The organism is Geotalea daltonii FRC-32 (genome assembly GCF_000022265.1).
GTDB lineage: Bacteria > Desulfobacterota > Desulfuromonadia > Geobacterales > Geobacteraceae > Geotalea > Geotalea daltonii.
In genome coordinates, this window is sequence record NC_011979.1 from 1,032,784 (window position 1) to 1,148,126 (window position 115,343).

General features: G+C 52.7%; 97 protein-coding genes and 2 pseudogenes (1 of these 99 running past the window's edge). 59 read left to right on the forward strand and 40 right to left on the reverse strand.

The window, feature by feature from the left end:
* From GEOB_RS04690 to GEOB_RS04705, 4 genes are all read left to right on the forward strand, one after another.
* On the forward strand, positions 1 to 990 hold the 3' portion of the coding sequence (locus GEOB_RS04690; RefSeq protein WP_012646033.1) for a PQQ-dependent sugar dehydrogenase. It extends 180 nt beyond the left edge of the window; only the last 990 of its 1,170 coding nucleotides appear in the window; its start codon lies off the left edge, out of view; it ends in the stop codon at positions 988 to 990.
* A 247-nt stretch (positions 991 to 1,237) separates the two neighbouring features.
* A complete protein-coding gene (locus GEOB_RS04695) occupies positions 1,238 to 1,459 on the forward strand; it encodes a hypothetical protein (RefSeq protein WP_012646034.1) in 222 nt (73 codons plus the stop codon).
* A gap of 32 nt (positions 1,460 to 1,491) precedes the next feature.
* Positions 1,492 to 1,947 (forward strand): hypothetical protein, encoded by a 456-nt coding sequence (locus GEOB_RS04700; protein WP_012646035.1) that lies wholly within the window; start codon positions 1,492 to 1,494, stop codon positions 1,945 to 1,947.
* Between the two features lies 1 nt (position 1,948).
* Positions 1,949 to 2,515, forward strand: coding sequence for a hemerythrin domain-containing protein (locus GEOB_RS04705; RefSeq protein ID WP_012646036.1), 567 nt, complete (start codon positions 1,949 to 1,951; stop codon positions 2,513 to 2,515).
* 91 nt (positions 2,516 to 2,606) lie between these two features.
* Here the strand turns inward: GEOB_RS04705 and GEOB_RS04710 are convergent, their stop codons facing one another.
* On the reverse strand, positions 2,607 to 3,653 hold the full coding sequence (locus GEOB_RS04710; RefSeq protein ID WP_012646037.1) for an energy-coupling factor ABC transporter permease: 1,047 nt from the start codon (positions 3,651 to 3,653) through the stop codon (positions 2,607 to 2,609).
* A 365-nt stretch (positions 3,654 to 4,018) separates the two neighbouring features.
* Here GEOB_RS04710 and GEOB_RS04715 point away from each other — a divergent pair, with 365 nt between their 5' ends.
* Entirely contained in the window at positions 4,019 to 5,203 is a 1,185-nt protein-coding gene (locus GEOB_RS04715; protein ID WP_012646038.1) for a tetratricopeptide repeat protein, read from the forward strand.
* Between the two features lie 45 nt (positions 5,204 to 5,248).
* Here the strand turns inward: GEOB_RS04715 and GEOB_RS04720 are convergent, their stop codons facing one another.
* The 3 genes from GEOB_RS04720 to GEOB_RS04730 are packed head-to-tail and all read right to left on the reverse strand — an operon-like array spanning position 5,249 to position 11,513.
* A complete protein-coding gene (locus tag GEOB_RS04720) occupies positions 5,249 to 9,718 on the reverse strand; it encodes an efflux RND transporter permease subunit (RefSeq protein ID WP_012646039.1) in 4,470 nt (1,489 codons plus the stop codon).
* A 3-nt stretch (positions 9,719 to 9,721) separates the two neighbouring features.
* A complete protein-coding gene (locus tag GEOB_RS04725) occupies positions 9,722 to 10,879 on the reverse strand; it encodes an efflux RND transporter periplasmic adaptor subunit (protein ID WP_012646040.1) in 1,158 nt (385 codons plus the stop codon).
* A 37-nt stretch (positions 10,880 to 10,916) separates the two neighbouring features.
* Positions 10,917 to 11,513, reverse strand: coding sequence for a TetR/AcrR family transcriptional regulator (locus tag GEOB_RS04730; RefSeq protein ID WP_012646041.1), 597 nt, complete (start codon positions 11,511 to 11,513; stop codon positions 10,917 to 10,919).
* A gap of 249 nt (positions 11,514 to 11,762) precedes the next feature.
* On the opposite strand from GEOB_RS04730, the gene def reads away from it, so the two are divergent.
* The 8 genes from def to GEOB_RS04770 all read left to right on the forward strand — a co-directional run bounded on the left by def (position 11,763) and on the right by GEOB_RS04770 (position 18,639).
* On the forward strand, positions 11,763 to 12,278 hold the full coding sequence (gene def / locus GEOB_RS04735; RefSeq protein WP_012646042.1) for a peptide deformylase: 516 nt from the start codon (positions 11,763 to 11,765) through the stop codon (positions 12,276 to 12,278).
* Positions 12,279 to 13,217, forward strand: coding sequence for a methionyl-tRNA formyltransferase (fmt, locus tag GEOB_RS04740; RefSeq protein ID WP_012646043.1), 939 nt, complete (start codon positions 12,279 to 12,281; stop codon positions 13,215 to 13,217).
* A gap of 50 nt (positions 13,218 to 13,267) precedes the next feature.
* Entirely contained in the window at positions 13,268 to 13,981 is a 714-nt protein-coding gene (locus GEOB_RS04745; RefSeq protein ID WP_049764407.1) for a DUF116 domain-containing protein, read from the forward strand.
* Between the two features lie 7 nt (positions 13,982 to 13,988).
* Positions 13,989 to 14,966, forward strand: a complete 978-nt coding sequence (locus GEOB_RS04750) for a polysaccharide deacetylase family protein (protein ID WP_012646045.1) — start codon at positions 13,989 to 13,991, stop codon at positions 14,964 to 14,966.
* 42 nt (positions 14,967 to 15,008) lie between these two features.
* The gene (locus tag GEOB_RS04755; protein ID WP_012646046.1) at positions 15,009 to 15,341 is read left to right on the forward strand and encodes a DUF3147 family protein; all 333 of its coding nucleotides are present in this window, start codon (positions 15,009 to 15,011) and stop codon (positions 15,339 to 15,341) included.
* Positions 15,342 to 15,352: 11 nt separating this feature from the next.
* Positions 15,353 to 16,240, forward strand: a complete 888-nt coding sequence (locus GEOB_RS04760; protein WP_012646047.1) for an NlpC/P60 family protein — start codon at positions 15,353 to 15,355, stop codon at positions 16,238 to 16,240.
* A gap of 96 nt (positions 16,241 to 16,336) precedes the next feature.
* On the forward strand, positions 16,337 to 17,113 hold the full coding sequence (locus GEOB_RS04765) for an endonuclease/exonuclease/phosphatase family protein (RefSeq protein ID WP_012646048.1): 777 nt from the start codon (positions 16,337 to 16,339) through the stop codon (positions 17,111 to 17,113).
* Positions 17,110 to 18,639 carry a phospholipase D-like domain-containing protein gene (locus GEOB_RS04770; RefSeq protein ID WP_012646049.1) on the forward strand — a complete coding sequence of 510 codons (1,530 nt, stop codon included), beginning with the start codon at positions 17,110 to 17,112 and terminating at the stop codon, positions 18,637 to 18,639. Before GEOB_RS04765 ends, GEOB_RS04770 begins: the two co-directional genes overlap by 4 nt.
* Before the next feature lie 19 nt (positions 18,640 to 18,658).
* On the opposite strand, the gene GEOB_RS04775 is transcribed toward GEOB_RS04770, so the two are convergent.
* Positions 18,659 to 19,234 carry a nitroreductase family protein gene (locus GEOB_RS04775; RefSeq protein ID WP_012646050.1) on the reverse strand — a complete coding sequence of 192 codons (576 nt, stop codon included), beginning with the start codon at positions 19,232 to 19,234 and terminating at the stop codon, positions 18,659 to 18,661.
* Between the two features lie 89 nt (positions 19,235 to 19,323).
* On the opposite strand from GEOB_RS04775, the gene GEOB_RS04780 reads away from it, so the two are divergent.
* From GEOB_RS04780 to GEOB_RS04790, 3 genes are all read left to right on the forward strand, one after another.
* Positions 19,324 to 20,112 carry an FRG domain-containing protein gene (locus GEOB_RS04780; RefSeq protein WP_012646051.1) on the forward strand — a complete coding sequence of 263 codons (789 nt, stop codon included), beginning with the start codon at positions 19,324 to 19,326 and terminating at the stop codon, positions 20,110 to 20,112.
* A 195-nt stretch (positions 20,113 to 20,307) separates the two neighbouring features.
* Entirely contained in the window at positions 20,308 to 21,633 is a 1,326-nt protein-coding gene (locus GEOB_RS04785) for a cytochrome ubiquinol oxidase subunit I (RefSeq protein ID WP_012646052.1), read from the forward strand.
* Positions 21,620 to 22,642, forward strand: a complete 1,023-nt coding sequence (locus GEOB_RS04790; protein WP_012646053.1) for a cytochrome d ubiquinol oxidase subunit II — start codon at positions 21,620 to 21,622, stop codon at positions 22,640 to 22,642. Before GEOB_RS04785 ends, GEOB_RS04790 begins: the two co-directional genes overlap by 14 nt.
* Before the next feature lie 19 nt (positions 22,643 to 22,661).
* Here GEOB_RS04790 and rtcA read toward each other — a convergent pair whose 3' ends face one another.
* The 4 genes from rtcA to ubiG all read right to left on the reverse strand — a co-directional run bounded on the left by rtcA (position 22,662) and on the right by ubiG (position 27,559).
* Positions 22,662 to 23,684, reverse strand: a complete 1,023-nt coding sequence (gene rtcA, locus GEOB_RS04795) for an RNA 3'-terminal phosphate cyclase (RefSeq protein ID WP_012646054.1) — start codon at positions 23,682 to 23,684, stop codon at positions 22,662 to 22,664.
* A gap of 88 nt (positions 23,685 to 23,772) precedes the next feature.
* On the reverse strand, positions 23,773 to 24,942 hold the full coding sequence (locus tag GEOB_RS04800; RefSeq protein ID WP_012646055.1) for an SDR family oxidoreductase: 1,170 nt from the start codon (positions 24,940 to 24,942) through the stop codon (positions 23,773 to 23,775).
* On the reverse strand, positions 24,939 to 26,783 hold the full coding sequence (locus tag GEOB_RS04805) for an FAD-binding oxidoreductase (RefSeq protein WP_012646056.1): 1,845 nt from the start codon (positions 26,781 to 26,783) through the stop codon (positions 24,939 to 24,941). Before GEOB_RS04805 ends, GEOB_RS04800 begins: the two co-directional genes overlap by 4 nt.
* Positions 26,783 to 27,559 (reverse strand): bifunctional 2-polyprenyl-6-hydroxyphenol methylase/3-demethylubiquinol 3-O-methyltransferase UbiG, encoded by a 777-nt coding sequence (gene ubiG, locus GEOB_RS04810; RefSeq protein ID WP_012646057.1) that lies wholly within the window; start codon positions 27,557 to 27,559, stop codon positions 26,783 to 26,785. Before ubiG ends, GEOB_RS04805 begins: the two co-directional genes overlap by 1 nt.
* 363 nt (positions 27,560 to 27,922) lie before the next feature.
* On the opposite strand from ubiG, the gene GEOB_RS04815 reads away from it, so the two are divergent.
* On the forward strand, positions 27,923 to 28,654 hold the full coding sequence (locus tag GEOB_RS04815) for a phosphatase PAP2 family protein (RefSeq protein ID WP_012646058.1): 732 nt from the start codon (positions 27,923 to 27,925) through the stop codon (positions 28,652 to 28,654).
* Positions 28,655 to 28,658: 4 nt separating this feature from the next.
* Here the strand turns inward: GEOB_RS04815 and GEOB_RS04820 are convergent, their stop codons facing one another.
* The 3 genes from GEOB_RS04820 to GEOB_RS19220 form a co-directional block, all read right to left on the reverse strand.
* On the reverse strand, positions 28,659 to 29,594 hold the full coding sequence (locus GEOB_RS04820) for an NADP-dependent oxidoreductase (RefSeq protein ID WP_012646059.1): 936 nt from the start codon (positions 29,592 to 29,594) through the stop codon (positions 28,659 to 28,661).
* Between the two features lie 79 nt (positions 29,595 to 29,673).
* Positions 29,674 to 30,468 (reverse strand): hypothetical protein, encoded by a 795-nt coding sequence (locus GEOB_RS04825; RefSeq protein WP_012646060.1) that lies wholly within the window; start codon positions 30,466 to 30,468, stop codon positions 29,674 to 29,676.
* Between the two features lie 126 nt (positions 30,469 to 30,594).
* Positions 30,595 to 31,434 (reverse strand): hypothetical protein, encoded by an 840-nt coding sequence (locus tag GEOB_RS19220; protein ID WP_012646061.1) that lies wholly within the window; start codon positions 31,432 to 31,434, stop codon positions 30,595 to 30,597.
* Positions 31,435 to 32,126: 692 nt separating this feature from the next.
* Here GEOB_RS19220 and GEOB_RS04835 point away from each other — a divergent pair.
* Positions 32,127 to 34,514 carry a CARDB domain-containing protein gene (locus GEOB_RS04835; protein ID WP_012646062.1) on the forward strand — a complete coding sequence of 796 codons (2,388 nt, stop codon included), beginning with the start codon at positions 32,127 to 32,129 and terminating at the stop codon, positions 34,512 to 34,514.
* Positions 34,515 to 34,859: 345 nt separating this feature from the next.
* Here GEOB_RS04835 and GEOB_RS04840 read toward each other — a convergent pair whose 3' ends face one another.
* Together GEOB_RS04840 and GEOB_RS04845 are read right to left on the reverse strand one after the other, a co-directional pair.
* A complete protein-coding gene (locus GEOB_RS04840; protein ID WP_012646063.1) occupies positions 34,860 to 35,345 on the reverse strand; it encodes a hypothetical protein in 486 nt (161 codons plus the stop codon).
* Positions 35,346 to 35,450: 105 nt separating this feature from the next.
* A complete protein-coding gene (locus tag GEOB_RS04845; protein WP_012646064.1) occupies positions 35,451 to 35,927 on the reverse strand; it encodes an ester cyclase in 477 nt (158 codons plus the stop codon).
* Positions 35,928 to 36,080: 153 nt separating this feature from the next.
* Here GEOB_RS04845 and GEOB_RS04850 point away from each other — a divergent pair, with 153 nt between their 5' ends.
* Both GEOB_RS04850 and GEOB_RS04855 read left to right on the forward strand, forming a co-directional pair.
* Complete coding sequence (locus GEOB_RS04850; RefSeq protein WP_012646065.1) at positions 36,081 to 36,443, forward strand: winged helix-turn-helix transcriptional regulator; 363 nt, start codon at positions 36,081 to 36,083, stop codon at positions 36,441 to 36,443.
* A 572-nt stretch (positions 36,444 to 37,015) separates the two neighbouring features.
* Complete coding sequence (locus GEOB_RS04855) at positions 37,016 to 37,735, forward strand: reverse transcriptase domain-containing protein (protein ID WP_012646066.1); 720 nt, start codon at positions 37,016 to 37,018, stop codon at positions 37,733 to 37,735.
* A 380-nt stretch (positions 37,736 to 38,115) separates the two neighbouring features.
* Here GEOB_RS04855 and GEOB_RS04860 read toward each other — a convergent pair whose 3' ends face one another.
* The 14 genes from GEOB_RS04860 to GEOB_RS04940 all read right to left on the reverse strand — a co-directional run bounded on the left by GEOB_RS04860 (position 38,116) and on the right by GEOB_RS04940 (position 49,169).
* Positions 38,116 to 38,643, reverse strand: coding sequence for a hypothetical protein (locus tag GEOB_RS04860; protein ID WP_012646068.1), 528 nt, complete (start codon positions 38,641 to 38,643; stop codon positions 38,116 to 38,118).
* 865 nt (positions 38,644 to 39,508) lie between these two features.
* The gene (locus GEOB_RS04875; protein ID WP_230199015.1) at positions 39,509 to 42,607 is read right to left on the reverse strand and encodes a transglutaminase-like domain-containing protein; all 3,099 of its coding nucleotides are present in this window, start codon (positions 42,605 to 42,607) and stop codon (positions 39,509 to 39,511) included.
* Positions 42,608 to 42,686: 79 nt separating this feature from the next.
* Positions 42,687 to 43,079, reverse strand: coding sequence for a hypothetical protein (locus GEOB_RS04880; RefSeq protein ID WP_012646072.1), 393 nt, complete (start codon positions 43,077 to 43,079; stop codon positions 42,687 to 42,689).
* A gap of 539 nt (positions 43,080 to 43,618) precedes the next feature.
* The gene (locus tag GEOB_RS04890) at positions 43,619 to 43,780 is read right to left on the reverse strand and encodes a hypothetical protein (protein ID WP_012646074.1); all 162 of its coding nucleotides are present in this window, start codon (positions 43,778 to 43,780) and stop codon (positions 43,619 to 43,621) included.
* A gap of 79 nt (positions 43,781 to 43,859) precedes the next feature.
* Positions 43,860 to 44,405, reverse strand: a complete 546-nt coding sequence (locus GEOB_RS04895) for a CDC27 family protein (protein WP_012646075.1) — start codon at positions 44,403 to 44,405, stop codon at positions 43,860 to 43,862.
* An 85-nt stretch (positions 44,406 to 44,490) separates the two neighbouring features.
* Positions 44,491 to 44,952 (reverse strand): pyridoxamine 5'-phosphate oxidase family protein, encoded by a 462-nt coding sequence (locus GEOB_RS04900; protein WP_012646076.1) that lies wholly within the window; start codon positions 44,950 to 44,952, stop codon positions 44,491 to 44,493.
* A gap of 83 nt (positions 44,953 to 45,035) precedes the next feature.
* Positions 45,036 to 45,440: a hypothetical protein gene (locus tag GEOB_RS04905; RefSeq protein ID WP_012646077.1), complete on the reverse strand. Its 405-nt coding sequence runs from the start codon at positions 45,438 to 45,440 to the stop codon at positions 45,036 to 45,038.
* A 62-nt stretch (positions 45,441 to 45,502) separates the two neighbouring features.
* Positions 45,503 to 46,165: a hypothetical protein gene (locus GEOB_RS04910; protein WP_012646078.1), complete on the reverse strand. Its 663-nt coding sequence runs from the start codon at positions 46,163 to 46,165 to the stop codon at positions 45,503 to 45,505.
* An 82-nt stretch (positions 46,166 to 46,247) separates the two neighbouring features.
* The gene (locus GEOB_RS04915) at positions 46,248 to 46,718 is read right to left on the reverse strand and encodes a hypothetical protein (protein ID WP_012646079.1); all 471 of its coding nucleotides are present in this window, start codon (positions 46,716 to 46,718) and stop codon (positions 46,248 to 46,250) included.
* 106 nt (positions 46,719 to 46,824) lie between these two features.
* Positions 46,825 to 47,076, reverse strand: coding sequence for a hypothetical protein (locus tag GEOB_RS04920; protein ID WP_012646080.1), 252 nt, complete (start codon positions 47,074 to 47,076; stop codon positions 46,825 to 46,827).
* A 115-nt stretch (positions 47,077 to 47,191) separates the two neighbouring features.
* The gene (locus GEOB_RS04925) at positions 47,192 to 47,662 is read right to left on the reverse strand and encodes an SseB family protein (RefSeq protein ID WP_012646081.1); all 471 of its coding nucleotides are present in this window, start codon (positions 47,660 to 47,662) and stop codon (positions 47,192 to 47,194) included.
* Between the two features lie 118 nt (positions 47,663 to 47,780).
* Positions 47,781 to 48,230 carry a hypothetical protein gene (locus GEOB_RS04930; protein WP_012646082.1) on the reverse strand — a complete coding sequence of 150 codons (450 nt, stop codon included), beginning with the start codon at positions 48,228 to 48,230 and terminating at the stop codon, positions 47,781 to 47,783.
* 67 nt (positions 48,231 to 48,297) lie between these two features.
* A complete protein-coding gene (locus GEOB_RS04935) occupies positions 48,298 to 48,648 on the reverse strand; it encodes a hypothetical protein (protein WP_012646083.1) in 351 nt (116 codons plus the stop codon).
* A 71-nt stretch (positions 48,649 to 48,719) separates the two neighbouring features.
* Positions 48,720 to 49,169, reverse strand: coding sequence for a hypothetical protein (locus GEOB_RS04940; protein WP_012646084.1), 450 nt, complete (start codon positions 49,167 to 49,169; stop codon positions 48,720 to 48,722).
* A 1,032-nt stretch (positions 49,170 to 50,201) separates the two neighbouring features.
* Here GEOB_RS04940 and ltrA point away from each other — a divergent pair.
* Complete coding sequence (gene ltrA, locus GEOB_RS04945) at positions 50,202 to 51,542, forward strand: group II intron reverse transcriptase/maturase (protein ID WP_012646085.1); 1,341 nt, start codon at positions 50,202 to 50,204, stop codon at positions 51,540 to 51,542.
* A gap of 77 nt (positions 51,543 to 51,619) precedes the next feature.
* Here the strand turns inward: ltrA and GEOB_RS04950 are convergent, their stop codons facing one another.
* The 6 genes from GEOB_RS04950 to GEOB_RS20650 all read right to left on the reverse strand — a co-directional run bounded on the left by GEOB_RS04950 (position 51,620) and on the right by GEOB_RS20650 (position 55,812).
* Entirely contained in the window at positions 51,620 to 52,087 is a 468-nt protein-coding gene (locus tag GEOB_RS04950) for a hypothetical protein (RefSeq protein WP_012646086.1), read from the reverse strand.
* A gap of 65 nt (positions 52,088 to 52,152) precedes the next feature.
* A complete protein-coding gene (locus GEOB_RS04955; RefSeq protein ID WP_154650456.1) occupies positions 52,153 to 52,509 on the reverse strand; it encodes a hypothetical protein in 357 nt (118 codons plus the stop codon).
* 549 nt (positions 52,510 to 53,058) lie between these two features.
* Positions 53,059 to 53,538, reverse strand: a complete 480-nt coding sequence (locus tag GEOB_RS04960; RefSeq protein WP_012646087.1) for a hypothetical protein — start codon at positions 53,536 to 53,538, stop codon at positions 53,059 to 53,061.
* A gap of 8 nt (positions 53,539 to 53,546) precedes the next feature.
* A complete protein-coding gene (locus GEOB_RS04965) occupies positions 53,547 to 53,993 on the reverse strand; it encodes a hypothetical protein (RefSeq protein WP_012646088.1) in 447 nt (148 codons plus the stop codon).
* 55 nt (positions 53,994 to 54,048) lie between these two features.
* A complete protein-coding gene (locus GEOB_RS20390) occupies positions 54,049 to 55,323 on the reverse strand; it encodes a DUF5677 domain-containing protein (RefSeq protein WP_012646089.1) in 1,275 nt (424 codons plus the stop codon).
* Between the two features lie 129 nt (positions 55,324 to 55,452).
* Positions 55,453 to 55,812 carry a hypothetical protein gene (locus GEOB_RS20650; RefSeq protein WP_012646090.1) on the reverse strand — a complete coding sequence of 120 codons (360 nt, stop codon included), beginning with the start codon at positions 55,810 to 55,812 and terminating at the stop codon, positions 55,453 to 55,455.
* 88 nt (positions 55,813 to 55,900) lie between these two features.
* Here GEOB_RS20650 and GEOB_RS20395 point away from each other — a divergent pair, with 88 nt between their 5' ends.
* Together GEOB_RS20395 and GEOB_RS04980 are read left to right on the forward strand one after the other, a co-directional pair.
* A complete protein-coding gene (locus tag GEOB_RS20395) occupies positions 55,901 to 56,317 on the forward strand; it encodes a hypothetical protein (RefSeq protein WP_230199016.1) in 417 nt (138 codons plus the stop codon).
* The gene (locus tag GEOB_RS04980; RefSeq protein ID WP_327049807.1) at positions 56,317 to 57,267 is read left to right on the forward strand and encodes an integron integrase; all 951 of its coding nucleotides are present in this window, start codon (positions 56,317 to 56,319) and stop codon (positions 57,265 to 57,267) included. The genes GEOB_RS20395 and GEOB_RS04980 overlap by 1 nt, the downstream gene beginning before the upstream one ends.
* A gap of 33 nt (positions 57,268 to 57,300) precedes the next feature.
* Here the strand turns inward: GEOB_RS04980 and merA are convergent, their stop codons facing one another.
* A complete protein-coding gene (gene merA / locus GEOB_RS04985) occupies positions 57,301 to 58,704 on the reverse strand; it encodes a mercury(II) reductase (RefSeq protein ID WP_012646091.1) in 1,404 nt (467 codons plus the stop codon).
* A 256-nt stretch (positions 58,705 to 58,960) separates the two neighbouring features.
* Here merA and tkt point away from each other — a divergent pair, with 256 nt between their 5' ends.
* Both tkt and GEOB_RS04995 read left to right on the forward strand, forming a co-directional pair.
* Positions 58,961 to 60,994: a transketolase gene (gene tkt, locus GEOB_RS04990; RefSeq protein ID WP_012646092.1), complete on the forward strand. Its 2,034-nt coding sequence runs from the start codon at positions 58,961 to 58,963 to the stop codon at positions 60,992 to 60,994.
* Positions 60,995 to 61,116: 122 nt separating this feature from the next.
* A complete protein-coding gene (locus GEOB_RS04995; RefSeq protein ID WP_012646093.1) occupies positions 61,117 to 61,806 on the forward strand; it encodes a Crp/Fnr family transcriptional regulator in 690 nt (229 codons plus the stop codon).
* Here the strand turns inward: GEOB_RS04995 and GEOB_RS05000 are convergent.
* The gene (locus GEOB_RS05000; RefSeq protein ID WP_012646094.1) at positions 61,803 to 62,336 is read right to left on the reverse strand and encodes a DUF523 domain-containing protein; all 534 of its coding nucleotides are present in this window, start codon (positions 62,334 to 62,336) and stop codon (positions 61,803 to 61,805) included. The genes GEOB_RS04995 and GEOB_RS05000 overlap by 4 nt on opposite strands.
* Before the next feature lie 265 nt (positions 62,337 to 62,601).
* On the opposite strand from GEOB_RS05000, the gene GEOB_RS05005 reads away from it, so the two are divergent.
* The 9 genes from GEOB_RS05005 (at position 62,602) to rocF (ending at position 74,419) form a co-directional block, all read left to right on the forward strand.
* On the forward strand, positions 62,602 to 64,233 hold the full coding sequence (locus GEOB_RS05005; protein WP_041267068.1) for a GAF domain-containing sensor histidine kinase: 1,632 nt from the start codon (positions 62,602 to 62,604) through the stop codon (positions 64,231 to 64,233).
* Positions 64,226 to 64,600, forward strand: a complete 375-nt coding sequence (locus tag GEOB_RS05010) for a response regulator (RefSeq protein WP_012646096.1) — start codon at positions 64,226 to 64,228, stop codon at positions 64,598 to 64,600. The genes GEOB_RS05005 and GEOB_RS05010 overlap by 8 nt, the downstream gene beginning before the upstream one ends.
* A 32-nt stretch (positions 64,601 to 64,632) precedes the next feature.
* On the forward strand, positions 64,633 to 67,140 hold the full coding sequence (locus GEOB_RS05015; RefSeq protein ID WP_012646097.1) for a mannose-1-phosphate guanyltransferase: 2,508 nt from the start codon (positions 64,633 to 64,635) through the stop codon (positions 67,138 to 67,140).
* 87 nt (positions 67,141 to 67,227) lie between these two features.
* Positions 67,228 to 69,408 (forward strand): glycoside hydrolase family 57 protein, encoded by a 2,181-nt coding sequence (locus GEOB_RS05020; RefSeq protein ID WP_012646098.1) that lies wholly within the window; start codon positions 67,228 to 67,230, stop codon positions 69,406 to 69,408.
* A gap of 94 nt (positions 69,409 to 69,502) precedes the next feature.
* Entirely contained in the window at positions 69,503 to 70,528 is a 1,026-nt protein-coding gene (gene galT / locus GEOB_RS05025; protein ID WP_012646099.1) for a galactose-1-phosphate uridylyltransferase, read from the forward strand.
* A 33-nt stretch (positions 70,529 to 70,561) separates the two neighbouring features.
* Positions 70,562 to 72,016, forward strand: coding sequence for a glycogen synthase GlgA (gene glgA / locus GEOB_RS05030; RefSeq protein ID WP_012646100.1), 1,455 nt, complete (start codon positions 70,562 to 70,564; stop codon positions 72,014 to 72,016).
* 3 nt (positions 72,017 to 72,019) lie between these two features.
* Positions 72,020 to 72,172 carry a hypothetical protein gene (locus tag GEOB_RS20270; RefSeq protein ID WP_012646101.1) on the forward strand — a complete coding sequence of 51 codons (153 nt, stop codon included), beginning with the start codon at positions 72,020 to 72,022 and terminating at the stop codon, positions 72,170 to 72,172.
* A gap of 218 nt (positions 72,173 to 72,390) precedes the next feature.
* Positions 72,391 to 73,491 carry a putative NPN-dependent ornithine cyclodeaminase gene (locus GEOB_RS05035; RefSeq protein ID WP_012646102.1) on the forward strand — a complete coding sequence of 367 codons (1,101 nt, stop codon included), beginning with the start codon at positions 72,391 to 72,393 and terminating at the stop codon, positions 73,489 to 73,491.
* 37 nt (positions 73,492 to 73,528) lie between these two features.
* Complete coding sequence (gene rocF, locus GEOB_RS05040) at positions 73,529 to 74,419, forward strand: arginase (protein WP_041267352.1); 891 nt, start codon at positions 73,529 to 73,531, stop codon at positions 74,417 to 74,419.
* Between the two features lie 293 nt (positions 74,420 to 74,712).
* On the opposite strand, the gene GEOB_RS05050 is transcribed toward rocF, so the two are convergent.
* Positions 74,713 to 76,239 carry a NapC/NirT family cytochrome c gene (locus GEOB_RS05050; RefSeq protein ID WP_012646104.1) on the reverse strand — a complete coding sequence of 509 codons (1,527 nt, stop codon included), beginning with the start codon at positions 76,237 to 76,239 and terminating at the stop codon, positions 74,713 to 74,715.
* A gap of 308 nt (positions 76,240 to 76,547) precedes the next feature.
* Between GEOB_RS05050 and GEOB_RS05055 the strand changes: the two genes are divergently transcribed.
* From GEOB_RS05055 to GEOB_RS19940, 5 genes are all read left to right on the forward strand, one after another.
* Positions 76,548 to 77,021, forward strand: a complete 474-nt coding sequence (locus GEOB_RS05055) for a cytochrome c3 family protein (protein WP_012646105.1) — start codon at positions 76,548 to 76,550, stop codon at positions 77,019 to 77,021.
* The gene (locus GEOB_RS05060) at positions 77,018 to 77,803 is read left to right on the forward strand and encodes a 4Fe-4S dicluster domain-containing protein (RefSeq protein ID WP_012646106.1); all 786 of its coding nucleotides are present in this window, start codon (positions 77,018 to 77,020) and stop codon (positions 77,801 to 77,803) included. The genes GEOB_RS05055 and GEOB_RS05060 overlap by 4 nt, the downstream gene beginning before the upstream one ends.
* Positions 77,804 to 77,805: 2 nt before the next feature.
* Positions 77,806 to 79,059, forward strand: coding sequence for an NrfD/PsrC family molybdoenzyme membrane anchor subunit (nrfD, locus tag GEOB_RS05065; protein WP_012646107.1), 1,254 nt, complete (start codon positions 77,806 to 77,808; stop codon positions 79,057 to 79,059).
* A 154-nt stretch (positions 79,060 to 79,213) separates the two neighbouring features.
* Complete coding sequence (locus GEOB_RS05070) at positions 79,214 to 80,278, forward strand: pyridoxal-phosphate-dependent aminotransferase family protein (protein WP_012646108.1); 1,065 nt, start codon at positions 79,214 to 79,216, stop codon at positions 80,276 to 80,278.
* Between the two features lie 137 nt (positions 80,279 to 80,415).
* Complete coding sequence (locus GEOB_RS19940; RefSeq protein ID WP_012646109.1) at positions 80,416 to 80,592, forward strand: hypothetical protein; 177 nt, start codon at positions 80,416 to 80,418, stop codon at positions 80,590 to 80,592.
* A 38-nt stretch (positions 80,593 to 80,630) separates the two neighbouring features.
* Here GEOB_RS19940 and rd read toward each other — a convergent pair whose 3' ends face one another.
* Entirely contained in the window at positions 80,631 to 80,789 is a 159-nt protein-coding gene (rd, locus tag GEOB_RS05075; RefSeq protein ID WP_012646110.1) for a rubredoxin, read from the reverse strand.
* A 617-nt stretch (positions 80,790 to 81,406) separates the two neighbouring features.
* Between rd and GEOB_RS05080 the strand changes: the two genes are divergently transcribed.
* The gene (locus GEOB_RS05080) at positions 81,407 to 83,254 is read left to right on the forward strand and encodes a phosphoenolpyruvate carboxykinase (GTP) (protein ID WP_012646111.1); all 1,848 of its coding nucleotides are present in this window, start codon (positions 81,407 to 81,409) and stop codon (positions 83,252 to 83,254) included.
* A gap of 94 nt (positions 83,255 to 83,348) precedes the next feature.
* Here GEOB_RS05080 and GEOB_RS05085 read toward each other — a convergent pair whose 3' ends face one another.
* Complete coding sequence (locus GEOB_RS05085; RefSeq protein ID WP_012646112.1) at positions 83,349 to 85,478, reverse strand: EAL domain-containing protein; 2,130 nt, start codon at positions 85,476 to 85,478, stop codon at positions 83,349 to 83,351.
* Positions 85,479 to 85,659: 181 nt separating this feature from the next.
* On the opposite strand from GEOB_RS05085, the gene GEOB_RS05090 reads away from it, so the two are divergent.
* Positions 85,660 to 85,851 (forward strand): hypothetical protein, encoded by a 192-nt coding sequence (locus tag GEOB_RS05090; RefSeq protein WP_012646113.1) that lies wholly within the window; start codon positions 85,660 to 85,662, stop codon positions 85,849 to 85,851.
* Between the two features lie 7 nt (positions 85,852 to 85,858).
* Here the strand turns inward: GEOB_RS05090 and GEOB_RS05095 are convergent, their stop codons facing one another.
* Positions 85,859 to 86,449, reverse strand: coding sequence for a helix-turn-helix domain-containing protein (locus GEOB_RS05095; protein WP_012646114.1), 591 nt, complete (start codon positions 86,447 to 86,449; stop codon positions 85,859 to 85,861).
* A 207-nt stretch (positions 86,450 to 86,656) separates the two neighbouring features.
* Here GEOB_RS05095 and GEOB_RS05100 point away from each other — a divergent pair, with 207 nt between their 5' ends.
* The 18 genes and pseudogenes from GEOB_RS05100 to GEOB_RS05185 all read left to right on the forward strand — a co-directional run bounded on the left by GEOB_RS05100 (position 86,657) and on the right by GEOB_RS05185 (position 115,004).
* Entirely contained in the window at positions 86,657 to 88,087 is a 1,431-nt protein-coding gene (locus tag GEOB_RS05100) for a DegQ family serine endoprotease (RefSeq protein ID WP_012646115.1), read from the forward strand.
* 56 nt (positions 88,088 to 88,143) lie between these two features.
* Positions 88,144 to 88,407, forward strand: a complete 264-nt coding sequence (locus GEOB_RS05105; protein WP_012646116.1) for a hypothetical protein — start codon at positions 88,144 to 88,146, stop codon at positions 88,405 to 88,407.
* Positions 88,408 to 88,482: 75 nt separating this feature from the next.
* Positions 88,483 to 89,442: an RluA family pseudouridine synthase gene (locus GEOB_RS05110; protein WP_012646117.1), complete on the forward strand. Its 960-nt coding sequence runs from the start codon at positions 88,483 to 88,485 to the stop codon at positions 89,440 to 89,442.
* 28 nt (positions 89,443 to 89,470) lie between these two features.
* The gene (gene pgeF, locus GEOB_RS05115) at positions 89,471 to 90,268 is read left to right on the forward strand and encodes a peptidoglycan editing factor PgeF (RefSeq protein WP_012646118.1); all 798 of its coding nucleotides are present in this window, start codon (positions 89,471 to 89,473) and stop codon (positions 90,266 to 90,268) included.
* Between the two features lie 189 nt (positions 90,269 to 90,457).
* Positions 90,458 to 91,306 (forward strand): hypothetical protein, encoded by an 849-nt coding sequence (locus GEOB_RS05120; RefSeq protein WP_012646119.1) that lies wholly within the window; start codon positions 90,458 to 90,460, stop codon positions 91,304 to 91,306.
* Positions 91,307 to 91,480: 174 nt separating this feature from the next.
* Positions 91,481 to 93,784, forward strand: a complete 2,304-nt coding sequence (locus GEOB_RS05125; RefSeq protein ID WP_012646120.1) for a GspE/PulE family protein — start codon at positions 91,481 to 91,483, stop codon at positions 93,782 to 93,784.
* An 8-nt stretch (positions 93,785 to 93,792) separates the two neighbouring features.
* Positions 93,793 to 95,784 (forward strand): CHASE2 domain-containing protein, encoded by a 1,992-nt coding sequence (locus GEOB_RS05130; protein WP_012646121.1) that lies wholly within the window; start codon positions 93,793 to 93,795, stop codon positions 95,782 to 95,784.
* Between the two features lie 418 nt (positions 95,785 to 96,202).
* Positions 96,203 to 101,608 carry a right-handed parallel beta-helix repeat-containing protein gene (locus GEOB_RS05135; protein ID WP_012646122.1) on the forward strand — a complete coding sequence of 1,802 codons (5,406 nt, stop codon included), beginning with the start codon at positions 96,203 to 96,205 and terminating at the stop codon, positions 101,606 to 101,608.
* Between the two features lie 833 nt (positions 101,609 to 102,441).
* The gene (locus tag GEOB_RS05140) at positions 102,442 to 106,488 is read left to right on the forward strand and encodes an RHS repeat-associated core domain-containing protein (RefSeq protein ID WP_012646124.1); all 4,047 of its coding nucleotides are present in this window, start codon (positions 102,442 to 102,444) and stop codon (positions 106,486 to 106,488) included.
* A gap of 10 nt (positions 106,489 to 106,498) precedes the next feature.
* Positions 106,499 to 106,921 carry a hypothetical protein gene (locus GEOB_RS05145; protein ID WP_012646125.1) on the forward strand — a complete coding sequence of 141 codons (423 nt, stop codon included), beginning with the start codon at positions 106,499 to 106,501 and terminating at the stop codon, positions 106,919 to 106,921.
* Between the two features lie 80 nt (positions 106,922 to 107,001).
* Positions 107,002 to 108,217: pseudogene (locus tag GEOB_RS05150) on the forward strand (IS256 family transposase).
* Between the two features lie 1,212 nt (positions 108,218 to 109,429).
* Positions 109,430 to 110,011, forward strand: a complete 582-nt coding sequence (locus GEOB_RS05160) for a hypothetical protein (protein ID WP_012646127.1) — start codon at positions 109,430 to 109,432, stop codon at positions 110,009 to 110,011.
* Positions 110,012 to 110,076: 65 nt separating this feature from the next.
* Positions 110,077 to 110,310: pseudogene (locus tag GEOB_RS19700) on the forward strand (polymorphic toxin-type HINT domain-containing protein); the annotation flags it as partial.
* Between the two features lie 41 nt (positions 110,311 to 110,351).
* Positions 110,352 to 111,137: an SMI1/KNR4 family protein gene (locus tag GEOB_RS05165; protein ID WP_012646128.1), complete on the forward strand. Its 786-nt coding sequence runs from the start codon at positions 110,352 to 110,354 to the stop codon at positions 111,135 to 111,137.
* A 227-nt stretch (positions 111,138 to 111,364) separates the two neighbouring features.
* Positions 111,365 to 112,315 (forward strand): transposase, encoded by a 951-nt coding sequence (locus GEOB_RS05170; protein WP_012646129.1) that lies wholly within the window; start codon positions 111,365 to 111,367, stop codon positions 112,313 to 112,315.
* Between the two features lie 58 nt (positions 112,316 to 112,373).
* Positions 112,374 to 113,117 (forward strand): RHS repeat protein, encoded by a 744-nt coding sequence (locus GEOB_RS05175; RefSeq protein ID WP_012646130.1) that lies wholly within the window; start codon positions 112,374 to 112,376, stop codon positions 113,115 to 113,117.
* Positions 113,118 to 113,167: 50 nt separating this feature from the next.
* Positions 113,168 to 114,010, forward strand: a complete 843-nt coding sequence (locus GEOB_RS05180; protein WP_012646131.1) for an RHS repeat protein — start codon at positions 113,168 to 113,170, stop codon at positions 114,008 to 114,010.
* A gap of 25 nt (positions 114,011 to 114,035) precedes the next feature.
* The gene (locus GEOB_RS05185; protein ID WP_012646132.1) at positions 114,036 to 115,004 is read left to right on the forward strand and encodes a transposase; all 969 of its coding nucleotides are present in this window, start codon (positions 114,036 to 114,038) and stop codon (positions 115,002 to 115,004) included.
* Positions 115,005 to 115,343 lie beyond the last annotated feature (339 nt).

A 115,343-nucleotide genomic window follows, 5' to 3' on the forward strand; every position in this document is an offset into this window, starting at 1 on the left:
GCAGACGGCAGCGGCAGACTCTTTATCCTGGAGAAAAGCGGCAGGGTGCGGATCCTCAGGGATGGGAAAATTCTGCCGGCGCCATTTCTGGATATCGAGAAGCTGGTCAAGTCTTCAGGCTCCGAGCAGGGGCTGCTCGGCATCGCATTCCCCCCCGGTTTCAAGCAAAAGGGTCATTTCTACGTCAACTACACCGATCACAGCGGCATCGGCAATTCGACTGTGGCACGCTATGGGATAGGCGCCAATGTAGATATTGCCGAACCTGCCACGGCGCAGATCATTCTCCGTGTCACGCAGCCCTTCAGAAACCACAACGGCGGTCAGCTCGCCTTCGGCCCCGACGGTTTTCTCTACATCGGCTTCGGCGACGGCGGCAGTGCCGGGGATCCCCGCAACAACGGACAGCGTCTCGATACTTTTCTGGGGAAGATGTTGCGGCTGGATGTGGAGTCGGGGGTGTCGCCCTACCGGATACCCCCCGGCAATCCGTTCAGGAATGAAATCTGGGCATACGGCCTGCGCAACCCCTGGCGCTTCTCCTTCGACCGCGAGACAAAAGATCTCTACATTGCCGACGTGGGACAGGACCTTTACGAGGAGGTGGACTTCCAGCCGGCAGCCAGCAAAGGGGGAGAAAATTATGGCTGGAGAATGACGGAAGGCTCCCACTGCTTTAAAAAGAAAGATTGCTCCAAAAAAGGTCTGACCTTGCCGGTGGCGGAGTATGATCATTCTGAGGGTGACTGCTCTATCACCGGCGGTTTCGTCTACCGTGGCAAAGAATCTCCCTCCCTTGTGGGGATCTACTTCTATGGCGATTATTGCAGCGGCAGGATCTGGGGGCTGAGACGCACCGGTGGCAAATGGGAGAAAAAGCTGCTCTTAAAGACCTCCCTGAAGATTTCCACCTTCGGCGAAGATGAAGTGGGCAATGTTTATGTGGCCGATCTGGCAAGCGGAGATATCTACAAGATAACCGGGCGTTGAAGCCAATATCGGGCCATGCTGCCCGAGTGGCCTGCACCGCAAATCCATCCCTCTTCCTTATCTTAAATATGTAGACAAGTGTAATATGAATCCTGCGCTAACCGCGCTCCGTCATCCGGTGTCGTTTCTCCTTCTGCACAGGTCCTTTTCTTTCGATTCCCCCAAACCCACATTTTTTGACCCAGGTCATAATCTTCCTTCCATTGATGCCGTATGCTGAGAATCATCAAAGAGAGGGAGGTGCCAGATGGAATTCAACAACGACCTGGGCAACAAGGCAATTCAGGATGTGATTCAGACGTATCCGGAGATAGGTGAAATTCTGAACCGGTTCGAGATCGGCTGTGTCACCTGCAAAGTGGGCATCTGCCTGTTGAAGGACGTGGTTTCCATCCATGGTCTTTCCAGGGAAGACGAAGCGCGCATCGAAGCAGAGATAAACGGGTATATGGCAAAGAACGCCGCATAAATAAATCATCAATCAGAGAAAAGGAGACGAACATGAGTAATCTGGGATGTGGCTGCCCCGGCAGCATGGCAAGGGTCATCGAGAGAGAAGAGACAAAGACTGCGGCAACGGAAAAAGCCGTTTCAGAACTGCGGCAGTGGCCGGTGCAGCTGCACCTGGTGCCTTCCACCGCACCATACTTCAACAACAGCGATATTCTCATATCGGCCGACTGTGTTGCCTTTGCCCTGGGCAGCTTTCACAGCGACCTGCTGAAGGGGAAGGCATTGGCCATAGCCTGTCCGAAACTGGATGATACGGGTGCTTATGTGGAAAAACTGGCAACGATATTTCGCGCCAATGGGGTGAAAAGCATCACTGTGGCCATCATGGAAGTCCCATGCTGCCGCGGGCTCGATGTAATGGTCAAGCAGGCGTTGCAGCAGTCGGGCAAGGATATTCCGCTGGAGACGGTCATCATCGGTGTTGACGGCGAGAGGAGAAACTGAGATGAAAAGGGATATTACGCAGGCCCTGGTTGCTGAGCACAAGCTTATTCTGCGCATGCTGGCGATTTTGGAAAGGAATGCCCGAGCCACTGCCGCCGGGACTTTTAGAGAGTATCGCTTTTATCTCGATGGGGTGGATTTTATCAGGAACTATGCCGACCGTTACCACCATGCCAAAGAGGAGGACGTGCTGTTCGAGTCACTGGTGAAAAACGGCATGCCCAGAGAAAACAGCCCGGTGGCGGCAATGCTCATGGAGCATGACCAGGGAAGGACGTACGTGAAGGCAATGGAAGAGGCGGCTATGGCGGCCCTGGCTGGGGAAATGGACCGGGACGGAGCAATTGCCGAAAACGCCCTGGCCTATGTGCAACTCCTGAAGGAGCACATCAGCAAGGAGGACACAGTTCTCTACCCGCTTGCGGAAAGGCTTTTGCCAGAAGCCGCCCGTGATGCCATTGTTGCCGGATATGAGGCTGCCGAAGCGCGAACTACCGGAGACTTTACAACAAGATATGAAATGCTGGTGGCAGCCTGCGAGCAGGAAGCAGTGTCAAAAGCAGCATGAGCTTACAGCTCCTGGCGGACGCAGTGCAAAGGGTGCAGGTTACCCGATGAGATCGTAACAGGCACCCTTTGCTCGTTTTACGTTAAAAGTTTTACCCGGGTGGGGATGTCTTGCGACGTTTGAGAAAAAAAACGATCACCACGGAAAATGCCAGTGTGATCAGGGTGCCCACAAGACCGGCAATGCTGGTACCAGCCTTACGGTCGATCTTCTCTGTTTCACCGGTTGCCGAAGGCTTTATTTTCTGTTCTGCAGACTTGCCGAAGGAGTAATCACGGAGCAGGGCGGTCTTGTCCTGAATTCGGGCCAGTGCCCCGTGAAGCCCCAGGTTCGGCCCCGCAAGCTCTTCCTTGCCCGTTACCTTGAAAATGGCCCATTCCAGGCCGTCAGGATTTTTTGAAGCGAACCAGGAGAGGACGCCGGCGGCTATGATGGCCACTGCCATGAAAGCCAGCAGAATATCACGTAGCGGATGATTGCCTGCAGGTTGCCCACTGAAGGCATTCTCGAGGATTTCCGGTCGGACCTTGTAAATGAATGACACCACTGCCAGGGTGACGAATCCTTCGACAATGCCTATGGCCAGATGAATGGGCTGCATCAGCAGCACGAAAGTGGGAAACGGCAGGACTGAAATGCCTGAAAAAAAAGTTTCCAGCACCACTGCAAGGGACCCCAGCTGTAGACAGGCAATGGCGGCAATCATGGTGGCCATTGTCATGGGATAACGCCCGGGATTGGGGCCGAGGATCTTCTTGTAGATGAGGGGGTATGCAATAAAGGCGGGGAAGAAGCCTATATTGAAGATGTTGCAGCCGAGAGCCAGCAATCCTCCGTCGGCAAAGAACAGGGCTTGGACCACGAGGACTGAGGCAATGGAGAGGAATGCCCCATGGGGTCCCAGAAGGATCGATAGCAAAAGCCCACCCCCCAGGTGACCACTGGATCCGGTTCCCGGAATGGTGAAGTTGATCATCTGCGCTGCAAAGAGAAAGGCGCCGAGCACCCCCATGAGCGGCACATTGCGATCATCGAGCCTGTTGCGCACTTTTGCCGAACAGTAGGCGATGGTGATGACCGATGCCCCCCACATGGTTCCACCGACAGCCGGAGACAGTAATGCGTCCGCCATATGCATAGAGAGATCTTCCCCTGTGGCACGAATATTCCTGGTTTCAATCCGGAAAGGGTTCTTTTCTGCCCTGGCGGCGTCAATCTGCGGGCTTACTTGTGCGACGTACCGATGTACGTCTCCGCGCAAGCCCTTGATTTCCTTGCCAGAACAAAAAATCCCCTCTTTCCGAATCGGAAACCACTAGTTTCTCATCCGGAGTTTCCGGATGGAAACTACTGGCAATATGAGCCATACGCTATCGCATATTCAGTGTCAATGGATTTTGCGGAACTGTCGCTACACTTGTCCAATGAAATATTAAAAAGTTGACCACAGACTTGGGATTTGCAATAGTTACAAAAAATTCATTCAAGCTGTGGAGGGCTGAAATGGTACGCCACAAGAACATAGTCGCCTTGTCAATTCTTTTCTGTATTGTTTCTGCAACGGCTGCCCGCGCCGATTACGAATCAGGGCTTCGTGCCTATAATGATGGTGATTTCGCCACGGCCATGCGTGAGTTCAGGACGGACGGGAGCCCCAAGGCATTGTATCAGATCGGCCTCATGTATGCGGAAGGGAAAGGGGTAAGAAAACCGAACCCAACCGAAGGGATGAAGTGGTATCGCAAGGCTGCGGACCAGGGTTTCGTGAAGGCCCAGTATGCCCTTGGCCTCTTGTATGCACTGGGGGAGGGCACCCTGACCAACCGGAAGGAGGCAGCCAGGTGGTACCGCAAGGCTGCAGATCAGGGACATGTGACGGCCCAATACAACCTGGCCCAGATGTACAGCCGTGGCGACGGCGTCAAACAGGACGAAGCTGAAGCTTTCAAGTGGTATCGCAAGGCCGCAGAGCAGGGGCATGGCACAGCCCAGTTGACAATTGCCCAGCTTTATGACAAGGGGCTGGGTGTGGCGCCGGATAAAAAAGAGGCTGCCCGCTGGTATCTGAAGGCGGCCGAGCAGGGGAAGCCTGCTGCCCAGTTTGCCGTCGCCACCATGTATGAAAAGGGGGAAGGGGTCGAAGCCGACAAAAAGGAGGCGCTGAAGTGGTTCCGCCGTGCCGCTGAACAGAAGCACGCCAAGGCCCAGTTCAAGGTCGGTTTTTACTATGACAGGGATGACAGTGGTGCCGAAGGTAAAAAGGAGGCGGTCAAATGGTACCGCCGGGCCGCCGAAAGTGGTGTTTCCGAAGCCCAGTTCAATTTAGGCATTCTTTATTATTACGGCAGGGGGATAGAACGTAACAAAAAAGAAGCTGTGAAATGGTTCCGCAAGGCCGCCGGCCAAGGGGACTCCGATGCCCAGTTTAATCTGGGTCACATGTACGACCAGGGGGATGGTATCAAACAGGACTGGAAGGAAGCAGTCAAATGGTACCGCAAATCAGCCGACCAGGGCTTCGATCAAGCCCAGTTCAGTCTTGGCCTCATGTACTTCCATGGCCATGGGGTGAAGCAGAACAGGAGGGAGGCCATCAAGTGGTTCGTCAAGGCTGCGGAACAGGGTTCCGAAGAAGCGATAAGGACCCTGGAAGCCTTGGGCAGGCATGCTCCGTTGCAGGCGCACTGAACGGTTACCTCCTGTTACCCTGCCATATCCGATGGCCGGTTCAGGTCATTCACCCAGCACCCCCATTACCCAGTCCAGGTTGACCCTGGCCACCAGATAGTCCCGTTTCGCCCGTGAAAAGTTGCTTTTGGCCTGCAGCAGGTTCAGTTCGGCATCCTCCACCTCCAGGCGGATCTTTACCCCAAGCTCATACCCCTTTTCCGCCATGGTCAGCAGCCTTTCTGCCTGCTTTACCGTCCCCGACAGGGCGTTTACGATCTCTTCCGATTCGGCCAGGGCATTGACCGCATTTCGCGCATCCAGGGCGATGGCATCCAGCTGCTTTGCCTCGTCGATCTTGAGACTTCTGACGGTTGATTCGGCCTGAGCCGTCTTGCCGCTGGTGCGAAAGCCGTCGAAGAAGGGGAAGCTCAGGTAGATCCCCGCACTCCAGGCAAACCCGTCCGCCTTGTTATCTCCAATCTCCAGCTGCTTCCAGCCATAGCTTCCCTTCAGATCCAGTCGAGGCTTGTTGTCGGCTGCTGCAACATTTACCAGTTCCTCGTACATCCCCAGACGGTGGCGCAAATCGGCCAACTCCGGCCTCTTTTTTTCGGCAACGGCGATAGCTTCCTCATACGTGGCATGGGGCGTTATTGCCGCATCAAGGGCGCCGCTGACCTCAATCTCATGGTCCAGGGCAAGCAGGTAGCGGAGTTCCTGGCTGGCGGTGCGGATCTGGTTTTCCGTGCGGATCACCTCCGGGCGGGCATTGTCGACGGTCACACCAGCAGCGAGCACATCGTATTCGGTGGCAATCCCTTCAGTGTATTTTTTGCGGGTTTCATCCAGGTGACGTTTTTTCTGTTCCAGGTTCTGCGATGCAAAGGCGTTCAGTTCCCGGGCGAGAAGGACGTTATAGAAGGTGACGGAAACGTCACGGGCTGCTGCTTGACGGTAGAGGCGCAATTGATCGTCTGCGGTCTTGAGGCCGATTTTTGCGGCGCGGATGGCAGCTCCCACTTTGCCCCAGGAGAAGAGCACCTGGGAGGCGCTCAACTCGGCGCTTCGCCTGTCCTGTGATCCCGAGACGCCGAAGAAGGCGCTCTGGCTGTCGTCCCAGTCACGGGCGACGGTGCCGTTCAGGGAAAGCTGCGGCAGGGCTGCTGCCCGCTCCTCCACATACCGCCCTTCCACCTGTTTAAAGTACTCACGGGCCTTCTCCAGGTCCCGGTTCTTTTCCGCCGCAATCTGCAGGGCCTGCTCCAGGGTCAGCGTCTGCACCTCCGCGTTGGCTCGGGACACAAGGACCATCGAGCCGCAGAGCAGGCAGAGCGCACCGATCAGTCCCCTGAAAAACCTTCTGCCGGGAAGCAGCCTGATTACTTTGCCGGCTCCTCTACGGGCCTCTCCTGCCGGCGGGGCTCCGGCGTCCGAATTCTGCCCATGCTCTTTGTTCCACTTCCGCTTCAGCCATGCCCCCAAGTCGTCGACAACGGTATAGACCACCGGCACCACCAGCAGGGTCAGAAGACTTGAGGTCAGCAGACCGCCGATGACGGTGCGAGCCATGGGAGCACGCCCCTCGGCGCCGGAGCCTATGGCGAAGAAGAGGGGGAGCATGCCGAAGATCATGGCCAGGGTGGTCATGGCGATGGGGCGCAGTCTCGTCCGTCCCGCTTCGATCACCGCCTGCCGCCGCGGCATGCCATCCCGTCGCTGCAGGACTTTGGCATAATCCACCAGCAGAATAGCGTTCTTCGTCACCAGCCCCATGAGCATGATCAGGCCGATCAGAGACATGATGTTGACGGTGTCGCCGGTCAGTTTCAACATGCCGGCCACGCCGACAATGGAGAGGGGCAGCGAAAGCATGATGGCCAGCGGCTCCAGGAACGACTCGAACTGGGCGGCAAGGATCAGATAGACGAAAAGCACCGCCAAAAGCAACGATTCTCCCATGTAGCCGAATGATTCAGCCATGTCTTCCGCCTCCCCGGAAAAATTTACTGAGTATCCAGGGGGCATCCGGATGTTGCTGGCTGCCGCTTCCACTTTTTTTACCGCCGTGCCGATGGGGAGATTGTCCAGATTGGCGCTGACGGTCACTTGGCGCGACAGGTCACGGCGGTTGATTTCGCTGGGGGTCGCTGCCACCTCGTAGCTGGTGATCGCTGACATCGGCACCAGCTTGGTGCTGCCGGCTCCGTCGGGGACGGAAATTTTCAGGTCTCGTACCTGCCCCGGGTTCTGCCGCAGGTTTTCAGGCAGCCTTACCCGCACGTCGACGGCATCGCCGTCCTCATCTTCATAGGTGGTGATTGCTTCCCCCCCTACCAGCCGGCCCAGGGAGGCGACGATGTCGTTGGTGGACACACCGGCGGACAGTGCCCGCTCCCGGTCCACCCGCAGGCGGTACTCGGGGATGTCGTGTTCCAGGGTTGCCGAGATATCGACGATCCCGGGAATCTTGTACATCTCCTCCTTCAGTTTGGCCGCCAGTCCCTTGAGGACGGCGATATCTTCCCCTTTGAGATTGGCATTGAGCGGCTTGCCGCTCCCCATGCTGCCGACGATCTCGATGGAGAAGGTGATGCCGGGAATCTGCCGGAGGCGTTCCCGCACCACCTGCTGAATCTCCTGCTGTTTCCGCGTGCGCTCCTGTTTTTCCTTGAGTTTTACGTAAACGAGCCCATCCCGGACCGTGCCGCTGTCGCCGGCGCCGATGGTGGCATAGGTATGGTCTATTTCCGGGATGTTCTTCATCCGGTCAAGGACCAGGCCGAGGCGGTTTTCCGTCTCGGCCATGCTGGCATCGGGGGCTGTCTTGAAGGAAACCTGGAATTCTCCGTTGTCTTCAGTGGCCATGAAAGAGGATTCCAGGGTGGCAAAGATGGCCAGTCCCGCGATAAAGGCGGCGAAGGCCGAGGCCATGACTGTTTTACGGTGATCGAGAGCCCAGCCGATGGCGCTTCGATACTTGTCTGCGGTATAGTCGAACCAGTCGTTGAAGGTTTCCAGCAATTTTGCCAATCCTTTCCGATGACCACGGGCTGTAATGGCGGGATCGTGCCAGCGGGAGGAGAGCATGGGGTCAAGGGTGAAGGAGACGAACAGCGATACCAGCACCGCAAAGGAGACGGTGATGCCGAAAGGGAAGAAAAAGCGGCCTACGATCCCCTTCATGAAGGCAACGGGCACGAAGACGGCCACCACCGACATGGTGGTGGCGAAGACCGCCAGGCCGATCTCGGCGGTGCCGAAGCGGGAGGCCTCCATGTGGTCCTTGCCGTGCTCCAGGTGCCGGACGATATTTTCCCGGACGACGATGGCATCGTCGATCAGCAGGCCGATGGCCAGCGACAAGGCCATGAGGGTCATGACATTGAGGGTCATTCCCATGGCGTTCATGACGATGAAGGAGGAGATGACCGAGATGGGGAGGGTGACGCCGGTAATGACCGTCGAACGCCAGGAGTTGATGAAACAGAAGACGATGACGATGGTGAGAATACCGCCAATGAGAAGTGTCTCCTGCACGTCAGCCAGGGAGTCCCGGGTCATGATGGAGCCATCGCGGACCATGGACAGCCTCACTCCCGGCGGCAGGTCTTTTTCAACCTTGCCCATGATCTTCTTGATGTTGTCCACCACCTGGACCTGATTTGCCCCAGATTGCTTGTAAATATCCAGGCCGATGGCGGGAATGCCGTTGATCAGCGCCAGCCGCCGTTTCTCTTCGACCCCGTCGCCGACGGCAGCCACTTCTGCAAGGGTTACCGGCCTGCCGTTACTGCGGGCGATGACCATTTGCCGATAATCGTCGGCCCGTTCCGGCTTTCCTTCCATGCGCAGGGGGTATTCGGCGCCGCCGCGGGTCAACCGTCCCAGGGGCGTGTTGGTGTTTTCGCTCCGCAGTCCGTCCACCACATCGTTGACCCCCAGCCCCACCGCATCCAGGCGGGCCGGGTCGATCTCCACGTTGACCTCACGTTTCTGTCCCCCGATCATGTCAACCTTGCCGACGCCGGCAATGCTCTCGAAGCGCTTCTTGACTCTCTTTTCCACCAGTACAGTCAGTTCCCGCGGGAGCAGCGTTTCCGACTGTACCGCAAGGGCCGCTACCGGCATGGCATTGAAGTCCAGCTTCTGGATGATCGGCTCTTCCGTGGCTGTGGGCAGGTCGCCGCGGATGGAAGTAATCTTCGCCCGCGCTTCCTGGGCCACGTCGTTCAGCTGCTCTTCCAGCCTGAACTCGACCACAACCGTGGAAACGCTTTCACGGGAGAAGGACATGACGTGCTTCACCCCAGCCACCTGGTTCACCGCTTCCTCGATCCGCTTGGAGACCTCCCGTTCCACTGTTTCCGGCGAAGCTCCGGGAAACTTGGTGACGATTGAGATGACCGGTATCTCCACGTTGGGATACATTTCCACCGACAGCCGGCGGTAGGAAAAGATTCCCAGCACCACCAGGGCCAACATCATCACCGCTGCGAAGACCGGCCGTTTTATGGACAGTTCTGAAAGTACCATGGTCTATTTCCCTCCGGCTGCGGCGAAGGCTACCCGGTCCCCATCCTTGAGGTTGAAGCTGCCGCGGTTCACATAGCGTTCGCCCGTTTTCAGCCCTGCCGTTATTTCCACCATCTCGCCGCTGACCGTGCCGATCTGCAGCTGGCGGCGTCTTGCCTGGTCTTTCTCCACCACGAACAGGGTCGCCTTCTTTGCCGTCAGGTCAAGCCCGCTCAGAATTCCGCGGGGAACCTGCAAGACGTTTTTCCTGACGCCGCAGATGATTTTTCCCTTGGCAAACAGTCCCCCCTTAAGGATTTCCGGCTCGTTGACCACTTCGGCGACCACTTTGAGGGAGCGGTCGGCAGCCTGGACCTCAGGGTTGATGAACATGATCCTTCCCTGGAAGGTCCTGCCGGGGACGCCGTCGGTGGTGAAAAGCAGCTTCTGTCCAACCTGCAGACGGGCCATTTCTGCCGACGGCACAGTAAATGTCAGGTTTAGCAGGCGGTTGTCGACGATCTTGAAGATCGGCATGGCGGCAGCGGCGTCGCTGGCCAGATCGCCCACATTGACAGCGCGCAGGGCGACGGTGCCGTTGATGGGGGAGAAGACCATTCCCTTCGCCTGGCGCAGCTTCGCCTGGCGATGCTCCTCTTCGGCGACCCGGATACCGGCACGGCTCGCCTCGATGCGGGCGGCAGCGGCGGCAGCTTCCGTATCCGCATCATCCACGGCCTGCTGGGTGGCGAGCCCCGCCTCTTTCAGCTTATTCACCCGTGCCAGCTCCCTGTCCGCCCGTTTTGCTGCTACCTCTGTCTGGGCCAGGTTTGCCCTGGCCGACTTGATGGCGGCCTCGGTCCGCTTGACGGTTGCTTCCGTTTCGGCCACGTCGATCCTTGCCAGGAGGGTCCCCTTCTTCACCCGCACCCATTCGGTGACATAAACCTGTTTCACCAGGCCTGGAATCTGGGTCTTTACCTCGGCGAAGAATTTTGGCTCCAGGGTGCCCGTTACTTCCACCCCTTCCTCAAGGTCGGCAGCGGCAGCAACGGCAACTTCCACGGCTACCGGCGGTTTGACAGTGCTTTCACCCTTGCCGGCAGCTGCTCCTCCGCTTTTCGAGCAGCCCATGGTTCCAGCCGCCAGGCATAGTACGCACAGCATCAGCAGTTGCTTCATTTCTTCATCCCCTTTTCTTGGAGTAGTTGTCCTGTCTTTATCCGGGCGTCATCAGCCCCTGCAACACCATGCCCAGCATGCGCTCCATCTGTCTACTGTCAATGCGGGGCGGGGTCTGGCACAGTTGTTCTTCCATGGTGGTATTGAGTATGGAGACGATGATCCAGGCAGTGTCCCTCGTGTCATTGGCCACAAACTCTCCTTGGGCAATTCCCTCCTTCACCAGAGCTTCGACAGTCGCGACAATTCTTGAGTAATAGTCTTCGAAGTCAATGGGGGGAGCCCCTTGTGGCGGACCATAATAAATGGCATAAATGAGGCGGAGAACTTCGAGCCGGTCGATGACCAGTACCAGGAGCAATGAGCAGAAATGGATGATTTTTGCAGCGGCAGTCCCGGAAATGGTGGTCATCCTGTCCAGGGATGCATCGAACTGGGCGAAGGAGCTGTTCATCAGCTCCAGGTATATGCCTTCCTTGCTGCCGAAGTAATAGTAGAGTACCGGTTTGGTGACGCCCGATGCCTCGACAATTTCACGTACCGACGTTGCAGCATAACCCTTGTTGTTGAAAAGCGTCAAAGCTGAAGCCAGAAGCTTTTCCCTGACGCCGTCCTGTTTCTGTTGTTCTGCCATGGTCACCTCGCGTCAAACTTACCGACCGGTAAATACCATTAAGGAGCGGTTTGGTCAAGGGGAATCTACCGATCGGTAAGTAGCTGCCGTAGGGTGCCGGCAAAAGGAATGGATTGATTTTTTCAGTCCGAATTTATATAGTGCATTGATGCCTGTACCTTGGGTGCAGGCAAATGGCTCCAAGTAACATTCACATCCGGTTCCCACCCGGAGCCGTGGAATTTGCCGGGCTTTGTATAAGGAAATGCCATGATTAAAAAAATACTTACCTTTCCCGATCCGGAACTGAAAAAGAAATGCCAGCCGGTAACGGTTATTAACGATAAAGTCAGGGAACTGGTGCGGGACATGGCCGAGACCATGTACGACGCGCCGGGAGTTGGGCTGGCCGCGCCACAGATCGGTGTCCATCAGCGGGTGGTGGTCATTGACGTGACCGGGAAGGACGAGCAGCCCCAGTTACTGGTTGCCATAAACCCTGTCATTGTTCATGCCGACGGCGAGGCCTATGAAGAGGAAGGGTGCCTGTCCATTCCTAAATATGCTGCCAATGTGCGCAGGCATGAGCGGGTGGTGGTGAAGGCCCTGAATCTGGAGGGAGAGGAAGTCACCTTCAAGGCCGATGGCCTTCTCGCCATTGCCTTTCAACACGAGATCGACCATCTGGACGGCATTCTCTTCATCGACCACATTTCGCCCCTGAAGAGGGAGATATTCCGGCGCAAGTACCGCCGTACCATGGAAGACCTGCAGGAGGCGGGGTAAATGCGGATAATCTTTATGGGGACCCCGGAATTTGCCTGCCCCACCCTGCAAAAGCTGATCGACCGGAAGGAGGAGGTCGTTGCCGTAATAACCCAGCCGGACCGTCCCAGGGGGCGCGGCCAGCAGACCTTGCCGCCGCCGGTAAAGGTGCTGGCGGAGCAGCATGGTATCCCGGTGATGCAGCCGGTCAAGGTACGGGTTCCCGAGGTGGTGGAGAGCATCCGCGAGCTGGCTCCCGATTTGATCGTTGTCGTTGCCTTTGGCCAGATCCTTCCCAAGAGTCTGCTGGACATTCCCCCATATGGCTGCATCAATGTCCATGCCTCGCTTTTGCCCCGCTGGCGGGGTGCGGCACCGCTCAACTGGTGCATTATCGACGGTGACACGGAAACCGGGGTCACCACCATGATGATGGATGTGGGGCTTGACACCGGTGACATGCTGTTAAAAAAAACAACCTCCATCGACCCGGACGAGAACACCCAGTCGCTGCACGACCGCTTGTCAATTATTGGCGCCGACGCCCTTGCCGAGACCCTCGATCTGCTCAATGCAGGGAAGCTGGTCCGGGAAAAGCAGGATGACGCCCTGACCTGCTATGCATCCATGCTGAAGAAGGAAGACGGGCTCATCGACTGGAGCAGGGACCCCCGGTCCGTAAAGAACCTGGTGCGTGGCATGACCCCCTGGCCGGGCACCTACACATTTCTAGACGGCAAAATGCTCAAGGTCTACCGGGTGAGAATTGCCGAAGGTGAAGGCGAGCCTGGGACGGTGATCGGTGCCGGCAGGCAGGGGCTGGAGGTTGCCTGTACCGGTGGAAGTGTCATCATCGAAGAACTGCAGCTGGAAGGCAAGAAGAGGCTTCCTGCCGGCGACTTCCTTGCCGGTTACAAGATCGCTACCGGAGCAAAGCTCGGGCATAAGGATGCAGCTTGACCAGTAAATTACCCCAAACTCCTCCCCGCAAACGTCTCTTTGTTGCGCTGATGGGGGTCACCTGTTTTCTGATCGTCGGCATCATTTACCTGTTCTGGTGGGTGCCGACCACGGGTCTGGCCAACATTCATCCGGATCTGCCACGTCTGGCCGGAGTTATATTCGCCGCACTTTCGGGAGTCGCCCTGTTCGGCACACTGCTCCTGGTTCTGACCACCGCTTTCGGGAAAGATATATTCTTTACCCGCTTCATGCGCGGCGTAGTCATCAAGTTCCTCCTGCCGGTCATAGAGTTCATCGGCACCATCTTCGGTATCGCCAAGGATACCATCCGCCAGTCCTTCGTCGCCATGAACAACAGCCTGGTCACCTCGCAACACCTGAAGGTTCGCCCGGACCGCATTCTTATCCTGCTTCCCCATTGTCTGCAGCTCTTCGACTGCGAGATCAAGGTCACCGGCGACATCAACAAATGTATCCGTTGTGGCCGCTGCGACATCAAAGGATTGGCCGAGCTGGCGCAGAAATACAACATCGACATTTCCGTGGCCACCGGCGGTACCCTGGCCCGCAAAGTCATCATCGAGAGAAAGCCGAAGCTGGTGGTGGCCGTCGCCTGCGAACGTGACCTCACCTCCGGCATCAAGGACTGTTATCCCCTGCCGGTGATCGGGGTCCTCAATGATCGCCCCTTCGGCCCCTGCTTCAATACCAAGGTGGATGTGGAAAAGATAGAAGAGGCGCTGAGATTGGTGCTGCCCTGATGTGCAGATGAAAACGAAACGTGTATTCCTGATCAATCCTTTTAATTCTGCGGTATTACTAGCAGTGCTTTTGTTTTTTCTCATTGCCTCTCCTGCTGTTGCTGCAGATAAAATCTCCGGTTATAAATCCATTTTTCACGTATGTCGAGACGAAGCGGGTAACCTGCAGCTGGCCATCCGCCAGTTCATACTAGACGGCGTCACTTATCTGCTCCTGGTAAATCCGCGCAGCCTGCAAACTTCCATTGTCCCGGCCTCCACTACAACTTCCGCATCTGCCGGCGAGGCGGACGCGGCAGCGCATTCCCCCTTTTCCACGGCACTGGAGCGTCTTACAGCACAACCCCGGTTGCAGAATGCCGGACTGACCCATGGGGAATCGTCCAAGAACGGGCTGTTTCTGAGCGTGGATCTATGTCCGTCGAAGAAGCCGTTCGAGCGTGAAATGTTCACTGTCGTGGCTGATCTGGCTGGAAAAACAGGCGGTCCCGTGCCGGTAGCTGTGGCAATAACCGGTTACTGGCTGGCCCATCACCAGGGTGAAATGGAGTGGCTCAAGGGGGAAATGGCCGGAGGCAGGCTGGCTATCACCTGGGTCAATCACTCCCACAGCCATCCCTATGATCCCAAAAAGCCGTTCAATCTGAATTTTCTGCTGACCCCAACGGTGGACTTCGAACAAGAAGTCCTGTCCACAGAGATGGCGCTGCTTGAAAACGGCCTATTGCCGTCGATATTTTTCCGTTTTCCGGGATTGGTGGCCGATGGCAGATTATTGAAAAAGTTGCGCCAGCTGTCACTGATACCGGTGGGGAGCGATGCCTGGCTTGCCAAGGGGGAAACTCCGACAAACGGCAGTATTGTCCTGGTTCATGGCAACGGTAATGAACCACAGGGAATAAGGAAGCTGCTGCCGCTCCTTCGCAGCGACAACCCTCCAAGGCTTCTGCCGCTCCAAGATGCTGTTGCCGGCAGTGCGCCCTAGCTAAATAAGTTCAGATATTGACTCTGATTTACGGATTATCCCATGCAATTTGCCGTCAAGCTTCTCCTGGCCAACCTGATTATCATCGCCTGCACCCAGATCGACAGGAAATTCCCCTCCCTGGGTGGACTCATTGCCACCATGCCGCTGACGAGCTTGCTGGTTCTCCTCTGGCTCTACAGCGACAACCCCGGCGACTCCAGATTGATGACCGATTACACCAGGGGCGTTCTCTGGGGGGTCATCCCGACCGTACTTTTCTTTGCCGTGGCCCTGGTTTGTTTCCGCCGCCAGTGGCCGCTGCCCCTCGTGCTTTCCGCTAGTTTCGCCGCCTGGCTGGCAGGGGCGGCAGTTCACCAGTGGCTGTTAAAATAGAAGGTTTCCATATGAAATATCTCTTCGCTGCATGTTTCATTCTTATTGCATGCTCCTGCTTCGCCGCCGAATCGGCTCCACGTTATGCAGTGGCCCAGCTGCCGACACCGGTGTTGAATACCCCCAATTTTGCCGCCGTTTTCGGTGGTCGTGACGGGCGCTCGCTCCAGACCGACGACTGCGGACTGATCCGGGCCATGGAGTTCATCGCCCTGCCGGGAACGGCATTCACCATCGAGGAAGAGCTGACGCGGGGAAAGCTGCGCATCTTCAAGGTTACAACTGCCGATTACCCCTACCGCAGCAAAACAGGCTATTACATCGACCGCCGGTTCGTCCGCCTGACGGACAAAAAGCCCATAGAGCGCTCCCGCCGGCTGCCATCGCGCCAGGCCATCATCGACGACATGCTTGCCGCCAGGGGGAGCCGCTATGTCTGGGGAGGGAATATCCGCCTGGGCATAGACCAGATGCACTCCTTTTTCAGCCCTGCAGGAACCATCAGTGCCGAAACAGCCGACCTCTGGCGGCTTAAGGGGGTGGATTGCTCCGGCCTTCTTTACCAGGCAACCAACGGTTTCACCCCCCGCAATACCAGCGAACTGGTCGGCTATGGCAGTCCGGTCCCCATCGCCGGAAAGGACATTGACCAAATCGCAAAGGAGGTCGAACCCCTTGACCTGATTGTCTGGTCGGGTCATGTCATAATTGTCCTGGACAGGGAAAGGACTATCGAAAGCCGCCTGGACTGCGGCGGTACCGGCGGAGGCGTGGTTGTTCGCCCGCTCCGCCAGGTGCTGGCTGGCATCATGAAAGCACGGACTGCCGTCAATGACTATGCCGAAGCAACAAAGCCAGGGAAGAAAGGCTTTGTTATCAGGCGTTGGTATCAAAGTTAATTCCCATCTGCCGCCTCCTACGCCTCTGCAGGCGCATCCCCATTGACAACCGGCGCTTTTCTTCTATAGTTGATTAACAAATTCACATTTTACTGAATGTTGATCGACATTTTCCAGCCATCACACCCGGCCATGACAATCCATTTTTCGGTAATGACCTATAATGTCCATAGCTGCATCGGCATGGACGGCAAAGTTTCTCCCCTGAGGATTGCCGAGGTGATCGCCCACTACGACCCGGACATTGTCGCACTGCAGGAACTGGATGCAGGTCTGACCCGTTCCGACCTGGTGGACCAAGCTCACCTGATCGCCAAGAGCCTGGAAATGTCCTACCATTTTCATTCCTCCATTCAGGTGGAAGAGGGGGAATACGGCAATGCCATTCTCAGCCGCTTCCCCATCCATCTGGTAAAAGGGGGGGCGCTGCCGACGCACCCGGTGAATAAAAACCTGGAGCGGCGAGGTGCCGTCTGGGCCGAGGTTGAACTGAAGGGGATACGGGTGCAGGTGGTGGCGACGCATCTGGGTCTTAACCGCCGGGAGCGCATGTGCCAGGCCAACGCACTTTCCGGTCCCGATTGGCTTGGGCACCCGGACTGCCGGCCTCCTGTCATCCTCTGCGGTGACTTCAATGCACTTCCCGGATCTTTCGTTTACCGGCACTTCATTCGCAGCCTCCATGATGCCCATCGCAAGGGAAGGGGGAGACGGCTGAAAGGTACCTGGCCGGTCCGGCTTCCCTTGATGCGCATTGACTACCTCTTCGTTACTCCTGATATCACGGTAAGACGCATCAGCGCCCACAGAACCCCGCTGACCATGGCGGCTTCCGATCATCTGCCGCTGGTGGCGGCACTGGAGCTGTCATGAGTATACTTAAGCCCGGAGTCAACTGCATGGGGATCTACAAGGTCCGGGAATCAGGTCTCCTGATCGATGCCTGTGACTATTACCGTGCCTTCTACCATGCTGCCCGCCATGCCCGGCACAATATCCTCATGGCCGGCTGGCAATTCGACTCGGAAGTGCGTCTCATCAGGGGAAAAGAGGCCCAGTTGGCGGATGGTGACGTGCGCTTTCTCGCCTTCCTCGAATCACTCTGCGAAAAGAACCCGGAACTGGAGATATACATCCTCGCCTGGGATTTCAGTATCTTCTTTTCACTGGAACGGGAATGGTTCCAGGACCTGATCTTCAACTGGTCCACCAACGAGAGGATTCATTTCACCTTTGACGGCAAGCATGCCGTCAATGCCACCCATCACCAGAAATTCGTCATCATCGATGGCCAACTGGCTTTCGTCGGTGGCATCGACATCTGTTCGGACCGCTGGGATGACCGTCGCCATCTGCGGCACAATCCGGAACGAAAAAATGTCGACGGCATCTCCTACGGCGCTTATCACGATATCCAGTCGTACCATACGGGCCCGGTAGTCAGGGAACTGCTGGGAGTATTTCAGGATCGGTGGGCCGAGGCAGGAGGGGAAACCATAGTCTTTCCCACGGTCAATGGGCATTTGCCAAAGGTCGACGGGGCTGCCCTTCCCCTGCCGGCAGGTTCCGTAGCAATAAGCCGGACCCAGGCCCGTGATCTGCTTGCCCTACGCGAGCAGATCCAGGAGATTCGCCGCTTGTTCATCGATGCGATCATGGCTGCCGATCGGCTGGTCTATATGGAAAACCAGTACTTCAGTTCCCAGGCGATTTTTTGGGCGCTGGTATCGAGGATGAAAGAGCGGCAGCGGCCGAAGCTTGAGATTGTCTTGATCCTGCCCGACAGGCTTCCTTTTACCGAAGAACTGTTTCTTGGCCTGCCCCAGATGAAGATGCTTAAAGGGCTGAAGGAGGTGGCCGCCGAGAACGGCCACCGTCTGGGGATCTATTCCACCGTCTGTACCGACAATGGCGAGAGAAACATGACTTTCATCCACTCCAAGCTGATGCTTGTGGATGACCGGTTCCTGACGGTGGGTTCGGCCAATGCCACCAACAGGAGTCTGGGGCTCGATACGGAACTGAACATGAGCTGGGAGGCGGAGGTTGGGGAGGGGAGGGAACTTGAAGAATCGATCCGCCGGGTGCGTATCTCCCTTCTGACCGAGCATTCGGCGATGTACGATGAAGGGGCGGAAAACAGACTGGGGCAGATCGAAGGGCTGGTGGATTATCTGGACTCGCTGGTGGATAATAAGGAGAGCCGGCTTTGTCTGTATCAGCCGGATCAGTCTCTGGAGGGGATCGGCTGGCAGGGGGCGCTGGAACCGGTGACCCGTATCGTGGATCCCGAGCGGCCCCAGGTGGAAGAATTCGTCTTTGAAAGCCTGTCAAGATTTGAAACAAGCAAGTTCACCAGAGGGATATTACTTCTGGGGCAGTGGCTGTCCGGTCTTTAACAGGATCAAAATAACTTCTTCATTCTATGAAACTCGAGCCTTTCCATTTGCCATAGAATACCACTTCCTCCAGCGGTTTTCTCTTCGGTACCTCCGTAATGGTGTCATGTGGATGACCTATGGGGATCAGTCCGACAATACGGATATTCTCCGGAATGTAGAGCAGTTCATGAAGCTTCCGTGCATAGAAAAGACCGACGAAAACACTGCCCAGGCCCAGTGAATGGGCGGCAAGCATGATGTTCTGGGCGGCAATGCCGGCGTCGGTCATATAATAGGGCTGCCCCCCCATCTCCCCCGATTGGGCCGGGTCGGCACAGAGAACGATGACCACCGGCGCCTCGGCAACGGCAGCCTGGGCAGGGTTGGTCTGGTAACCCCTGGGGGCGAAAAATGCCGCCACGAACGATAATTCGCTCAATTTTTTTCTGGTAGCAGCATCGGTGACGACGACGAATCGCCAGCACTGCATGTTGGCCCATGACGGCGCCATCCTTGCGGCATCGAGCACCGCGTGCAGCATGCCCGGTTCGACCGGCTTATGGGAAAACCTCCGGATACTGCGGCGGGTTTTTATGGCATCGAGGGTATTCATGGCGCACCCCTTGTTCGGATGTTTTTATAATTTTAGCGTAAATTGAATATACTGCAGTATTTCTCCTTTCGTTTGCAGCGGGGGTTGCCATGGCGCTGGCCAAAATGGAGCAGGTGCAGTATGCTGTATGGCGGATTGAATCACTCAGGGATTATATAGAACTCCTGGAGGAAACGCTGCAGTCCAACAAGCTGGCCATTTTTCGCGGTCAGGCCCATGATTGGCCGCTGGTGCCGAGGGTGGCGACGGTAAATCATCCATTGCCCATACTGGCAAACGAGAGGCTGATGTTCGATACCTTCTGCCGGGAGGCTTTCCCTTTTGTCCATCCCGAGCCGGCAAACGAGTGGGAATGGCTGGCGGTTGCCCAGCATCACGGGCTGCCGACCCGGCTGCTGGATTGGTCCACCAATGCATTGGGGGCGCTCTGGTTTACCGTCAGAGCCCCTTCGTCACCTGAAGAAAATGGGGTGGTATGGCTGATGATTCCCGACGAGCAGGATGTGGTGAAGCATCCCGACCACACCACTTCACCCTTTGCCGGTTACAGGACCGAAGTCTATCTGCCGCGGCATGTTTCGGGACGGGTTCGGTCCCAGGAAGGGGCCTTCACCGTTCACAAATACAGCGAGGAGACGGAGGAATTCATTCCTCTGGAGAAGAGTGGGGCCCAAAATGGAAAGCTGGTGAAGATACAGGTGCCTGGCAGCCGCTTTCCCCATGTCAGGTATGACCTTTATCGGTGTGGGGTCCATGCCGGTTCCCTTTTTCCCGATGTGACCGGCGTCGCCGAGAGGATTCGAAACCATTGCCTGCTGTTAGCCGATGAGCTGGACTTCCAGCCGAAAAGGGCTGTTGAGGTGAGTAGAACTGATTGAGTTTTTTTTCATATTACGCTGCAATATTCCCTCTCCCTGAGGGAGAGGGCCAGGGTGAGGGGGCATTGAGCAGGTGGGCACTGCCCCTCATCCGGCCTTCGGCCACCTTCTCCCATGGGGAGAAGGAAGCAGCAGTATCTAAAGGTAGTAATTCTCAGATGTCCTGTTAGTCAAAGTCTGAGTAGCGGAGGTTCCATGGACAACCTGCTTGCCGCCCGCACACTGATGGGGGTTTCTCTCGCCTTCCACATCATCTATGCCACCATCGGCATCGGTTTGCCGCTGATGCTGATGATCGCCGAAGGCATCTCGCTACGGAATGGCAATGATCTCTATCACCAGATGGCGCGCCGCTGGGTACGCCCCGCCGGCCTTTTGTTCGCCATCGGCGCGGTCTCGGGCACCATTCTCTCCTTCGAGCTGGGCTTTCTCTGGCCCAGGTTCATGGCCTTCAGCGGCGCCCTCATCGGCCTTGCCTTCACCATCGAAGGCTTCGCCTTTTTCACCGAAGCCATCTTCCTCGCACTGTATATTTATGGAGAAAAGCGCCTGTCGCGCCGGGCGCTCTTTTTCTGCACTATACCCATTACCGTTGCCGCCGCCGCTTCGGCAGTCTTCGTCATCAGCGCCAATGGCTGGATGAACACCCCGAGCGGTTTCAGAATGGTGGACGGCATGCCTGCAGATCTGCACCCGTTGCAGGCCCTGGCCAATCCGGCGTGGGCCCATGAGGCGGTACACGGCACCTTTGCCGCCTATGTGGCCACCGGCTTCGCCGTTGCCGGTGTCTATGCATTCTCCATCCTTCGCGGAACCGATACCGTTTACCACAAAAAAGCGCTGACCCTGGCACTGGCTGTGGCCGGCTTCTTTCTTCCCCTCATGTTCATCTCCGGCGACTGGGCGGCTTCCTTCGTGGCCAAACATCAAAAACCGAAGCTGGCGGCCATGGAGGCCCATTTTACGACCATGGCCGGCGCTCCCCTTGTCATCGGCGGCTGGCCCGATCCAGCTTCAGGGCAGGTTTTGTATGCCGTAAAAATTCCAAAGATGTTGAGTGTTCTGGCCCACCGGGAACCGAATGCGGTGGTGGAGGGCTTGGATGCCTTTCCTCACGGCACTGCTCCCGATCCCCGTCTGGTTCATCCGTTTTTCGACCTGATGGTCGGCTCCTTCTTCATCATGGCCGGCGTTTCCTGCTGGTTCTGGTGGCGCCGCTGGCAAGATAAAGCGATACCGGCAGGAAAAAGGCTTTTGCAGGCCGTCCTCATTGCTTCTCCCTTTGGCATGATCGCCCTGGAGAGCGGCTGGTTCGTCACCGAATTCGGCCGCCAGCCCTGGATCGTTCAGAAGCACATGACCGTGGCCCAGGGGGTGACCTCCCATCCGGACATTGACCTGGTGCTGGCGGCATTCGTCACCGTCTACGTGCTTATGTCCATCGGCCTGCTTAAGCTGCTGCTACGCCCCGCGGGTGAAAGAAGTGCGACCCGCAAGGAGAGCTTCAATGTTGACCCTTGAAAATATGGCCGCACTGGCCCTCCATCTCGGTCTGGTCATGTATGCCCTCTTCGGTGGCGCCGACTTCGGCGGCGGCATCTGGACCGCCCTGGCCTCGGGCCCCCGTGCCCGGGAACAGCGGGACAGCCTCTTTCTGGCCATCGGCCCGGTCTGGGAAACCAATCATGTCTGGCTGATCTTCATGGTGGTGACGCTCTTTACCGCCTTTCCCAAAGGATTTTCCATTCTTTTTACCGTCCTCCTGGTACCCTTCGTCATTGCCCTGATCGGCATCAATTTCCGCGGCGCCGCCTTTGCTTTCCGTCATTTCGGCAAAGAGATCGGCCAAGACGTGCCACTAGTGGCGCGGACCTTTGAGATTGCCAGCATTCTCACCCCATTTACTCTGGGCATGGCGGTAACCGCCATCGCCTCGGGAAGAATTATTCTCGCCGATGACCTGGTCCAATTGACCCTGTGGGGATGGATCTCCCCCTTCACGCTGGTCGGGGGGCTGGTGGGGATGGCGGTCTGCGCCTATCTGACTCCCATATACATGACCGTGCGCACGGTGGGGGAATTGCGGGATGATTTTAGACGGCGGGGGATGGCGGCTGCCCTTGCTCTCGGGGTTATAACAACCATGGCGGTACCCGTGGCCATGGCCGATGCCCCGCTTTTTGCCCAGAGACTGCTGCGGTCATGGCCGCTGGTCTTCGTTTTCCTGGCCGTTCTCTCCGGCTTGACCACCCAAATGCTGCTCTGGCGGCGGCAATACCTGGCGGCCCAGATCATGGCCGCCGGCACCGTGATCCTCACCATAAGCGGATTCTCGGCGGCCCTTTATCCCGACCTGATCATCGGGCAACTGTCCATAGCCGCGGCTGCTGCGCCGCCGCCGACACTAAAGGCTTTTTTGACCGTGCTCCCTCTCGGGGCACTGATTCTCGTACCGTCACTGGTGTATCTCTACTGGACCTTCCGGGGAGAGCCGGACCCCCATGCACCGCCGGGAAAGGGCAACCGCTGAAGCCCGCTCAAATTCCCTTTCAGTTAATGGTGATCCTTCCCGCTTTGCCCAATTCTCCTTCAACGGCATATCTGCACGCGCCAAACAGCTCCATAACCCAGAGGTTGGTCAACAGATGCCGCGTTACCGCCGAGGTGGTAAAGGCAGAGCGCTCCCGGCACAGGGCCAGGTAGAGGATGATCTGGTCCGCCAGGTGGGGGTCCATGGCAGCACCCGTCTCCACATGCTCCAGTAGCTGGTTTGCCGCTTCGGTAGCGACGGTCTCTGCCGGTTTGCCGGGCGCCCCCAGAGCCTGAAATCCGGCGAGGCCGTTTTCTTCTTCCAGGCGGAGAAAGACGAAGGAGCCAGGGCCGTAGGCTTCCACCCTGATCCGCTCCACCTCCACCGGGCAGGGAAGCGGCTTGAGAAGCTCCATGGCCCGTTTCTTCTGCCGCTCGGCAATGTTGTCGGGCAGGTTGCCCACACCCGAACAGCCGGTCACGTGGCGGATCGCGCCGCGTACCGTCGCCTCGAGGGGGGACAGTTTTTCCGTCCTGAACACTTCCACCCTGACCTTACCCCCTCCACGAGGGTAGAAGCCGTAATGATCCCCGTGAATTCGGATGGTGCATCCGAGCTTTTTAAGCGTCGGGGCAAAGACCTGGGCCAGGTATTCGCCAGAGGGGCTGAAGGGGACATTGGTGCCGCCGGTGACGGTAATCGTCGAGTCACGATGGGCAAAGAGGAGCATGGGAATGACCGTCTGCAGCACCAGGGAGATTGATCCGGCGGTGCCGATATCGAAGCGGAAACTGCCGCCGCTGATGGTACGGGGGGCAAAGGTGATTTCCATGGAGCCGGATGCATCGCCGCTGACCTCCGCATTGGCAACGGTTTTGGCGGATTTCACCGCCATCAGGTGCTGGGGCTGAAGGCCGGGTTTTTTCCTGGCCGCCCTGATGTTGACCATGCGGAAAGGCTGGCCTCGGATCGCCGAGAGAGCCAGCGCGGTGCGCAGGATCTGCCCGCCCCCTTCGCCATGGCTGCCGTCGATGGTGATCATGGTCCCTCCATAAATGTCGGGAAATCGGCTCCTTGGTAAAAGTGTAACATGGCCTGCGGGAACGGCTGGCATTCAAAGGAGGTAATGGTTATTGATGGTCGGATTTCTTTCCCCAATCGACGCTCATTGCATACTCCATGCAGCGCCTGAAGATGTCGTAGTTGAAATGGGGCGGGACTGGATTGGCCGAGTCCCGGTCGGTATTTTGCCGGTCAAAGATTCGGAGGTCGGAGAGGTAGGGACGGTAGGGTTCGATGAAGCGGTTGAAGAGCTCCTCGGCAGGGCTCGGTTCATATCTTGTGTCTTGGCCGTAGGTGATTTCCAATCCCCTTATGTTGAGGAACCTTTCGCAGTATTCTGCCAGTTCTTCGGTTGTGCTGGGTTGTCCATTGGTCAGATGGTAAATGTTGTCAGTATTGGCTGCTTCAATAATGGCGAGAGTGGCAGCTACGAAATAGTCGACCGGGATGAGGTTGATGCTGCCCGGCTGTTCCAAAGTCAGCCTTATGGGTAGATGAAGAATGCCCTCGCCGCCAAGGCGGATTCCATGGCCGGCTGACTTCATGCCCCCATTGTTCCGGATGTCGTTCAAGTAAATATCCCTGATGGCGGCCAGGGACCTCACATGGTGATAGATGGCGTTGAAACGGTTGGCCCGGCCGCTTCGGGAATCGCCATAGACAATTGAGGGCCGGACGATAGTAAAGGGGATGCCGCAGGCACGGCAGCTATCGGCAATCCGGCGTTCTGCCATGGCCTTGGTCTCTTCATAGACGTTGAAGAATTCCGTGGATGATACCGGCCGCTCCAGACAAAGGCCGGGACTGATGCCGGTGCTGTAAGCGGTGCTGACGTAGTGGAAAGCGGAAGCCTTGCAGTCACTGGCGAAGAGTAGGAGGCTGTTGAGGCTGGTCACATTGGCAGCCAGTGATTGACCCCGATTGCGATCGGAAAAGGTGGTGTCCGATGCGCAGTGGATGACCAGGTCCGTCTCGGCGCACAGGGCCTGGTAGCGCTTTTGTTCAAGGCCGCACCGGAGTTTGAGGAGATCCACTTCCGCCAGTTCCAGGTGCGAGCCTGGATGCTGCAGGCCAAACCACGCCAGTGTGGTGACGATCCGCTCCCCCAGGCTTTTGCTGCCGGCAGGCCTGCCGAAGACGATCAGTCGATCACCCCGCTTGAGAATTGCGGCCATGAGGTGACTGCCGAGAAACCCCGTTGCGCCGGTGAGTACGATGGTGCGAGGTCTCTGTTTCATGATTGATCCTGGGAATAGAGGAGGTTTTCCTTTCTGCAGTAGCCCTGGTAAAGGATATAGCGGAGCGGCGTTATGGTTCCGGTTTGCAGGGCACTATTTTCAATCATTGCCCCGGCGGCCATGATCGCTTCCTTTGCCCGATGGATTTCATCGGCGCTGGTCTGGTCGGCATAGTAGTCGTATTCCATGACGCACCGCTTGCCGTTGTCCACCGGAGTGATGAAGCCGAGGCTGTTCTTCAGCTGGTGGCTGTCTGCAATCTCCTTCAGGGCCGTTACCATTTCGCTGATCAGTTGAGGCTCCAGGGGCAGATAGATGACGATGGGGAAAAAGTGCCTGTCCCGGCCGATCCGGGAACTTGTGATCCTGAACATGTTGAGCCAGACAAGATCGGTCAACTCCGGGCGGGAGTAAAGCTCCTCGAAAAAAGGCCTCAGTTCAGGGTCCAGGTCCTGTACAAGTTGACCTGGGGATGGGGCAAGGGCCGCTTCAGCAAGTTCGGTGAAGCCCCTGATTTTCAGGTAGGAAAACGGTTCATCTTCGGTGAACTCGGCGATCAGATCCAGCCAGCGGGCGGAGGCGAGGGATGGAAGGCCGAGGGTGAGGGCGGTGACCAGGCGCTGGTCGAATAGGGGCAGCCCCATTTCGCCGATGGCGGCCATTGAGTATTTGTCGCCGATCACCAGGACCATGCAGGCCATGCCCAGTTTGTCAGCGAAAATTTCCTTGACCTTCACCGCCAGTTCCCGGGTCGGCGAGATAAATGCCGAGACATACTCAAGGTCGAGAATGCCCATGGCCAGGCCGATGCGCCTCGTGGCACACTCCCGGGAAAACCCGATTGCCTGTTCCATGGTTGCAAAAGGGACCAGGATCCCCGTCTCATCGGCAGTTTTCGGGTGGAGTTTTATGGACAAGGCAGTGCAGATGCCGGGCGCCTTCTGCTCGACCCTGTCGAATGCATAGAGATTGGGGGCTGCCTTGTCATTCAGGGAAAACAATGATCCGTCGCTGCCGACGAACTCCGCATCAACATAGTTGTCGGCTGCGGTGCCGTAGGTGGCGGAAAAGAGCGAGAAGAGGCCGGAGCAACTGGTGCTGCCGCAGACGGCGGCTGCCGGCTCAGCCACATGGACCCGGTAACCGCGCCGGGAAGCCTCACGCTGCAGATCGAATGCCGTGACCCCTGGTTCAATTCTGGCCAACCATCGCTTTTCATCGAAAACGATCCCTTTCATCCGGCTGAGGTCGATGACCACCCCCTTGCCGAGGGCCAATCCGAGAATATTGGTGCCGTTGCCCCGCGCTACCCAGGGAATGCCATTCCCATTGAAGAGCGTTATGAGGCAGGCTATTTCTTCCCGTGTCTCCGGCATCACCACGTAGTCGGGCATCTGTGGCTTTGCCATGGGGCAGGGGTCTGTAGAATAGGTGACGGCAACGCCTCGGTCACCGGTAGCCCAGTTATGGCCCACGATCTCCTGCATCTCTCGCAAGAGGAAAGTTTCCTTTTCCTTTAAGATGGGGTTACCTGCTGCAACATGTTTTTCCACCAGCGTTTTCAATGCCCTCATCACCTTTGTCGGGCGCATTTCCGTGACGAAATAGCACTGGTAATCGCATTTTCCGCACAGGTTGCAGCTGTCTGCCGCCTGGACGCATTTTTCAGTGACAGGGATTTTTCCGTCGGCGAGGGCCGCATAAAGGAGCATCCTTCCCTGTGGATAAAAGGTCACGTAATGCCGTTCGAAGCCTGAGGCACAGACTCCGGTCCCAAGAAAGTCGATCTTGCACATGGCATACTGTCGGCAATTGGCGGCGATGTCCCTGGCGTTGTCCATCAGACCCCCTTCCGTTCGAGTCGTAGCGGCATCGTATCTTTGACCGCATAGCCCATGTACATCACTTTCGTGCATCTGCCCTCGATGAGCTGTAGCCGCAGGGCCAGGTCCTTGTAATTCCATTCGCCCCTGGCACGGCGGCGCAGGTAGCTGAGGGTTCTGATGGGAGAGGTGGCCGGCTTGATGCCGCGATGTTCCCTCCAGCCCAGGTGACTTTTTTCCAGGAGCATTTTCAGTTCCTCCGGTTTGATGAATTTATTCCAGGTGTGCAGCTCGGGTGGCATCACGGCCCAGCGTTTCCATTTCTGCAAAACACCGATGGCCACCAGCCAGCTGGCGAGCGTGCGGTTAATGGTGTCGTAGCAGAAGATGCCGCCGGGCTTGAGAACCCTGGCGATCTCGGCCACCGTTCTTGTCTGGTCCTGCACATGCTCCAGCACGTCACAGCAGAACGCCACGTCGAACGAATTATCCGGGAAGGGAAGATTCTCGCCGACTGCCTGCAGATACCCTATGGAGAGCCCCCCGGCTTTGGCGTGATCGGCGGCAACCTGCAAGGCCGCCGCCGAAGGATCGATGCCTGTGGTCGTAAAACCCAAGGCCGCTATTTCTTCAGAGAGAATGCCTCCACCGCAGCCTACTTCCAGTGCGGTTCCCCCTTGCCGGCCATGCAACCGCTCGCGGAAATAGTTAATCCGCACAGGGTTGAGCGCGGTCTTCAGCATGTAGAGCGCCGAACGGGGCTGCCACCATGGATCCCGGTCAAAAATCGCCATGTCTGCAGGGGCTTCTGTCCTGCCTTGAGTGTGGGACACATGCCTCATTTTCAAAAGTATAGCATGTGATTTTTTTTATTAAATGTCGGCCTGCTTTACAGGGAAACTCTCCCTCATTGGTAAAAAGCTCGCGAAATCAGGGTAGAGTGGATGGTACGGGATATGAAATACGTACACATACTCAATAATCGGAAGAGTTGTTTTACGATCGACCGGCAGGCTGCAGCCGGCGGTTGTGCCGGTGCGGCGGGCTTTAGGGTGGGTTTTTTACCAGGATTGGCTTGTAAGCCATTCCGACGTCGCTGTCGGAGGAATTTACAGAGTTTGGCATTCAACTGTCGACGACACTGGTGGAGGTATGACATGAACTGGTTTGACTTGCAGGTTGTTACCTTTCTCAATGGCTTTGCCCGGCAATCTTGGCTCTTCGATAAGACGATGAACATCTTTGCCGGTAACATCATGTTCAAGGGGGGGATTGTCATTCCCCTGCTCTGGTGGCTTTGGTTTCGCCGGGACAAGGGTGCACAGGACAAGGCATACCTGCTGTCTACCCTGGCGGTATCGTTCCTGTCGTTGATGGTTGCCCGGCTGCTGGCGCTGGCGCTCCCTTTCCGGCTGAGGCCGCTGCACAACCCCCAACTTGACTTCACCCTTCCCTTTGGCACAAGGCCAAGTTCCCTGGAAGGATGGAGCGCCTTTCCCAGCGATCATGCTGCCCTCTTCTTTACCCTCGCCACAGGCATTTTCCTGCTGTCCCGCCGGGCCGGCATCTATGCCTATCTCCATGCTATTTTCATCATTTCCTTTCCCAGGGTCTACCTGGGGCTGCACAATGCCACCGACATCCTTGGCGGCGCAGCCATCGGCATAGCTATTGGATACCTGGTGCACCTGGATCGCCTGAGGCAGCTGACCGCCTCCCACCTGCTCAAATGGGAGGGCGCCTGCCCGGGTCTTTTTTATGCCTGCTTTCTGGTCATCAGCTATCAGATGATCTGCATGTTCGACCCGTTGCGCATACTGGGAAGCGAATCCCTGTTAATGGTCAAGCATCTGATCAAAGAGGCCGTGTTCACCGCCTGGGCGAAATAACCTCTTACCCTCTGACCTGCAGGACGATCTTCCCGCGGGCGTGATGTGACTGGCTTAGCATCTGAGCATTCCGGGCTTCTTCAAGGGGAAGGATCTTGCCGACGACCGGTTTTATATCGCCTGCTTCCACAAGTTCGGCGATCTTGCCAAGCTCCTTGCCGTCCGGGTGCATGAAGAGGTAGCCGACCCTGACGCCTGTTTGCTCAGCCAGTTCATGGTCCGGCTGTTCCAGGATGGAGACCATGGCCCCGTGCTGCTGTCTGAGTACCTTGAAGCTTTTGCGATAGGTTTCACCGCCGATGGTGTCGAAGACAATGTCGTAATCGTGGAGCTGCAAGGAAAAATCTCCCTTGGTGTAATCGACGATCTGATCCGCCCCCAAGGACCTGACGAAATCAACATGTGCGGAGCTGCAGGTGGCGGCAACATAGCAGCCCTTGCTTTTTGCCAGCTGGATGGCGAAGGAGCCGACTCCGCCGGACCCGGCGTGGATCAGCACCTTGTCATCCTTTTTCATCCTGGCAAAATCCACCAATGCCTGCCAGGCCGTGAGCCCCACCAGCGGCACCGCTGCCGCCCCCTCAAAGGAGATGTTTGCCGGTTTCATGGCCACGTATTTCTCGTCAACGGCCACATATTCAGCATAGGTGCCGTTCCTGGCGATATCGGTCCGACTGAAGACCTTGTCCCCTCTCTTGAATTTCGTGACTTCGGGGCCGGTGTCCACCACTACACCCGCCGCATCCCAGCCGAGGATAAGGGGAAACCGGTGGTGCAGCATATCCTGAAGGTAGCCTTCCCGTATCTTCCAATCCACCGGATTGACGGAGGCCGCATGAATTTCGATCAGCACATCCCTTTTCGTCACTGCCGGCTTCGGCAGGTCCATCAGCTGGAGCACCTCAGGTCCACCATATTTTTCAATGGCAACAGCTTTCATGGCTATTTCCTCCCGGCACTGGAGAATGAACATCCTCTGAAAAGTGTAGCAACTACTGGAAGGAATGAAAGGCCGGCAATCAGTGTCTGCGGCGGTGGAGCGCCTCTTCGACCGATTTTTTCCGGGGGCCGTCGAGGCGCCCGGATGCGAGCAGCTTTTTCAACTCGGCGGTATTCAAACCGGGGAGGAAGAGGTCGAACCAGATGAGCGGCGTTCGCTGGTTCTTGAGAATGGCGCCGATTATATTGGGGCGGGTTTTCCAGCGGGGGTGGCGTGCGATCATGGAGATGTTTTCGGCAGTGGCCCTGGCGCTGCTCAGGAACTGAAAAATGAAGGCCTCCTTGATCTGTGGGTTTGAGAGACATATTTCCACGACCTGGGGATCTCCTTCCCTCAAAAGGGCCTCCAGGACGGGTGCCGTGCCGCGGCGGGCGAGGGTCAGCTTGTTGCCCAGGGGAGTGGTGGGGATGCGCTGGATGACGGCCCGTTCCGCAGCCAGTTTCTGGTCGGGAGTGACGCCGGGGAGAAAACAGACAGCCACCAGCTCGAAAAGATAAAGGTGCGGCAGCAACATGGTGACGATGGTGCCGGGGGTGTTCGGGTTTTTCACCAGGGCCAGCTTCAGGTTGTGGCTCTCGGCGGCGAGCGGCAGTTTGTGGATGGCCTTGATCAGGTCCTCAGGCAGGTCACGCCGTTTCAGGAGTGTCAGCAGGTGGGCTTCATCCAGCGCCGGATTGCGCAGAGCCGCTCGCAGCACCTCAATGGAGGGCGATTGCAGCACCAGGTACAGCTCATCCTTGCCGGCGGTCAGGGCACTATGCAGCTGGCGGGATGAAGCTGGATCAAGGATATGTTTTTTTTCAGAGTCTTCCATCAGGGGTATCGCTATTTAGCTCAGGTTCCCAGATTCGCCCCAGTCATTTTTCACAAAACGGCTACCTCTGGAGAGGTAGCCGTTTATAACCTGATATACAACAGGTCTCAGTACATGCCCTGCCAGTTATCTTCTGTGTTCGCCGTTGCCCCCGTCAGGCCTTCCTTCGTGCCGTTGTGGCTCTGATCTTCCCTCTTGGCGCTGGTTTCTGGGCTGATAATGCCGTTGTTGCTCCTGCCTTTGGGGTTGCTGGGCCTGGGGTTGCGGTTGCTGTTGAATGCGAGGTTGTCTTTGTTGATACTGTACTTCCGGCCTCTGATATTGCTGTTGCATTTCCTGTGGCTGTCTCTGTCGCTCCATTCTCCGCGGCTCTTCTTTTCTCGGTTGAGGAGCTCTCTGCTGTTCTACGCTCTGCTGCCGGTGGCGCTGAACCTCAGGTCTTTGCAGGTATTGCCTTTGCCTTTCCTGTCTTATTTCTACCCTCTGCTGTCTCGGAGCGGGCCGATAGCTTTGAACGCCCCAATTTCCGTGCCTTTCCCAATAACGAGCCTTATTCCAGCTTTTCCAGTTTTGCTGAAGTTGGCCGTGGGGGATCCGCTTGTATTTCCACCGGTGCCCATACCAGTTACGGTCTCTGTAGTATGTTCTCCAACCCGGGTCTACATCGTAGTAGAAGCTTGGTACGCTGTTGTAATATACCCAGCCCCTGTTATAAGCACGTGACCTATACCAACGGCCATCCCATGGCCTCCACCACCAGCCGTTCCAGAAAAACAGTTCATCCTCAACATCGGGAACAACGTAAACACCTGTGGTTTCGGGAATCACCAGCACCTCAGGAGGTGACGAAAAGGCGATTAATGGCGGCAGTGAAATTCCCACATTTACATTTATCCCTGCCATTGCCGGGATAGGCACCGCAATTGCCAGTGCCAAGAGAATGGCTGCTAATACTGATTTTTTCATTGTCTTGCCTCCGTCCAATGTCTTTGGTTCCCAGAACAAGTGAGTTACCCCATGCTGCGCAAGCTGTTTCAGTAAGCATTTCTGCTGTCCATCATAGTACTACCGTAAGGCTTTAGCCATTATTATTTGACAAGCAGGTGCTGCAAGGTCGGGTCACGTCACAGCGCGTCAGCGCCTTTGTGTCGACGCCTTGTTAGCCGTTTATTGCTTGCTTCTCAACTGCCTCAACCCGAAATACTCTCCAGCGGCGTCAACACTGTCGATATTACTCATCACCCCATATTCAGCTTTTGGAGGTTTTCCAGGTTTGACAAAATAATAGCCGACATCCATTTGCGGTTTGAAGACTGTCTTCTTATTGCCTGTTACGACCTCAAATTTCCACGCATATATCCATGAACAGAAATTCCGGCTTTTTGAAGCTTCTGTTCCTCGCCTCCCAAGAGGCAACAACTGTTAATTATTGCTATTTTATTGCATAAATATAATTCTTTTTGCAATTTACAGAAATCACTGGTAGTGTCGCTCCTGGTCTCATGCTGTGAAGCACCATAATTTGCTTTCATCAACGGAGACGATAAAAACATGGGGCTTCTCTGAAGGCTCCAACGGGGAGGTGTAGAGGCAGGCATATGATTTGATGGACGAAGCGATTGTTAACATCATCATTTAATGGAAAAGGAGAACAAAGCATGGGGAAATTTTTAGTTCTAGCTGCTGTTTCATTTGCATCAGTGACCCTGATGGCTGCCAGCCAGGTCCAGGCAATAACCTATCAGACCCCACCCGTTTCAATGACTTACCATAATGGCGCGTCAAGCCAGGCCACATCGGTAAAAACCGATTCTCAGGGTAACATCTATGAAGCAGTAACCTCCATGGGTGAAAACGGCACGATCGTAAAGTTTACACCAGACGGGCAGACCGCCTGGACGGTGGATTTTGATCCCAGCAACCCGAGACCCGCAGACAAGATGGGCAATTTTGTCACCAGCACAGGGATCGCTGCTGTTGCAGTTGACCGGAACGACAATATCTATGCCGTAGGAGAGTCCCACAACGGGATTGCACTCGATTGCCTGCTCAAGAAGTACAACGCCGACGGTACCCTGATCTGGCAGACCAGGTACAGTGTCCCCCAATCGGGCACCATCATCGAAGATCAGTACTGCCATGACATCACAGTCGACAATGCAGGAGACATCATTGCCGGCGGAACTTCGTTAATCTTCAACGGAACAAATTATTCAGGTTACGGCAACCAGATTTTGAAATGGGATGCAAGCGGAAAGCTGATTGGAAAGTTCAATTTGAAAACCAACGGAACTGCGGCTTGCGGTCCAGCTACCCCCTGCCAGTCCCAGATCATGAAAGTTGTTACCGATCTGAATCAGAACATCTACGCCATAGGGAAAATGGGTGGCGTATATGCCAATACGACATATTATCGCAAGTTCAGCAAAGACCTAATGCCTCTTGCCAATCGTTATGCATATATCAATAATAATCTAAAAACCACTGCAATTGCGGTGGATACACAGGGCCATGTGTTCGGTAGCGGCTATGAAACTGTTTACAGTCCAACTAGCGGCCATAATGCTGTTTATCGCACGATGAATGTTTTCGATTCGAATCTGAACATGCTGTGTGACGACAAAACGTATGTGGGGTTGCTGACGCAGTATACGGATCCCACTCCTTATGGTTTCAATGCCATTGTTATCGGGCCGGACGAAAAGGCTTATCTGGCTGGAAGCCAGGACAAAAGTTTTGCCGTGATGGCATATAATGCACAGTGCCAGCCCCAGTGGCTGGACGCTGCCGGGAATCCTGCCCTCCTGAAAGCGCAGGTGGACTCTTCGGATTTCAGCAATGCAGTCACAATTGACAACAACAACAATCTGATCATAGCCGGCCGGAAGTCCGACCAGGTGGCTACTGATGCGGTTACCGTAAAGTTCGCACCAGTGGTGACACCAACATCGTCCGACTTGGTTATTTCAGCTTTATTCGCCCCGAGCGCCCTAAAAACAGGACAAACTTTTAACGCGGGGGGATACTTGAGAAACCAGGGCGACGGACCAACGGGTGATGCTGTTTCAGGTGCCCACTGGCTTGGTTTATATCTCTCTACCGATAACATCATCAACCGGCAGGATATCCTGTTGTGCCGCACCCCGGTTATCGCCCAGGCCGGCAGCCAAACACTGACATATCACTGCGAAGGAACCCCTCCGGCCAACCTCCTCACAGGGACATACCATGTAGGCGTGATTACCGACGACGGCAACTTGATCTCCGAAACGGACGAAACCAACAACACCCATTCCGAACAATTGCAGTACACGGCACTGCCCGATTTGGTCGTTGTAAGTGGCGCTGCTCCGGCAAGCGCAGAAAATGGGCAACAGATTACTGTGACCGCCACCATCAAGAATCAAGGGGCTGGAGCAGCCATTAGTACAACGGCAGGGATATACATCTCTTCGGACAGCGACTTCGCAATGAGCGACTCGCCGGTCTGTAGCGCCGCAGTTGGTACCCTTGCACCAGGTGCGTCACAAGAAGTGTCTTGTACAGGGACCATCCCTATGAATACTTATGGCGGAAAGGTCTATATCGGTGTTCTGGCCGATAACACCAATGCTGATGAAGAGACCAATGAAACTAACAATAGTTGGTCACAGGCTTTTAGTCTTACCGCACTTCCTGACTTGGTGATTTCAATGGCAGTCAGCCCTGCAACTGCGCAGAGAGGTGAGCAGATTACAGTTAGCGGAACAGTCTCTAACCAGGGGTACGGGGCAACAGGTACGCAATACTCAGGTTATTATTTTGTGAGCATGTACCTTTCGCAGGACAATGTGATTACTTCGACAGACACAGCACTTTGTAGTGTTGGATTCGGAACTACGCCTGCCAACACTACTATACCATTTAGCTGCACTGCTACGATCCCCGCATCCATTGCTGCCGGTAACTATTATGTCGGTTTTGTTGCGGACAGTTATGGAAACGGTGTGGTTGAATCCGACGAGACGAACAATAATAAGGTCAATGCAATAGCAATTACACAGTAGCATCGCCTTTTAGACGGCAAAAATGGGGCATGACGTTAACATCATGCCCCATTTACTTTTCCTCTATTCGGCGCAACAGGTGTATAAGTGGTGTCAGGCTTGGGTGTATAAGTGGTGTCAGGCTTGCAATTGTGCAAGTTGCTGCGATAGCTGTTGCTTCAGCATAGGCGGAGTACCCTTATTTTCCAATGATTTTTACAGGCGATTATCTCCAGATATCGTAGCCGATGTTCAGCATCAGGGGTGTATAAGTGGTGTCAGGCTTGCAATTGTGCAAGTTGCTGCGATAGCTGTTGCTTCAGCATAGGCGGAGTACCCTTATTTTCCAATGATTTTTACCGGCGATTATCTCCAGATATCGTAGCCGATGTTCAGCATCAGGGCGGAAGTGCTTAATATGGCGATTTGAATGCTTGTACGACCATGCTTATAACCTATTGCGGGGATAATGCCGAGACCGAGGCCGTTTTTATTCACCGGTATCTTATCTTCATGGGGAGGCACATAACCCAGAATCGCCCCTGCAGTAATTTTCAGGAAGAGATGTCTGGATTCCGAGCCGTAGATGAAGCGCTTGCCCCCATAGAGATAGCCGGAGGGCTGGTAATAGGAATTGCTGAAAATGGCGCCTCCCAACTCCCACCTGGAAGCGGATTCCCATTCCAGACCGGTATACCAGGGGTAGGAATTGCGTCCGGGGGTGGAGCTGTAATGATAGATATACGGACCGAAGTTGAGTTGCAACAGGTCTCCATCACCGAAAACGTCCGCTTTTGCATGGAAGGTTCCGAAAATGAAAACAAGATGGAAACAGAGCAGTACAGAGCGCATGGACCTCCTCCGCCGTAAGTATAACAGGTCCATGCCCAATGTCAGAGGTTGGGTAATCTACCGAAGAGAAAGGGGGGCCTCTGCCCCCCTAATCCATTGTGTGGCTCATTTGATGACGCCCAGCTGCCTGAAGAGTCCGTAGATGTCCATCACATCCCAGTGTTCGGCAAGTTTGCCGTCTTGTACCCGAAAGATGTCCACCGCATCGAAACTGTATTTCTGCCCATTTCCCGGAATCCCGAGCCATTCTTTTTCCAGTGTGCCCGAATAGGTGCCGTATACCCAGACCTCGTCTCCCTCGGCGACAATCTTTTTCAAACTGTAATTCCAATCGGGAACCGCGGCGAACCATGCTGCAAAAAACTCCTTGAATCCCGCCGAACCCTGCTTGACCAGCGGGTTATGCTGAATGTAATCGGCACGCACATACCGCTCTACCTCGCTGAGATCCTTCTTGACGAAGACCTCCTCTGCAAATCTGCCGATAAGTGCCTTGTTCACATCCTTCTCCTTTGCGATCGCTGTTCCACCCATGATGAAAAATAGTCCTGCCACCAACAGGGTTGCCTTGATTGCTTTCATTTACTGCCTCCTTTGAAAAATAAATTATTCGTCGCTAGCGAGCATGTTGCCAACGATAACAATATAGGTTACTATCCGCAAGTAGGCACCTTTTTGTATTGTAGTTACCTTTTGGTTACTATCGGATCTATCAAGGGGAAAAAGGAGATTTTTATGCGGTGGGATGTGTATAACGAGCGCTGTCCGACCCGAATGGTCCTGGACCGCATAGCCGACAAGTGGACGGTACTCATTATTGGCTCGCTGGAAAAAGGGACGAGAAGATTCGGCGATCTTCGCCGGGAAGTGGGGGGGATTTCACAGAAGATGCTGACCCAGACATTGCGGGGGCTTGAACGGGACGGTCTGGTGACCCGTGTCATCTATGCCACTGTCCCCCCCAAAGTCGAATATTCATTGACCGATCTCGGGCGGACCCTGGTAAGTGTCTTTGAGGGAATACGGCACTGGTCTGAAAGCAATATCGAGGAAGTTCTCAAGGCGCGGGAATTCTACGACAGCCGTGGAGATGCGTGACGTCAAGGCTTGCAATTGTGGGGAGGGCTAAGGGGTCTGCCCTTGGTGCGCCGGTGAAACCGGCGAGAGATAGTGAGTGAAAGTCTCATACGATGAAGGAGTAGCGAACCGCATCGGCCCCGAGTCATGCGCAGTCGTCCGTGAGGACGGCTGCGAAGCGTTGACAGGGGGGATGTGGGCCAGGTATTGAGCCGCGAAAAGACCCTCATCCGGGGTGCCGACGCCATCGAGGGCAGCGGAAGGCAAAACGGGATGTCTCGTAAGCGCGAGAAGCATTCCGACCCCGCGTGGTCTTAGACCCTGCGCACGCATGCAAGTCTCCCGCACGGGAACCGGGATATCCTGCGATTGGCCATTACGGATGGCATAATGGTCCGTGCCGTGAATTCTATGAAGCACGACGGCGATGCACGGTCGCGGGAAGTCGGACAGTTCCATAGTACCGAAGAAGCCCTCGAACAAAGGTTATGGTGCGCCACGGCCAGCGGAGGGGGTGGAGGGAAGGGGACTGGCCGAAGGGAATGCGTTGTTGCAAAACAGGCACTGAACACAGCGTCAGAAAAGGAATCGGAATGGACAGCCGTAATAGGGCACAAAACGGGAAACCGCAGCAACAGCCAACGGCAAGCTCCCATAGCCGCTCCATAGACCTGCAAAGCGCGCGGCAACGCATACGGCAGAAAGCCTTGGCAGATAAAGGTTTACGGTTCACAACACTCTGGCATCACGTCTATCACATCGACCACCTCCGGGAATCTTACTACAACTTAAAGCGGCACGCCGCACCGGGAGTGGACGAACAGACGTGGCAGCAGTACGGGGAGGACCTGGAAGGAAACCTTCAAGACCTCTCCAACCGGCTGCGGCGCGGAGCGTACCGGGCGAAGCCGGTCAGAAGGACATATGTCCCCAAATTAGATGGCAGCCAGAGACCAATCGGCATTCCCGCACTGGAAGACAAGATCGTCCAGCGCGCCACCGTAGAAGTCCTGAACTGCATCTACGAGGCCGATTTCAAAGGCTTCTCGTATGCATTTCGACCCAAGCGCAGCCAGCATAATGCGCTGGATGCGCTTACGGTCGGCATCACCACGAAGAAGGTGAGCTGGGTGCTTGATGCAGACATACGTGGATTTTTCGACGCCATCGACCACGCATGGCTGATGAAGTTCATCGAGCACAGAATCGCGGACCAGCGCGTTATCCGTCATAAGGACTCAACCTTATTTCATGGGTGTACAAGTCGCCATGATTTTTCCCGGCACAGCCCTCACAATCACGCGGGCCGTTAAAGCTGTAACTGTTCACGCCGCCGTACATAAGATGGATTCGTCGGTCGTGAAATGGTCCGAGTAAAGAGAGGTGGATTTCGAGCGTTCTGGCTTCGTTTCGATTGCCTTTTCCACTCTCTTTTATGGTGCACGTTTCCAGCCACGCATCATGCAGAGACGTAGGTGACTGGAGATCAAAATACTTTGCGTCGGATGCAAATGCATAGACGTGCGCAGGCAGTCTATCTTTGATTGTGAGAAGGTATTCTTGGTACCCATGGAAGTCGATGCTGTCTGAGTCCGACTTAAGAATGTGTTCCATTTTCTTTTTCCTGTGCCAACGGTGTGGGGGCGCAGCGGCGGAGCGTTAGCGGAGACCGCTGCCGCCTACTGGTTGTGCCTTAGTTGCATCCCTCGATATACTGGATGGACTCGAACTTCCCTGATCTGAAGCTTGTAACCTTTCCCTTCTCAGTCTCAAAAATGAATCCGTAGCCGGGCTTCAGCTTGATGATCAGATACTTTCCGTCCTCTTCGAGATAGGGATGTGCCTGCTCTTTTACTTTTCCTGGGAAGGCCTTTTTTACTGATGCTTCGGTGTCACCGACTCGTAAACCGTGGATCGACGCAAATTTTCTTGATGTGATGTCTATTCTGCTAATTCTCTCTTCTTCAATCATGAACCCGATGTCACCATACTTCCCGTCGGGGTAGACGTAGTAGCACTCCTCGTTCCCTGAATCTGATGGTTCTGTCTCTTTCAGCTTTATTCCTGATTTTTCCGAGGCCTCTTTAACTGTCATTCCGACAGCTATTGGGCCAAGACGATCAACCTGCAATTGTTGCTTTTCCAGTTTTTTCAGGTCAGTGGCAAAGGCAAGGCTGGTGGTAAGAAATAGGCTAGCGATGACAACGCCGGAGATTCTCATTTTCTTTCCTTTTAATTGCACAACGGCTGAGAGCGCACCAGCGGAGCGTAGCGGAGACTGTGTGTCGCGCTTTGTTGGGAGTTCGTGTCGTTTCGCTGTTTAGAACTTCCTTTTTATGAATTTCAGATAATATCCTAAGCAAATACAGAATAATGCAAACAGAACTAAATATATTTGAATTAAATGAGGAATCTTTTTTACAACCAACATTAATATGCAAATCAGTAAGTAGCCTATTAGCTTTGAATACTTCTTACTGAACTCAGTCATTTCATATAGATTGAACTTTATCGCAAGCCATGCCACTGGTAGAAAACAAAGCAAAGGAACGCTTACTACTTTAAGCGACCCACTTACTGAACCAGTCTCATGGAAAATGATAAATGGCATAAATGTGATGCCGAGTGCTATAAGGACTCCCAAAAACTTTTTTTCACTTAACTCCATGCCACACCTCATAGGGGTTGGAGTTGTTGGTGCTGTTTGGTGTTTTTTTCAAACAGTTATAGTTTATTTTCATTTTTGACTCTATTTTTTGTTATTAAATATAGGAAAAGACAAATTGTTTCATATGAAATTACCAGCAAATACATTTTTATTGTATCAGGTATCTTCTTTGTCACTGACATCATAATGCACATGACTATGATAAAGATGATTTGAGAATATTTTTTATCAGCCTCAGACATTATAAATAGTTTATATTTTATTACTATAAAAGCTAATGGCATAAATATTATAGTGGGAGCAATTATCATAGTTACTATGTCATAAACTGACTTTATTTTGTACGGCACTACAATCATCATAGAAATAGTAAAAAATATTGTAATTAATTTAAGAAATCTGATGGCTTTTTCGTCCATTAGCCTACCTCATACTTTCTTCTCAACCGAAGGTGACTTTCATTTATCCTTTGAATTAAAAACGCCTTAAGCATATTCATGCCTATAGCTATTCCAATTGATACCACAATTGGCAGTGCTGGAAAGGCAAGAGCCAAAGCTACACCCAGCACCAGAAATGACGAAATTATTAAATAAGAGCTGAGCCATTTATAAGGGTCTACGTCTGGATTAGAGTTGATTTGATTTAGATCCTGAAACCATTGCACAACAGAAAATACAACTCCAAACATCTTTACTACATTTTGAAATACTTTAACAAATTCGGCACTAATGCCATTTTTCAGTATGTCCAGTCTAAATCCAACCAATAGGCTAATGCCATCGACTAAACTCAATTTACTGTCGTCTACCGGCACGTTCGAGCCATTTAGCCCGCCACCTATCATATACGCGCCTTCGCCGGTTGTCGGGTTCGTGATGATATATCCGCAGCCTGTCCACCCTTTAAAAGTGATGTCAGTTTTTGAAACAGTAACTACCTTCCCAGCATTTACGGCATTCTGAATATCTGTCTTTACCTGCGCGTCCACCTGAAGCTGCGGCAGGATGCTGGCAATGTTCGACTGGTTTACGGTGTAAATCGGTATACCCAAGTCATTGGCTATGTTCAGGGCTTTAACTGCCGAGACTCCTTCAACAGGTGCGGCAGGGGTGGAGAACAGTTGCTCCGGTACAGCGTGTTCCAAAGCCGAAGAGTTCATTCCCGTCGCCAAGAGGTACTGAACTTTTGCTGCCTCATCACCGTTAAGCGCCTTGTTCACGGAAACATTCCTGTCAACGTCCATGACAAGCCCGCCGGAGCTTACACTGCGAGGTATTCCGAAAAACATATTCACCGCGACATCGGAAGAGAAGATGGCCTCCGATGGATACCGCGCAGACGCCATACCCATCGTAGATGCCTGAACAAAATTCATTACATCGAGTTGAGCATAGTAGGTTAAAGCAGTGGAATAGAGAATATCGCCTATGATGTCATCTTTAGTGAGCCCGGATACTTCCTGGGCTTCGAGCTTTGCTTTAGTGTCCGCCATCTTTGCTTTTAGCCCGAGGAGTTGTGCCTGTGCTACCCTTCCAGTATCCAGGGCGATTGCGTTAAATGCCCCTGCAAATATCGGGTTCGAGACGATCTCAGATGAATAGGCGGGGCTGGAAAACGTCATATCAAAGGTTTCAATGGCACCGAGGGTAACTGGCGTGCCTGTCGCCACCACCTGCCCATCAATTCGAAGTTCTGGCTTTACTTTGATGAGATATGCGGGAAGAGATGAAGGAAGTTCGTTCGGCTGTATAGGTGTGCCGTCTGCATGTGGCTGTGGAAGATATGAGTTAATGACTGCTTCATCTTGGGGGGTGGCAGGTGAGTAGCTGAGGGTGATCTTCTTGCCAGCCAGTTCAGGCAGGGCCTTTGTTATGTTCAGGGATGTGTCTATAACGGTGGCATCCGGATCTATTAACGATAGATCGACAGAATCACTCCTGACGTTGAAAGACAGATTATGCCGATAATTATCAGGTAGTTCAGCAAACGCTACTCCCCGCATTGCGCCTCGGTACGGTAACGTGCCGAGCAAATAGGGGTATTCTTTCTTGTCTATCTCCTTCTTGCCAAGCACATCGCCAATCGCGGCATTGGGATGGTTTTGCTGGAGGTAGGTCTGCACCCTGGATTGATAATCCTGTAGTGTTTGCTGGGTGAGGAGGGAATTTAGGCCTGTTGCGTAGCCAGCGGTTTCGTTGATGGTGGCGGTAGATTTGATCTGGTTGACAAATGTCTGTGTGTCAAAGGGAACGGCGGTCTTTATGTCGATCCCATTGGTGTAAATGTACTGCTTATAGCTGGCGTCAAGGCTTATCCACGTGTCCCCTTTTCCGGTTTTGTGTTTCGCTCCGCGTGAAGGCCTGTAGTTAATCCAGGCGTCCACCCAGACGTGCTCCATTCTAACTGCTACTATTTTGCCGCTGGTAACCAGCCCTTTCGTCGGCATCCCGCCGCTGGACATGTAATCAAGGGCCGCCATAGGGTCGGTGAAACCACCTGCCCAGTTCATGACTTTCTCAATGGGAAGTTCTATGGTGCCTGTGACGTAGCGGGCATGGATGCCGGAAGCACGCAGGAGCGCAATGAGAAGAGACGCCGTGTCAATGGCGTTTCCCTGTTTGGTGAGAAGGGTTTGGTTGGCACCCTGAATGGAGCCCCAGGTGGGGACAAATTCGACGTTATTCCGCACCCACTCGTAAATCTTGACGGGCTTGTACTCAAGTTCCTGGGCCTTGGCTCTGATTTCCGGGGTTAGCTGGACTTCAATTGTTTCAGCAAGATCAGCAGGTCCGGCAGGTTCTTTTTTGAGTGGAGTAGTTGCGGTGACGGTGCTTGTCGTGAGTAACCCGGCCAAGGAGCCGGCCGAGGCGACCAAAATTCGCTTCTGGTCTCTCCAAGACGTCTGGTTTTTCTTTATGTCTTTCTCGAATTCTTCCTTGTTGAGTCTTGGCTCCCGCTTCTTAACTTTAGGTTGCCGGTGCGGGAGATTGTTGGGATCAAAGGGTTTATGTTTTTTCTCTACCTTGACCTTTTTCAGGTGTTTTACAGCCTTGTCAATCTCCGCTTCGGCTTCTGCTTTGTCTTTGGCCTTTTCGATCCGGTCGATGTTTCCCTTCAACTCGGTGAGATTGTCATCATAGTGTTTGACGAACTTGTAATGCCGCTGGAGGACTTCATCAGGTAGCTTCGCGTCTTTGAGCTTCTTTTCCGTCTCGGCGAACTGTTTGCGGATTTCCTTGTCTGCTGTTTCTATTTCAGTTTTAGCGGCCTTCAGCCGCTCTTTCTTGGTTTCAATATCCGCCTTGGTGTCAGCTAGGCTCGCTTGCAGCTCTTCCGTGGTTTTTGCAAACCGCTCCTCAGGACCAGCGGGTTTTTTCTTGTGCTGCTCCTTCGACTTTTCTTTCTTTATGGCGTCCTGCGCGGCACTAGCAATGCTGAATACTCCGCAACCCGTCCATGTGAAGAAGCACAGTACGACTACCGCTATTACCTTTGAATATCTACGAAACATCATCTCCTCCTCGCCGTTGAAATCATTTCATTATTTATGGTTCTCTTTCAATTCTCTCAACGGGCCGGGAGATCACCGGCCATCAGGCCGGTGTATCTTCCTGGTTATCTGCTCGTTTTGAAACATCTATTTCGTCGCTCTGATGGATATCAACAATGAAAGAACCAATGATAACAAAGACCGCCATGGTCATTACAAAATACACATGATGAATCAAGCTTCTAAAGGTGAGTCCGTAGATCATGTAGGTAATCAGCCATCCAGCAGCAATAAACAGTCTTATTATTCTATTTGATTCATATTTTCTTCGTATTAAATACAAGCCGACATCAAGGCTAAGAGCAATTGACCAAGTCGCAAGGATTATTTGCATTGACCTTGCTCGTTCCGCGCTATCCCACACTATAAGCAGGCACAACACATATGAGAGCCCGATCGCCGTTAGGAATTTTCTTTTTTCCGATTTGCTTGTCATGATTTCCTTCAGATAACGGTAGTGAGGCGCTGCGGCGCGGAGTCTTTTCCCGCGACCGTCAGCCGCCGATGGTTATGCGCGTTTGTCGGCAAGCATACGGTAGCAATCTTCTCGTATTGATGCTGTCCTATCCAAGAAATACTCAAGATTCGATTTGTCCAGGCAAAGCACTCGATTCTCGCTTATGCAATCAAGACTTATGAGGATTTCTGAAATTGCTTTCAGTCTCTCGTGTATGTCCTCCGACTCCTTGGGCCAGAATACCCCCAAAACCTTTTCCTTCTCGAAGTACCGAGTTCCCAGCTCCAAATTCTCGCTTTTATAGAAAGTAATTGTATTCACTCCGTTGTTCCATTTTGGAGGGAAAAGAACAAGGATCGGCTCAAATTCCTTCCGAGTTAACGTATGCCTACAGCCGTTTTGGATTACCAGTTTCATAATCTGCTCACATCACCTAGGCCAGGAACTCCTGGTCTATCAATCTTTGAAGAGTCGATTCGCGATGCCGAAATATCCAATACCCGCTAAGCTTAAAGAAATTATGCATATCGCTTGTTATTTGTGATTCCAAAAGTAAGGCCAATTGCGATAACTCCAACGAATCCAAAGAGCAATGCTACTCCAACCTTATTGGCTTCTTTTTTGGATATTGTGGTCCCGCTGAAGCCGACCTTGTAATCGTGTTTATCTTTATTCTTCATTTTTTCTCGCATAATGGCGCGGCAGTTGACCGGGCGGTGTTTTTCGGCCCGGTCAACTGTCTTGTTGGAGTTCACCTATTCACTTGGCAGCCGGAATTTGCATTCTCGCTTCCTTTATTGATTCCAGGATGCTTTCGTAGTTTAGCCTCTTTTTGTCGTAATCAGGGGCCTCTCTAGGCGCCCAAGCAATTTTTCGCAGTTCATTGTTTTTTAGTGCCAGCGTACTCATCAGTTCTGCCACATCCAGTTCCAGTCTAGCCTCTTCTAGTTTATTTAATTGGATTAGGCACCGTGCTTTCTCGATGTGAAAATCTGGCTCCTTCGAGGAGTGTATAGCTCTGTCAGCAAATTCTGCCGCATTCTTAGGGTCATTTCTGTGACGGAGAACAAGTGATAGCTCAGCATGTGCTTTTGCAAACTCTTCATCCCCATATGCTTTATCACACCCCTCAATAAACTTTACGGCAGCCACCTCAAGCGCGTTCCAGTCTTTAGCTTTAAGGGCGGCATCTCGTTTAGGTTTGTTTTCGACACATGCTTGGGGGAATTCGATAGCCTCTCGACTACATGCTGTGCTGCAAAGAAGAACGAAAACCATGATAGAGGTAAATGTCTTTGAAATCATCGAAATCATCCTTTTTCCTTCCAACGGCTGAGAGCACAGCGGGTTCACCGCTGTTGCGCTTGGTTATCTGAAAAATGCAGTATTGCTAGTATCCGGATTGCTTGCCGACCATACTCTCTATTTCGACTCTGAGAACTGTTGTGCTAGCAACAGACTGCTCTGGAAATGAGAACGAACGATTCGAGTACTGCTTCATTATAATTTTTAGAGCTCTACGCTTTTCTTCAATATCCTCAATGAAAATTGCCTTGCCAAATCCAATGACGCTTTTGTATCTCATGCCCCAATCACAAGCTTCTTCGTTTTCTACGATCTCAGTATTTGCATCAAATTCAAAGCAAACGGAGTTGTTTCTCCTGATTATCTCAATTTTCCGCCCTTCGTGAGCAGCATGGAAATATAAATAACCATCCTCATACCCAAAACTGAGCGGCACAACATATGGTTGATAACCATCGCTCAGTCCAAGTCGACAGACCATCGATTGTTGAATAACAGCTCTGAGAGTTGGCTGATCTTTAATTTCTTTTTCGTGTCTTCTCATCATGCATTATTCCTTTCAGATAACGTCACAAGGCGCACCGGCGGAGCGGAGCGTAGACCGCGTGCCGCCGCGTGTTGAGCATTCCCTTACTTGTTGTAACCATTGGTGATGATATCGGGATTCAGCTTCTGCAACTCAGTTGTCAACGACTCAGGATTATTTATAAGATTTGTGATTCTAATCGCTCCTTTATTAGTAATGATCTTTATGACCATCAAGCCATCATGTATTTCTGAAATGTCAGTAGCATAAAGCGTTTTCCTCCGCAGGATGGACCTGCATAACAAGGTTCCGCTCTTATAAATTTCAACTCTATGCGCAGTAAAAAAAAGGAAATACCAATAGATCGGCAGCATAAACGGGAGCATCAATGTTGTTGCATGTCTGCCTGAGTAAGGGGGGAAGGCAACCCAGAGGGAAATTAAGAACAGCACTGCATAAACAATTCTTAACGCTACTGATGTCTCGAAAGTCTTTACTTCTTGTTCCATTCGTTTTCTTTCCATTGCTCAACGCCATAAGCCTGACCGGCTGCGGCCGGTCTTGGCGCTGGTTAGCTGTGGGGGTTGATTTTAAAGATGTGATCTTTTGTTTTCTTACCGAAGCTGATTTCTATGTCAGACATTTCCCGTGTTATCTCTAGAATTTGTTCTCGCGGCAATCCCGTTTTCTTCATGATTCGGTGAATAGTCGTCCACTCGAAACTGCTACTATCGATAACATCTCGAATCAAAGTCTGTATATCACGTGAAGGCTCTTGTTTCTCCTCGGCAACAGGGACGACAACTGCGGTCTCGGTTGGTTCGACAGCGGCTGCCTTGTCGGTAAGATCTTCTATCTTCGCGCCTAACTCTTCTATGTTCTTCTCACGCTCTTTTGCATTTATTTCGTATTTTGACCTCAGTTCATTTAGTTCTTCATGCGTCTTCTTTATCTCAGCATGTAGTGCTTGTGCGTCAGTTAGTAATTTTTTTAATTCAGTAGTTGACTCATTAATCGAGGCATGTGCTTTTCTAACATCGAATCCAAAGAAAGCAACTCCCAATATTGCTAGAATTGTAACGAATCCTCCACCAATCCAGACTGCAGCCTTAAAAAACTTCACTGCGTCTTCCGTTAGGTTTAGGGTGACTTGAGCTGGTGGCGCATCAACTGCAAAAGCAGCAGTCGCAACAAAAATCAGCACTAGCACTAGCAGCATATATATTCTTCTCAACTTTCAACCTCCTCTTGTATCAGTTAACGCCTGAGAGCACAGCGGCGGGCTTCATCCGCTCGCTGTTGCGCGTGGTTGGACTTTATGTCTTTTTCAGTTTCTCATATGTCTGCCAAAAGCATTTTTTGTATGCCGAATACGCTCTCGCTACGTCATTTTCTGTTACATCTTCCTCGATTGCTGAGGCACCGACCATCGTCTCGAACTTCTTCGCCACCATGTTCCAGCTTTTCATCAATGTCTTCGATTTTTTTGTCAGGTTTTTCCTTAGCTCGATGCCTTCTTCCGTCAGTGAGTATTTCTTCCCGACCTTACACACCAATCCCTGTTGGATAAGCCAACCCAAGCTTGTTTGTAGCTCCTTGTGAGTCGGGATCGCGTGGTTGAGGCCGTCAGCCGTCGCAATGACTTCCTGCAACGACGCAGGCTTTTCAGGTACCGACAGAAATATCCAACTGTAAGTTTCCGATTCGTTCATTTTTTTCTTTTGTACAACGTCACAAGCCTGACCAGCGGAACGAAGTGGAGACTGGTCTAGGCGCAAGTTATACATTTCTCTCCACTTTGGGAGGTAATAATGAACACTGTAAGAAAGGCCCAAGAGTTTCTTCTTAGACCTATAAAAAATTTCATAATCAACACAGTAGCAGAGGCGCTGACTAGGCGGGAAACTCGTCTACGTCAATCTGTAAGGTTTGTTTTGCCTGATTCAGAATATACGTGTAGATTTCGTTAAGAGTTTTGTCTTGAAGTTCTCGCTTAAGGTAGTGAATTGTTATTTGTGTATTAGATATTTCAGCTTCATCTGTAGGCCTACTTAAACTAACAGTTGCTGTTATTTCAGTTAGTTCTTCTCCTGCAAACTTAGATGGTTGGTAGCAAAGTTTGATCATTGCGATTTCGGTTGCCATACTCATTTCCTCCTCTTGGGTAATTGTGCCTTGGTGGAGCACTTTTTAATTTTTGATGTATAACGTCTCAAGGCGCCAGCGGCGGAGCGCCAGCGAAGACCGCTGTCGCCGCTGGTTAGGCATTCTCGCCGAAGATATGCGCAATCAAATTCCTATAAATTGGTAAAGCATTTCCGCCAGGGTTTATCACTACTCCGTCATACGAACCTGTTTGAACATAGCTGCTTACTTGGTTGCTTGGCATTATTAGTCCTGAAAAATGGGACGGAGCGTAGTTCTGGAACTCTTTCCAGTCAGTGAATAGAGTCAATAATCGTCGGTTGTCTGAGTCTTGGACTTCAAGAATTCCAAACTTGCTCCCCTTCTGAATTTCTATTTCACCTTTTCCAATTTCTTGTTTATTGAGCCCTCTCTCGTCAATAGCGGCCAGGAATACAGCCTTTCGTATTGCCTCCACTAACTCCACCGTGCTTTCGTTTGAGTTGTGATTTGCGTGATTTTGAATTGCGGCCACTAGATCCGGATTTTCAACTGGCTTGTTTACGTCAATATTCGATCCGCTACTTTTTTTCTTAAATGGCCACATAGTTATCCTTTTTTTGCCTAACGGCTTGCGCCCTTGACCCGCCCGGGGCGTTTCTCAGCCCCGGTCGGTGTCCAAGGGCCTGTTGGATGCTTTCTTTCCTCATGTAGTTCAGCCGTGCTCATTTTCGACTTTTTAAGCGCTGCTGGACATTTCTTGTAATCAATAGAGTCATGAGTCCTAATACGACAGAGACCGCCATTTCATGCCATTTCATCGCCTTTAACACGAATTTCATCGGTTCTTTGATCCCTTGGTATCTTGTGATGTCCCATAAAATCAAAATCGGTAAAACCACCGTTGAAAGCAGCAAAACAGTTGATGTGCCCAAGTAGGTAAGAGGGCCAATTAACGCTGCTACTGCGACAGCTAATACGAGCATTATCAAGAGGATGTATTGTTCAGCAGAAGTCATAACCGGCACTACAAGAACGAAAACCGTTATCACTCCATACGCGATCGACGCACGTTTCCAACTCCACTTCTCGCTTTTATTACTCATTTTGTCGATGAGCGGAGGAATGGTCATGCATACGAGGATAGTTATCAAACTGCCATAGACTGGAATCATTTTCCCCTCATCCAACGGTTTCGGCGCTGAGCGGCGCGGCGAAGCTGCGTCCGTCTCTAGTGCATGGTTATGCGGCCTCGCTCTTATAAAACTTATACAGAGACCAGGGCCAGAGCAGCACGAATATTAGGACCATCGACATCTGGACCGCAGCAAGGATAAATATCGTGATAGATACAGTGACGGCTATCAGTTGGCTTTTTTTGCTTAATTTTGTAGGCACAAGCAACGCAACGGCTATTCCTAGTGAAAAGAATCCTGCTACAAGAAGGAACATGATTTTGGGACTTGTGGGGGCAATGGCCATAAATTCCCTCAAGCCTGCCGCATTTATGATAATTGCAACTGCACCGACATTACCAACTGCGGAAAGAACGCTCATCATGGCTGCAAATTTTCTTGGGTTGTCAGATTTCATTTTTTCTCCGCATAACGTGTATGAGGCGCACCCGCCGCGTCAGCGGTCGGTGTGCCGCCGAGAGTTGGACATCAGTACTTTGCCGTATTTAGCCATTTAATCTCATCGGCCACGAATGCCTGCGATGCGGTAATTTCGACTTCTACATATTCTTCTTTTAGCTTTTCATATGGATCTGCTGATAGCAAAAGGTACTGCTTCTGATTTCCATACATGAAGCCGACATGGTCAAATCTGGTTTTTATTCCGTCTTTGGTTTTCAAGATAGCAGCAACTTTAATCTTGTCTCCATTCGGTGCTACCAGCGCCCAGCCTTTGGATTTCTGCTTGTACGCTGACGGAACTGCAATTAGCAGAAAGTTGAATGGGTACTTTGTTGTTCTGATGGGTTTTGACGGTCTTATCGTCAATGTATTTTCAGTCACCTTCTCAGATTTATTCGAAATTACAACTTCCTCTTCGGAGGTTGAAGCACACGAAATAAGCAAGCCCGCCAAAAGGAGGAAAAGCATTTTTTTCATTCTTTTTCCTTGTCGTCCAACGGCGGCTCGGCATGACCTGCGCGGCAGGGCTTTATCCTGCCGCGTCAGCGTCTATGCCGGTGTTGGGCATCGCTTCTCTATAGCTCTGTCTGTACAGCAAATACGGTAAATTCCTCTCCTTCGTCACGGAGAGTTCAGCTCTGACTTTGATATTACGCGCCCGTCAGAGCTAAATCCTACTACCCACCACTCTGGCGGAATTGAATGCCCATATAAATATTCATGATCGCAGTTCGCCTCGCGGCACCACAAAGGCTCAGGTCTTTTTTGTATTCCGTCAGGTTTACCCATCTTTTTTATGACAGATGCTTCCGTATCTCCTATCCGTACAGCCTCAAGCCATTTCGGGTAGTGAGAAATCTTATACCATCTCGTAGCACCGTAACTCCCACCTGACACCAGTAGCAATCCGAGCATGATGAAAATTACTTTTCTTCTTTCGTTTTGTTTGGGTTCTGTCTTCATATTCTTTCGTTTGGCCAACGGCTCAAGGCTCAGCGGCCGCTTGCGGTCCGCTGCAGCCGCTGGTGTACGCCCGGCATGGGCGTGAACTTATGGGGTGCAAGTCCCCTGTACGGTGAATCCAGCACTGTCGAGACGACAGCGTAACCAAAGTACTAGCCGAAGGCAAGGGCGTCTCCGCGAGGAGGGGTCTGGAGGAAGCCGGAGCGCAAAGCTATGAGCCGACGAACAGAAACAGCATATAAGGCCGTCATCCGGGCAAGTCAGCACAACATGACGAAGTCCCATGGATTCAGGAGAAATGGTAAATGCTGCGGTTGTGTAGCGACAGTTCACGTTCTTATCCGGGGAGACCTGTCTCACATGCCATTGAAGTCTAATGGCGCGGTATCTGGTAACAGCTGCCGTGATGGGGCAGGAGTCAGCAGAAGCCATAGTAGGCGATAGGACGTTGCCGCAAGCGATCCGGCAACTGGAAACAAGCCGGGGAAGAACCCCGGAAGACTTACCCCGCCGAAGGGCTAAACGATGAAGAGGAGGTAAGCCCCAATGAGCTTTCACGACACACAGAACCTGTCCGGGGGAGTGCCGATGAAGCGCGTCGTTGATCCGCAAACTCCGGAGAACCACCTACTGGAGCGGATTCTGTCCCCAGAGAATATGGAACTGGCGTGGAAACGGGTACGTGCTAACAAAGGCGCACCCGGTGTCGATGGGGTGAACATCGACGACTTTCCCGACATTACCAGACCTCTCTGGGGCGACATCCGCGCATCGCTTGCGACAGGTAGTTATCTTCCAAAGCCGGTTCTTCGGGTGGAGATACCGAAACCAACGGGCGGCAACCGCCCGTTGGGTATCCCCACTGTGCTGGACCGGCTGATCCAACAGTCCATTGCCCAGGTGCTCACGCCGATCTTCGATCCCGGATTCTCGGAATCAAGCTTCGGTTTCCGCCCCGGCCGTTCGGCGCATGATGCCGTGCGGCAGCTGCGGGAGTATCTCCGGCAGGGCTACCGCATTGCCGTGGACATCGACCTTGCCAAGTTTTTCGACACGGTCAATCACGATCTCCTCATGACGTTTGTGGGGAGGAAGGTCCGCGACAAGCGCGTGCTCGCCCTGATCGGCAGATACTTGAGAGCCGGGGTGGAGGTTGACGGAAGACTGGAAAAGACCCGCATGGGCGTTCCCCAAGGCGGTCCGCTTTCTCCGCTTCTTGCCAACATCCTCCTCGATCACCTGGACAAAGAGCTTGAGAAACGTGGCCACAAGTTCGTCCGTTACGCCGATGACTTCGTTATTCTCGTCAAAAGCGAGCGGGCTGGCGAACGGGTCATGGGAAGCGTGAGGAAGCATCTCACGACAAAGCTCAAGCTCACGGTCAACGAAGACAAAAGCAAGGTTGCCAAAAGCGACCAAATCAGCTTCCTTGGCTTCGTCTTCAAGGGCACCAAAATCCTCTGGTCTGACAAGGCGTACAAGGAGTTTCGCCGCCGGGTCAGGAAGTACACCGGAAGAAGCTGGTTCGTCTCCATGGAGTACCGGCTGAACAAGCTGTCCACCTACATCCGTGGCTGGATGGGATACTTCGGGATTTCCGAGGCCTACCACGACATCCCGGAGATAGACGGCTGGATCAGGCGCAGGGTGCGGCTCTGTTACTGGAAACAGTGGCGGTGGTGCCGCACCAAGATTCGGAATCTGCTGAAACTGGGAGTTCAACTAGGAACTTCCATCAGAGCAGGACTGAATCGTGGCGGTCCGTGGGCCATGGCTCGCCGACTGGCCGCTCAGCACGGTATGACCAATCAATGGCTGAAAGATCAAGGTCTCATATCTGTCAAAGAACTGTGGGTGAAGACTCATTACCCGGCTACGGCTCGGTAACTTCAGCGAACCGCCCGGTGCGGACCCGCATGCCGGGTGGTGTGGGGAGGGGGAGAGAAAAGCTCCCCCTTACCCGATTAGGCACAGATTCCGCCTTTCAGAATGTTTTGTGTACATGGCTTTATACCGCTTAGTAGAGCTTTACCAGCCTTATTCCTTATAAGGCTACTGATTTGTTTCTGAAAACTGTCAATTGCTTGTGCTTCGAATTGCACCTCCATTGTTACCTTGTGCTTTTCGTTTTTGCGCTGATTTTGGGCAATATTGGCTTCTAAGTCCACAAGTGCAGCGGTATGACCAGAATTTGAGAAACAATAGAAGCTTATTGAAACAAAAGAATAGCCGTCCTTTGCACCTGCATTAAACTCGACACGTTCATCTACGGAATGCGGGAACCCTACTAATGCGTTTGCTAAGGCGTCGAGATCCTCATAGTTCGTATAGACCTCAGTTACACCAAAGAACTTACCACTAGATGATGATGCCTGTATTTCTATTAGGTCATCGTCTTGCCAGATGATTTCGAGTGAAATGAAGTTGTCCATAGTTTTGTCCGCCTAACGGCTTTAGGGTGAGCAGCGCGGGTTTTAGCTACTGCTCCACCCGATTGTTAGCGGTTCCCGAAGTACATCACCCTGTACCAGTGCCCTACAACTACTGGCGCTGAAATTAAGGCTGCAGTAGCAATATTGCCAACAAAGGAGACGATTTTCTTGATCTTATGCCTTTTTTCAGCCTCTGATCCTTCTGGTTTTCTCAATAAGAATGATGAAGTAATCAGAGATAGGGCGTACACCCCCCAGACGGCAACGCATAGTGGGGGCCAAATCGTCGGAATCTTGTAGCCAATCAGGACGAGGACTGCTACAGCGGCTACTTTTATCATCCAATACCGCAACCTATCTTTCCCTTGGCTATTAATCGCATCACTCATGATTTTTCTTTTCCCGCTAACGGCTTCGGACATGATGTATTAATAACCAAAAATATAAATCTTCTCGCCACAACCTTCGCAGCGTGGTGCTGATATGAGCACATAAACGAGATAGATATCAAGCAGAAGCCATATGGAAACCAGACCCACCAGCAGAACCAAAGGGAAAAGAAGCAAGAGCAGAATGGTGACCGGCCATGAAATACTTGTTGAGTAGGGCTGGGTATGCGAGCAAAAGGGGCAAATCAAGGTTTTACAGTTTTTGCAGTATTGCCCGTCTTTGGTTTCAGTTCCGCACTTTGGGAACGTTTGGGTTAGACAGTTATTGCATATAAACCGTGAAGAGTTACGTGCTTATAGACGTAGAAGCTTAACGGTAGCAAAAAGAGCAGCGACCATCCCAAAAAGTACGCCAAAGGGAACAGAGTCATAAAAAGCCATACAGCAGATCGCTCACCCTTTGGGCCACCTGCATTTTTTTTTGCACTTTCTGCATTCAATCATATGGAGGTCTTTTCTGTCGAACGGCTCGCGGGTGAGCTGCGAAGCCAGCTCTAACCGCGTGTTATACGTCTTTGCTTTCTACTTCAGTTGCCACGGCGTCGCGTTCCATTTCAGCCACCACCATTTAATTTGCCCTGTTATGATCTTCGCCTGCCGTCTTTCACTCGGGACAGAAAACTTCAACCCTTGCGGCATTAGCGCATATTCTGCTTCTGTTTGATCTGAAGGATTCCATACGGCGCAATAGGTGCGGAAGTCGTCGCGGCAGATTGCATTTAGCAAAATGCCTAAATGCTTTTTAATGCCTCTCTTGTAGCCTCTTATTGCCTGTTCTCGTCCTTCTTTGTTGGGATGTACGATCAAAATGTCTCCGGAAACAGCAACATCGTCTGCGCATATCCAGATCAACTCGCCGGGCCATTCAACCGTTTTCAGAAACTCTTGGAACTGAGCTTCCGCATCCTCAAATGCTGGTAAATTTTGCTCTTCTTTTTTTGTCATTTCTTCTTTCGTATAACGGGTCGGGAGATCACCTGACGGCTTCATGGTCAGGTGCATCTTCCTTGTTATGCTGTGCGTTTTATATGAGCAACGAGACGCCAATAAAAAACAGCCTCAATTGCAATAATCGAAATTGTAGTTCCCCATTCCAGTTGAAACTTACTGGTTCCGGCCATCTCTAATACACCAATAACCACCCCAACTACGAGGCCAGCAACCATGACCTTGATCAGAAGAGGGAAGGAAAGTGAAACTGCTTTCTCAATAAAGCGACTTCCCGTACCACCACCATTTGCCTTGAACGCCGCATTGATCCCAACGATTGTGATAATTAATGTTACTAGCGACTCAGTAGCCAAAGCTTGCATGTTCTCGGGAGGCTGCAACATTGCGAGATAGAAGCAAATTGTTGTAAGGACTGAAGTCCCCATATAGTAATTCTTGAAACCAGTTTCATTGATAGAGTTCCTTTTTAGGTCTTCCTCTAATAACCGTGTCTTCCAAAAATACATCTAGCCTCTCCTTTAAAAATGCATAACGCCTGAGAGTACAGCGGCATGGCCGCTGTTACGCTTTGTTATCAATTGCTTCCATGTCATTTAACCTTTGTAGCAAAACGTCAATCTCATACTTTGGATATAGCAGGTCTTTGGAGTCTTCAGCAAGACACTCTAACATTGTAATAAGCTTCAGCCTTACCCGTCCTAGGACAGTATTAATATCTGCTTTTAATATTTGGTTAACATCAGGCAATGATCTTGCCGCCTGTACAACCATCCCTCCCACCATTACAGAGTAGAAGACAGCCTCATCATGGCGTCTCGTTTGCAGCGCATTTAAACCCTTATCTCCGATGAGTCCCTCGAAAGCCATGATATTCGGGTGAAGAACTTGAGAACTTTTCTGGTAAAAGACGTCAAAGAAATTGACATCAGACTGGACAAAGGAAGATTCAGCCATCGTGAATCCAGATATCTGCCCCATGTATTTTTGCCCTGTCTTCTTATCAACAATAACTTTCTTGTTGTAACCTTTGCCTTTTTTCTCATACTCATGTGTTCCAGCGTGCAAACCTATGACGGCATCAACTAAATCATGGACTTGAGATGGATGCTTTAAAACGTAGATAATATGAAGATAGTTTTCATATAAGCTACGTGTCAACGAATAGGCATCGTCACTCATTCTGTTATCTAACAATGTCTTAATAGAGAGAAGAGTTCTGTGGGATTTAGTTAAACAAAAACAGATGTAGTCGACATGAGTAAGGATGAAATAATCATTGCTTTGATCAGGCCCTAGCGTGTTTATGTACCGATCACCAATGAACCCAAAAAGGTAAATTAATGACGTAATTTCCCTTTGGACCTCTCCTACTAATTGTTTTATGACAAAGCCTTTAGAGCTCTCGTACGGGTCGCCACCATGCTTTTGGAACTCTTTTTGCGCATCATCCCATTCGATTAGCGCTCGCCCGGGAAATTTATCTAGGTTTGATGAGGAAATGAGATAGCCGGTCTTTTTGTATGCGTATATTAAATCAGCACTGATACCAGACTTTTCCATTGCAGCTATCATGTTGTTCTTAACTTCTTCGGGAGTTATCAAATATTTTTCGAGAAAAAGGGGGTCATCATCAAGGGGCTCTCTACCGAAGATCTCCCTAAATACCTCTACTTGTCCCCGCAAAGCCGAAAGTAGTTCATCGTCATCAATACTATACTCTCTTAGCAAGTCGCCTGACTCATCAACTCGCAACCGAAAGTCTTTAGAATCACAACATTTTTTGAATTTTTTGCCACTCCCGCAAGGACAGGGCTCATTTCTTCCGATTTTTTTCATATGACCTTTGATAACTCGTTAATGAGCAGTTAGAATGCTCTATATACATGTATATGGGTCAATATAGGTGTATATGGTTCTATCTACACCTATATAGGCCTTTGCTATATATATGTAGATAGAAGGGGGTCACTGTTTATTATCAAACCCATCTACATCTATATACTTTTCCAGTGGTGTGCCTACAATCTGCCCGTAGGGAACAAGCCACAGTTGCTTATCTGGGTTCCACCGACCGCCTGCAGCTTTTGCCTTGTTACGTGTAGCCATATCAGTGGCTTTAATCCTGAGAGGGACCAAGGTGTTATGTGTGATTCGTGGCCGAGGTGGTGTCCAGTCGCTACGTTCGACTACCAATTCCACCGTCTTGATTCTTTCATTTGTTTCCGGATCGTAGCGGAACCTGACGCAGACAAGGGCGTCCCCGTATTTCTTCGTCAGAGTTTTGGTCCCATGCTGTCCAGGTTTTAGTGTCAGACGGGTCTTCACATTATCCTCGATTTTTATTGAGAATTTTTATCGCAAACTATACGCAATTTTTGATAAAACGTGAATTAAAAACTATAAGGATGAAACGATGATTGTGCTCCCTCACCACCTTTACAAACAGTACCAGGCGTTTTGCGGCAAAAGCGGTGTCACTGGTGCCGGTCTCGTAGATCACTTTAAGTGGCTTCGGTACTTTCTTGATTTTTGTGAGAAGTACAAAGTGGCAGGAGAGGAAGCTCATCGTACTAGCTTGTTCCTAAAGAAGCTTGAGCAGAAAGGGCAGCCCGAAGAAAAGCGAAAACAGGCTCAGCATGCCGTTAATCTCTATTTCAAGATGATTAGAGGCAGCTCAAAGGACGAAACATCTGTATACAGAGCTCAAGGATCAGAGGCTAAAAAGTTGGAAGGAAAGACATCTGAAAAGGCTCGATTAAGCAGTGATAGGAAGTCCTTCTACCTTGAACTTGGCTATCAAGAGAATCCGATTCTTCCGAGTGGGACATAGTGATAGGCAAGCTGGCTGATGAAATCAAGGTGCGGCACTATTCTCGCAAGACATTGAAAACCTACGCCTTGTGGTCCCGCCAGTTCCAGCGCTTCTTGAAGAACAAACCGCCGGCAGAGCTAACGACTGCCGACGTCAAAGAATACCTGACATACCTGGCAGTAAAATGTCACGTCGCCGCTTCGACGCAGAATCAGGCCTTCAACTCCCTCCTATTTCTTTACCGCCATGCCTTGAAGCGCGACTTCGGCGAACTGCGTGACGTACCGCGTGCGAAGAAGTCCCTTTATGTGCCGGTAGTACTCTCTCGTGAGGAAATAGATGGCATCATTGAAAATCTGTACTACCCCTACAGCCTGATCGTAAAGCTTTTGTTCGGCTGCGGACTGCGCCTCTTTGAATGCCTGCAACTGCGGGTGCGTGATTTCAATTTTGACGCGGGGATTCTGACGATTCACGGCAAGGGGAAGAAGGATCGGACGGTGCCACTGCCGGAATCAATCGTAAAAGAACTGCAAAGGCAAATTAAAAGGGTGAGCGACTTACATGTGAAAGATCTTGCGGATGGATACGACGGGGTGTTTCTCGATGACGCTGTGGAAAAGAAATATCCCAAGGCGCCGAAGGAGCTGATACACCAATGGTTCTTTCCCCAACAGTCTCTGACTCTGATGGAGGAATCCGGCCAGCGGCGGCGCTGGCATGTGCATGAATCGAAACTGCAGAAGGCCCTCTATGTCGCTGTTCGCAGAGCAGCCATCCCCAAGCGGGTTACTGCCCACACTTTCCGCCACTCATTTGCAACCCACCTGCTGCAGGCCAACTACGACATCCGCACCATACAGAAACTGCTTGGCCACGCCAGCCTCAAGACCACCATGATCTACACACACTGCGTGCCGGTGCGGACCATCCAGGAGCCGAAAAGCCCGCTGGATTTAGGACCATAAGGCAAAGGCTGATCACAGCCTCCACTCTTCACGCTACTCTGCGCAACAGGAAAGCCGGCTGATGTCGCGGCTGAACCCCTGGGCGCAGAGGCGCAGCCCCTCGGCCATGGAAGGGTAGACGTGCAGCATGCCCGCCAGATCGTCGATGGTCAGCTTGAAACGGATGGCCAGGGCGGCTTCGTTGATGACATCCGCCCCGCGGTGGCAGCATAGATGGACGCCCAGCAGCCGGCCGCTTTCCGAGTCGGCAACCATCTTGATGGCGCCATGGGTATCACCTGTCACATGGGCCTTGGGCACGGCGGATATGGGCATGGTATTGACGCTTACGGAGAAACCTGCCTTGCGGGCTGCACCTTCCGTGTAGCCGACCATGGCCACTTCCGGATCGGTAAAGATGGCCATGGGAACAGAATGGTAGTCCATGAGACAGCCGCAGCCGGGATTCACCATGTTATCTATGGCTACTATGCCTTCCCGTGCGCCGACCGTGGCGATCATCATCCCCCCCACGATGTCGCCGGCGGCCCAGATGCCCGGCACATTGGTGCGCATCTGCCCATCGACCCGGATAAAACCTTTACCGTCCAGCTCAATTCCGGTCTTTTCCAGACCGATGTCTGCCGTGGCCGGTGCGGTGCCGACGGCAACCAGCAGTTTCTCCGCCCTGAACTGCTGTGTGGTTCCGTCAACTTCGGCTTCAACTATCGTTGTATTTCCTTCCTGGCTTACGGAGCAGGTCGAGGCATTGACGACGATCTGCATCCCCTCTGCTGCCAATGCTTCCTGCATGGCCATGACTATTTCTTCCTCGACCGTGGGGAGCAGGCGCCTGCCATGCTCCAGCACCGTTACCCGGCTTCCCATTCTCAGGTACATCTGCCCCAGTTCAACGGCGATGACGCCACCACCGATAATAACCAGTGATTCGGGGATCGTTTTCAACAGGAGAGCACTTCGGCTGGTGAGATAGTGGATCTTGTCCAGTCCGGGAATAGCGATGGTGCGGGGGTGGCCGCCGGCCGCGATCAGTATTTTCCGGCTGCGAAAGACCTGCTCTTCCACTTGAACGGCATCGGGGGCGATAAATCGTGCCGTCCCTTTTACCACTTCCACCTTAGGCGCCTTCTTGAGCACGTTCAGATATCTGGTTTGCCGAAGATGGTTTACAACTTGATCTTTATAGGCAAAGAACAACGGAAAATCAATGCCGTCGGTTGCCGTACCGGTCCCCATTTGTGCGCCGGCCATGGCCGTATGGCGCACAAAGGAGCCATGGATCAAGGTTTTGCTCGGTATGCAGCCCCAATTGATGCAGGTCCCGCCGAGAACGCTTTTTTCGATCATCTTCACCCGCAGCCCAAGGGTTTGGGCGCGCAGGGCAGCGGCAAAGGCGGTGGAACCGGAACCTACGATGATTACATCTTCAGCGGACATGCACATCCTCCCTGGCAACTAAGTTTACTTCAACCTCGACCCCTGGCAATGGGTGCTTTGAAAACAACCGGCAGGGCTGCATTGCGAAACCATCAGGCACCTGGCTCTTCAGCCGCTTTCCGGTACACGGGTGGAGATCTTGCAGAAATTGGCGAGGTCTTTTTCATGGCGTTTTGCAAAGCCCTGATAAAGGATGATTGACAGCGGAGTCAACATGATGTGGAATAGGGATTCTTTTTGGAGAATGGAGGTTGCCATGGATAAGCAGCGGCTCACGGAAGGACAGATGCGGTTGGGGGCAAATACACTGAGGATGCTGGCGGTTGATGCCGTGGAGAAGGCTAACTCCGGCCATCCGGGGCTTCCCATGGGGGCTGCCGATTATGCCTTCACCCTGTGGCACAACCATCTGCGTTTCAACTGCGAGAAGCCGGACTGGCCCAATCGTGACCGTTTCATCCTTTCGGCCGGGCACGGGTCCATGCTCCTTTACGGACTGCTCCACCTGTTCGGTTTCGACCTGCCGATGGACGAGCTGAAAAACTTCCGCCAATGGGGAAGCCGTACTCCGGGACACCCAGAACATGGGGCTCCCGGTGTTGAAGTAACCACCGGCCCCCTTGGCCAGGGGTTTGCCAACGGCGTCGGTATGGCCCTGGCGGCAAAGATGGCTGCCGCCAGATTCAACGACGACACGTTCTCTCCCATCGACCACCGCATTTATGCCATTGTCAGCGATGGTGACCTCATGGAGGGCATCAGTTCGGAAGCGGCTTCCCTTGCCGGTCATCTGAAACTGGGCAACATCGTTTACATATATGACGATAACGGCATTACCATCGAGGGTAAGACCGAGCTTGCCTTTTCCGAGAACGTCGGCAAAAAATTCACGGCCTTGGGGTGGCATGTGCAGCGCATCGACGGCCACGACTTTGACCAGATAGAGGCGGCCTTGGGTGCGGCCCGCTCGGAGAAGGAATTCCCTTCTTTGATCATCGCCCGGACCCATATTGCCCATGGCAGCCCGAATAAGGCTGATTCGGCGGCGGCCCACGGTTCTCCACTCGGTGCCGAGGAGGCGCTGGCAACACGCCAGGCTCTGGGCTGGCCGAAAGAAACATTTCATGTGCCTGCTGAAGTGCGGGCTCTTTGCCGGCGGCGGACAGAGGAATTGAAGGGAGAATACGCCGCGTGGCAGAAAGGCTTTCAACAATGGCAACGGCGCAATCCTGAAAAGGCAGCCCTGTGGGAGGAGATGTGGCAGCGCCGGGTGCCGGTTGAACTGGACGAGAAGCTGCTGAAGGCATCGGCCGGAGCCGACGGGGCGACCCGCTCCCTTTCCGGGCGCGTCATCCAGCAGGCGGCTGCTCTGGTACCGGCTCTGGTGGGTGGTTCTGCCGACCTGGAGCCATCCAACAACACCGGTATCAAGGGCGCAGGTTCCATAGCCGCCGGATCCTTTGCCGGGCGCAATATCCACTTCGGTATCCGCGAACATGCCATGGCCGCCATGATGAACGGCATGGCCCTCTATGGTTGTTTTATCCCCTTTGGCGGTACCTTCCTCGCCTTTTCCGACTACTGCCGCCCTTCCATCCGCTTGGCCGCACTGATGGGGCTGCAGGTCGTCTATGTCTTCACCCATGATTCCATACTGCTCGGCGAGGACGGGCCGACCCACCAGCCGGTGGAACAGATCTCGGCGCTGCGTCTCATTCCCAATCTTACCGTTTTTCGCCCCGCAGACGGCACGGAAACGGCCATGGCCTGGAATGCGGCCCTGGCGAAAAAATCAGGCCCGACGGCATTGATCCTGACCAGGCAGAAGGTGCCGACCCTGCTCCGTCAAGATGCCTTCGATCCGAAAGCAGTTCTGCGGGGGGCATATGTGGTGGAAACCGCGGATACTCCGCTGGTAACCATCATGGCCAGCGGCTCCGAGGTCTCGCTGGCGATGGCAGCCGGAAATCTCCTGGCGAAACAGGGCGTTGGCGCCAGGATTGTCTCAATACCCTGTCTGGAGACCTTCCTGGCCCAGTCGGCGAGCTACCGACAGTCGGTGCTGGGGGGACGATCGGTGCGGGTGGCCGTTGAGGCCGGCCATGGGGCACTCTGGTGGCGGCTTCTGGGCAGGAACGGCCTCTTCATCGGAGTGGAGGCATTCGGGGCGTCTGCCCCCGACAGGGTGCTGGCGGAAAAATACGGTCTGACGCCTGAGTCGGTGGCAGAGCGGATCGTAAAACACCTGAAAAGGAAACCTGCACCCCCCTCGATCTCCCCTATGGAATAGGGGGAAGCGAGCGCAAGAGAGCAGGGGGCCAAGATGAGAAGAATCTCCAACCACCTTTTGGGGTTTATAATCAATGAAATCGGTATAAGCTGTGGATGAAGCTTTTGACCTGAGGAGTACCAATGGAAATTCCGCAAATTCTGAAAAAATCCCTGCTCTTTTCCGGGCTGGATGACGAGAACCTGGCCCAGGTGGAGGCGATTGCCGTGAAACGTCCTTTTGCCAAAGGGGAATCCCTCTTTACGGACGGGGAGGTTGCCAATGGCTTCTATCTTCTGGCTGAAGGTTCCATGAAATTGTGTAAAATTTCCCCAGACGGCAGGGAGAAAGTGTTACATTTTGTCCATGCCGGGGAAACCTTTGCCGAGGCCGCCTTTTTCGGCGACGGCAAATATCCCGCCGAGGCCAAGGCCATGGAGAACGGCGAGGCGATTTTCTTCCCCCGCGAGGCTTTCATGGGGCTTTTGGAGAGAAATCCACGTTTCTCCCTGAATCTGATAGTGTCCCTTTCCCTTCTGCTGCGCCGATTTGCCAGGCAGATCGAGGAACTTTCCTTTGCCGATGTGCCGGCGCGGCTTGCCGCTTACCTGGTTGAACTGGCGGAAAGGAAATCCACCTCTTTTCAGGGCAAGACCTATATCGATCTGGACATGAAAAAGGGGGAACTGGCATCCCGTTTGGGGACGGTCAGCGAGACTCTGTCCCGCACCTTCAGGAAACTGAAGGAGGAGGGGCTTATAGAGGTGGATGGCGGGCGGGTGGTCGTAAATGATATGGAGCGGTTGAAGGGACTGATAGGAAAGGGTTCCTAGTCTGTATCGTGATAGTCCAGCACTCGCTGAATGAAGGATTCACGGACAGCCGTCAGGTGCAGCGTTTCCTCTTCTTCCATGGGCATCAGCGGGAATTGGCGGACCATGGCTTCGGCAAACAATCCCCTGCCGGTTGCGGCGGAAACTCCTTCATTGAAGACCTCTACCCGGCAAAGCCCGCAGCTGGGCGATCTCGCCTTGAAAATGAACCCTGACAAGGCCAGTCCTTTCAGCCGTATGACTTCCATCTGGCAGAAATACTGCATCGGGACAGTCAGGTCCTGGCGGGTTCTTATTACCATCAGGTTCGGCTCCGCCGGATTTCCTTCCAGGCGCATGGCATCCCTTGGTGTGGGCAGGCCGCAGCCTGTTTCGGGGCATACTCCGACCAGGGTAAATAGCCTGCCCAGGGTATCGGTGATGACGGGGTCAAGCTTATGCCCGCCATTGTAGCGGACCTTCTCTCCCAGCAAACATGAGCTGACGCCGATCTTTAATTTGTTTTCGGGCCTGCGGTCCTCAAGTTCCATTTATAAAGCGTCCTTTTGGCCTGTGGCGCTGACCGCATGGGGCAGCGGTCTATTGGGGGGGGGGCTGTGGCCGTTTCCGCACAATATATCATGCTGATATTATTTTAATGGCGAAAATCTTAGTCGGCTTGAAAAAACAGTCCTTGCTGTTATACTTTTGCAGTTTCCGCACCCTGATAGGTCATTTAACAGGAAACACCGCACGAGTAGTGGCCTGCCAAACTGTTAACTTTGCCGATTGCTGAACTTGCTTCACGGAGGTTGCTTGGACTGGGAGTGTTGCTGGACGAAGAAAGAAATATCCTCCGCAGATTGTCCATATATCATGGAGGGGGAGGAGATGCTCTATGGCGCGCTGCAGCAGCGAATCATGGAGAAATGCCTGGAGTGTCCCCGGTTCAAGAATGACATGGAGCGCCTGAAGGATTCGGGAGCCCCCCTGTCCGCTATTCTGCCGCTGATCGTGGCCGAGTATCAGGAACAGAAGGCCAGGCTGGCCTCCATGACTAACTTTGTCAACCGAAAGACCCGGGAGATGAAGTTCCTCCATGAACTTAGCGTGGTGCTGCAGACATCCATGGATCTGGACGAGGTCCTGTCGGTGGCAATGACGGCCATTACCGCCGGCAAGGGTTTCGGCATGAATCGGGCCTTTCTGCTCATGGCTGACAAGGATCGCCAATATCTGAAGGGATATCTGGGGGTAGGACCGAGAAACTACGAGGAAGCCTGGCAAATCTGGCAGGATATAGATCGAACCAATGACTCTTTGCATGGCATGGCGAGGAATTTCCAGAAGACCAAGCTGTCGTCGGAAAAGGTCAAGTTTCAGGATATCCTGGAGAGGCTGTCAGTGCCGCTCACCGATGAAACGCACATTCTGAACCGGGCACTGAGGGGGAAAAAACCGTTACTGGTGGAGGATGCCCTTCACAATCCGGATGTTGATCCTGCACTGGCTGCGGTTCTCGGTGTGGACTGTTTCCTGGTTACGCCGCTCATTTCGCGAAAGCGGCGCATCGGGGTCATCGTCGCCGACAACTGCGTCACCCACAAGCCGATTACTGTTCAGGACATGCAGTCCATGGAAACCTTTGCCTTTCCCGTGGCCTTTGCCCTGGAACGGGCGTCTCTGCACGAGCGGCTCAGGGAGGAACTGACCAAGCTGACTGCTGCCAACGTGAAACTCAAGGAACAGCAGGAGCTGATCGTCAAGATGGAGAAAATGGCACTGGTGGGAAAGATCACTTCCAGCATCGCCCATTCCATCAGAAACCCGCTTATGATAATAGGAGGTTTTGCCCGCTCGTTGCTTAAGAACAGCGACGAGAACGACAAGAGAAGGGCTCAGATCGAGACCATAGTTGCCGAAGCAAAGCAGCTGGAAAATGTGCTTGCAGAGGTGCTCAGCTATTCGGATTCTCTGTTTCCCGCCATGGACATGTGGGATGTGAACCAGCTGGTAAGCTCCGTTTATGTGGAAATGCTCGAGCGGCTGAAGCAGCGGGGCATCAGCAGTTATCTCGACCTGGCTGCCGACCTGCCCATGGTATGGATCGACTATAAACAGATAAGCTACTGTGTCAGGGCTCTCATTATCAATTCCATGGAGGTCATGACGGATAACGGTGAGATCCGGCTAAAGACCAGCCAGGAGAGCGATTCCGTAGTGGTGGAAATAAGCGATACCGGTCCGGCCATGCCGAAAGAGATTCGGGAATCATTGACCACTCCCTTTGTCGATACCCAGGAGCTTGGCACGGGCACCGGCTTGCCCGTTTGCCGTGCAATCCTGGAGCGGCACGGCAACGAGTTCATCATTGAAGACCGTCCCGGCGGCGGAACGGTCTATAAAATGAAGCTACCCATCAAGAAAGGAGAAAGCTTAAATGAGTAAATTACTGGTGGTGGACGATGAGGCCAATATCAGGCTGCTCTATTCGCAAGAGCTTACCGACGAGGGCTACGAGGTGATCACTGCCGCTACTGCCGCAGAGGCGGTTGAGCAGCTTAAAGCAAATGGGGTGGACCTGGTCATCCTGGACATAAAACTGAAGAATGAGAGTGGCATAGAACTACTTCAACAGATAGTCAAAGATCGTCACGAACTGCCGGTAATCTTATCCAGCGCTTTTTCCTTTTACAAGGATGATTTCTCCGCCTGGCTTGCCGATGCCTACGTGGTTAAATCCAGTGATTTGCAGGAGCTGAAGGATGAGATACGACGGGTGTTGGAAAAGAAAGGGCGAATAAAATCCAATTGAATGTCAATTTAATGTAAAGGAGTGATGTTTCTATGAAAGCAGTTATTATGGCCGGTGGCTTCGGCACCCGCATGCAACCCCTGACCTGTAATACTCCAAAACCTATGGTTCCTCTCCTCAATCGACCGATCATGCTCCACATCGTCGAACTTTTGAAGAAGTACCACGTGACTGACCTGGTGCTGCTCCTTTACCACCAGCCCAATGTCATCAAGAATTTTTTCCGGGACGGCGCCGATTTCGGTGTCAAAATTACGTACGTCACGCCGCTGGAGGATATGGGCACAGCGGGTGCTGTTAAATATGCGGAGAAATACCTCAAGGAGCGCTTTCTCATCATCAGCGGCGATCTTCTTACCGATTTCAACCTGCAGAAGGTGCTCAATTTCCATGAAGACAACAAGGCCCTGGCGACCATTACCCTGACCTCCGTCAAAGACCCGTTGCAGTTCGGCGTGGTCATAACCGACAAGGAGAAGCGGATAACCCAGTTTCTGGAGAAGCCGGGCTGGGGCGAGATCATCTCCGACACCATCAACACCGGTATCTATGTGCTAGAACCGGAGATATTCAAATACATTCCCGAGGGGGAAAATTTCGACTTCTCCCAGGACCTGTTTCCGCTACTGCTGAAAAAGAAGGAGCCCCTGTTTGGTTTTCCGCTTAAAGGCTATTGGCGGGACATCGGCAATACCGATTCCTATCGGGAGGCCCATCACGATATCCTGCGGGGCAAGGTATATGCCCGCATCGATGCCCACAAGCAGGACCTGATCGGCAAGGACCTGCGCATCGGTGCCGATGTCAAACTTGATCGTAGTGTCATTCTCGACGGCACCGTCGTCATCGGTGACAACTCTCAGGTACAGGACAATGCCCAGCTGAAAGACACGGTCATAGGCCGCAACTGCACCATTGAGCCGGGCGTGCGGCTTTCCCGCTGCGTGATCTGGGATAACGTCTACATCAAGCGGGGGGCCAAGATTACCGACAGTGTCATCTGCAACAATGTCAGTGTCGGCCAGGGCGTGGTCATGGAAGAAGGGACCATCGTTGCCGACGACACCTCCATCGGTGAAGAAGTGTACATCAAACGTGATGTGAAGATCTGGCCGCGCAAGGTGATCGAGGGGGGATCAACGGTAACGGGCAACCTCATTTGGGGCGAACGGTGGAAAAAATCGCTCTTTGAAGGCAAAATGATCAAGGGGCTTACCAATATCGAACTGACTCCGGAATTTGTCGCCAAGCTTGGATGTGCCTATGGCACATCGCTGCAGAAGGGTAGCTTTGTCCTGGCTGGGCGTGATGCCTCCCTCTCTTCGCGGATGCTGAAGCGGAGCTTTCTCGGCGGCATACTTTCTGCAGGCGTCAATGTGCGCGACCTGAAGATGGTGTCGCTGCCCATAATGCGTTACAAGCTTCGCACTTTTGGCGAAGGCGGTGGGGTTCACTTCCGCCAGGCCATAGATGATCCGGCCTCCACGGAGATTGTCTTTCTCGATGCCGATGGCTTGGACTTTTCCAGTTCCATGGGCAAGAACGTGGAGCGGATCTTTTACAAGGAAAACTTCCGCCGTGCCCATCATATGGAGCCCGGGGGGATCAGCGAATTGCCTCAGGTGGCCGATTTTTACCGGGAGGGGTTTGCCCGTGCTTTGGACATGGAATTGCTGAGAAAGGCCGGATTCAAGGTGGTGGTGGATTTCAACCACTCCCCCGCTGGTCAGACTCTGCCGGCTATCCTCAACGATATGGGCTGTGAGGTTATCGGTATCAACGCCTACATCGATGAAGAGCGGGTGACGAAAAAACCGGAAAACAACGCCCAGAGCTTGCAACAACTGGCAAAAATCGTTTCCTCTCTGGAGGCAAAAGCGGGATTCTGGCTTGATACCACCTCTGAAGAGGTTATTCTTGTAGATGAGACGGGAAGGCTCTATGAGCCTTCGGAATTTCTCACCCTGCTGGTGGCTCTTTCGTTAAAAACCGGAGTCAGGGGGGCATTTGCCGTGCCTGTTTCAGCACCGTCGGTTATCGAGCAGCTGGCACATGAGAAGGGGTGCTCGGTCCGCCGTACCAAGAGTGCCGAACGATCCATGATCGAAGCTGCCCAGTCTTCGGAGGTGATAATGGCCGGGTCCATGGATGGACGCTTTGCCTTTCCAAAATTCCAGGCGGCTTTCGACGGTATGTTTACCATCGCCAAAACCATTGAGCTGGCTGCGGCTGCAGAAATTCCCCTGTCCCGCATCCTGGATGACATCCCCCGGCGGACGTTCCTCCAGGGCAGGGTTCCCTGTGTATGGGACATGAAGGGGGGGATCATGCGCAAGATGAGCGAGGACAGCCTGGAGAGGGAGGCCATCTACATCGACGGCATCAAGGTTCATTTCGGAGAGGACTGGGTGCTGGTGCTTCCGGACCAGTACAACCCCTATGTGCATATTATTGCCGAGGCCAAGGACCAGAAGGTGGCCCACCGGCTGCTTGACGAGTATCGGAAAAAAGTGGAGAAATGGAAAAAGGAGCTGCAATAAAAACAGTTCGAGGTTCGAAGTTCGGAGTTCGAAGTTAAAGGACTGAAACCTCGAACCTCGAACGTCGAATTTCGCACCGGATTCTAAATGACAAACCCCCTGTACATAACCTTTCTCTGGCATATGCACCAGCCGTACTACAAGGACCCTCTCAAGGGTGAGTATGCGCTGCCCTGGACTTATCTCCATGCCGTAAAGGATTACTATGACATGGCGGCAATTGTCGATGAAACCCCAGGAGCCCGAGCTGTTTTCAACCTGGTGCCCTCCCTCCTGGATCAGATCATGGACTACGCCTCCGGGGCTGCCGTAGATCAGTTTTTGCTGCTTGGACAGAAGGCGCCTGCAGATATGAAGGAAGAGGAGAAGCTTTTCATTCTGGAAAACTTCTTCTCTGCCAATCGTCAGCGGATGATAGAGCCTTACAAGCGTTATCTGGAGCTCTATTGCCTGGCCGGAGAAGGTGGCGGGCTGGAAGAGCACCTGCGCCAGTTCAGGGACCAGGACTTCATCGACCTGCAAGTGTGGTTCTTTCTTGCCTGGACCGGGGAGGCGGCCAAACGCCGGTTTCCCGAATTCAGGCGACTGATGGAAAAGGGAAAGAACTTTACCGAAGAGGACAAGGCGCTGCTCTTTTCACGGCAGCGGGAGCTGATCGGGGAAATCATCCCCTTGTACGGCAAACTGCACCGGGAAGGAAAGGCCGAGTTGTCGGTAACTCCCTATTTCCATCCGATCCTGCCGCTTTTATGCGATATGAAAAAAGCCCGTGTTGCCATGCCCAAGGTCAATCTGCCGGCTGTTTCCTTTCAGCACCCGGAGGATGCCCATGCACAGGTAGCCCAGGGCGTTGCACGTTTCGAGGAAATCTTCGGTTTCAAACCAAAGGGAATGTGGCCGTCGGAAGGATCGGTAAGTGACGAGGCATTGGGCATTATTGCCGATTGCGGCATTGTCTGGGCGGCTACCGACGAAGGTGTCCTCTCCCATACTTTGCCGGGAGGAATAGGTTCAAACAGGGAAGCCCTCTACCAGCCATACCAGTTTCAACAGCAGGGTCGTGGAGTTTCACTTTTTTTTCGGGATCATGCATTGTCGGACCTGATCGGGTTTACCTATTCACAATGGAGCCCTGAGCGGGCCGTTGCCGATTTTATTGACAGGCTGCAGGACATCCGCCACCGCATTCATGGCGCACGGGTCGTGCCAGTGATACTGGACGGGGAGAATGCATGGGAGTACTATGCGGACAACGGCTACACTTTTTTGAGCCGGCTCTATCGGGCTGTGGCAGAGAGCCCTGGACTGACGCCGGCCACTTTTTCCCAGGTGCTGGATCTGGTGTATGGCAGGCACAGCATCGGCCATATCCATCCCGGATCATGGATAAATGCCAACTATGGCATCTGGATCGGCCATCCAGAAGAGAATCTTGGCTGGGATTATCTGGCCAAGGCCCGCCAGGCTGCCGTTGAGGCCAGTCCCGAGGTGGGGGCTCTGCTTTCCGGCAAAGGGGATGAAGGCTCGGAAATCGCCATTGCCGTTTGCCGGTCACTCTATGCTGCGGAAGGGAGTGACTGGTTCTGGTGGTATGGAGACGACCATTTCTCTCCCCACAGCGACAGGTTTGATGCACTATTTCGCCGGCACCTGATGAATGTATACCGACTGCTCGGTCTGAACATACCGACCGAGCTCTACGAGCCGATCAAGAAAAAAGGGGTGGCCGGTTTTGTTCGTGAACCGGCGGCACTGCTTTCACCTGCCATCAGCGGTTTTGTCACCGATTATTTCGAATGGCTTGCTGCCGGGCTCTATGACCTGACGAAGCAGGCATCGGCAATGCACGCGGCTGAAGCCCTGATGCAGTCCTTTTTCTATGGCTTCGATCGCAAATACATGTATTTCAGAATCGATGGAGTCCAATCCCTGGGTAAGATCCTGCTGCCGCAAGACCATCTGAACCTGCATCTGATCCATGAAAAAGAGTACCGGCTGACCATGGGCCTGGAGGCGGAAGAAGGGCCACTGTGGATCAAAGGAGAAAGGGATTGGCATGCAACGGAAGCCATGTGCTGCTGGAAAATAGTCAAGGTAGCCGAAGCACGAATTCCCCTGGACAGCCTTAACCTCTTGCCGGGTGACAAGCTTTTTGCATATTTTACCCTTTTGCGCGGCGAGGAAGAAATGGGCCGGTGGCCGGCGGATTCTCCGCTTATGCTGAGCTATGCAGGGGCGGATCTGGAGCTGGAAACATGGCTCATTTAAATGCGGTGATTGGTGATTGGTGATTGGTGATTGGGTCAGAACATGCCGCCGACCACCGACCATCAACCGCCGACCGATTATAAATGGAGGAAGAATGTCTGAATTACGCTGGGACCCCCTGAAACTGCACTGGGTCATCATCGCCACCGAGCGGGGGAGGCGGCCGCGGGATTTTCAGGCGGAGCCCCAGGAGAAAGAGGTCGCCAGCTGTCCGTTCTGTTACGGCAACGAGGACAAGACCCCGGCGGAGATTTTCGCCATCCGGCCCTCGGGTCCTGCCAACTCTCCCGGATGGAAGGTCCGGGTCATTCCCAACAAATACCCGGTGTTGCGGGTCGAGGGAGAGGTGAAAAGCAAAGGATACGGTGTCTATGACGTCATGTCGGGCATCGGCGCCCACGAGGTTATTATTGAGACCCCGCGGCATGACCAGGGGCTGGCGGATCTTTCGCCGTCTGAAATCACCGATGTGCTGAAGGCTTACCGTACCCGTTATGTGGATCTCCGCCGGGATTTCAGGCTCCGTTACATGGTCCTCTTCAAAAATCACGGCATTCGTGCAGGTGCCACCCTGGCCCATTCCCACAGCCAACTCATCGCCGTTCCTTTGACGCCGCCGGTCGCGGCCACCGAACTGAAGATTTGCCGTGAGTTTTTCGAGAGCAAGGAACGCTGCATTTTCTGTGACCTGATCAATTTTGAATTGGAAAGCGGCAGCAGAATTGTCAAAGAATTTCCCAATTTTGTGACTATGACCCCGTATGCCTCCTGTTTTCCCTTTGAGCTGCGCCTGTATCCTAAAAAGCATTCTCACGACTTTGCCTTGATGGATGATGCCCAGCTGGGTGAACTGGCCATTGCCATGAAGGATATGCTGCTCAGGTTGAAGACGGTGCTGAAGGATCCTCCGTACAACTTCATTCTCCATACGGCTCCTCCCCGGCAGCCGCGACTCGGCAAGCCGGAGTACTGGGGTTCCATCGAATACGATTATCATTGGCATATTGAACTGGTGCCGAGGCTGACCCAGATCGCCGGTTTTGAATGGGGAACCGGTTTTTACATAAACCCAACGTCACCGGAGGATGCAGCTGCTTTCCTCCGTGAGGCAGACATTTAGTAAGAGGAAATATCATTGAGAGGTAGTACAGGTATGAAAATTCTTTTTGTAGCATCAGAGGTTACACCCTTCGCCAAAAGCGGCGGGCTGGCGGATGTCACCGGCGCATTGCCGAAAAGCCTGAAAAAACAAGGGCATGACGTGCGCATCATACTTCCCTTTTACAGCGAGGTGGAGAGGGGGGGATACGGGATCCGAAAGGGGCGCAAGAGCGTTGACGTGATGATCGGCGGCTCCGTCAAAAGGGGACTGTTCCGCCACACCAATCTAGAGGACATTCCGGTCTATCTCCTGGAGAACAAGGAATATTTCTCCAGGGACCATCTCTATGGTACGGCTAGTGGTGAATATCCCGATAACCATCTGCGCTTTGCTTTCTTCTGCAGGGGGGTGCTCGATCTCCTGAAAAAGATGGATTACAGGCCCGACATCATCCATTGCCACGATTGGCAGACGGCCATGATCCCGCTTATCCTGAAAAAAGAGAAGGGGGACGATCTCTTTTTCAGCAAGACCGGCACGGTTTTCACCATCCATAACCTGGCCTACCAGGGTTTGTTCCCCAAGGAGGCCATGGTGGACATGGGTCTCGACCCGTCACTGTTCACCATCGATTGTCTTGAGTATTACGGTAAGGTGAACCTAATCAAGGGGGCAATACTTACAGCCGACGTTATCAATACTGTTTCCGAGACCTATTGCCGTGAGATTCTCACTCCCGAATCCGGTGATGGACTGGATGGAGTGCTGACTTTGCGCAAGAACGATCTGTACGGAGTCTTGAACGGTATCGATTATGAACACTGGAATCCGGCGACAGACCGGGGCATAAGTAAAAATTTCACGCCGGGTGCCCCTGCAGGAAAGGCAGCTAACAAAAAGGCCCTGCAAAAACGCCTCGGCTTGGAAATCGCCGAGGATATCCCCCTGGTCGGCATGGTTTCCCGACTCACCGAGCAGAAAGGCCTCGACCTCCTGGAGGCACTTCTCCCCAGGATCGCCAAGGCCAAACTGCAGTTGGTGCTGCTTGGCACCGGGGATGAGAAATACCTGAAGCTTTTGCAGGAGTTCGCGGCCCTTGGAACGGACAACGTCTCCGTCAATATCGGCTTCCATCCGGAACTCGCGCCGCAGATTTATGCGGGGAGCGACATCTTCCTCATGCCCTCGAGGTACGAGCCATGCGGATTGGGCCAGATGATCGCCCTGCGTTACGGAGCCGTTCCCGTGGTCAGAAAAACGGGCGGTCTGGCCGATACCATCTTCGACGAGCGGGACCAGCCAAAGGAGCCGAACGGTTTCTCCTTTGACGAATATACGCCTGAAGCCTTGTGGGAGGCGTTGTCACGGGCAGTTGAGGCCTATTCCGACAAGGCTGCATGGAAAAAAATGATGAAGCGTGGCATGGCTGGCGATTTTTCCTGGAACACTTCTGCTCTGAAATATGAGGAGCTGTATCGTCTGGTCCTCGCCAAAAAGGGGAGGTAGCAGGTGGCAGAAGAAAAAGACCTTCTGGAAGAACTGACCCAGGAAATCAAGAGGAACATTGACAGCAATAAAAAATTCCTGCAGCGGGTCTTCGACGAGGATTTTGAGTCGGAAGACGAGGAAAACGGGGAAGTCGAGGTGTTTGAGGAGCTGTAGGCCAAAGCACCACTTGGTTACTAGAAGCCGCTCTCGGAAAGGGAGCGGCTTTTCTGTTTCGCATGGGAGCAAACAGGTGAAAGAGAAACACAAAGTGTTTGTACATTGTTCCACGAGTTTCGCTGGTGTTGACATTCGGCAAAGGTCCGCAATAATAAATCCTCAAGGGTGCAACGTGCCGACAAGGCGCGTCTGTTGCAGGCAGCAGGAGAGCGGACATGCCAATTATTCCCAGATATATTCCACCTGATTTTACCACGGCAAAGCTGGTCAACGCTCCGGTAGCAAAAACGGCGCCGGCTCCCCGGCAAGGGGTGGCGCCGGATAACTTCCACGGCACGTCCAATCACCCCGAGTACATTCACCTGGGGCGGGGCAAATGGCTGCTGGTTTCCGAGAGTCGCATGGATGCGGTGCTGCTCCTGCGGGGAGAAACAGTGGCGGTGATCGAGGCGCGGCGCCTGCAAAAAGGGGATCCAGTGGTTGTGGGGAGGACAGAAGACGGGGAAGAAGGCATATACGTTCATTCTGACGGTTTTGCCAAAACCGGTGTTGCAGGAGCTGAAAAATTCTCTTTCCGTACCCGTGATACCCGCGAGACCCCTTTTTCCCGCTCCTATGATCAATTGTACCGGATTTTGCGCCATGATCGGCAAAACGGCCATATTGTCTGGGTTCTCGGCCCGGCGGTGGCATTTGACAAGGATAGCCGCAGTGCCATGCAGGGGATTATCGAGGCGGGATACTGCCACGCATTACTGGCCGGCAACGCCCTGGCCACCCACGACTTGGAAGCTGCCCTGTTTCGCACCGGGCTGGGACAGGACATATATACCCAGGCATTGATGCCGCACGGCCACTACAATCATCTGGAAATCATCAACCGGGTGCGCAGCTACGGTTCGATACCTGCGGCTGTTGCTGCCCTTAAGCTGAAAGACGGGATCATCTGGGCTTGTGAAAAACGGCAGGTTCCCTATGTGCTTGCCGGTTCCATTCGGGATGACGGACCGCTGCCGGAAGTGATCACCGATGTCTGTCAGGCCCAGGATGCCATGCGAGTGCAGGGGAAAAAAGCCACCACCGTAATTGCCGTGGCTACCCAGCTCCACTCCATTGCCTTCGGCAACATGGTGCCCGGATACAAGGTGCTGGACAACGGCGAAGTCCGTCCGGTCTTCTTCTATGTCGTCGACATGACCGAGTTCTCTGCCGATAAGCTGGCCAATCGGGGTTCCGTTCAGGCGGTTGCCATTTTGACCAATGCCCAGGATTTCATGGTGAACCTGTGGCACAACCTTGATGACAGGAACGCCTGATGGTTTTCAGGGACTGCAGCAGCTTAAGGGGGGAAATGTGCGGAGTAAAATAAAGCTGATCGGTGTGCCCCTTGACCTGGGGCAGTCCCATCGTGGAGTGGATATGGGACCCAGCGCCGTGCGCTATGCAGGGTTGGCTGTACGGCTGGCAAACCTGGGTCATGAGGTGTGGGATTGCGGTAACCTTTCGGTACCGGTGCGGGAGACCCTTTCCACCGCCAGGGATGTTGCCTATCTGGCAGCCATAACCAGGGTCTGCAAAGGAGCCTATCAGGCTGCAAGAGATGCAGTCGGGCATGGATTCACGCCGGTATTTATCGGCGGCGACCATTCCCTGGCCATCGGCACCATCGGCGGCATTACCGAAGAGGAACCGGCCGGAGTAATCTACATTGATGCCCACGGTGATTTCAACACGCCGAAGACTTCGCCATCGGGCAACATCCACGGCATGGTCCTCTCCCATCTCTTGGGTGACGGCTATGCAAGGCTGGTTAATCTGGGACGAAAGGGACCGAAACTGAAAGCGGAGGATGTGGTTTTGGTGGGGGTGCGCGACCTTGACCCAAAGGAGAGGCTTCGCCTCAAGGAACAGAGGATCAGGGTGTTCACCATGCGGGATATCGACGAACAGGGCATGGGAAATATTGCCCGCCAGAGCCTGGATATTCTTGGCCACCACAGTCGGATTCATGTCAGTCTTGATGCAGATGTACTCGACCCCATGGAGGCCCCGGGGGTCGGCACTCCTACCCCCGGCGGCATAACCTATCGTGAGGCTCAGCTGCTCATGGAAATAATCGCCGACAGCAGGCGACTATCCTCTCTTGATGTGGTGGAGATTAACCCTGTTTTCGACAACCGCAACCACAGCGCCATGGTCGTCAGCGACCTGACCGCATCCATTTTCGGAGAAAGAATTCTCTGAAAGCATTCATCCTTGTTTCCGTTGGGCCTTAGCAAAAAAAGGTTCATCCGGGAATTCTGTGAAATGAACGGCAGTCGCGACATCGTCCGTTCGCTCTGTCGCCACAGCTGCGGACCTTGCGGTGCCGCCCGCTAATGGTGCCCTATGTTTGAATTGGCGGGTGTCCGCTCGCCGCTGTAGCTCGTCGCTCTCTCCCGATGCCACGACTGCCTTCCCCGAAAATGTCTGAAGAACCAAAAAAAGCCCCCCGGAATTGCTTCCGGAGGGCTTTTTGTTACTGCTGCTGACCTGTTCTATTTTTCGTGGCTGCCGCCGCCGGGAACATCTTCGCCGCCGGCTGTGTGGCACTCACTGCAGTTTGTCCGATAAATCTCATTGCCGATATCGACCGGGTGAACGAAATCTTTCACTGCCTTTCCGGCAGGGATGTTTTCCTGTTTCTGGCTGAGGACGGTATGGCAGAGATTGCAGTCCTTGGAGATAATTTTCCCCTGGGGCGACTTGTGCTTCCCATCATGGCAGCGGAAACACCCTGGTGTGTAGAAATGACCGATGTGGTTAGGATAGGTATTCCAGGACACCTTCATTTCCGGGAAGAAATTACGGCTGTAAATGGCTTGAATTTCCTCAACGGCTTTATTAATGGCCGCGGTCTTATCTGCGGCTACCTTCGGGTAGTTTTTATTGTAGTAGTCGTGGAGTCCGGTGGCAATTGCCGTCTTGGCCTCGGCAGCTGTCTTGTAAGGCTTGGTCAAAAGCTCGACGGCCACTTTTTTCACATATGGAAGCGAGGCATCGATGTGGCCGCTGACAAAATTCTCATCCATCTCCTGCCCAGGCGAACGGTAGATGTGAGTCGGCCGGTTATGACAATCGGTGCAGTCCATGAGCCGCTTCTTGGCCTTGGCTATCTGCTCCTTGGTCATGGGTTTCTCTGTGCTCATGTATTCGGTGACCTTGCCGTCCTTTTCCTTGACAGAGATGTACGGAATTTCCAGGCGTTTTTTATCGGTGGCGATATAGGTAACCTCGCTGCCGATATGCCAGTGGATACCCTTGGCATGCGGTGTTTTCGGTGTGCCGCCGATGTTGATCAGCAGGTTGATCTCCCGCGGGGTATTGTCTTCGTTAGGCGCGTAATGGTAGAAGACCTTCTGCCGCCCTGAGTAGAATTTTTCAGGCCAGTGGCAATGCTCGCATGTATCACGAGCCGGACGCAGATTCTCGATAGGGGTCTCGATGGGGGTCGGGAAGGAATGGCTCAACACGGCATATACCTGGCGCAGACCGGAGATCTTGGCCTTGACGTACCACTCGGCACCAGGTCCAACGTGGCACTCGACACATTTGACTTTGGCATGGGGGGAGTTGCTCCATGCGGTGTGCTCGGGAGTCATGACCGTGTGGCAGAGCTCACCGCAGAAGGTGGTTGACTCGGTGAACTCGAAACCCTTGATGGATGCTATGGAAACGATGAGTACGAAGATGAAGGTGGCAACGACAAAGAAAATGAAAAAACGGCGCTTATGTGGATCGTTAAGGTCTATGCGGGGGAACGGCGGAATTTCGGCTGGGGCACCACTACGCATCTGGGCTCTGACACGAAAGGCGCCGATCGGCACAAGAATCAGACCGAATATGAGCATTCCTGGAAAGGCAAAGTAAACGAGAAGTCCAAGGTACGGGTTCTCGACGCCGGTGATCATTTCCATGGCCAGAAAGGCTATGATGAGACCGGTGGCAACTGCAGCCAGAATGATGCCTATAAGGCTGATGGTGTTGTACAAGTAGCGGGAAATCTGTGTTCTAGGTTTGGTCATTGTTCCTCCGTCGGTGGGTATATTAAGAATAACTCGTAAAATTGGCAGTTTAGATTGACAAAATTACAATGGGAGTCGATGATTTGTCAAATTAAAAAACTAATGAGTTTTGTTAAACTGGAACAATGTTTTGTGTTTAATGATAGTTGTTTCGACGAAGTTTCAGCTGGTTATGGGAATTGGTTGAGCAAGTTAATCGTTTTAAATTACGCAATTATAAAGTTGTAATTTGTTGCGGGTACTGTTTCTTTTGCTACAGTTTAATTTAATGTAAATTCGGGCCGAAAACAAGACCGGCAGGAGGAATTGTGAAAAACCATGTCTGGCGCCCTCTGTATGTGGCCCTCTGCATTGTTGCGCTGATCCTGATTGTCAGGGTGGTGGCCGTGCCGAAAGACTTCGGTGTTCACGACCGGGGGTACATGTACGGCTGGTATCGGCTGGGGAATGAAAAGGAATGGAGAAACTTCAAAGTCAAGTATAAGACCAGTGCTTACTGCATGAGCTGTCACAGTGATATTTATGAGGATCTGCAACGGTCCCCCCATGCGCGGATCATGTGCGAAGACTGCCACGGCCCTGCTCTCGGCCATCCCGATGATCCACCTACTCTGACCATAAACAGGGAGCGTAAGCTGTGTTTACGGTGCCATAGTTATCTTCCCTACAAGACAAGTGGCAGAGGGAAAATCCGTGGTGTCGATCCTGATACCCACAATCCTGAGGCTGAATGTGTGCTGTGTCATTATCCACACAATCCCGTGAAGGAGGGAAGCAAATGATTACGCGGAGAAAGTTCTGCAAAAACGCCCTCCTTGTGGCGGGAGGAATTGCTTTGCCCCTGACGGCCCTGGAATGGTTCGATCCGAAAAGGCTTCATGCCGATAAAAATGACTCCGCCAGCTTGAGATGGGGATTCCTGGTTGATACCCATAAATGCGTTGGTTGTGGCATGTGCGTAAAGGCCTGCAAAATTGAAAACGAGATACCCTATGATGCCGATGTTTCCAGGACCTGGGTGGAGCGCTACATTGTTACCAAAGACGGCCGTACCCACATCGACTCGCCAAAGGCCGCCCGCGACGGTTTTGTCGACAAAAAGGTCGATCTGGGAGAAGGGCATATGGAGGAGATAAAGGACGAGGACATCGAAAAGGCCTTTTTCGTCCCCAAGCTCTGCAATCAGTGCGACAATCCACCATGCGTTCAGGTCTGCCCCGTGGGTGCCACTTACCAGACGGCCGACGGGGTTGTACTGGTCGATCGTTCCTGGTGCATCGGATGCGGCTACTGTATAATGGGCTGCCCTTACGGGGTCCGTTTTTTCCACCCGGTCTACCGGGTTGCCGAAAAATGTAACTTCTGCTACCACCGCATCAGCCAAGGGATGAAAACCGCCTGTGTCGATGCCTGCCCCTTTGATGCAAGGCGGGTCGGCAACCTGAGGGACCCGTCCGATCCGGTTACCAAGGTCATAATGACCGAGCGTGTCGCCGTGCTCAAGGAAGAATATGGGACCAAACCCCAGGTGTTTTACCTGGGGCTTTCCAGGGAGGTGAGGTAGCCATGGTGCATGGTGAAGCTTGGACACTGAAAGAATTCTTCGTTTATCCCAATGAATACATTTACTGGACCATCCAGATAGTCATGTATCCCTTCATGACCGGACTGGTCGCCGGAGCCTTCGTCCTCTCATCCCTTTATCACGTTTTTGGCGTGAAGCAATTGAAGGATATTGCCCGTTTTTCCCTGGTTTTTTCCTTTGCCCTGCTACCGGTTGCCATGATGCCGCTCATGCTGCACCTGCAGCAGCCTCAGCGGGGCTTCTCGGTTATGCTGACCCCCCATTTCACCTCAGCCATTGCTGCTTTCGGCATTGTTTTTTCCACCTATGGCATGATCGTCGCCTCCGAGCTTTGGTTTGTCTACCGCCGCCATTTTGTCACTACTGCCACTCAACTGGCTACCACCGACAATGGAAGTATTGGTGACCGGATCCGCAGGCTGCTCTTTTCCGCGTTGACTTTGGGTGCTCGCGATGTCAGCGAAGAAGCATTGGCAAGGGATGAGAAGGCAGTCAAGGTGCTGGCTGCCGTGGGAATCCCCGTTGCCTGCTTTCTCCACGGCTATGCCGGCTTCATTTTTGGCTCGGTGAAGGCCAACGCCCTGTGGATGACCCCGCTGATGCCGGTAATCTTCATCTGCTCTGCTGTGGTTTCCGGTATCGCCCTTTGTATTCTGACCTATATTGCCACCATGGAGATCAGGAAACTCATTGTCGCCTGGCAGAAAAAGCACGAGCTGGCATTGTTGACCCATGAAGAGTTGAAGAGTGCCGAGATACACGTAGTTACCATGACTTCGCGCTACCTGATCATGTTCCTGGTTCTTGCCATCACCCTGGAACTGCTGGACTTGATTTTCCGTGGATATACGGCCGTCAAGTCGTGGGATATCCTGCGCAGCGTCATCTATGGCCGGGACTTCGTCAATATATTCATTCTTCAGTATGGCCTGGGGAACCTGGTGCCGTTCATTCTCTTTCTCATTCCCGGCCTGACCATCCGCCGGGCGGCTGCAGGCTCTCTGCTGGTGCTGCTGGGGGTATTCATGATGCGCTGGAATGTGGTCATCGGCGGACAGGCTTTTTCCTCGTCCTTTGCCGGGTTCATGCACTATCAGCTGCCCATCTGGCCCCATGATATGGAGACATTCAAGGAGGGGTTGTTCGGGGCGCTGATGGTGGCGATTACGCCTTTCGCCCTCTTCTGGCTGGTGACAAGGGTTCTGCCGGTATTCAACCGGGATGATAGCCACTGATGCTCTAATTTTGAGCGCTACGCAATCTCTTCAGTAAAGCCGTGCAGGGATGCCGGGTGTCTTGACATTAAGACCACCTTCTGCTAGCCTCCCGGTGGTGTCTGCCCGCTTGCCGGTTGCGGCAGGGCGAACCATCCACTGACAAGGAGCACTTATGGCGAAAAAGCTTTTTATTCCCGGCCCGATTGAGGTCGCACCGGAGATACTCCAGGCGATGGCCTCTCCCATGATTGGGCATCGAATGCCGGAATACGCAACCCTGCACAAAGGGGTGACCGATAAACTGAAGGAGATGCTTTTTACCCGGGGAAAAGTATTCCTTGCCACATCCAGTGCCTTCGGTGTCATGGAGGGGGCTGTACGCAATCTTGTCGGCAAGCGCTGCGCCAACTTTTGCAACGGCGCTTTTTCCGACAAATGGCATGACGTGACCAGACGGTGCGGCAAAGAGGCCGATGCCATCAAGGTCGAGTGGGGGGAGCCCATCACCCCGGAACTGGTGGATGCCACCCTGTCCACCGGAAAGTATGACTCCATCACCCTCATTCACAACGAAACATCTACCGGCGTCATGTCGCCGCTGCCGGAAATAGCCGCAGTCTTGCGCAAGTATCCGGAAGTGGTGTCCATTATCGATACCGTTTCTTCCATGAGTGCGCTTAAAATCCCCTTGGACGAGCTTGGCATCGACTGCTGCATCTTCGGCGTGCAGAAGGCCCTTGCATTGCCTCCCGGGCTGGCCGTTTTTACCGCCAGTGCCAAGGCACTGGAACGCAGCAAGACCATGGAAGGGCGAGGCTATTACTTCGACTTCCAGGAATTTGCCTCCCTGGACGAAAAGGATAATACACCATCGACACCCAGTATCTCACTGATTTATGCCCTTGACTGCCAGCTCGTCCGGATCTTTGCCGAGGGGCTGGAGGCTCGCTGGCAGAGACATCTGGATTTGGCTGAGTACGTGCGGGGATGGGTCCGGGAACGTGGCTTCGACTTTCTGGCTGCTGAGCCTTTTCGCTCCATTACCCTTACCTGTGCCGTCAACAGCAGGAATGTGGACTTGGCAGAGCTGAAGAAAAAGCTGGGTGAGCGCGGTTATGCCTTCGATAACGGTTATGGCAAGCTTAAGGGGAAAACTTTCCGTATTGCCCACATGGGGGACATGCAGCTGGCCGATCTGCAGGATTTCACGGCGCAGATCGACGATATTCTCAGTTGATTTAACCGAATGTATTAGCCAGATTACCGGGCCTGGATCTTCACATTATTTATCACTGGACTTGCTGCTCGAATTTCTGGCAGCATCCAATGCTCGACACGCTTTGCCAGACTTACAAATATAAGAGGGAGGATCAAATGAAATGTCCTAATTGTGGAGACAGAAAATCAGTGGAGATTGATATCCACTCTTCCGGTTTTTCCTCGGAGCACTCTCCGGTAAAGGAATGCGGCGCATGCGGCCTTGTCTGGAGGGTGAAAATGGTCGGAGACAAGACAGAGATAGACATCATCAAGGCTGCAGATAAAAAGTAAGCCGGCTGCGGTCTCTACCAGGCTGAGAGCCTGCTTTTTCAGGCCGGCTCAAAAACGTCCTTTCCTGCTCCGCAAATGGGGCAAACCCAGTTCTCCGGCAGCCCGGAGAAAGGGGTGCCGGGATCAATCCCGTTTTCAAGGTCTCCAGCAGCGGGGTCATAGACATAACCGCATATGGTACAGACATACCTTTCCATTTCAGCTCTCCTTTGAAGCAATAATCCTTCGACTAAAAAAATACGGTTGCAAAAGCCGGACTGCGACCTATAATCTTTGTGATTGTTAATTAGTCTGATTTGCTCTTTGGCGTCGATTACCAATCTCGCCTCAGGTTCAGGAGTCTAGCACAAGGTTCCTGGCTGTCAATAGTGACAATTAATTGCAATTTCAGCTTGATTTTACAAAATGTTGTGCTATTTTAGCAAAACTAAATAAGGGTTTCAGCTTTCTTCATTAGTCCCACCGGATGCCATCCCGTTCATTTTGAGCTGACCATTCAGAAAGGCATGGTTTTATGAAATTGACTTGCCGTTCCTTTTCAGGAATTTCCCATTGCTCAGGTTGCCAAAGTTCAAAATCCATCATGCTCTGTGGATGTTTTAATCCCCACCACCCGTTTTCTCCTGTCAACGTTACGATCCAGATGCAGACTTAACAATAAATCGAGACGGTTCAATTCCAACTGGGCAATTGAATCAATAAAAGGAATTATGCCCGAGAAGAAACATTTTTAAGCTTAAAATATTTTTATTAAATATTGACAGTTGCTTTGATTGTCGGGTAAGTAACTTAATGAAATGAGGAGGAGATTGTAATGAGTTATGAAGTAAAAAACGAGCAATTGCGAAAATGGGTAGAAGAAGTTGCAGCACTGTGCCAACCTGCAAGCATATACTGGTGTGACGGCTCACAGGAAGAGTATGACCGTCTTTGCACCCAGTTGGTTGAAAGCGGCACTTTCAGGAAACTGAATCAGGAAAAGCGCCCTAACAGCTATCTGGCCTGGTCTGATCCAAGTGACGTAGCCAGGGTGGAGGACCGGACCTTTATCTGCAGCCTGACCAAGCAGGATGCAGGTCCTACTAACAATTGGGTTCAGCCGAAAGAGATGAAGAAGACCCTGACCGGTCTCTTCAAGGGCTGCATGCGTGGCCGCACCATGTATGTCATTCCGTTCAGCATGGGACCTCTCGGTTCGCCGATTGCCAAGATCGGTGTCGAGATCTCCGACTCCCCGTACGTTGCGGTCAATATGAAGATCATGACCCGCATGGGCAAGAAAGTGGTTGACGTCCTGGGTGACGGTGAGTTCGTCCCCTGCCTGCACTCTGTGGGGGCACCGCTTGAGCCGGGGCAGAAGGACGTGCCGTGGCCATGTAACAAGGAAAAGTACATCGTCCATTTTCCGGAAGAGCGCGCCATCTGGTCTTTCGGCTCTGGATACGGCGGCAATGCATTACTCGGGAAGAAATGCCTGGCATTGCGCATCGCTTCCAAGCAGGGTAAGGACGAAGGGTGGCTGGCCGAGCATATGCTGATCCTCGGCGTCGAGTCCCCGACCGGCGAGAAGACCTATGTCGGCGGTGCCTTCCCGAGCGCCTGCGGCAAGACCAACTTCGCCATGTTGATTCCGCCAAAACCTATACAGGACAAAGGCTGGAAGGTAACCACCCTTGGTGACGACATTGCCTGGATCAAGCCCGGCCCCGATGGCCAAGTCTATGCAATTAACCCGGAATACGGTTACTTCGGCGTTGCCCCCGGGACAAATACCAAGACCAATCCCAACGCCATGGCCTCCTGTTCAAAAAACACCATTTTCACCAACGTTGCTCTGACCCCTGATGGGGATGTGTGGTGGGAAGGAATGTCCGACGAGCTCCCGGCAAAATTGACGGACTGGCAGGGGCAGGAGTGGACGCCCGGTTGCGGCCGTAACGCAGCCCATCCCAACTCCCGCTTTACCGCACCTGCCTCCCAGTGTCCTTCCATTGACCCTGATTGGGAAAACCCCAAAGGGGTGCCCATGAGCGCCTTCATCTTCGGTGGCCGCCGCAAGGATACCGTGCCGCTGGTCTACCAGGCCTTCAACTGGAACTTCGGCGTCTACCTTGCCGCGACCCTCGGTTCGGAGACAACCGCCGCTGCCGTCGGCGCCACCGGCAACGTACGCCGCGACCCCTTCGCCATGCTTCCCTTCTGCGGTTACCACATGGCTGACTATTTCGGCCATTGGCTGCAGTTCGGCCGTTCCGTACCCAAGCCGCCGCGCATCTTCAGCGTCAACTGGTTCCGTAAGGACGCCAATGGCAAATTCATCTGGCCGGGCTACGGTGACAATATGCGCGTTCTCAAGTGGATCGTCGAGCGTGTCCAGGGCAAAGCCGCTGCTGTCGAATCACCACTGGGCTGGATGCCTCGCTACGAGGACATGGACTGGGAAGGTCTCGACATGACACGGGAAAAGTTCAACGAACTTACCTCCGTCGACCGCGATGTTTGGCAGAACGAGTTGATCGCCCACGATGAACTCTTCGTCAAGATTTATGACCGTCTCCCCAAGGAGTTCCTGCACATGCGCGAGCTGATAACCTCCAGCCTCTGGCGTTCGCCGGAGCACTGGGAGCAGATCAATCCTTTCGTTGAAGGTTACAATGACTGATACCCCGCTATAAAAAAGCGGATATTACGACAAGAGGCCCCGTTTTTCGCGGGGCCTCTCTTTTTGTACGGCTCAAGAACACCTGCCGGCATGATCAGGTTGAATGCAGGTGGCCCATGGCAAGATACGGCCATTCGGTACTTTTGAGCAGGTGGGTAACCTCTTCTGCAGAAACCGGCTTGCTGAAGAGGTAGCCTTGCATCTCCTGGCAATCCAGGTCACTCAGCATCTTCAACTGCTCTACAGTCTCTACTCCTTCCGCAATGACATTAAGTCTCAGACTCCTGGCCATGTTTATGACTGCCGTCGCTATGGCTGCATCATCCTTATTGGTGTCGATGTCGCTGACAAAGGATTGATCTATCTTCAGTGTCTGGATCGGCAGCTTCTTGATGTATGACAGGGAAGAATAGCCGGTGCCGAAATCATCTATCGATATGTGTATGCCCAAGTTATTGAGTCTGTTTAAAGTATCGATGGTCTTATCCACATTTTGCAGCATTACGTTTTCGGTCACTTCCATTTCCAGCCAACGGGGATCCATGTCCTCCTCGGCCAGGACCTGCTCGACCATGTTTACCATCATCGGTTGCAGGAACTGTTTTGGCGAGAAATTTACGGCCACACGCATGGGGGGGTAGTTCATTTCCTGCCAACTTTTGTTCTGCCGGCAGGCAGCCCGAAGCACCCATTGTCCCAGGGGGACTATCAGGCCTATATCTTCAGCCAGCGGGATAAACTGATTGGGCGAGACAAGGCCGATTTCCGGGTGCTGCCAGCGTACCAGGGCCTCGAAGCAGACAATCCGGCCTGAGGTGATGTTTATCTTGGGCTGATAGTAGAGGAGAAACTCGCCGTTCTGCAGTGCCCGGCGCAGGTCGTTCTCCATGGTGAGTCGTTGCAGTGCCTGTTCGTCCATGGAGGAAGTATAAAGATGGTAGCGGTTGCGGCCCTGCTCTTTTGCCCGGTACATGGCCATATCGGCATTCTTGATCAGTGTTTCGGCATCTTTACCGTCGTCGGGATAAATACTGATACCGATGCAGGTGCTGACAAACAGCTCGATGTCGGGAAGTGTAAACAGCCGGTTGAATGACACAATTATCTTCTGGGCAACCCTCACCGCTTCCTGGACCGAATCCAGGTCTGGGAGGAGGATGATAAACTCATCGCCACCCCGCCTGGCGACAGTATCGATGTCGCGGCGGCAGCATTCCCTGAGGCGCAGGGCGGCTGCCTTCAGGAGCTCATCACCGACGCCATGGCCAAGGGTATCGTTGATTACCTTGAACCTGTCCAGGTCAAGAAAAAGAATGGCAAGAAGCCTGCCATGGCGCTGGGCCTGGGCCAGGGCAAGGTGCATCAACTCGTTGAATAATTGGCGGTTTGGCAGGCCGGTAAGCGCGTCATAATAGGCCATCTGCTTGATCGTATCTTCTGCCTGCTTGCGCTCGGTGATGTCTTCCTGAAAGGCTATGAAATGGGTGATGTGATTATCTCCGTCGATAATGGGGGAAATGGAGGTCAAAACCCAGTAGTATGTACCGTCCTTTTTCCGGTTGTGGAACTCTCCCCACCACTCTCCACCGCTGCTTATGATTTCCCATAGCCTCCGATAGTCATCGTCCGGGCTTTGGCCTGATTTCAGCATGCTCGGCTTATTGCCTGCAGCTTCCTGCAGGCTGTATCCAGTGAGCTTTGTAAACCTTGGATTGACATACTCGATGTTTCCGGAAGTGTCGGTTATCATGATGGAGACAGGACTTTGTTCAACGGCTCGGGATAAGCGGCGAATGAAGACTTCCTGTTCACGCAGCTGCTGCTCAAGCCTGCTGCATTCCAGGCATTCTTTAATGACCGCCTGCAGTTTTTCCTGATTGATCGGTTTAAGCACGTAATGGCTGATGCCGATATCGATTGCTTCAAGGAGGAGTCTCGCATCGGTCTGGCCAGAAAGGATAATGATTTTGGCCTCCCTGCTCAGTTGCTTTATCTCCTTTGCCATGGTTATGCCGTCCATCACCGGCATTTTCATGTCGGTAAGAACGATCTCGGGTCTATGCTTTTTATACAGTTCGAGCCCGTTCGCACCGTTGGCTGCCGTGATCAATTTGATTCCAGGAAATCTGGCATCTATGACCAATGAAATCAGATCCCTGGTGCTCCTGTCATCTTCCACAAACAGTAGGGTCGGGGCAAATAATTTCGCTGTGGTAAATTGCATAAGTCCCCTGTGTAAAAATATTCATATTATAAGGTATTAATCTAGATATTGAAACAGGTTTTGTATGTCAGTCAAATTGCAGAAGGTATTTAAGTGTGTGGATGCTTAGATGCAGCACGGCTTGCAACTGGCTTTAGCCGTGTTACCCTTAAGCATGCGGGAAGAATGTGAGAGGTGGCAAATGAAAAAAACAGATCACAACGATGTTTGTCAGCGCACGGAGCATAAGGATGAGAGGGTCAGGCTGAGGAATGTAAAGACCGGGGAGGTGGGGCTGACCTTCAGCTGTACTCCCAGCGGTGAAACGATTCAGGTGGAACTGGAGAATGGCGTGCTGGATAGCTGGCCGCCCGAAGAATGCGAAGAGCTGTAAATGGGGGCTAATCCTTGGAGTAAAGGACTGCGACGGCTTTTGCCGGCTCCGTGCCGGTCGAAACATAGCCGTGCGGTTCTGCAGAATCATAATAGATGCTGTCTCCGGGCAACAGGGTCATGACGTCCGTACCGTAATGAAATTCCAGCACCCCTTCCAGGAGATAAATGAATTCCACCCCTTCATGGCTGTAAAAGCGGCTGTCGTCCCAGTCGGCCTGTTCGAATTCGATCAGGAAAGGTTCGATCTGCTTGTGGCGGATGCCTGGTGCCAGGGGGCGGTAAAGATAACCCTGAACAGGGTCTGCACCTGAGCGGCGTCGGCTTGACGGTCCGTCTCCGCCTCTGGTCAGAACGAACTTCTGCCGGTCTCCTTCCTCTTCAAAGAAATAGTGAATGCCGACCTTCAACCCTTTGGCAATGCGGAGCAGCGTGGCCAGCGGGGGCGTAACCTGGTCATTTTCTATCTGGGACAAAAGCGGCTTGGACAGACCTGTAACGTCAGCCAGCTCCTGCAGGGTGTGTCTCTGCTCCTGTCTCAGTTTTCTGATCTTTTCACCAAGCTTTAATTCGAGAACTTCGGATTTTATCTCTTTCACGGCTCCCCCTGCTATGGCTTTATAAGCAAAAGGCTGCTTTCCGTCAAGGAGTTATTGCATGGGGGTATTCCAACAGCGCTGGCAGGTAAACCGCTAATCAGAAGGCATCTGCGCCTGTTCACCGGTCTTAAATCCGTTGACAGCGCCCGGAATTTTGGCTAATCTTGCAGCGTTTGCCAGTCGAAAACCCTTAATGGAGTAGATGCAATGGGAAACCGTTTTTTCATCATTCTGCTGATTTTTGTCAGCCTCCTTCCGGCATGCAGAAAAACAGAGGAGGCATACTTCTCCGAATCCAGCCGTAAGGGTACTGCCGAAGCCCCGGTCAAGGAAGTGCCCAAGGATATACTTGCCACACAGCAGGCTTTTTCCAATGTGGTGAAGGTGGTAAACCCGGCAGTCGTCAATATCTCCACCGTAAGCAAGAAAAAATTGGTCCAGCCTTTCTTCGAGATGTCTCCGTTTTTTGAGGATTTTTTTGGCGGCCGGGGAGGGATGCCCCAGTACCGGCGTGAGAACAGTCTCGGCTCCGGCTTCATCATCAGCAAGGATGGCTACATCATTACCAACGATCATGTGGTGAGGGATGCCGAGAGCATCCAGGTCACCCTTTCCGATGAAAAAACCTACAAGGGCAAGGTTGTCGGCGGCGATCCCAAGACCGACATCGCTGTAATAAAGATAAATGCCAACGGAGACCTTCCCGTAGCTGTCCTCGGTGATTCCGACAAACTGAGCGTGGGCCAGTGGAGCATTGCCATCGGCAATCCCTTCGGCCTCAATCGTACAGTCACGGTGGGGGTCATATCCGCCACAGGCCGCTCCAACATGGGCATCGAAACCTATGAAAACTTCATCCAGACCGATGCATCCATTAATCCGGGGAATTCAGGCGGGCCCCTGCTCAACGTTTACGGGGAGGTAATAGGCATCAACACGGCCATTGTTGCCTCGGGACAGGGGATCGGCTTTGCCATTCCCATTAACATGGCCAAAATTGCCGTGCCGCAACTGATCAAAAAGGGTAATGTCACCCGCGGCTGGCTGGGGGTTTCCATACAGCCGGTTACGGAAGATCTGGCCCAATCTTTCGGATTGAACAAGACGCAGGGTGCGCTGGTCAGCGATGTTGTTCCGGGAAGTCCTGCAGCCAAGGCGGGAGTCAGGCAAGGCGATATCATTACCGGTTTTGCCGGTAAGGAGATAAAATCAGTGCAGCAGCTACAGTTGACGGTCGCCAATACTCCCGTCGGCTCTGCGGTGGAAATAGAGGTGCTGCGGGAAGGGCAGACTAAAAAGCTTACCGTAGCACCGGCTTCAGCGGACAGTGCGGCTGCGTTGGCGCCGGCTCCTTCGGAAGCAGGTTCGGCGGCACTGGGTCTTGCAGTCGCAGACTTGCCAAGGGAACTGAAACAGACAGGGCTGCAAGGGGTAATTGTAACGGATGTGGAAGAGGGGGGGCTGGCGGCGGAAAGCGGTATCCAGCAGGGAGATGTGCTGGTCTCGGTGAATCAGAAGAAGATTTCCGGCACCGGGGATTATGCCAGGGCTATCAAGGATGCGGAACGCAAGGGCTCGGTTGCCCTCTTGGTGAGAAGGGGAAATGCCAGCATATACTTCGCCATGAAAATAAGGTAGTATCTGCAATCGAAATAAGTTACATTGCCTAAAAAAATCATTGGTCAGGTGAGAGCATGAGTCTTATAGACAATCCTGAACAGGCCAGGCGGCTGGCGAGGGCCATCATTTCCGACGTTGCCATTTACAATCGGGAAAAGGTGGAGCAGGGGATAAAGAACGATAATATCTTTGAATTGCTCACGGAAGAGCTGGACGAGGGTCGTCAACATTTCAATACCAGGGTTTCCCCTGAAATTGCCCAATCCAACGTCTTCGAGATTGCTGTCGTTGATGTACTCATCAAACGGTCGGGCAAAATAGAATCTTCAATCTGGTAAGCTGCGGTTCATAGAACATCATCCGGAGGCGCGGTTTGTCAAATCGCGCCTCATTTTTTTTCACAGGGCATTGAAGTGACAGACATTGAATTAACCGTACCGGAAAACACGGAAGCGGAACGGCTGGACAGTTACATCGCGCGGACGGTGGAGACCCTGACCAGGGCAGCGGTGCAACGTCTTATGGAAAGCGGCATGATAACGGTCAATGGGATGCCGCCAAAGCCTTCACTGAAGCTCAAAGGGGGGGAGCAGCTGAAAATAGCTGTTCCACCGCCGGTCGAGGCAGGGCCTGCCCCTGAAAACATTCCCCTGGAGATCCTTTACGAGGATCGCGATCTGGTGGTGGTCAACAAGGGTGCCGGCATGGTGGTTCACCCGGGCGCAGGCAACAGCGGGGGAACCCTCGTCAATGCCCTTCTCGGTCACTGCACGGACCTTTCGGGCATCGGGGGGGAATTGCGCCCCGGCATAGTCCATCGCATCGACAAGGACACCTCCGGCATCCTGGTTGTGGCCAAGAATGACGCATCCCATCTGGCCCTGTCGGAACAATTCCGGGAACACAGCATCAAGAGGATTTACATTGCCATTGTCTATGGCTCTCCCAAGACGGACAGCGGGCGCCTGGAATCGATAATCGGCCGCCACCCGGTGGACAGAAAACGCATGTCCGGCAAAGCGCGGCACGGCAAGCATGCCGTGACCCACTGGCGGGTTATCGGCCGTTACCCGGGAATGTGTCTGATCCGCCTGCGCCTGGAAACCGGCCGCACCCACCAGATAAGGGTTCATCTCTCCGAAGCGGGTCATCCATTGGTGGGAGACGAAGTCTATGGAGGCGGAGCCCGCCTTGATTCGGTAAAAGACCCGGTGCTGCGCAGGCTGATCAGGGAGCTTGGGCGACAGGCGCTCCACGCCAAGACCCTCGGCTTCGTTCACCCTTCCACGAAAGAGTACCTTGAATTCGATACGGACCTTCCCCGGGACATGGCGACAATCGTCGAGCACCTGGAGAAGTCGTCCCAGCCATGATAAATATAGTTACGAAGGATAATAAAATATGGAAATGAAAAAAGCAGGCAAGATCCACTATCTTGAGCCCCAGAAGATGATGAAATGTGGGGGAGCGGTGATGGGCTTCACTACCCGTCACGAGGGGGTCTCCAGGCCTCCTTACAACTCTCTCAATCTGGGCTCCAACACCTTCGATTCTCCCCACAGTGTTGAAGGCAATCGCAGCCTGCTTGCCCGGTCAGTCGGCGCAAGTCTTGACCGTCTGGTGACTGTGAAGCAGGTGCATGGCACCGACCTGTTAGTCATAGATGCCCCCAATCCCGATTTTGCCCATTTCCATGCCCTGGAATGCGACGGTATCATTACCAACCAACCGCAGGTCCTGATCGGCATTACCGTTGCCGATTGCGTGCCCGTCCTTCTCCTGGATCCGGTGAAGGGCGCGGTTGCTGCAATTCACGCCGGCTGGAAAGGGACTGCCGCCGAGATCTGCAAGAAAGGGGTCAACGCCTTGAAAGAACTGTTCGGCTCTGCCAGTGGCGATATCCTGGCTGCCATCGGTCCCGCCATCGGTCCCTGCTGTTACGAGGTGGATGCGCCGGTGATGGAGGCATTCAAAAAAGGGGCCTCCGGCTGGGAGTTGCATGCGGTGCCCCGGGGGGAAGGTAAATGGGGGTTGGATTTGGCTGCGGCAAACCGGCGGCAGTTGCTGGAAACTGGAATCATTGAGGAGAATATATCCGAATCCGAGCAGTGCGTCAGCTGCAACCCTGATCTATTTTTCTCCTATCGCCGGGATCAGGGGGATACGGGGCGGCAGATGGGATTCATCATGTTGAAATAGGAAAAACGATCCTTTTTCGCCCTGGCGGTGTCAATCTTCGGACTTGCTTGTGCGGCGTACTGGTGTACGCCTCCGCGCAATCTCTCGATTTCCTTGCCAGAACGAAAAATCCCTCGTTTTTATGCTAGCGGTATTCCAGCTCTTCTGCCATTGATGCAGGAAACACTACTTTTTCGGGAGGATGTACAAATGCAAACTGTTTTCAGATCTGTACTTCTTTTAGTGGCATCGCTTTTTACCTTCGGCTGTGCCCAGAATTTTTACAATGTTCCCAGGGACGTCTACGAAAAACAGGTGCGTACTCTGGGGGTAGCGCCGATTTTTGTGGATGGCGGTTCAGACATCCAGCATCCGGAAAAGGATGCAGTTGTGAACCTGCTCCGGGAAAACAATCGCAAGAACGAAAAGGAACTGGTGGCGCAACTCAGGGAGACCGGGACTTACTTTGCCGTGCGACTGCTGGAAGATGATGCCGATCAGCTTTTTTCAACGCTCCTGTCGCGTCGAGAACGGCGCGACGACGCGGGGGTAAAATACAACAAGTATTTCTTCAAGCCTGAAGAGCTGAAGAACCTGATCGCCAAAAACGGCGTCGATGCCCTCATGCTGGTGACAATTAACGGCCTTACCAGGCCGGAAAAAATCTACTCAAGCAACCTCCTTTCCTACCTGGACAGCGATTACAACTACCTGGCAGTTTCCGCCCAGATCATGGATGCCGATGGCAACACCCTCTGGGAATACCCCAATTTCCGCCAGCGCTCCCTCACCTATCCGATGCTGTTCTCACTCCAGTATCCTGATTTTGATGAAGCTGCAGCCAACGAAAGCGACAGGGTCGAGGTAAGGTTCAAGACCATTGCCGGCATCGCCAGGGCTTTTGCCAAGATGGAATCCGCCAGCAAGGGCAAGGGGCAGGTTTCCATCCTTTACAATAATATCTTCGGCGACATGGTTTCCCTGCAGGAGCCCGAGCGTAATTTCTTCGGCGGCAGGAAGTCGGACGATAAAGTACAGAAAGCTGCCGAACAGAAGTGAGGAATGGCTGATGCCTGACAGAGATGGCCGCGGCAATAAAAAGAAAAAGGATTGAGATGTCAAACCCGCACTGTTCAGGTGCGGGTTTTCCTTTATCCGGACCAGGCTTGCAAAAGAGACATCGCCTGTTATGTTTAATGAAGCTTACTCTGCACAGTCACTGAGGGAACTGTTATGGACATGGCCACCGGCTTATTGAAGGAGCAACTGGAGTACCGCAAGCGCTTCATGGAGAAGATCAATGAGATCCACTCCGCCGCCAACCTGAACAGCATCCTGATACAGCTGAAAGACAGCATTGCCGAGCTGTTCAAAGCGGAGCGGATGACCATTTATGTGGCAGACCGGCAGCGGAACGTGCTCATTTCCCGGGTCAAATCCGGAGACGAACTGAAGCAGATTGTCGTCCCCATCTCGCCGGAAAGCATTGCCGGCTATTGTGCCACGTCACAGCAGTTGATCAATATCACCAATGCATACGACGACCACGAGCTGAAGATGATCAACACCGGCCTTAAGTTCGACGACACTTGGGATAAGAAAACCGGCTTCCACACGGCGCAGGTGCTCTGCGTGCCGATGATCTTCGACAGCAAGCTGATCGGCGTCATGCAGTTGATCAACAAGAAAGGTGCCGCTGCCTTCACCTCCACCGATTTGAGCTATGCCTCGGAGCTGGCAACCTCGCTGTCCATTGCCATCCACAACATCTATCGCATCAGTGCCTCGGTAAAGATTATCCGCCAAAATTCCCGCTACAATTATCTTCTGGACAAGAACCTGATCGACGAGAAGGACATCCAGAAGGCTTCAAGCCATCCGGATCTGGCAAAGATCGGTCTCGACCATCTCATCATGCGCGAATTCTCCATTTCCTCCGAGGATATGGCCAAAAGCCTCAGCCTATACTTCGGTACCGATTTCGTCTGCTTCGACGGCACCCTTCCTCCCCTGGTCGATCTTCTGGAGCGAATCAAGCCTGACCGCCTGAAAAAGGAGCGCTGGATACCGGTGAAGATTGAAAACGGCGTCCTGCAGGTGGCCATGGAAGATCCCACCGATCTGGCCAAGCAGGACCTGATCAGGTTCGTTTATCCCGAGTACCGCCGCTTGAGCTTTGTCGGCGCCTATCGCCAGGACATCGACCTCTTCATCGACCACTTCTACAATCTTGGCTCCATGGTGGGGGGCGATTCCTCCACCATCTCCGAACTTCTCAACAGGCTTGACACCTCAGACGAGCCGGAAGTGGAGCAGGAGGTACAGAAAGTCTCCGACCAGGATAGCGTCATCGTCCAGCTGGTGAACAAGATTGTCTGCGATGCCTACAATGCCAAGGCATCCGATATTCATATCGAACCCTACCCGGGAAAGAATGACGTCCTGGTACGGATCAGGATCGACGGCCGCTGCAAGATCTATCAGCGCATTCCATATAAATACAAGCATGCCATCACCTCCCGCATCAAGATCATGTCCGGGCTCGACATCGCAGAACGGCGCAAGCCCCAGGATGGCAAGATCGACTTCAAGAAGTTCGGTCCCATCGACGTGGAACTGCGGGTTGCCACTCTCCCCACCGCCGGCCAGCTGGAAGACGTGGTGCTGAGGGTACTTGCCTCAGGCGAGCCGATTCCCTTCGACAAGCTGGGCCTTACCTCCCGCAATACCAGGATATTTGAAGAGTCCATCAAGAAACCATACGGTCTGATCCTTGTGGTGGGTCCCACCGGCTCGGGCAAGACGACCACCCTGCACTCGGCCGTGGCCCGCATCAACGACCCCGAAACGAAGATCTGGACTGCCGAAGACCCGGTGGAGATCACCCAGAAGGGGTTGCGCCAGGTACAGGTCAACTCCCGCATCGGCTTTACCTTTGCCGCCGCCCTGCGCTCATTCCTGCGTGCCGACCCGGATGTGATCATGGTCGGGGAGATGCGGGACGCCGAAACGACCTCAACCGGCATCGAGGCTTCCCTCACCGGCCACCTGGTGTTTTCCACACTCCATACCAACTCTGCTCCGGAGACAGTCACCAGGCTTCTGGACATGGGGATGGACCCGTTCAGCTTCTCCGACGCCCTCCTCTGTATCCTCGCCCAGCGCCTTGCCCGCAGGCTCTGTCACGATTGCCGGGAGATCTATATCCCCGAGCAAAGGGAGTTGGACGGAATTATAGAGGAATACGGCGCCGAACACTTTGCCCGGCTTGGCATGGACAGGGGAGAGATCAAGCTCGCACGGGCCAAGGGATGCGCAAAATGCAATGAAACCGGTTACAAAGGGCGGCTCGGCCTGCACGAGATCCTGGAGTGCACCGATGCCATGAAGGCCCTCATCAAGCGCAAGGAAGAAGTGGATACCATCCGACGGCAGGCCATAGCCGACGGCATGACCACCCTCAAGCAGGACGGCATCCTCAAGGTGTTCCAGGGGCTGACGGACTTAAAAGAAGTCCGCCGGGTCTGCATCAAGTAAGGCTCCCCATGAAGAATCCTCTCAGGCAAATCGGCAGCATCCCGGCCCCGGCCTGGCGGGGCCTGATCGGCATGCTCGTCACTGTCCTCATGGTGGTGTTGATGCTCCGCCAGTTCTACCCCCTGGAACTGCTGGAGATGAAACTTTTCGACACCGGCTTCAAGCTCCGCGGCGCCGTCACCTCTCCCGAAGCTGTCGCCATTGCCGAAATAGACGAAAAAAGCCTGCAGAAAATCGGCCGCTGGCCCTGGGATCGGTCAGTGATGGCCCGTCTGGTGGATCGCCTTGCCGAGGCTAATGTCGCCGTCATTGCCTTCGATGTCATTTTTTCGGAAGCCGATGAAAGCGACCCCCTCTTTGCCAAAGCCATCAGCAGGGCCGGCAATGTCATCCTTCCCATAGTGTTCGATTTTCACGGGTCTCCAGCCGGTAAACCGGATCCGCTTCTTGATACCTCCTCCTATAGCAACATTAAAAATCGGCACCTTCTGAATGATTTTGTTCCCCCCTCGGCAAATAGGGTCAATCTCCCTGTTCCAGCATTGAGCCATGAAGCCATGGGCTTTGGCCACATCAGCATGCTCCCGGACAGCGACGGCACCATGCGCTGGGAGCCGCTCGTCGTCTCCTGCGGTGGCCGCTACTTTTCCCCCCTTGGGTTGCAGGCGGCAGCCTATTTCCTCGGCGTGCCCCCGGAAAGCATCACCGTCAGGGCAACGGAGTCAGTTACCGTCGGACAGACTGTCATTCCTACCGATGTCTGGGGACGCACCATCATCAACTATTATGGCCCCGGCGGCTCCTTTCCCCATTATTCCATCAGCGACATCCTCGACGGTACCGTCCCGGCGAAGCAGCTTGAGAACCGGGTCATCCTGATCGGAGCTACCGCTCCCGGCATCTATGACCTGCGGGTAACCCCCATGGCGGCGGCCATGCCCGGGGTCGAAAAACATGCCGCCATCGCTGCCTCCATCATAGATCGTTCCTTCATCCGCAAAGTATCTGGTATTGCCGATCTGGCGGTACTTATCGGCAGCGGCCTGCTCCTGACACTGATCCTCAGCCGGCGGAAGATCGTCGGTGCCATAACGGCAACGGCTGTAGGTATGCTGGCACTCTTCATCTCCGGCTACCTGCTCTTCAGCCTGAAGGGCATCTGGCTCAATCTGGCCTATCCCAGCAATAACCTGCTCTTCATCTTCATCGGCGTTACTGCCTTCAACTATGCCTTCGAGGAGCAGCGGGCCAGGAAAATCAGGGCCATGTTCTCCAACTATGTCACCCGCACCATCGTCAACGAGCTGATTGACAACCCGGAGATGGCGAAGCTTGGGGGGGAGCGGCGAGAGGTGACGGTGCTGTTCAGCGACCTGGTGGGGTTTACCACCTTTTCCGAGCAGCACTCGCCCGAGGAGGTGGTGGCGATCCTCAATGAATACCTGGGGGCAATGACCGACGTCATTCTCAAGTGGCAGGGGACCCTGGACAAGTTCATCGGCGACGCCATCGTCGTCTTCTGGGGGGCGCCCCTGCCGGCGGCGGACCACGCCGAGCGGGCCATCGGCTGCGCCGCGGAAATGGCCAGGGAGATGAAGCGATTGCGGGAAAAGTGGCTGGCGGAGGGAAAAACGGCGCTCCACGCCGGCATCGGCATCAATACCGGCGAAGTGCTGGTGGGGAACATCGGCGCCCTGGGCAAGAAGATGGATTACACCGTCATCGGCGACCAGGTGAATCTTGGCTCCCGGGTGGAATCCCTGACCCGCCACTACCAAGTGCCGATCCTCATCACCGCCAACACCGTAGCCAAGCTCTGCGGTAGGGAGCCGGATGTAAGGTTGTCAGGGCTGTCCATCCACGGTATTGAACGGGTGATTGTCAAGGGGAAGGAAGAGCCGGTTGGACTTTACCGCCTGGAGGAACAGCCGGACCCCTCCCAGTCCCTTGTTATCGAAGACTGCCCCGAGGGGGCGGTGGTTCGATTTGCGGAGAAATGATTTTTGAAATGATCTCCGTAAATTTTCTACAAATAGGTCCACTATTCGCTTTCGAATTTCCAAATATCCATCCTCGATTTTCCATTCTCTCGCTTCGATCCCTAAGTCCGACAGACTCCTAGCTGGCAGAGATATTCACTGACAACAAATAACCCTTCCTACCTTTATTCCTCCATATTTGATCAATTACTAAACCACTAAGTATAAAATTATTTTATTTTAAGAAGTCAAATCTTTGAATCAATTCTACATGTTCTGGCAGCATTTAACCTATTGAATTAAAAAGATATTTATAAGTACTGTAAAATATTTTTACAACTGTAAAGAAATTTTACAGTCCATTAATATTGATTTTCTCAGCATTATTGTGTATGCCGTCAAATTAGTTCTAAACCAAATAACCTTACAGGAGGGTGTAGTGAAGGGACTCAAAACACTCTTTTTCTTTTTGTTCATTCTGATAAGTCATGCTCTGCCGTCTTTTGCAGATACTACGGTAGGAGGTGTCATTTCCACGGATACAACCTGGACTCTGGCCGGTAGCCCTTATAATGTCACTTCAACTGTTCAGGTGTATGGGACCAGTACCACAGCAGCTACCCTCACCATAGAACCTGGCGTTGTGGTTAAATTTGCTTCCAATACCGTATTGCAGATAGGAAGTGGTGCCAGTCAGGGAGCACTAATCGCAAAAGGGACGACGACAGAGAGAATTATCTTCACCCGAAGCGGCACAACCGGTACATGGGCAGGTCTTACCTATTATGACGGCACTGTGGATGCAACCTCAGTAATCGAAAATGCCGATGTCCAGTACAATAGCGGGTTAAATATCACATCTGCTTCGCCTGCTTTCAGAAACTGCACCCTAACTCACATGACGGGCTATGCTAGCTTTTCTAATAGTAATCCTGTGCTGGAGAATGTCGCTATTACCAACAACAGCAGCTACGGCATCTACCTCAACTCCTCATCGCCCATCATTACCGGCGGCAGCTTAACCAACACCAGCACCACCGGCCATGGCATTTATGGCAGCGGCTCTCCAACATTTTCCAATTACAGCGTCTCCATCGTCAACAGTGCAGGCAAATATGGGCTCTATCAAAGCAGTACGACCTCAGCCCTTAGTGTTACCAACTCTACCATCGCCAATGGCATTTACCTTGGCTCCACCGGCATCATCCCGACTATCACTGGCAACACCTTCACTAATTTGGATAACTCCCCCCTTCATGCGGGAGCCAATATCATTGCCCAGATCATCGCCAACAACACCCTGACCGGCCAGACCTTTGCCGGCAAGATCGAGGTGGTAGGCGAGCAGATAAACAGGGACACACTGTGGCGGAAACAGATTGCGCCTTATGTGATTTCAGGAGCCATTTACGTATACAAAGATACCATTTCGCCTGCTACTCTGACTATCGAGCCAGGAACAACAATTAAATTATTTGCAGGCGGTAGCGGGCTATACATAGGAAGTGGTGCCAATCAAGGGGCACTAATCGCAAAAGGGACGACGACGGAAAGGATTACATTTACCCGGAGCGGCACTAGCGGTACATGGGCAGGCCTTACCTATTATGACGGGGCTGTGGATGCAACATCAGTAATCGAGAATGCCGACATCCAATATACCACCGGCTTTAGTATCAACTCCGCTTCACCTGTTTTTAGAAACTGCACCATAACAGACATGACGGGCTATGCTAGCTTTTCTAATAGTAACCCGGTGCTGGAGAATGTCACTCTTACCAACAACGGCAGCTACGGTATCAATCTTTCTGCCTCATCGCCCATCATTACCGGTGGCAGCCTAACCAACACCAACACCAACACCACCGGCCATGGTATTTATGGCAACGGGGCACCGGTCATTACGAATTACAATGTCTCTATGGTCAATAGCACTGGCAAGTACGGCCTTTACCTGAACAGTTCCACTTCAATGTTGTCAGTCACGAACTCAACCATTGCCAATGGCATCTACCTCGCATCCACCGGCATTACCCCGACCGTTACCGGCAATACCTTCACTAATCTGGATAGCTCTCCGATCCATGTAGGGGCGAACATAGTCGGGCAGCTTATAGCCAACAACGCCCTAACTGGCCTTACTTCAGGCGGCAGAATCGAGATCGTGGGCGAACAGGTGAACCGTAATGTAACCTGGAGCCCACTGGCAGCTCCGTATCACGTGGTCTCCGGCACTGTTTCCGTCTACAACACCACGACAACCGCCTCGACCTTGACCATTGCACCGGGAACCGTCATCAAGTTTGCGACCAGCACCGGACTTCAGATCGGCAGTGGCACGAACCAGGGGGCATTGATAGCCCAGGGAACACCATCAAATCGTATCACCTTCACCCGAAGCGGCATCAGCGGTACATGGGCAGGCCTTACCTATTATGACGGCACTGTGGATGCAACATCAGTAATCGAAATTGCCGACATTCAATATACCACCGGCTTTAGTATCAACTCCGCTTCACCTGTTTTTAGAAACTGCACCATAACAGACATGACGGGCTATGCTAGCTTTTCTAATAGTAACCCGGTGCTGGAGAATGTCACTCTTACCAACAACGGCAGCTACGGTATCAATCTTTCTGCCTCATCGCCCATCATTACCGGTGGCAGCTTAACCAATACCAACACCACCGGTCATGGCATTTACGGAAGCGGCTCTCCAACAGTTTCCAATTACAGCGTCTCCATCGTCAATAGCACTGGCAAGTACGGCCTTTACCTGAACAGTTCCACTTCAATGTTGTCAGTCACGAATTCAACCATTGCCAATGGCATCTACCTCGCATCCACCGGCATCACCCCTACCATCACCGGCAATACCTTCAGCAATGGGGATAATTCGCCACCCCATGCAGGGGCTGCCTTGATAAACCGGATTTTGTCTGAAAACACCTTCAGCGGACTTACCGCAACCGGCAAAATCGAGGTTGTCGGGGAGTATCTGACGCAAAACACTCTTTGGAAGAAGTGGGTAGCACCATATATTGTTCTCGGCAATGTCTATGTTTTTAAGGACACCGTCACCACCGCTACCCTGACCATCGATCCGGGAGTCGTGGTGAAATTTAACACAAACACCTCGCTGCAGATTGGTTCGGGATCTTCCAGGGGGTCCATCATTGCCGATGGAGGGACGGCAGCGATCACCTTTACTTCCAGTCAGGGTACGCCTACTGCCGGAAGCTGGTCGGGTATAACCTTCTCCGGTGACTCTGCCAGCGGCAGTATATTGAATAACATTGTCGTCGAATACGGAGGCTCAGGAGGGTACTACAATAACGCAAACGTTGTCTTTAATTCTTCTTCGCCAGTGATCCGTAATTCCACAATCAGAAACAGTGCCGGAAGCGGCATCTATGTATATGGTGCACAAAACATCCCTCAGGTGGTTGGTTGCACGGTTACAGCCAACAAGTGGGGTGTTTATGCCACTTCTTCAAACCCTTACATCGTCAATTCACGAATCTACGGCAATTCCACCGCAGGTGTATGGAACAGTTCCACGACTGTAGATGTTGACGCAAGAAATAATTGGTGGGGGGCAGACTCCGGACCAACCCATGCAAGCAACCCTTCCGGCACCGGCAACAGCGTCAGCGACAAGGTACTCTACAATCCTTGGATTGGCCAGACTCCAGGGACTGGAGTGACTTTCAGCAATGTCAAGGTTTCGCCAGCAGCGTTCAATCCTGATGGGGATTATCTCACCTTCGGGGCATTCATCTCCGCCAATGCCAACTGGACCATCACTATCACCGACAGCGGAAATAACGTCGTCAGAATTTTCACCGGCTCCGGCACTTCCATCAGTCAGAGATGGTTTGGCGAAGACAGCCAGTCTGTGAAAGTAGCGGATGGAAATTATACCTACAAGATAGAAGCGGTAAATCCTGCGACTTTGGAAGCGGCCTCTCCCTTACAAGGAACCGTAAAGGTATTCCGCCAACTTCCTGTGGCCATTCTCGATGTGCCGACTGATGATCAGATCTTTTCCGGCGGGACCATCGTCAATGTTACCGGCACCGCCTCCGATCCTACCGATTTCAAGAACTACACCCTTGAGTATGGGGCAGGAGACAACCCGATTTCCTGGAGTGCCCTTAGGAGCGCAACAGTTCCAGTGCAAGGTAACCTTTTGTATGCCTGGGACCTCACCAATGCCACTGGAGGCGTATACACCCTGCGCCTCACCGTCACCGATAATGCCGGGAATGCAACAGTAAAAGCGGCACGCATCAGGCTCCTCTGGATTCAGAATGCAAATTCGTCGGAGACTTACCTTTCACCGAACGGCGATGGTACCAAGGATTCGTCGCTACTTAGCGCGACGGCCAGCTACCCGGTCAATTGGTCCGTAACGTTAAGCAACTCAACCGGTACTGTAGTGAGGACTTTTACTATGCCGGGAAGTTCTTCCTTCAGCCAGACTTGGGACGGCCGGGATTCAGGAAATGTTGTTGTTCCTGACGGCACATACACCTATACGTTTAATGCCCTTGATCCTGTGTCCTTACTTGGAGCTTCTCCCAAAACAGGTAACATAAAGGTAGATAGTACGCTGCCCACTGTTTCCGTAACGGCGCCATTTCCCGGCGGAATGCTGCAGAACACCGTAACCATCACCGGAACGGCAGCGGATACCAATTTGGATAACTACACAGTGGAGTATGGGTTAGTGTCGAGTGCAGGGGCGTGGACTCTCCTTGCTTCATCGGGCACGCCAGTTACCTCTGGCACTCTGGCCGTCTGGATAACCAATGATCTTAAGAACGTGGTCAAGCTGCAAAATGGTGACTATCAGCTCAGATTGACTGCTGTGGATAAGGCGGGAAATAGCTCCATAACCACTATCCCGGTAACGGTGGATAATCTTATTCTTTCATCCATATCAGTCAGCCGGAACACCTTAAACACAGCTTTAGGTGAATCAACAACCATCCCGTTCACCATCAACCGCTCGGGTACTGTGACGCTGAATGTCATACCCGAGAAACTCGGCTCCAATGGCACTCCCGTATATCAAGCCTCAATAAACTGTCTTGCAGCCGGCAACTATGCCTTTACCTGGAACGGCGCCGACTCGACCGGTAAAACAGTACCAGATGAAGCATATCTTTATATCCTGAATGCTGTCGACGGAACAAGAACCGACGGCTACTCTCCGCCATATCCGAACGGCCCCGGAAGTGTCACCTGTACCCAGAGCACGTATAACCCTCTGAAGAATCTGCCCATGACGGTGACATATACTCCGTCGCTGCCATCTCGGATCAATATGAGCATTGCCTGGGGAACCAAAAGGTACAAGATGATGGATGCAGTGCCGACATTGGCAACAACCGGCACCTTTGATTGGTTCGGAATGGACCCTGCCCAGCAAATAATGGCCAATGGCGCTTTTGCAACCTGCACGGTTGCATCGCTTCTGCCGGAAAACTTCCTGATGACTATTGGAGACATGCCCAAAGTGACCATGTTGAAAACAGACCCTTATGAAATTTCGCTTTCATATGGGCAGTTCACCAGAATAGAATACACAGTTTCCAGGGAATCGAATGTAACCATCAAGGTTGTCTCCCCAAGTGGTATTGCGGCAACTCTGCAAAATAATCTGCTTCAGCCGGCAGGTACTTATGAAATGGAATGGACACTTGCCGATCTTAGTGATGCATTCGGGAAGAACTTTGCTGTATCGGAAGAGGGGGATTATGCTGTCAGCATACATGCGACCAATCCCGTTACCGGCACTTACTCAATCACAAAAGGCAACCTTAGGGTCGGGCTTTGATTTGAAATGGTTGAAATATACTATAACCATATGATGAGACATACAATGTGGAGATATTAAATGAGGATGATTGGAATCAAGATAATATTATTTATTTTGCTCTGGCTGGCCTTTGCCTCTTTGACTTCTGTCACGCCTGCTTATGCAGTTACTCCCTGTCAGAGTATCCAGCAGCAGGTAGACTTGTATTTGAATAACCCCCCAAGCATATATTGCAAATACACTCCCGAGTTCGGGGAGTCGGAAGTAAAGATTTGGCGGGATTGTGATTATCGGCCGGCAGCTATTAAAACAGTTACCTATTCACCTGGCACTATAAATTATACCCAAAGTGGTACAGTAACCTGTTGCTATCCGGACCGTAACTGCTATCTTCCTGAGAATCAATATAAAGATACCTATACGAACACTTATTACAAGACCATTGTAAAGAATGAATACTGTGATGGACACATTACAACCAATGAATATTCATACGGTATGAATTGGATATATAACTATGCTTCATACACTGGATATTGTGCTACCCCTGGCAGTAGCAATTTACAGACTTATGTTGTGCCTCAACATGAGGATTCTGCGGCATATTGTGCGTCTCAAGTAACGCGCTATCTCTATACCACCATATCCATTCCGGCTAATTGTAATGACTGTTATGATTCTTCCGACCCCTGTTGCGGCAGCACCGATAAATGTTGTGGCAAGGGCCCCTGTTGTGGTGATCCCTGCTGTGGTGATGTCTGCTGCCAGAACCAAGGGGAATAGAACAATGATGGAAATTGCCTGATTTAATGTTGACCATGAAATTGAAATGAGATTCAGGAGGTTATCAAATGCTCAGATGGTCAAAGAATTTTTCTCATAGTTTTTGTTTTCTTTTAACAATTACATCACTGTCGGTGTTTCCTGTTTGTGCCCATGCAGGAACGGATGCGAAAAGTGCCGACGAAGCCGCTATCCAAGCTCTCAGCGCAGAAGGCAGCGATGCTGGCACCAACAATCCCGCCTATGCCGGCAAACCTGTAAGTCTAAATGGCGGTGCAGAAACATTTCAACGGACAGACCTGACCTTAGGCAATCTGTTACCCATCAGCATCAAGCGCCGTTACAACAGCAAATCAGGTTATGACAGCCCCTCCGGCTACGGCTGGGCGCACAACTACGACAAGCGCCTGTACACCTATTCCGACGGATCAGTAGTCATTCGCAAAGAGACCGGCTGGAAGCGTCAGTTTACTCCATCAGGAGTAGGATTTATCACCCCTGTCGGTGAGACCGGAATCCTTACCATCAACCAAGACGGCAGCTACACCTATACGGAAAAAGACGGCGGCAAAGAACTTTATGATCCGAAGGGCCGTTTAGTGAAAATGACAGATCCCAATGGGAGTTACCTGATTCTCAGCTACGAATCTGCCACCAGGTTCAGTCTGTGGGGCCTCCTTCCTTGGAATATCAATCAGACGAATCCCCTGAAGGTCGCCTATGACTATCATCTGAGCAGGATCGATGAATTCACCCCCTCCGGAACCACCACCGGCGCATGGGTCACCTTCCAGTACGACACATCTACCGGCAGGCTTACCAGCATCAGTGACAGCCTGGGAAGAAACGTCACCTATGGGTACGACACCATCGGCAACCTTGCCTCAGTTGTCACGCCCCTTAGCTCCGCCCAGTATGCATACACAGACCCCACCAACAAGCACCTGATGACCACGGTCGACGAAGGAGACGGCCCTTATGCAAACACCTACGACAAGGCCGGACGAGTCGTTCGCCAGACCCACGGCACAGGGCAGATCGACATCGAATACACCGTCCCCAGAAAAACAACCAAAGTCACCACCACCATAAAAGATGGCACCGGTCTGTTGCTCAATACCAACATCCGCACCGTCGAGTTCGACGACAATGGCCAGGTAGCCAAAGAAACAGACACATTGGGCAACGTGACCACATATATCCGTAATCAACAGACCTGGATCACCCGCAAAGAGCAGTGGGAGAATACCGGCACCATAGCCAGTCCGACGCTCGTACTGAAAGCAGCCATAAATTATACCTACGACAGCATCGGCAATGTACTTACCAGCACTCAGGCGCCGGGCACACCCCAAGAAAAGCAAGCTATCTATACCTACGACCCCACCTTCAATCATCAAACCAGCGAAAGCGCAGCCAGCGTCGTCAACCCGGCAATCAGCAAGATAACCAGCCATACTTACGACAGCAAAGGCAATCGCCAGAGCACCACCGAGACCGGCCTGCTCGGAGATGGCACCCCATACAGCTACGCCACTACCTATGAAAACGATGCCAATGGCAGAGTGACAAGGATCGACGGCCCCCGCACCGACGTGCAGGACGTCACTACCTTTACCTATGACGCCAACGGCAATATGCTGACAAAGACCGAAGCCTTAATCGGCACCACCCGTTATGACAACTACGACGCCCTGGGCAACCCAGGCACCATTACCGATCCAAACGGCAATGCCACCACCTACACCTATGACACCGCAGGCAGGGCACTATTCGTCAAAGCCCCCGGAGACATAAACCCCACCGAATACACCTATACCACCGGCGGGTGTGGCAGCTGCGGCGGATCAACCAACCGCATCGCCTCCATCATCCAGCCCGAAGGAAACCGTATCGACTATACCTATGACACCAACGGCAAACTGACCAAGATTGCCGATAGCCAGAATAACAGCATCAACTACAGCTACGACAGCGAAGGGAACAAACTGAAAGAAGAGATCAAAGATCCGTCAGGCATCCTGCAAAAGACCATCAGCTACCAATACGACGTCATCAACCGCCTCAAGCAGATCAAAAACCCCGATGCCACCTACACCGAATTCGGCTACGACGCCCTCGGCAACCGAACCAGCAGCAAAGACCCCAAACAAAACCTGACCACCAGCCAGTACGACGCCCTGAGCCGCCTCACCGCCACCATCCAGCCCGGCAATGTCACCACCGGCTTCACTTACGATACAAATAACAACCTGACCACCGTAACCGACGCCAACAGCAACAGCACCACCTACAAATACGACGATCTGGGCAGGGTCTACCAGACCATCTCCCCTGATACCAACACCACCACCTACAGTTATGACCCTGCAGGCAATCTCAAAACCAAGACCGACGCAAAAGGCATTATCATTGCTTACACCTACGACGACGCCAATAGGCTCACCAGAACAAGCTTCCCCACAGACCCCGCCATCACCTACAGCTACGACACCTGTATAAATGGCAAGGGAAGAGTCTGCACCATCACCGACCAGAGCGGCACAACCACCTACGAGTACACCAAGAAGGGACAGATAGCCAAAGAGACCAGAACCATCGACGGCATTGCCTACATCACCCAGTACACCTACGACATGAACGGCAACACGAAAACGATCATCTACCCGAGCGGCAGGGTTATCACCTACAGCTACAGCAACGACAAGCCTACCACCGTCAGCAGTACCTACGCAGGCATAACCACCACAATAGCAAACAACATAAGTTACAAACCCTTCGGCGGGATGACAGCACTTACCTACGGCAACGGTTTAGCAAGAACCATCACCTACGACAACCAGTACCGCATCAGCACCATGATTACCGGCACCCTGCAAAACCTCACTTACGGCTACGACGCCAACGGCAACATCACCGCTATCACCAATACTCTCGACAATACCAAGAACAAGAGTTATACCTACGACAGCCTCGACCGGCTCGGCAGCGGCACCGGCCCATGGGGCACCATCACCTGGACATATGACGGCGTCGGCAACAGGCAAACCCAGATCGACAGCAGCGGCACCAGCAGCTACAGCTATCAGTCCGGCAGCAACAGGCTAACAGGAATCACAGGAGCAAACCCAGCAACCTTCGGCTACGACACCAACGGCAACACAGCAACTGAAAACGGCAAGATCTACACCTATAACCAGAATCAGCGATTGATCCAGGCAGCAGCAAATGAGACCGGCAGCTACAGTTACAACGCCCAGGGCCAACGCACCAAGAAGACCGTCAATGGCGTCACCACCTATTTCATCTTCGACCAGCAAGGGCAACTGTTAACCGAATCAGCCACCAATGGCACACAAGCGGAATACATCTACCTGAGCAACCAGCCACTGGCCAAGATCGACGCCACCGGCACGAACTATGTCCACACCGATCATCTGGGCACGCCTACCATGATGACCGATGCGGCCGCAACAAAAGTTTGGGAGATAGAGGCCAGACCATTCGGGGACAGTGCAAACATTACCGGCACAGCCTCTCTTAATCTTCGCTTCCCAGGCCAGTACGCAGATAGTGAATCAGGGTTAAACTACAATTACTTCAGGGATTACAATCCAGGCATTGGTAGGTATATCCAAGCTGATCCGGTTGGGCTAGATGAGGGCGTCACTCTGTTCATTTATTCTGGTAACGATCCCATTTTGAACGAAGATCCTCTAGGTTTGTGGGTAAAAAGGTGTTCGAGAGCACTTGGGAATAAAAATAAACCTAAGACTTCCAAATACAACCCTTTAAGGCATGACTACTTGAGTGTAAGCGGTACATTCGTTGGATTTCAGAGGGGTAGCAACATGCTTTGGAGTAAAGGAAGGGTAGATGTAGGTAAGGATAAAGAAGAAGATAACGGCAAATGCCATACTACAATTTGTAGTGATGACAGATTCGATAAGTATGTTATGGCGTTTGTGGACTATGCTCCAACTTATTGCATAGCAGCTAACCCAGACACAATACAACATGCTGCTGGTGCCAGAAACTGCCAAACTTGGGCAGATACAGTTATAAAAAAGGCAAAAGAGAATTACAGAAAGAATGAAACCTGCCCAAAGTGCTAACGGAGGAACAATGGCAGAAATTAAAGAACTAATACTTGCTTTGTTTTTTGCACAAACTATTATACTGACCCAATCACCAATTTCAATCAGTGAAAATTGGACAGATGTGCCACTCAACAAGCCGTTAAAGGTAATAAATGAAGGTGCAACATTGTATGTAGATGTTACAGAAATATCGAAACTAGAAAGAAATATAGAAAAACTAGATAAGATGTTCCCAAAACATTGTCTTATTGCGATATTGCAAGACAAAAATGGACAGAGTTTCACTTTTATGAACGAAAGTGCCTACTCGTTTACCAATAAGAACACTTCACTCATATTAGTCAGCAGTAGCAGGCTAGATAAAAAAACACCGTTTATCAAGCTGAAAGTCAAAAGTTCTGTCAGGTTAAAAAATGTCAAAATTAGTTGGTCTAACTACGAGAAGTAACTTATATGCAAATAAACGAGCCTGTAAAATCGTTTGTGTAAATGGCCATATTCGGTTATCACCAACCGAAGGAGAAACTGATGGCCACTACCGACGAACTGCTTGATGCACTGATGAAAGACTACAAGAAGCCCGAAGACCTAATTGGCGAGAATGGGCTTCTGAAACAACTGACCAAGAAGCTGCTGGAGCGGGCAATGCAGGCCGAGATGACCGAGCATCTAGGCTACGAGAAGCACGCCCCCAACGGAGCCAACAGCGGTAACTCCCGCAATGGCAGCTACAAGAAGACGGTCAAAGGAGATTTCGGCAACCTTGAAATGACAGTCCCTCGGGACCGCCAGTCATCCTTCGAGCCGATCATCGTCCCCAAAGGAGAGAGCCGCTTTACCGGCTTCGATGACAAGATCATCTCCATGTATGCCCGTGGCATGACCACGCGGGATATTCAGGGGCACCTGGAGGAAATCTACGGTGTAGAAGTCTCCCCAACCCTGGTATCACAGGTCACCCAAGCCGTTACCGAAGAAATTACCCTATGGCAGAATCGCCCGCTTGATGACGTGTACCCGATCATGTACCTCGATGCCGTGCGGGTTAAAGTCAGGCACGAAGGACGGGTGATCAACAAAGCTGTTTACCTGGCCATTGCCGTTACCTTCACCGGGGTCAAAGAAAGTCCTCGGCATGTGGACTGCCGAAACCGAGGGTGCCAAGTTCTGGCTCCAGGTAGTTACGGAACTGAAGAACCTAGGCGTCAAGGACATCTTCATCGCCTGCGTCGATGGACTCAAAGGCTTCCCTGAGGCCATCGAAGCGGTATTTCCTAAAACCCAGGTTCAGCTCTGCATCGTCCACATGGTGCGCCACAGCCTGAATTACGTGTCCTGGAAGCAGCGCAAGGAAGTTGCCGACGATCTGAAGCAGATCTACCAGGCAGCAACCCTGCAGCAGGCCGAAGCGAATCTGGAAGCATTCGAAACCAAGTGGAGTGCCACCCATCCGACCATCGGCAAATCGTGGTGCAGGAACTGGGAGCGGATCATTCCCTTCTTCTCCTATCCGCCTGAAATCCGGAAAGCCATTTATACAACCAACGCCATAGAATCGCTGAACATGTCGCTGCGGAAGGTCACCAAGAACCGGGCATCATTCCCAAACGACGAAGCTATGCTGAAACTGCTCTACCTAGCCCTGAAGAACATCGAGAAAAAGTGGACTATGCCGATCAGAGACTGGAAATCGGCACTCAACCAGTTCACCATTATGTTTGAAGAAAGAATGCCTGCTCTTTAAACCGAAAGCCATTTACACAAAATTATTTACAGGACCCCCCAGCGGGTTTCACTTTTTTCCTAAAAACAACTTTGTCGATTTAATAATTCCTTTCCTGGTTGTGTGGGCTGCCTCCTTTGTTTATACCGGCATAATAGGCGGGATACTTTGGATGCCTTTACATAAATTTAAATCAGACAACATTCTAACATACATCCTTATTGCCATTGTATTCACATCTTTATTGTCACTTGGCACGAATCATGGTGTATCGCTATTGGGGATAGGCATGAGTTCAACAAATGCAATAATGATAAGATTGCTAGAAATTAAGATATTCAAACTCAGTAATAAAGCCACCTGACAGCCTGGCTCCGATATCGGAAAGTGAGCCTTTTTCATCAGCGTCTAAGCCCCCATCAGGAGCTTTGCACTGGCACAGGACTCAAAATATTAGAAACAGAGGTGCTCATGGTGATTTTTAATATGAGAGCAATAATAGTCGTGGCTGCATTGCTTCAAGCAGTGCCAGTATATGCCGATACTCCGTGCCAAGCTCTTCAACGACAACTAGATTACTATTTACATGACATTATTGGTTGTCACTATACTGCGGAGTATAGTGATAGAAATATAAATATCTATAAAGAATGTGATCCACCACCAACCGTCAAAACTATCACTTATTCAGCCGGTGGAGTCACTCGCACTGTAACTGATACAGCACAATGCTGTAGTAAATCTCCTTGTTATGAACGAGATAGGTATTATGAGGAATTTACCACCATTTATTACAACACTCGGGTTGAATACGCATATTGTGATAACACTTCAACAGTTGAAGAATTCGGGTATGGAGCTTTTCCTGAATATCCATTCGTGTCTTCAGCAATATGTGGCATAACATATCCTATTAGACCACCCACTGTTTTAACTTATGGTTGTCCAAGTCCCCAAAAAACCTTAGAGGCAACCTTAGATATCCCACCCGAATGTAAGTGTTTAGATCCGAATGATCCTTGTTGCAACAGCACGGATGAATGTTGTGGCAAAGGGCCTTGCTGTTATGACCCTGCCTGCTGCGGAGATGTATGCTGTCAGGGTAAAGGCGTAAATGGCGCGATAGACAGTATTTTCGGCCAGGCGAAGTAAAGGGTCAGGCCGTCAACACTGTACACACTTCTTTCCTTTTGCTAAGGTGATGTAAAATCCCGGCAGACAGAGGAGACACATGTGGCCGACCATCAGAAACTGGGAAGCTACCCGTGGAGTGGCCATGTAGTATTACTCGGTAAGCGGGCCATGGAAGGTCATGAGACGGACGAGGTACTGACACGTTTTGGAAATACCAGGGCACGCGCAGTTCGTGGCTATTGGCAGTTCGTCGCCGATGGAATTACCACAGGACATCGCCAGGATCTGGTCGGGGGCGGACTTAAGCGCAGCCAGCCCGATTGCATGGAGATCAAAGAAATAGCCGCCTTTGATGAGCGAATCCTCGGCAGTGGCGGGTTTGTGGAAAAGTTGACCCAGGGGGCCAGCGTGGTGGAGAAGAATAAACCACGTCTTGCCTTGGTTGAATTGCTAGACAGAGTCTGTGCCGTGACCGGAGTGGTTGCAGACCGAATGCAGTGTTCCGGCAAAGAGCGCACCGTAGCACGGGCAAAAGCTATCTTCTGCTACTTGGCAGTACGTGAGTATGGCTATACGGGCACAGAGGCCGGGAAGGTCGTAGGGATCGGCTCGGCAGGCGCGTCTATAGCGGCCAGACGGGGAGCGGAGTTATTGAAGAGTTACCCGGAGCTGGGGATATAAAATTGAAGGGGAGGCAGTTAGTTGATTAGCTAACAACGTCCCTCCCAAGGACCCCTGAAAACCACAAGTTTAATGTGATTGATAAAGGGTGGATCGAAGCCAATGAGTTAAGTGTAGGTGACAAAATAATCACAAGAAATGGAAACGCATATGTTAAATCAATTATGTTTATAAAAACAGAAATACCTGTTCACGTATTTAATATTGAGGTAGAAAATAATGATAACTATCAAATTCAAGAAATGGGCGTAGTTGTAGTAGATAGATGGAATGCAGAAGCATTTTCATGTAAACCATAGCTTTAATGGTCAATACTCATATACTAATAAGGAAGAATTAAATGTATGACTGGTTCTATGAACAACTTAAATCAATAAAATACAAAAATTTTCATATTGTCGAACCAATAGATCAAAAAACGATAGAAAATTTGAAAGTAAGACTTGGCGGGCTTCCAAAGACATATGCGGATTTTCTACAATCTTTTGGGAAAGCCAAGCTATATCATGAACAGCACTACTATATCGTTGGCGTTTATCCATTGTATCCTGAATCAATAGATGAGAGCGGAGAGACGTTCTACTGCTTTGGCCATTATGATGCTGCATCCGCTGGTTTTAAAGCAGCAGACATAAATGGGGGAAATGAAGCCGCAGTATTTGAAATGAACTCTTCTGGCAATTTAACAAGAGTAGCAAATGACTTTGCTAGTTGGTTTTTTGATAGATGCACTTTAGCGAGGAAGCGGTACTCCAAAAAAGAATGGGAAAAGATTTTAAATGAGCCCAAACCGTTCAACAATCGTGAGGTTGCCGTCGCTGAAGCCAGAAAGCTGTTTCAATGGCAGTTACTTGAGCGGACGCCGCAAGGCACCTTTCGGTTCCGCATATACAATAACTCCAAAACAGTTCTGCCATTTTTGACAGTAGGAATTCGACATAATGAGAATAAGTTCGAAGGGGGAATATGGATCCCGGTAAGGCATGTTACTCCTGGACAGGTTAGAGATGTTGAAGCGAAGCCTTATCCTCACATTCCTATTGAGGAGCAAATTCCGTTTTCTATGCCTGATCCCACTCCTGAAGATAGAGCGATGTACTGGGAGTTCAGGAAAGCAGATCGTTAAGCGCTGGTGAACAGGGATGTGAGAAGTATCAGCTCAGCAGTGAGACGCCTTCGGAGAGGATGCAGGAGACACCGAAGTTGGCGGAGAGGATGTCGTCACTTAAAGCTCTTCTTGAGGCCAACCGTAGGTGTCAGGGCCAACCGTAGGTGTCAGGCTTGACATTCGGACATTTGGCCAACCGTAGGTGTCAGGCTTGACATTCGGACATTTTGATATATTGTTTCCCCATGGCCCGTAAACCTCGCATACATTACCCCGGCGCTGTCTACCACGTTATTCTGCGTGGCAATGCCGGCGAACCACTCTTTTTCAAGGATCGTGACCGATTTCGTTTCTATCTGCACATGCAGGAAGTAATAGAACGATTTCGTTGCCGGATTCACGGATTTTGCTGTATGACTAACCATGTCCATCTGATTTTGCAGGTGGAAGAGATTCCCCTCTCGCGTATCATGCAGAGTCTGTCGCTTAAATACACCAGATGGATCAATTACACCCGCCGGCGCACCGGGCATCTCTTCCAGGGACGCTACAAGGCAATCATGTTGGATGCTGACGCTTACCTGCTCGAACTCGTCCGTTATGTCCATCTCAACCCCGTGCGGGCCGGAATGACAGAATGCCCTGAAGGCTACCGCTGGAGCGGTCATAATGCGTATCTCGGCAAGGAGATGCTCCCGTGGCTGACGACCGAATGGGTACTTGCCCTGTTCTCGGGGGAAATCAACGCGGCCATCCAGCATTATCGGCAGTTTCTTTTAGATGGCATTGCCGAGGGAAGAAGAAATGAATTCCATAGTGGCACATGCGAGGGACGGATTCTTGGTGATGATTGTTTCGCAGATAAAGCGCTGACAAGGGCGAACCAGCATTGGCGGCGTGAATGGCAACTTGACGAACTCATCGATGCCATCTGCCGTCGTTATGGAATAGCAGCGAAAGAACTCAAAGCGCCTGGAAAGAAGAGGCCATTCAGCGAGGCAAGAGCAGTTGCTGCAGTTCTTGTCCAGGAATCACCGCATCTCACCCTGACAGAACTAGGCAAGGTGCTGCAACGTGATATCACTGCCCTTGGCAAGGCAGCGCAGCGCTTGATCCGGCAGGCTGATGCTCGGCTGATAAAACTCCTTGAGGAGTTACGGGGCGAGATGGAAGAAATGTCCGAAAGTCAAGCCTGACACCCCATTCCGCCCTGACACCCCATTCCGCCCCAAATAAACCGGCCCCCGCACCCACGTGCAGGACGTCACCACCTTCACTTACGACGCCAACGGCAACATGCTGACAAAGACCGAAGCTTTAATCGGCACCACCCGTTATGACAACTACGACGCCCTGGGCAACCCAGGCACCATTACCGATCCAAACGGCAATGCCACCACCTACACCTATGACACCGCAGGCAGGGCACTATTCGTCAAAGCCCCCGGAGACATAAACCCCACCGAATACACCTATACCACCGGCGGGTGTGGCAGCTGCGGCGGATCAACCAACCGCATCGCCTCCATCATCCAGCCCGAAGGAAACCGTATCGACTATACCTATGACACCAACGGCAAACTGACCAAGATTGCCGATAGCCAGAATAACAGCATCAACTACAGCTACGACAGCGAAGGGAACAAACTGAAAGAAGAGATCAAAGATCCGTCAGGCATCCTGCAAAAGACCATCAGCTACCAATACGACGTCATCAACCGCCTCAAGCAGATCAAAAACCCCGATGCCACCTACACCGAATTCGGCTACGACGCCCTCGGCAACCGAACCAGCAGCAAAGACCCCAAACAAAACCTGACCACCAGCCAGTACGACGCCCTGAGCCGCCTCACCGCCACCATCCAGCCCGGCAATGTCACCACCGGCTTCACTTACGATACAAATAACAACCTGACCACCGTAACCGACGCCAACAGCAACAGCACCACCTACAAATACGACGATCTGGGCAGAAGGAGCCTATGGGGTCAGGCTTGACTTTCGGATATTTACGGTGATGGAAAATCTTAAGGGGACGTTCCTGCTTTATGAAAATCTTAAGGGGACGTTCCGAAAATCTTAAGGGGGCGTCCCTGCTTTATTGCATTAGCCAACATTTCCGCACCGACGTGCAGGATGTCACCACCTTCACCTACGACGCCAATGGCAACATGCTAACAAAAACTGAGCCTCTCATTGGCACCACCACCTACGACAATTACGATGCCCTGGGCAATCCCGGCACCATCACCGATGCCAACGGCAATGCCACCATCTATACCTATGATGCTGCCGGTCGGGTGCTGACCGTCAAGGCCCCTGGGGATACCAACTATACCGAATATATCTACACCGCCAGTGGCTGCGGCAGTTGCGGCGGGGCCACTACCCGCATCGGCACCATCATCCAGCCCGAAGGCAATCGCATCGACTATACCTATGACACCAACGGCAAACTCCAAAAAATCACCGACAGCCAGAATAACAGCATCAACTACAGCTACGACAGCGAAGGGAACAAGCTGAAAGAAGAGATCAAAGACCCGTCAGGCATCCTGCAAAAGACCATCAGCTACCAATACGACGTCATCAACCGCCTCAAGCAGATCAAAAACCCCGATGCCACCTACACCGAATTCGGCTACGACGCCCTCGGCAACCGAACCAGCAGCAAAAACCCCAAACAAAACCTGACCACCAGCCAGTACGACGCCCTGAGCCGCCTCACCGCCACCATCCAGCCCGGCAATGTCACCACCGGCTTCACTTACGATACAAATAACAACCTGACCACCGTAACCGACGCCAACAGCAACAGCACCACCTACAAATACGACGATCTGAACGGGCGGCTAGGGGGACGTTGCTTGCTAATTAACTATTGTCACTGAGCAATAGTTATGTTGGCTTGCGCTCATGCCACGCCAACCACGTCTTGACATACCCGACGTCCTCCATCACATCATTGTTCGCGGGATCGAACGCCGTGACATTTTCGCTGAAGATGCTGACAAGGAACGTTTTGTGGCAAGCCTTTCTGCCCTGCTCACGAAAAGCGCCACCAAGTGTTATGCTTGGGCGCTCATGTCAAACCATTTACATCTGCTTCTCATGCCGACCAGAGTTTCTCTTGCTGAAACCATGCGCCGTCTGCTGACCGATTATGCCGTTTACTTTAATCGCAAATATCAGCGCTGCGGCCATCTGTTCCAGAACCGCTACAAGTCCATACTCTGCGAGGAGGATCCTTACTTTCTCGAACTTGTGCGCTATATCCATTTGAACCCGCTACGAGCGGGCATGGTTTCCGATATGAATGAACTGGGAAGCTACCCGTGGAGTGGCCATGCAGTATTACTCGGTAAGCGGGCCATGGAAGGTCAGGAGACGGACGAGGTACTGACACGTTTTGGAAATACCAGGGCACGCGCAGTTCGTGGCTATTGGCAGTTCGTCGCCGATGGAATTACCACAGGACATCGCCAGGATCTGGTCGGGGGCGGACTTAAGCGCAGCCAGCCCGATTGCATGGAGATCAAAGAAATAGCCGCCTTTGATGAGCGAATCCTTGGCAGTGGCGGGTTTGTGGAAAAGTTGACCCAGGGGGCCAGCGTGGTGGAGAAGAATAAACCACGTCTTGCCTTGGTTGAATTGCTAGACAGAGTCTGTGCCGTGACCGGAGTGGTTGCAGACCGAATGCAGTGTCCCGGCAAAGAGCGCGCCGTAGCACGGGCAAAAGCTATCTTCTGCTACTTGGCAGTACGTGAGTATGGCTATACGGGCACAGAGGCCGGGAAGGTCGTAGGGATCGGCTCGGCAGGCGCGTCTATAGCGGCCAGACGGGGAGCGGAGTTATTGAAGAGTTACCCGGAGCTGGGGATATAAAATTGAAGGGGAGGCAGTTAGTTGATTAGCTAACAACGTCCCTCCCAAGGACCCTCCCAAGGACCCTCCCAAGGACCAACAACGTCCCTCCCAAGGACCCTCCCAAGGACCTCCCTCCCAAGGACCCTCCCAAGGACCCTCCCAAGGACCCTCCCAAGGACCCTCCCAAGGACCCTCCCAAGGACCCTCCCAAGGACCCCAATCAGCCACTTTCCCAAATCGGTATCAATGATTTCTCGGGATATGTGTCCCCACGTTGTTAAAAATGGAATGCGGTGATCCGAATGTGAAATTAGGCTTGGCGGCTCCTCGGAAAGGCCCAGTTAGGCTTACGTCGCC

What these genes read in the sequence shown, in the direction of transcription:
- GEOB_RS04695 (WP_012646034.1), top strand. Translation starts at nt 1,238, where the DNA reads ATGGAATTCAACAACGACCTGGGCAACAAGGCAATTCAGGATGTGATT.
- GEOB_RS04700 (WP_012646035.1), top strand. Translation starts at nt 1,492, where the DNA reads ATGAGTAATCTGGGATGTGGCTGCCCCGGCAGCATGGCAAGGGTCATC.
- GEOB_RS04705 (WP_012646036.1), top strand. Translation starts at nt 1,949, where the DNA reads ATGAAAAGGGATATTACGCAGGCCCTGGTTGCTGAGCACAAGCTTATT.
- GEOB_RS04710 (WP_012646037.1), bottom strand. Translation starts at nt 3,653, where the DNA reads ATGCATATGGCGGACGCATTACTGTCTCCGGCTGTCGGTGGAACCATG.
- GEOB_RS04715 (WP_012646038.1), top strand. Translation starts at nt 4,019, where the DNA reads ATGGTACGCCACAAGAACATAGTCGCCTTGTCAATTCTTTTCTGTATT.
- GEOB_RS04720 (WP_012646039.1), bottom strand. Translation starts at nt 9,718, where the DNA reads ATGGTACTTTCAGAACTGTCCATAAAACGGCCGGTCTTCGCAGCGGTG.
- GEOB_RS04725 (WP_012646040.1), bottom strand. Translation starts at nt 10,879, where the DNA reads ATGAAGCAACTGCTGATGCTGTGCGTACTATGCCTGGCGGCTGGAACC.
- GEOB_RS04730 (WP_012646041.1), bottom strand. Translation starts at nt 11,513, where the DNA reads ATGGCAGAACAACAGAAACAGGACGGCGTCAGGGAAAAGCTTCTGGCT.
- def (WP_012646042.1), top strand. Translation starts at nt 11,763, where the DNA reads ATGATTAAAAAAATACTTACCTTTCCCGATCCGGAACTGAAAAAGAAA.
- fmt (WP_012646043.1), top strand. Translation starts at nt 12,279, where the DNA reads ATGCGGATAATCTTTATGGGGACCCCGGAATTTGCCTGCCCCACCCTG.
- GEOB_RS04745 (WP_049764407.1), top strand. Translation starts at nt 13,268, where the DNA reads ATGGGGGTCACCTGTTTTCTGATCGTCGGCATCATTTACCTGTTCTGG.
- GEOB_RS04750 (WP_012646045.1), top strand. Translation starts at nt 13,989, where the DNA reads ATGAAAACGAAACGTGTATTCCTGATCAATCCTTTTAATTCTGCGGTA.
- GEOB_RS04755 (WP_012646046.1), top strand. Translation starts at nt 15,009, where the DNA reads ATGCAATTTGCCGTCAAGCTTCTCCTGGCCAACCTGATTATCATCGCC.
- GEOB_RS04760 (WP_012646047.1), top strand. Translation starts at nt 15,353, where the DNA reads ATGAAATATCTCTTCGCTGCATGTTTCATTCTTATTGCATGCTCCTGC.
- GEOB_RS04765 (WP_012646048.1), top strand. Translation starts at nt 16,337, where the DNA reads ATGTTGATCGACATTTTCCAGCCATCACACCCGGCCATGACAATCCAT.
- GEOB_RS04770 (WP_012646049.1), top strand. Translation starts at nt 17,110, where the DNA reads ATGAGTATACTTAAGCCCGGAGTCAACTGCATGGGGATCTACAAGGTC.
- GEOB_RS04775 (WP_012646050.1), bottom strand. Translation starts at nt 19,234, where the DNA reads ATGAATACCCTCGATGCCATAAAAACCCGCCGCAGTATCCGGAGGTTT.
- GEOB_RS04780 (WP_012646051.1), top strand. Translation starts at nt 19,324, where the DNA reads ATGGCGCTGGCCAAAATGGAGCAGGTGCAGTATGCTGTATGGCGGATT.
- GEOB_RS04785 (WP_012646052.1), top strand. Translation starts at nt 20,308, where the DNA reads ATGGACAACCTGCTTGCCGCCCGCACACTGATGGGGGTTTCTCTCGCC.
- GEOB_RS04790 (WP_012646053.1), top strand. Translation starts at nt 21,620, where the DNA reads ATGTTGACCCTTGAAAATATGGCCGCACTGGCCCTCCATCTCGGTCTG.
- rtcA (WP_012646054.1), bottom strand. Translation starts at nt 23,684, where the DNA reads ATGATCACCATCGACGGCAGCCATGGCGAAGGGGGCGGGCAGATCCTG.
- GEOB_RS04800 (WP_012646055.1), bottom strand. Translation starts at nt 24,942, where the DNA reads ATGAAACAGAGACCTCGCACCATCGTACTCACCGGCGCAACGGGGTTT.
- GEOB_RS04805 (WP_012646056.1), bottom strand. Translation starts at nt 26,783, where the DNA reads ATGGACAACGCCAGGGACATCGCCGCCAATTGCCGACAGTATGCCATG.
- ubiG (WP_012646057.1), bottom strand. Translation starts at nt 27,559, where the DNA reads ATGGCGATTTTTGACCGGGATCCATGGTGGCAGCCCCGTTCGGCGCTC.
- GEOB_RS04815 (WP_012646058.1), top strand. Translation starts at nt 27,923, where the DNA reads ATGAACTGGTTTGACTTGCAGGTTGTTACCTTTCTCAATGGCTTTGCC.
- GEOB_RS04820 (WP_012646059.1), bottom strand. Translation starts at nt 29,594, where the DNA reads ATGAAAGCTGTTGCCATTGAAAAATATGGTGGACCTGAGGTGCTCCAG.
- GEOB_RS04825 (WP_012646060.1), bottom strand. Translation starts at nt 30,468, where the DNA reads ATGGAAGACTCTGAAAAAAAACATATCCTTGATCCAGCTTCATCCCGC.
- GEOB_RS19220 (WP_012646061.1), bottom strand. Translation starts at nt 31,434, where the DNA reads ATGAAAAAATCAGTATTAGCAGCCATTCTCTTGGCACTGGCAATTGCG.
- GEOB_RS04835 (WP_012646062.1), top strand. Translation starts at nt 32,127, where the DNA reads ATGGGGAAATTTTTAGTTCTAGCTGCTGTTTCATTTGCATCAGTGACC.
- GEOB_RS04840 (WP_012646063.1), bottom strand. Translation starts at nt 35,345, where the DNA reads ATGCGCTCTGTACTGCTCTGTTTCCATCTTGTTTTCATTTTCGGAACC.
- GEOB_RS04845 (WP_012646064.1), bottom strand. Translation starts at nt 35,927, where the DNA reads ATGAAAGCAATCAAGGCAACCCTGTTGGTGGCAGGACTATTTTTCATC.
- GEOB_RS04850 (WP_012646065.1), top strand. Translation starts at nt 36,081, where the DNA reads ATGCGGTGGGATGTGTATAACGAGCGCTGTCCGACCCGAATGGTCCTG.
- GEOB_RS04855 (WP_012646066.1), top strand. Translation starts at nt 37,016, where the DNA reads ATGGACAGCCGTAATAGGGCACAAAACGGGAAACCGCAGCAACAGCCA.
- GEOB_RS04860 (WP_012646068.1), bottom strand. Translation starts at nt 38,643, where the DNA reads ATGAGAATCTCCGGCGTTGTCATCGCTAGCCTATTTCTTACCACCAGC.
- GEOB_RS04875 (WP_230199015.1), bottom strand. Translation starts at nt 42,607, where the DNA reads ATGATGTTTCGTAGATATTCAAAGGTAATAGCGGTAGTCGTACTGTGC.
- GEOB_RS04880 (WP_012646072.1), bottom strand. Translation starts at nt 43,079, where the DNA reads ATGACAAGCAAATCGGAAAAAAGAAAATTCCTAACGGCGATCGGGCTC.
- GEOB_RS04890 (WP_012646074.1), bottom strand. Translation starts at nt 43,780, where the DNA reads ATGAAGAATAAAGATAAACACGATTACAAGGTCGGCTTCAGCGGGACC.
- GEOB_RS04895 (WP_012646075.1), bottom strand. Translation starts at nt 44,405, where the DNA reads ATGATTTCAAAGACATTTACCTCTATCATGGTTTTCGTTCTTCTTTGC.
- GEOB_RS04900 (WP_012646076.1), bottom strand. Translation starts at nt 44,952, where the DNA reads ATGATGAGAAGACACGAAAAAGAAATTAAAGATCAGCCAACTCTCAGA.
- GEOB_RS04905 (WP_012646077.1), bottom strand. Translation starts at nt 45,440, where the DNA reads ATGGAACAAGAAGTAAAGACTTTCGAGACATCAGTAGCGTTAAGAATT.
- GEOB_RS04915 (WP_012646079.1), bottom strand. Translation starts at nt 46,718, where the DNA reads ATGTATAACTTGCGCCTAGACCAGTCTCCACTTCGTTCCGCTGGTCAG.
- GEOB_RS04920 (WP_012646080.1), bottom strand. Translation starts at nt 47,076, where the DNA reads ATGGCAACCGAAATCGCAATGATCAAACTTTGCTACCAACCATCTAAG.
- GEOB_RS04925 (WP_012646081.1), bottom strand. Translation starts at nt 47,662, where the DNA reads ATGTGGCCATTTAAGAAAAAAAGTAGCGGATCGAATATTGACGTAAAC.
- GEOB_RS04930 (WP_012646082.1), bottom strand. Translation starts at nt 48,230, where the DNA reads ATGATTCCAGTCTATGGCAGTTTGATAACTATCCTCGTATGCATGACC.
- GEOB_RS04935 (WP_012646083.1), bottom strand. Translation starts at nt 48,648, where the DNA reads ATGAAATCTGACAACCCAAGAAAATTTGCAGCCATGATGAGCGTTCTT.
- GEOB_RS04940 (WP_012646084.1), bottom strand. Translation starts at nt 49,169, where the DNA reads ATGAAAAAAATGCTTTTCCTCCTTTTGGCGGGCTTGCTTATTTCGTGT.
- ltrA (WP_012646085.1), top strand. Translation starts at nt 50,202, where the DNA reads ATGAGCTTTCACGACACACAGAACCTGTCCGGGGGAGTGCCGATGAAG.
- GEOB_RS04950 (WP_012646086.1), bottom strand. Translation starts at nt 52,087, where the DNA reads ATGGACAACTTCATTTCACTCGAAATCATCTGGCAAGACGATGACCTA.
- GEOB_RS04955 (WP_154650456.1), bottom strand. Translation starts at nt 52,509, where the DNA reads ATGTCCGAAGCCGTTAGCGGGAAAAGAAAAATCATGAGTGATGCGATT.
- GEOB_RS04960 (WP_012646087.1), bottom strand. Translation starts at nt 53,538, where the DNA reads ATGCACCTGACCATGAAGCCGTCAGGTGATCTCCCGACCCGTTATACG.
- GEOB_RS04965 (WP_012646088.1), bottom strand. Translation starts at nt 53,993, where the DNA reads ATGTATTTTTGGAAGACACGGTTATTAGAGGAAGACCTAAAAAGGAAC.
- GEOB_RS20390 (WP_012646089.1), bottom strand. Translation starts at nt 55,323, where the DNA reads ATGAAAAAAATCGGAAGAAATGAGCCCTGTCCTTGCGGGAGTGGCAAA.
- GEOB_RS20395 (WP_230199016.1), top strand. Translation starts at nt 55,901, where the DNA reads ATGATTGTGCTCCCTCACCACCTTTACAAACAGTACCAGGCGTTTTGC.
- merA (WP_012646091.1), bottom strand. Translation starts at nt 58,704, where the DNA reads ATGTCCGCTGAAGATGTAATCATCGTAGGTTCCGGTTCCACCGCCTTT.
- tkt (WP_012646092.1), top strand. Translation starts at nt 58,961, where the DNA reads ATGGATAAGCAGCGGCTCACGGAAGGACAGATGCGGTTGGGGGCAAAT.
- GEOB_RS04995 (WP_012646093.1), top strand. Translation starts at nt 61,117, where the DNA reads ATGGAAATTCCGCAAATTCTGAAAAAATCCCTGCTCTTTTCCGGGCTG.
- GEOB_RS05000 (WP_012646094.1), bottom strand. Translation starts at nt 62,336, where the DNA reads ATGGAACTTGAGGACCGCAGGCCCGAAAACAAATTAAAGATCGGCGTC.
- GEOB_RS05010 (WP_012646096.1), top strand. Translation starts at nt 64,226, where the DNA reads ATGAGTAAATTACTGGTGGTGGACGATGAGGCCAATATCAGGCTGCTC.
- GEOB_RS05015 (WP_012646097.1), top strand. Translation starts at nt 64,633, where the DNA reads ATGAAAGCAGTTATTATGGCCGGTGGCTTCGGCACCCGCATGCAACCC.
- GEOB_RS05020 (WP_012646098.1), top strand. Translation starts at nt 67,228, where the DNA reads ATGACAAACCCCCTGTACATAACCTTTCTCTGGCATATGCACCAGCCG.
- galT (WP_012646099.1), top strand. Translation starts at nt 69,503, where the DNA reads ATGTCTGAATTACGCTGGGACCCCCTGAAACTGCACTGGGTCATCATC.
- glgA (WP_012646100.1), top strand. Translation starts at nt 70,562, where the DNA reads ATGAAAATTCTTTTTGTAGCATCAGAGGTTACACCCTTCGCCAAAAGC.
- GEOB_RS05035 (WP_012646102.1), top strand. Translation starts at nt 72,391, where the DNA reads ATGCCAATTATTCCCAGATATATTCCACCTGATTTTACCACGGCAAAG.
- GEOB_RS05050 (WP_012646104.1), bottom strand. Translation starts at nt 76,239, where the DNA reads ATGACCAAACCTAGAACACAGATTTCCCGCTACTTGTACAACACCATC.
- GEOB_RS05060 (WP_012646106.1), top strand. Translation starts at nt 77,018, where the DNA reads ATGATTACGCGGAGAAAGTTCTGCAAAAACGCCCTCCTTGTGGCGGGA.
- nrfD (WP_012646107.1), top strand. Translation starts at nt 77,806, where the DNA reads ATGGTGCATGGTGAAGCTTGGACACTGAAAGAATTCTTCGTTTATCCC.
- GEOB_RS05070 (WP_012646108.1), top strand. Translation starts at nt 79,214, where the DNA reads ATGGCGAAAAAGCTTTTTATTCCCGGCCCGATTGAGGTCGCACCGGAG.
- GEOB_RS19940 (WP_012646109.1), top strand. Translation starts at nt 80,416, where the DNA reads ATGAAATGTCCTAATTGTGGAGACAGAAAATCAGTGGAGATTGATATC.
- rd (WP_012646110.1), bottom strand. Translation starts at nt 80,789, where the DNA reads ATGGAAAGGTATGTCTGTACCATATGCGGTTATGTCTATGACCCCGCT.
- GEOB_RS05080 (WP_012646111.1), top strand. Translation starts at nt 81,407, where the DNA reads ATGAGTTATGAAGTAAAAAACGAGCAATTGCGAAAATGGGTAGAAGAA.
- GEOB_RS05085 (WP_012646112.1), bottom strand. Translation starts at nt 85,478, where the DNA reads ATGCAATTTACCACAGCGAAATTATTTGCCCCGACCCTACTGTTTGTG.
- GEOB_RS05090 (WP_012646113.1), top strand. Translation starts at nt 85,660, where the DNA reads ATGAAAAAAACAGATCACAACGATGTTTGTCAGCGCACGGAGCATAAG.
- GEOB_RS05100 (WP_012646115.1), top strand. Translation starts at nt 86,657, where the DNA reads ATGGGAAACCGTTTTTTCATCATTCTGCTGATTTTTGTCAGCCTCCTT.
- GEOB_RS05105 (WP_012646116.1), top strand. Translation starts at nt 88,144, where the DNA reads ATGAGTCTTATAGACAATCCTGAACAGGCCAGGCGGCTGGCGAGGGCC.
- pgeF (WP_012646118.1), top strand. Translation starts at nt 89,471, where the DNA reads ATGGAAATGAAAAAAGCAGGCAAGATCCACTATCTTGAGCCCCAGAAG.
- GEOB_RS05120 (WP_012646119.1), top strand. Translation starts at nt 90,458, where the DNA reads ATGCAAACTGTTTTCAGATCTGTACTTCTTTTAGTGGCATCGCTTTTT.
- GEOB_RS05125 (WP_012646120.1), top strand. Translation starts at nt 91,481, where the DNA reads ATGGACATGGCCACCGGCTTATTGAAGGAGCAACTGGAGTACCGCAAG.
- GEOB_RS05130 (WP_012646121.1), top strand. Translation starts at nt 93,793, where the DNA reads ATGAAGAATCCTCTCAGGCAAATCGGCAGCATCCCGGCCCCGGCCTGG.
- GEOB_RS05140 (WP_012646124.1), top strand. Translation starts at nt 102,442, where the DNA reads ATGCTCAGATGGTCAAAGAATTTTTCTCATAGTTTTTGTTTTCTTTTA.
- GEOB_RS05145 (WP_012646125.1), top strand. Translation starts at nt 106,499, where the DNA reads ATGGCAGAAATTAAAGAACTAATACTTGCTTTGTTTTTTGCACAAACT.
- GEOB_RS05165 (WP_012646128.1), top strand. Translation starts at nt 110,352, where the DNA reads ATGTATGACTGGTTCTATGAACAACTTAAATCAATAAAATACAAAAAT.
- GEOB_RS05170 (WP_012646129.1), top strand. Translation starts at nt 111,365, where the DNA reads ATGGCCCGTAAACCTCGCATACATTACCCCGGCGCTGTCTACCACGTT.
- GEOB_RS05180 (WP_012646131.1), top strand. Translation starts at nt 113,168, where the DNA reads ATGAAAATCTTAAGGGGACGTTCCGAAAATCTTAAGGGGGCGTCCCTG.
- GEOB_RS05185 (WP_012646132.1), top strand. Translation starts at nt 114,036, where the DNA reads ATGCCACGCCAACCACGTCTTGACATACCCGACGTCCTCCATCACATC.